The sequence below is a fragment of the Streptomyces sp. NPDC041940 genome (assembly GCF_055589465.1).
In genome coordinates, this window is the sequence record NZ_JBVJBP010000001.1 from 914,283 (window position 1) to 1,026,947 (window position 112,665).

At 70.3% G+C, this 112,665-nt stretch carries 104 protein-coding genes and 1 pseudogene; 66 read left to right on the forward strand and 39 right to left on the reverse strand.

Features of this window, described 5'->3' with window-relative positions; translation table 11 throughout:
- The first annotated feature begins 216 nt into the window (after window positions 1–216).
- The 6 genes from ACZ6I3_RS03975 to pgi all read left to right on the forward strand — a co-directional run bounded on the left by ACZ6I3_RS03975 (window position 217) and on the right by pgi (window position 6,213).
- Entirely contained in the window at window positions 217–1,428 is a 1,212-nt protein-coding gene (locus ACZ6I3_RS03975; RefSeq protein WP_469411422.1) for a phosphoglycerate kinase, read from the forward strand.
- 5 nt (window positions 1,429–1,433) lie between these two features.
- The gene (tpiA, locus tag ACZ6I3_RS03980; RefSeq protein WP_382595734.1) at window positions 1,434–2,210 is read left to right on the forward strand and encodes a triose-phosphate isomerase; all 777 of its coding nucleotides are present in this window, start codon (window positions 1,434–1,436) and stop codon (window positions 2,208–2,210) included.
- Between the two features lie 95 nt (window positions 2,211–2,305).
- Window positions 2,306–2,542 (forward strand): preprotein translocase subunit SecG, encoded by a 237-nt coding sequence (gene secG, locus ACZ6I3_RS03985; RefSeq protein WP_184912724.1) that lies wholly within the window; start codon window positions 2,306–2,308, stop codon window positions 2,540–2,542.
- A 207-nt stretch (window positions 2,543–2,749) separates the two neighbouring features.
- Window positions 2,750–3,085 carry an RNA polymerase-binding protein RbpA gene (locus ACZ6I3_RS03990; RefSeq protein ID WP_003976875.1) on the forward strand — a complete coding sequence of 112 codons (336 nt, stop codon included), beginning with the start codon at window positions 2,750–2,752 and terminating at the stop codon, window positions 3,083–3,085.
- 134 nt (window positions 3,086–3,219) lie between these two features.
- The gene (locus ACZ6I3_RS03995) at window positions 3,220–4,488 is read left to right on the forward strand and encodes an MFS transporter (RefSeq protein WP_469411423.1); all 1,269 of its coding nucleotides are present in this window, start codon (window positions 3,220–3,222) and stop codon (window positions 4,486–4,488) included.
- A 69-nt stretch (window positions 4,489–4,557) separates the two neighbouring features.
- Entirely contained in the window at window positions 4,558–6,213 is a 1,656-nt protein-coding gene (gene pgi, locus ACZ6I3_RS04000) for a glucose-6-phosphate isomerase (protein ID WP_469411425.1), read from the forward strand.
- Window positions 6,214–6,298: 85 nt separating this feature from the next.
- On the opposite strand, the gene ACZ6I3_RS04005 is transcribed toward pgi, so the two are convergent.
- From ACZ6I3_RS04005 to ACZ6I3_RS04015, 3 genes are all read right to left on the reverse strand, one after another.
- Window positions 6,299–8,668, reverse strand: coding sequence for an ABC transporter permease (locus ACZ6I3_RS04005; RefSeq protein ID WP_469411426.1), 2,370 nt, complete (start codon window positions 8,666–8,668; stop codon window positions 6,299–6,301).
- Window positions 8,669–8,755: 87 nt separating this feature from the next.
- The gene (locus ACZ6I3_RS04010) at window positions 8,756–9,511 is read right to left on the reverse strand and encodes an ABC transporter ATP-binding protein (RefSeq protein ID WP_399020328.1); all 756 of its coding nucleotides are present in this window, start codon (window positions 9,509–9,511) and stop codon (window positions 8,756–8,758) included.
- Entirely contained in the window at window positions 9,508–10,023 is a 516-nt protein-coding gene (locus ACZ6I3_RS04015) for a PadR family transcriptional regulator (RefSeq protein WP_469411428.1), read from the reverse strand. The genes ACZ6I3_RS04010 and ACZ6I3_RS04015 overlap by 4 nt, the downstream gene beginning before the upstream one ends.
- Window positions 10,024–10,144: 121 nt before the next feature.
- Between ACZ6I3_RS04015 and ACZ6I3_RS04020 the strand changes: the two genes are divergently transcribed.
- The 5 genes from ACZ6I3_RS04020 to ACZ6I3_RS04040 all read left to right on the forward strand — a co-directional run bounded on the left by ACZ6I3_RS04020 (window position 10,145) and on the right by ACZ6I3_RS04040 (window position 16,811).
- Window positions 10,145–11,416 carry an ABC transporter substrate-binding protein gene (locus ACZ6I3_RS04020; protein WP_469411429.1) on the forward strand — a complete coding sequence of 424 codons (1,272 nt, stop codon included), beginning with the start codon at window positions 10,145–10,147 and terminating at the stop codon, window positions 11,414–11,416.
- Between the two features lie 154 nt (window positions 11,417–11,570).
- A complete protein-coding gene (locus ACZ6I3_RS04025; protein ID WP_469411431.1) occupies window positions 11,571–13,229 on the forward strand; it encodes a glycoside hydrolase family 13 protein in 1,659 nt (552 codons plus the stop codon).
- Between the two features lie 52 nt (window positions 13,230–13,281).
- Complete coding sequence (locus ACZ6I3_RS04030) at window positions 13,282–14,607, forward strand: ABC transporter substrate-binding protein (RefSeq protein ID WP_469411433.1); 1,326 nt, start codon at window positions 13,282–13,284, stop codon at window positions 14,605–14,607.
- Between the two features lie 6 nt (window positions 14,608–14,613).
- On the forward strand, window positions 14,614–15,975 hold the full coding sequence (locus tag ACZ6I3_RS04035) for an ABC transporter permease subunit (RefSeq protein ID WP_469411435.1): 1,362 nt from the start codon (window positions 14,614–14,616) through the stop codon (window positions 15,973–15,975).
- Window positions 15,972–16,811, forward strand: a complete 840-nt coding sequence (locus tag ACZ6I3_RS04040; RefSeq protein ID WP_469411436.1) for a carbohydrate ABC transporter permease — start codon at window positions 15,972–15,974, stop codon at window positions 16,809–16,811. Before ACZ6I3_RS04035 ends, ACZ6I3_RS04040 begins: the two co-directional genes overlap by 4 nt.
- Window positions 16,812–16,935: 124 nt before the next feature.
- Here the strand turns inward: ACZ6I3_RS04040 and pgl are convergent, their stop codons facing one another.
- From pgl to tkt, 5 genes are read right to left on the reverse strand one after another with little or no spacing between them, the layout of a single operon-like run.
- Window positions 16,936–17,721 (reverse strand): 6-phosphogluconolactonase, encoded by a 786-nt coding sequence (gene pgl, locus ACZ6I3_RS04045; protein ID WP_469411438.1) that lies wholly within the window; start codon window positions 17,719–17,721, stop codon window positions 16,936–16,938.
- A 13-nt stretch (window positions 17,722–17,734) separates the two neighbouring features.
- Window positions 17,735–18,862: a glucose-6-phosphate dehydrogenase assembly protein OpcA gene (gene opcA, locus ACZ6I3_RS04050; protein WP_469411440.1), complete on the reverse strand. Its 1,128-nt coding sequence runs from the start codon at window positions 18,860–18,862 to the stop codon at window positions 17,735–17,737.
- The gene (gene zwf / locus ACZ6I3_RS04055; RefSeq protein WP_469411442.1) at window positions 18,859–20,382 is read right to left on the reverse strand and encodes a glucose-6-phosphate dehydrogenase; all 1,524 of its coding nucleotides are present in this window, start codon (window positions 20,380–20,382) and stop codon (window positions 18,859–18,861) included. The genes opcA and zwf overlap by 4 nt, the downstream gene beginning before the upstream one ends.
- 4 nt (window positions 20,383–20,386) lie before the next feature.
- The gene (gene tal, locus ACZ6I3_RS04060) at window positions 20,387–21,505 is read right to left on the reverse strand and encodes a transaldolase (RefSeq protein WP_469411444.1); all 1,119 of its coding nucleotides are present in this window, start codon (window positions 21,503–21,505) and stop codon (window positions 20,387–20,389) included.
- A gap of 34 nt (window positions 21,506–21,539) precedes the next feature.
- A complete protein-coding gene (gene tkt, locus ACZ6I3_RS04065; protein WP_469411446.1) occupies window positions 21,540–23,627 on the reverse strand; it encodes a transketolase in 2,088 nt (695 codons plus the stop codon).
- Between the two features lie 384 nt (window positions 23,628–24,011).
- Here tkt and ACZ6I3_RS04070 point away from each other — a divergent pair, with 384 nt between their 5' ends.
- The 3 genes from ACZ6I3_RS04070 to ACZ6I3_RS04080 all read left to right on the forward strand — a co-directional run bounded on the left by ACZ6I3_RS04070 (window position 24,012) and on the right by ACZ6I3_RS04080 (window position 26,590).
- Complete coding sequence (locus tag ACZ6I3_RS04070; protein ID WP_469411448.1) at window positions 24,012–24,929, forward strand: heme o synthase; 918 nt, start codon at window positions 24,012–24,014, stop codon at window positions 24,927–24,929.
- 58 nt (window positions 24,930–24,987) lie between these two features.
- Window positions 24,988–25,320, forward strand: coding sequence for a hypothetical protein (locus ACZ6I3_RS04075; protein ID WP_469411449.1), 333 nt, complete (start codon window positions 24,988–24,990; stop codon window positions 25,318–25,320).
- A 163-nt stretch (window positions 25,321–25,483) separates the two neighbouring features.
- Entirely contained in the window at window positions 25,484–26,590 is a 1,107-nt protein-coding gene (locus tag ACZ6I3_RS04080; protein ID WP_469411450.1) for an amidohydrolase family protein, read from the forward strand.
- Here the strand turns inward: ACZ6I3_RS04080 and ACZ6I3_RS04085 are convergent.
- From ACZ6I3_RS04085 to ACZ6I3_RS04100, 4 genes are read right to left on the reverse strand one after another with little or no spacing between them, the layout of a single operon-like run.
- Window positions 26,587–27,636: a COX15/CtaA family protein gene (locus ACZ6I3_RS04085; RefSeq protein ID WP_469411452.1), complete on the reverse strand. Its 1,050-nt coding sequence runs from the start codon at window positions 27,634–27,636 to the stop codon at window positions 26,587–26,589. The genes ACZ6I3_RS04080 and ACZ6I3_RS04085 overlap by 4 nt on opposite strands.
- Before the next feature lie 3 nt (window positions 27,637–27,639).
- Window positions 27,640–28,410 (reverse strand): ABC transporter permease, encoded by a 771-nt coding sequence (locus tag ACZ6I3_RS04090; protein WP_469411453.1) that lies wholly within the window; start codon window positions 28,408–28,410, stop codon window positions 27,640–27,642.
- Window positions 28,407–29,330 carry an ABC transporter ATP-binding protein gene (locus ACZ6I3_RS04095; protein ID WP_469411455.1) on the reverse strand — a complete coding sequence of 308 codons (924 nt, stop codon included), beginning with the start codon at window positions 29,328–29,330 and terminating at the stop codon, window positions 28,407–28,409. Before ACZ6I3_RS04095 ends, ACZ6I3_RS04090 begins: the two co-directional genes overlap by 4 nt.
- Before the next feature lie 31 nt (window positions 29,331–29,361).
- A complete protein-coding gene (locus ACZ6I3_RS04100; RefSeq protein WP_469411457.1) occupies window positions 29,362–30,174 on the reverse strand; it encodes an AAC(3) family N-acetyltransferase in 813 nt (270 codons plus the stop codon).
- 161 nt (window positions 30,175–30,335) lie between these two features.
- Here ACZ6I3_RS04100 and ACZ6I3_RS04105 point away from each other — a divergent pair, with 161 nt between their 5' ends.
- Genes ACZ6I3_RS04105 through ACZ6I3_RS04140 form a run of 8 tightly spaced genes read left to right on the forward strand, consistent with a single transcriptional unit; the run spans window position 30,336 to window position 36,952 of the window.
- Entirely contained in the window at window positions 30,336–31,097 is a 762-nt protein-coding gene (locus ACZ6I3_RS04105) for a helix-turn-helix transcriptional regulator (RefSeq protein WP_469411458.1), read from the forward strand.
- The gene (gene sufB / locus ACZ6I3_RS04110) at window positions 31,094–32,515 is read left to right on the forward strand and encodes a Fe-S cluster assembly protein SufB (RefSeq protein WP_189731056.1); all 1,422 of its coding nucleotides are present in this window, start codon (window positions 31,094–31,096) and stop codon (window positions 32,513–32,515) included. Before ACZ6I3_RS04105 ends, sufB begins: the two co-directional genes overlap by 4 nt.
- A gap of 55 nt (window positions 32,516–32,570) precedes the next feature.
- Window positions 32,571–33,791 carry a Fe-S cluster assembly protein SufD gene (gene sufD, locus ACZ6I3_RS04115; RefSeq protein ID WP_469411460.1) on the forward strand — a complete coding sequence of 407 codons (1,221 nt, stop codon included), beginning with the start codon at window positions 32,571–32,573 and terminating at the stop codon, window positions 33,789–33,791.
- Complete coding sequence (locus ACZ6I3_RS04120) at window positions 33,788–34,111, forward strand: non-heme iron oxygenase ferredoxin subunit (protein WP_189731059.1); 324 nt, start codon at window positions 33,788–33,790, stop codon at window positions 34,109–34,111. Before sufD ends, ACZ6I3_RS04120 begins: the two co-directional genes overlap by 4 nt.
- Before the next feature lie 7 nt (window positions 34,112–34,118).
- On the forward strand, window positions 34,119–34,883 hold the full coding sequence (sufC, locus tag ACZ6I3_RS04125; RefSeq protein ID WP_469411463.1) for a Fe-S cluster assembly ATPase SufC: 765 nt from the start codon (window positions 34,119–34,121) through the stop codon (window positions 34,881–34,883).
- A complete protein-coding gene (locus ACZ6I3_RS04130) occupies window positions 34,880–36,136 on the forward strand; it encodes a cysteine desulfurase (protein ID WP_391113127.1) in 1,257 nt (418 codons plus the stop codon). Before sufC ends, ACZ6I3_RS04130 begins: the two co-directional genes overlap by 4 nt.
- A gap of 16 nt (window positions 36,137–36,152) precedes the next feature.
- On the forward strand, window positions 36,153–36,623 hold the full coding sequence (gene sufU / locus ACZ6I3_RS04135) for a Fe-S cluster assembly sulfur transfer protein SufU (protein ID WP_469411464.1): 471 nt from the start codon (window positions 36,153–36,155) through the stop codon (window positions 36,621–36,623).
- The gene (locus ACZ6I3_RS04140; RefSeq protein ID WP_184596910.1) at window positions 36,620–36,952 is read left to right on the forward strand and encodes a metal-sulfur cluster assembly factor; all 333 of its coding nucleotides are present in this window, start codon (window positions 36,620–36,622) and stop codon (window positions 36,950–36,952) included. Before sufU ends, ACZ6I3_RS04140 begins: the two co-directional genes overlap by 4 nt.
- 69 nt (window positions 36,953–37,021) lie before the next feature.
- On the opposite strand, the gene ACZ6I3_RS04145 is transcribed toward ACZ6I3_RS04140, so the two are convergent.
- Window positions 37,022–37,855 carry an AbfB domain-containing protein gene (locus tag ACZ6I3_RS04145; protein ID WP_469411467.1) on the reverse strand — a complete coding sequence of 278 codons (834 nt, stop codon included), beginning with the start codon at window positions 37,853–37,855 and terminating at the stop codon, window positions 37,022–37,024.
- Window positions 37,856–38,022: 167 nt separating this feature from the next.
- On the opposite strand from ACZ6I3_RS04145, the gene ACZ6I3_RS04150 reads away from it, so the two are divergent.
- The 5 genes from ACZ6I3_RS04150 (at window position 38,023) to ACZ6I3_RS04170 (ending at window position 41,350) form a co-directional block, all read left to right on the forward strand.
- The gene (locus ACZ6I3_RS04150; RefSeq protein ID WP_469411468.1) at window positions 38,023–38,343 is read left to right on the forward strand and encodes a DMT family transporter; all 321 of its coding nucleotides are present in this window, start codon (window positions 38,023–38,025) and stop codon (window positions 38,341–38,343) included.
- Window positions 38,343–38,909, forward strand: a complete 567-nt coding sequence (locus ACZ6I3_RS04155) for a TetR/AcrR family transcriptional regulator (protein ID WP_469411470.1) — start codon at window positions 38,343–38,345, stop codon at window positions 38,907–38,909. Before ACZ6I3_RS04150 ends, ACZ6I3_RS04155 begins: the two co-directional genes overlap by 1 nt.
- A 118-nt stretch (window positions 38,910–39,027) precedes the next feature.
- Window positions 39,028–40,017 (forward strand): 2,3,4,5-tetrahydropyridine-2,6-dicarboxylate N-succinyltransferase, encoded by a 990-nt coding sequence (gene dapD / locus ACZ6I3_RS04160; RefSeq protein WP_469411472.1) that lies wholly within the window; start codon window positions 39,028–39,030, stop codon window positions 40,015–40,017.
- A gap of 155 nt (window positions 40,018–40,172) precedes the next feature.
- A complete protein-coding gene (locus ACZ6I3_RS04165) occupies window positions 40,173–41,030 on the forward strand; it encodes an SDR family oxidoreductase (RefSeq protein WP_469411474.1) in 858 nt (285 codons plus the stop codon).
- Between the two features lie 89 nt (window positions 41,031–41,119).
- Complete coding sequence (locus tag ACZ6I3_RS04170; RefSeq protein ID WP_469411476.1) at window positions 41,120–41,350, forward strand: hypothetical protein; 231 nt, start codon at window positions 41,120–41,122, stop codon at window positions 41,348–41,350.
- A 113-nt stretch (window positions 41,351–41,463) separates the two neighbouring features.
- On the opposite strand, the gene dapA is transcribed toward ACZ6I3_RS04170, so the two are convergent.
- Window positions 41,464–42,354: a 4-hydroxy-tetrahydrodipicolinate synthase gene (dapA, locus tag ACZ6I3_RS04175; protein WP_469411478.1), complete on the reverse strand. Its 891-nt coding sequence runs from the start codon at window positions 42,352–42,354 to the stop codon at window positions 41,464–41,466.
- A gap of 134 nt (window positions 42,355–42,488) precedes the next feature.
- Here dapA and ACZ6I3_RS04180 point away from each other — a divergent pair, with 134 nt between their 5' ends.
- Together ACZ6I3_RS04180 and ACZ6I3_RS04185 are read left to right on the forward strand one after the other, a co-directional pair.
- Window positions 42,489–42,908 (forward strand): phage holin family protein, encoded by a 420-nt coding sequence (locus ACZ6I3_RS04180; protein WP_469411479.1) that lies wholly within the window; start codon window positions 42,489–42,491, stop codon window positions 42,906–42,908.
- Complete coding sequence (locus tag ACZ6I3_RS04185; RefSeq protein WP_469411481.1) at window positions 42,905–43,273, forward strand: DUF3618 domain-containing protein; 369 nt, start codon at window positions 42,905–42,907, stop codon at window positions 43,271–43,273. Before ACZ6I3_RS04180 ends, ACZ6I3_RS04185 begins: the two co-directional genes overlap by 4 nt.
- Window positions 43,274–43,565: 292 nt before the next feature.
- On the opposite strand, the gene ACZ6I3_RS04190 is transcribed toward ACZ6I3_RS04185, so the two are convergent.
- A complete protein-coding gene (locus ACZ6I3_RS04190) occupies window positions 43,566–45,395 on the reverse strand; it encodes an endonuclease/exonuclease/phosphatase family protein (RefSeq protein ID WP_469411483.1) in 1,830 nt (609 codons plus the stop codon).
- Between the two features lie 305 nt (window positions 45,396–45,700).
- Here ACZ6I3_RS04190 and ACZ6I3_RS04195 point away from each other — a divergent pair, with 305 nt between their 5' ends.
- From ACZ6I3_RS04195 to ACZ6I3_RS04245, 11 genes are all read left to right on the forward strand, one after another.
- On the forward strand, window positions 45,701–47,128 hold the full coding sequence (locus ACZ6I3_RS04195) for a hypothetical protein (protein ID WP_469411485.1): 1,428 nt from the start codon (window positions 45,701–45,703) through the stop codon (window positions 47,126–47,128).
- 154 nt (window positions 47,129–47,282) lie between these two features.
- A complete protein-coding gene (locus ACZ6I3_RS04200; protein ID WP_469411487.1) occupies window positions 47,283–48,731 on the forward strand; it encodes an alkaline phosphatase PhoX in 1,449 nt (482 codons plus the stop codon).
- A gap of 350 nt (window positions 48,732–49,081) precedes the next feature.
- A complete protein-coding gene (locus tag ACZ6I3_RS04205; protein WP_469411489.1) occupies window positions 49,082–50,665 on the forward strand; it encodes a TROVE domain-containing protein in 1,584 nt (527 codons plus the stop codon).
- A gap of 264 nt (window positions 50,666–50,929) precedes the next feature.
- Window positions 50,930–51,352 (forward strand): HNH endonuclease, encoded by a 423-nt coding sequence (locus ACZ6I3_RS04210; RefSeq protein ID WP_469411491.1) that lies wholly within the window; start codon window positions 50,930–50,932, stop codon window positions 51,350–51,352.
- A gap of 16 nt (window positions 51,353–51,368) precedes the next feature.
- Window positions 51,369–52,385, forward strand: a complete 1,017-nt coding sequence (locus ACZ6I3_RS04215) for a 1-aminocyclopropane-1-carboxylate deaminase (RefSeq protein WP_469411493.1) — start codon at window positions 51,369–51,371, stop codon at window positions 52,383–52,385.
- 71 nt (window positions 52,386–52,456) lie between these two features.
- A complete protein-coding gene (locus ACZ6I3_RS04220) occupies window positions 52,457–52,861 on the forward strand; it encodes a VOC family protein (protein WP_469411495.1) in 405 nt (134 codons plus the stop codon).
- A 57-nt stretch (window positions 52,862–52,918) separates the two neighbouring features.
- Window positions 52,919–53,956 carry a LacI family DNA-binding transcriptional regulator gene (locus ACZ6I3_RS04225; protein WP_469411497.1) on the forward strand — a complete coding sequence of 346 codons (1,038 nt, stop codon included), beginning with the start codon at window positions 52,919–52,921 and terminating at the stop codon, window positions 53,954–53,956.
- A gap of 307 nt (window positions 53,957–54,263) precedes the next feature.
- A complete protein-coding gene (locus ACZ6I3_RS04230) occupies window positions 54,264–55,556 on the forward strand; it encodes an ABC transporter substrate-binding protein (RefSeq protein WP_469411498.1) in 1,293 nt (430 codons plus the stop codon).
- Between the two features lies 1 nt (window position 55,557).
- On the forward strand, window positions 55,558–56,577 hold the full coding sequence (locus ACZ6I3_RS04235) for a carbohydrate ABC transporter permease (protein ID WP_469411500.1): 1,020 nt from the start codon (window positions 55,558–55,560) through the stop codon (window positions 56,575–56,577).
- Complete coding sequence (locus ACZ6I3_RS04240) at window positions 56,567–57,439, forward strand: carbohydrate ABC transporter permease (protein ID WP_469411502.1); 873 nt, start codon at window positions 56,567–56,569, stop codon at window positions 57,437–57,439. The genes ACZ6I3_RS04235 and ACZ6I3_RS04240 overlap by 11 nt, the downstream gene beginning before the upstream one ends.
- A 65-nt stretch (window positions 57,440–57,504) precedes the next feature.
- Entirely contained in the window at window positions 57,505–58,080 is a 576-nt protein-coding gene (locus tag ACZ6I3_RS04245; protein ID WP_469411504.1) for a TetR/AcrR family transcriptional regulator, read from the forward strand.
- Window positions 58,081–58,196: 116 nt separating this feature from the next.
- Here the strand turns inward: ACZ6I3_RS04245 and ACZ6I3_RS04250 are convergent, their stop codons facing one another.
- The 8 genes from ACZ6I3_RS04250 to ACZ6I3_RS04285 form a co-directional block, all read right to left on the reverse strand.
- Window positions 58,197–59,390 (reverse strand): TerD family protein, encoded by a 1,194-nt coding sequence (locus ACZ6I3_RS04250; RefSeq protein ID WP_469411689.1) that lies wholly within the window; start codon window positions 59,388–59,390, stop codon window positions 58,197–58,199.
- A gap of 64 nt (window positions 59,391–59,454) precedes the next feature.
- The gene (locus ACZ6I3_RS04255; RefSeq protein ID WP_469411506.1) at window positions 59,455–59,676 is read right to left on the reverse strand and encodes a hypothetical protein; all 222 of its coding nucleotides are present in this window, start codon (window positions 59,674–59,676) and stop codon (window positions 59,455–59,457) included.
- Window positions 59,677–59,912: 236 nt separating this feature from the next.
- Complete coding sequence (locus tag ACZ6I3_RS04260; RefSeq protein ID WP_469411507.1) at window positions 59,913–60,902, reverse strand: zinc-dependent alcohol dehydrogenase family protein; 990 nt, start codon at window positions 60,900–60,902, stop codon at window positions 59,913–59,915.
- Window positions 60,899–61,723: a carbohydrate ABC transporter permease gene (locus ACZ6I3_RS04265; protein ID WP_469411509.1), complete on the reverse strand. Its 825-nt coding sequence runs from the start codon at window positions 61,721–61,723 to the stop codon at window positions 60,899–60,901. Before ACZ6I3_RS04265 ends, ACZ6I3_RS04260 begins: the two co-directional genes overlap by 4 nt.
- Entirely contained in the window at window positions 61,720–62,661 is a 942-nt protein-coding gene (locus ACZ6I3_RS04270; protein ID WP_469411510.1) for a carbohydrate ABC transporter permease, read from the reverse strand. Before ACZ6I3_RS04270 ends, ACZ6I3_RS04265 begins: the two co-directional genes overlap by 4 nt.
- Entirely contained in the window at window positions 62,658–64,031 is a 1,374-nt protein-coding gene (locus ACZ6I3_RS04275; RefSeq protein ID WP_469411512.1) for an ABC transporter substrate-binding protein, read from the reverse strand. The genes ACZ6I3_RS04270 and ACZ6I3_RS04275 overlap by 4 nt, the downstream gene beginning before the upstream one ends.
- A gap of 92 nt (window positions 64,032–64,123) precedes the next feature.
- Window positions 64,124–64,891 (reverse strand): DeoR/GlpR family DNA-binding transcription regulator, encoded by a 768-nt coding sequence (locus ACZ6I3_RS04280; protein WP_469411514.1) that lies wholly within the window; start codon window positions 64,889–64,891, stop codon window positions 64,124–64,126.
- A 323-nt stretch (window positions 64,892–65,214) separates the two neighbouring features.
- Window positions 65,215–66,024 carry an NAD-dependent epimerase/dehydratase family protein gene (locus tag ACZ6I3_RS04285; protein WP_469411516.1) on the reverse strand — a complete coding sequence of 270 codons (810 nt, stop codon included), beginning with the start codon at window positions 66,022–66,024 and terminating at the stop codon, window positions 65,215–65,217.
- Window positions 66,025–66,247: 223 nt separating this feature from the next.
- On the opposite strand from ACZ6I3_RS04285, the gene ACZ6I3_RS04290 reads away from it, so the two are divergent.
- A complete protein-coding gene (locus tag ACZ6I3_RS04290; RefSeq protein ID WP_469411517.1) occupies window positions 66,248–67,189 on the forward strand; it encodes a 5-dehydro-4-deoxyglucarate dehydratase in 942 nt (313 codons plus the stop codon).
- The gene (locus ACZ6I3_RS04295; RefSeq protein WP_469411518.1) at window positions 67,186–68,352 is read left to right on the forward strand and encodes a hypothetical protein; all 1,167 of its coding nucleotides are present in this window, start codon (window positions 67,186–67,188) and stop codon (window positions 68,350–68,352) included. Before ACZ6I3_RS04290 ends, ACZ6I3_RS04295 begins: the two co-directional genes overlap by 4 nt.
- 132 nt (window positions 68,353–68,484) lie before the next feature.
- Here ACZ6I3_RS04295 and ACZ6I3_RS04300 read toward each other — a convergent pair whose 3' ends face one another.
- Window positions 68,485–69,723 (reverse strand): MFS transporter, encoded by a 1,239-nt coding sequence (locus tag ACZ6I3_RS04300; RefSeq protein WP_469411520.1) that lies wholly within the window; start codon window positions 69,721–69,723, stop codon window positions 68,485–68,487.
- Window positions 69,724–69,797: 74 nt separating this feature from the next.
- Window positions 69,798–70,253: an SRPBCC family protein gene (locus tag ACZ6I3_RS04305; protein ID WP_469411522.1), complete on the reverse strand. Its 456-nt coding sequence runs from the start codon at window positions 70,251–70,253 to the stop codon at window positions 69,798–69,800.
- Window positions 70,254–70,397: 144 nt separating this feature from the next.
- On the opposite strand from ACZ6I3_RS04305, the gene ACZ6I3_RS04310 reads away from it, so the two are divergent.
- The 17 genes from ACZ6I3_RS04310 to ACZ6I3_RS04390 all read left to right on the forward strand — a co-directional run bounded on the left by ACZ6I3_RS04310 (window position 70,398) and on the right by ACZ6I3_RS04390 (window position 90,669).
- A complete protein-coding gene (locus ACZ6I3_RS04310) occupies window positions 70,398–71,000 on the forward strand; it encodes a TIGR03086 family metal-binding protein (protein WP_469411523.1) in 603 nt (200 codons plus the stop codon).
- 150 nt (window positions 71,001–71,150) lie between these two features.
- Window positions 71,151–71,810, forward strand: coding sequence for a GntR family transcriptional regulator (locus tag ACZ6I3_RS04315; RefSeq protein ID WP_469411525.1), 660 nt, complete (start codon window positions 71,151–71,153; stop codon window positions 71,808–71,810).
- A complete protein-coding gene (locus ACZ6I3_RS04320) occupies window positions 71,807–72,718 on the forward strand; it encodes a dihydrodipicolinate synthase family protein (protein WP_469411526.1) in 912 nt (303 codons plus the stop codon). The genes ACZ6I3_RS04315 and ACZ6I3_RS04320 overlap by 4 nt, the downstream gene beginning before the upstream one ends.
- Complete coding sequence (araD, locus tag ACZ6I3_RS04325) at window positions 72,715–74,445, forward strand: L-arabinonate dehydratase (protein ID WP_469411528.1); 1,731 nt, start codon at window positions 72,715–72,717, stop codon at window positions 74,443–74,445. The genes ACZ6I3_RS04320 and araD overlap by 4 nt, the downstream gene beginning before the upstream one ends.
- Window positions 74,446–74,597: 152 nt before the next feature.
- A complete protein-coding gene (locus ACZ6I3_RS04330; protein WP_382828231.1) occupies window positions 74,598–75,533 on the forward strand; it encodes a carbohydrate ABC transporter permease in 936 nt (311 codons plus the stop codon).
- On the forward strand, window positions 75,530–76,426 hold the full coding sequence (locus ACZ6I3_RS04335; RefSeq protein WP_469411530.1) for a carbohydrate ABC transporter permease: 897 nt from the start codon (window positions 75,530–75,532) through the stop codon (window positions 76,424–76,426). Before ACZ6I3_RS04330 ends, ACZ6I3_RS04335 begins: the two co-directional genes overlap by 4 nt.
- On the forward strand, window positions 76,423–77,709 hold the full coding sequence (locus ACZ6I3_RS04340; RefSeq protein ID WP_469411532.1) for a pectate lyase family protein: 1,287 nt from the start codon (window positions 76,423–76,425) through the stop codon (window positions 77,707–77,709). The genes ACZ6I3_RS04335 and ACZ6I3_RS04340 overlap by 4 nt, the downstream gene beginning before the upstream one ends.
- A 20-nt stretch (window positions 77,710–77,729) precedes the next feature.
- Window positions 77,730–78,917 carry a Gfo/Idh/MocA family protein gene (locus ACZ6I3_RS04345; protein ID WP_469411534.1) on the forward strand — a complete coding sequence of 396 codons (1,188 nt, stop codon included), beginning with the start codon at window positions 77,730–77,732 and terminating at the stop codon, window positions 78,915–78,917.
- Window positions 78,914–79,759, forward strand: coding sequence for a DUF6807 domain-containing protein (locus ACZ6I3_RS04350; protein WP_469411536.1), 846 nt, complete (start codon window positions 78,914–78,916; stop codon window positions 79,757–79,759). Before ACZ6I3_RS04345 ends, ACZ6I3_RS04350 begins: the two co-directional genes overlap by 4 nt.
- 56 nt (window positions 79,760–79,815) lie before the next feature.
- On the forward strand, window positions 79,816–81,324 hold the full coding sequence (locus ACZ6I3_RS04355; protein ID WP_469411690.1) for a glycoside hydrolase family 43 protein: 1,509 nt from the start codon (window positions 79,816–79,818) through the stop codon (window positions 81,322–81,324).
- A 34-nt stretch (window positions 81,325–81,358) separates the two neighbouring features.
- Window positions 81,359–83,350 (forward strand): pectinesterase family protein, encoded by a 1,992-nt coding sequence (locus ACZ6I3_RS04360; protein ID WP_469411537.1) that lies wholly within the window; start codon window positions 81,359–81,361, stop codon window positions 83,348–83,350.
- A gap of 63 nt (window positions 83,351–83,413) precedes the next feature.
- A complete protein-coding gene (locus ACZ6I3_RS04365) occupies window positions 83,414–84,763 on the forward strand; it encodes an ABC transporter substrate-binding protein (RefSeq protein WP_469411539.1) in 1,350 nt (449 codons plus the stop codon).
- A 107-nt stretch (window positions 84,764–84,870) separates the two neighbouring features.
- Window positions 84,871–85,671, forward strand: a complete 801-nt coding sequence (locus ACZ6I3_RS04370) for a rhamnogalacturonan acetylesterase (RefSeq protein WP_469411691.1) — start codon at window positions 84,871–84,873, stop codon at window positions 85,669–85,671.
- Between the two features lie 36 nt (window positions 85,672–85,707).
- Window positions 85,708–87,018 carry a pectate lyase family protein gene (locus ACZ6I3_RS04375; RefSeq protein WP_469411541.1) on the forward strand — a complete coding sequence of 437 codons (1,311 nt, stop codon included), beginning with the start codon at window positions 85,708–85,710 and terminating at the stop codon, window positions 87,016–87,018.
- A gap of 130 nt (window positions 87,019–87,148) precedes the next feature.
- Complete coding sequence (locus ACZ6I3_RS04380) at window positions 87,149–88,267, forward strand: pectinesterase family protein (RefSeq protein ID WP_469411543.1); 1,119 nt, start codon at window positions 87,149–87,151, stop codon at window positions 88,265–88,267.
- Window positions 88,260–89,525 (forward strand): pectate lyase family protein, encoded by a 1,266-nt coding sequence (locus ACZ6I3_RS04385; RefSeq protein WP_469411544.1) that lies wholly within the window; start codon window positions 88,260–88,262, stop codon window positions 89,523–89,525. Before ACZ6I3_RS04380 ends, ACZ6I3_RS04385 begins: the two co-directional genes overlap by 8 nt.
- A complete protein-coding gene (locus tag ACZ6I3_RS04390) occupies window positions 89,512–90,669 on the forward strand; it encodes a dienelactone hydrolase family protein (RefSeq protein ID WP_469411546.1) in 1,158 nt (385 codons plus the stop codon). The genes ACZ6I3_RS04385 and ACZ6I3_RS04390 overlap by 14 nt, the downstream gene beginning before the upstream one ends.
- A 3-nt stretch (window positions 90,670–90,672) precedes the next feature.
- Here ACZ6I3_RS04390 and ACZ6I3_RS04395 read toward each other — a convergent pair whose 3' ends face one another.
- Window positions 90,673–92,880, reverse strand: coding sequence for a glycoside hydrolase family 43 protein (locus ACZ6I3_RS04395; protein ID WP_469411548.1), 2,208 nt, complete (start codon window positions 92,878–92,880; stop codon window positions 90,673–90,675).
- 248 nt (window positions 92,881–93,128) lie between these two features.
- Here ACZ6I3_RS04395 and ACZ6I3_RS04400 point away from each other — a divergent pair, with 248 nt between their 5' ends.
- On the forward strand, window positions 93,129–94,283 hold the full coding sequence (locus tag ACZ6I3_RS04400; protein ID WP_469411550.1) for a right-handed parallel beta-helix repeat-containing protein: 1,155 nt from the start codon (window positions 93,129–93,131) through the stop codon (window positions 94,281–94,283).
- A 183-nt stretch (window positions 94,284–94,466) separates the two neighbouring features.
- Here the strand turns inward: ACZ6I3_RS04400 and ACZ6I3_RS04405 are convergent, their stop codons facing one another.
- The 4 genes from ACZ6I3_RS04405 to ACZ6I3_RS04420 all read right to left on the reverse strand — a co-directional run bounded on the left by ACZ6I3_RS04405 (window position 94,467) and on the right by ACZ6I3_RS04420 (window position 98,648).
- A complete protein-coding gene (locus ACZ6I3_RS04405) occupies window positions 94,467–95,300 on the reverse strand; it encodes a pectate lyase (RefSeq protein ID WP_469411551.1) in 834 nt (277 codons plus the stop codon).
- A 99-nt stretch (window positions 95,301–95,399) separates the two neighbouring features.
- The gene (locus ACZ6I3_RS04410; RefSeq protein WP_469411553.1) at window positions 95,400–97,031 is read right to left on the reverse strand and encodes an alpha/beta hydrolase; all 1,632 of its coding nucleotides are present in this window, start codon (window positions 97,029–97,031) and stop codon (window positions 95,400–95,402) included.
- Between the two features lie 136 nt (window positions 97,032–97,167).
- Entirely contained in the window at window positions 97,168–98,046 is an 879-nt protein-coding gene (locus tag ACZ6I3_RS04415) for a hypothetical protein (RefSeq protein ID WP_469411555.1), read from the reverse strand.
- Entirely contained in the window at window positions 98,043–98,648 is a 606-nt protein-coding gene (locus ACZ6I3_RS04420; RefSeq protein ID WP_469411556.1) for a SigE family RNA polymerase sigma factor, read from the reverse strand. The genes ACZ6I3_RS04415 and ACZ6I3_RS04420 overlap by 4 nt, the downstream gene beginning before the upstream one ends.
- Window positions 98,649–98,920: 272 nt before the next feature.
- On the opposite strand from ACZ6I3_RS04420, the gene ACZ6I3_RS04425 reads away from it, so the two are divergent.
- Entirely contained in the window at window positions 98,921–100,378 is a 1,458-nt protein-coding gene (locus ACZ6I3_RS04425) for an NCS2 family permease (RefSeq protein WP_469411558.1), read from the forward strand.
- Window positions 100,379–100,474: 96 nt separating this feature from the next.
- Here the strand turns inward: ACZ6I3_RS04425 and ACZ6I3_RS04430 are convergent, their stop codons facing one another.
- The 4 genes and pseudogenes from ACZ6I3_RS04430 to ACZ6I3_RS04445 form a co-directional block, all read right to left on the reverse strand.
- Window positions 100,475–101,932: a peptidoglycan D,D-transpeptidase FtsI family protein gene (locus ACZ6I3_RS04430; protein WP_469411693.1), complete on the reverse strand. Its 1,458-nt coding sequence runs from the start codon at window positions 101,930–101,932 to the stop codon at window positions 100,475–100,477.
- A 55-nt stretch (window positions 101,933–101,987) separates the two neighbouring features.
- Window positions 101,988–102,131: pseudogene (locus ACZ6I3_RS04435) on the reverse strand (response regulator transcription factor); the annotation flags it as partial.
- Window positions 102,132–102,331: 200 nt separating this feature from the next.
- Window positions 102,332–102,802, reverse strand: a complete 471-nt coding sequence (locus tag ACZ6I3_RS04440) for a GNAT family N-acetyltransferase (protein ID WP_469411559.1) — start codon at window positions 102,800–102,802, stop codon at window positions 102,332–102,334.
- A 3-nt stretch (window positions 102,803–102,805) separates the two neighbouring features.
- Window positions 102,806–103,579: an IclR family transcriptional regulator gene (locus ACZ6I3_RS04445; protein WP_189730338.1), complete on the reverse strand. Its 774-nt coding sequence runs from the start codon at window positions 103,577–103,579 to the stop codon at window positions 102,806–102,808.
- 150 nt (window positions 103,580–103,729) lie between these two features.
- On the opposite strand from ACZ6I3_RS04445, the gene ACZ6I3_RS04450 reads away from it, so the two are divergent.
- From ACZ6I3_RS04450 to ACZ6I3_RS04470, 5 genes are all read left to right on the forward strand, one after another.
- Complete coding sequence (locus ACZ6I3_RS04450) at window positions 103,730–105,259, forward strand: aldehyde dehydrogenase (NADP(+)) (RefSeq protein ID WP_469411561.1); 1,530 nt, start codon at window positions 103,730–103,732, stop codon at window positions 105,257–105,259.
- A 98-nt stretch (window positions 105,260–105,357) separates the two neighbouring features.
- Window positions 105,358–105,966 carry a DUF1349 domain-containing protein gene (locus ACZ6I3_RS04455; RefSeq protein WP_311124971.1) on the forward strand — a complete coding sequence of 203 codons (609 nt, stop codon included), beginning with the start codon at window positions 105,358–105,360 and terminating at the stop codon, window positions 105,964–105,966.
- Between the two features lie 46 nt (window positions 105,967–106,012).
- On the forward strand, window positions 106,013–106,507 hold the full coding sequence (locus tag ACZ6I3_RS04460) for a GNAT family N-acetyltransferase (RefSeq protein ID WP_469411564.1): 495 nt from the start codon (window positions 106,013–106,015) through the stop codon (window positions 106,505–106,507).
- Window positions 106,508–106,581: 74 nt separating this feature from the next.
- Complete coding sequence (locus tag ACZ6I3_RS04465; RefSeq protein WP_469411566.1) at window positions 106,582–107,304, forward strand: DsbA family oxidoreductase; 723 nt, start codon at window positions 106,582–106,584, stop codon at window positions 107,302–107,304.
- 97 nt (window positions 107,305–107,401) lie between these two features.
- Window positions 107,402–108,454, forward strand: coding sequence for an aminotransferase class V-fold PLP-dependent enzyme (locus ACZ6I3_RS04470; RefSeq protein ID WP_469411568.1), 1,053 nt, complete (start codon window positions 107,402–107,404; stop codon window positions 108,452–108,454).
- Window positions 108,455–108,528: 74 nt separating this feature from the next.
- Here the strand turns inward: ACZ6I3_RS04470 and thpD are convergent, their stop codons facing one another.
- The 5 genes from thpD to ACZ6I3_RS04495 all read right to left on the reverse strand — a co-directional run bounded on the left by thpD (window position 108,529) and on the right by ACZ6I3_RS04495 (window position 112,608).
- On the reverse strand, window positions 108,529–109,437 hold the full coding sequence (gene thpD / locus ACZ6I3_RS04475; RefSeq protein ID WP_469411570.1) for an ectoine hydroxylase: 909 nt from the start codon (window positions 109,435–109,437) through the stop codon (window positions 108,529–108,531).
- Between the two features lie 6 nt (window positions 109,438–109,443).
- Window positions 109,444–109,842 (reverse strand): ectoine synthase, encoded by a 399-nt coding sequence (locus ACZ6I3_RS04480; RefSeq protein ID WP_184599670.1) that lies wholly within the window; start codon window positions 109,840–109,842, stop codon window positions 109,444–109,446.
- Between the two features lie 43 nt (window positions 109,843–109,885).
- Window positions 109,886–111,157, reverse strand: coding sequence for a diaminobutyrate--2-oxoglutarate transaminase (gene ectB / locus ACZ6I3_RS04485; protein ID WP_184599671.1), 1,272 nt, complete (start codon window positions 111,155–111,157; stop codon window positions 109,886–109,888).
- A 64-nt stretch (window positions 111,158–111,221) separates the two neighbouring features.
- A complete protein-coding gene (ectA, locus tag ACZ6I3_RS04490; protein ID WP_189730324.1) occupies window positions 111,222–111,728 on the reverse strand; it encodes a diaminobutyrate acetyltransferase in 507 nt (168 codons plus the stop codon).
- Window positions 111,729–112,068: 340 nt separating this feature from the next.
- The gene (locus tag ACZ6I3_RS04495; RefSeq protein WP_469411573.1) at window positions 112,069–112,608 is read right to left on the reverse strand and encodes a DinB family protein; all 540 of its coding nucleotides are present in this window, start codon (window positions 112,606–112,608) and stop codon (window positions 112,069–112,071) included.
- Between the last annotated feature and the right edge of the window lie 57 nt (window positions 112,609–112,665).

A 112,665-nucleotide genomic window follows, 5' to 3' on the forward strand; every position in this document is an offset into this window, starting at 1 on the left:
GGGGCAAAAAAAGAGGGTGGGGACCTGCAACCTCCTTGTACGCCCTGGTGTTGTTCGTGGAAAACGCTTTCGAAGAAAAAAAGAAGCCACAACCGGGGGGGGGGGGGGGGGGGGGGGCGGGGGCCCCCCCCCCCCGAGCCCTGACGCACGTACAGATCAGAGCTGTTCGATCACGAGCGCTTACGAGCGATCACGAGCTCTTTCAGGAGTCCACTCATGAAGACGATCGACGAACTCCTCGCCGAAGGGGTCGTGGGCAAGCGGGTCTTCGTCCGCGCCGACCTGAACGTGCCGCTGGACGGCACGTCGATCACCGACGACGGCCGTATCCGCGCCGTGCTGCCCACGGTCAAGGCCCTCGCCGAGGCGGGCGCCCGCGTGGTCGTCGCCTCCCACCTGGGCCGCCCCAAGGGCGCCCCGGACCCGGCATTCTCCCTCGCCCCCGCCGCCGCGCGCCTCGGTGAACTCCTCGGCGCCGACGTGGCCTTCGCGACCGACACGGTCGGCGAGTCCGCCCGGGCCACGGTCGCCGCCCTCACCGACGGCCAGGTCGCCGTCGTCGAGAACCTGCGCTTCAACGCCGGCGAGACGAGCAAGGACGACGCCGAGCGCGGCGCCTTCGCCGACCGGCTCGCGGACCTCGCCGACGTCTACGTCGGCGACGGCTTCGGAGCCGTACACCGCAAGCACGCCTCCGTGTACGACCTCCCGGCCCGGCTGCCGCACTACGCCGGCTACCTCATCGCGACCGAGGTCGGCGTCCTCAGGAAGCTCACCGACGAGGTCCAGCGGCCCTACGTCGTCGCGCTCGGCGGGGCCAAGGTCTCCGACAAGCTCGCCGTGATCGACCAGCTGCTCGGCAAGGCCGACCGCATCCTCATCGGCGGCGGGATGGCCTACACCTTCCTCAAGGCCAAGGGCTACGAGGTCGGCATCTCCCTCCTTCAGGAGGACCAGATCCCCGCTGTCCAGGAGTACATGGAGCGGGCCGAGAAGACCGGCGTCGAGCTGGTCCTGCCGGTGGACATTCTCGTCGCGACCGAGTTCCCGGACCTGAAGACCAAGGCCCCGGCCAACCCCACGACCGTCGCCGCGGACGCCATCCCGGCCGACCGGATGGGCCTCGACAACGGGCCCGAGACCTGCAAGCTGTACGCGTCCAAGCTCGCCGACGCCGCCACCGTCTTCTGGAACGGGCCCATGGGCGTCTTCGAGCACCCCGACTACGCCGAGGGCACCAAGGCGGTCGCCCAGGCACTCGTCGAATCCAAGGGCTTCACCGTGGTCGGCGGTGGCGACTCCGCCGCCGCCGTGCGCACCCTGGGCTTCGACGAGACGGCATTCGGCCACATCTCGACCGGTGGCGGCGCCTCCCTCGAATACCTCGAGGGCAAGACGCTCCCCGGCCTCGCCGCACTGGAGGACTGACCCACATGACCGCGCGCACGCCGCTGATGGCGGGCAACTGGAAGATGAACCTCAACCACCTCGAGGCCATCGCCCACGTCCAGAAGCTCGCCTTCGCCCTGGCCGACAAGGACTACGAGGCCGTCGAGGTCGCCGTCCTGCCGCCCTTCACCGACCTGCGCTCCGTGCAGACCCTGGTCGACGGCGACAAGCTCAAGATCAAGTACGGCGCCCAGGACATCTCGGCGCACGACGGCGGCGCCTTCACCGGCGAGATCTCCGGCCCGATGCTGGCCAAGCTGAAGTGCTCGTACGTCGCGATCGGCCACAGCGAGCGCCGCCAGTACCACGCCGAGACCGACGAGCTGGTGAACGCCAAGGTCAAGGCCGCCTACAAGCACGGTCTGACGCCCATCCTGTGCGTCGGCGAGGAACTGGAGATCCGCGAGGCGGGCAACCACGTCTCCCACACCCTCGCCCAGGTCGAGGGCGGTCTGAAGGACCTCCCCGCCGAGCAGGCCGAGACCGTCGTGATCGCCTACGAGCCCGTCTGGGCCATCGGCACCGGCAAGGTCTGCGGGGCCGGGGACGCCCAGGAGGTCTGCTCGGCGATCCGCGGCAAGATCGCCGAGCTGTACTCGCAGGACCTGGCCGACAAGGTCCGCATCCAGTACGGCGGCTCGGTCAAGGCGGGCAACGTCGCCGAGATCATGGCCCAGGCCGACATCGACGGCGCCCTGGTCGGCGGCGCCTCGCTGGACGCCGACGAGTTCGTCAAGATCGTGCGCTTCCGCGACCAGTGAGTATGCGGTAGCGGCGATCCGTCGTACCCTTGCGGGGTCCAGCACTGTGCTGGGCCCCGCGTCGTCCATCCGAATCCGAGGAAGTTGGTCCAGCCGTGGTTTTGGGGTTCTCGATCGCCCTGATCGTCTTCAGCCTGCTGCTGATGCTGCTGGTGCTGATGCACAAGGGGAAGGGCGGCGGCCTCTCCGACATGTTCGGTGGCGGCATGCAGTCCTCCGTCGGCGGCTCCTCGGTCGCCGAGCGCAACCTCGACCGGATCACCGTTGTGGTCGGTCTGGGCTGGTTCGCGTGCATTGTCGTGCTCGGCATCCTGATGAAGGTGAACAACTGACCGAGGCGCAAGCCGCACGGAACTCCTTCGCAAGCCCCATGTCCGGTACGCGCCGCTGAGCGCGGCCTATCATGGGGCTTGCGTCTTCGTGTGAGGGTTGTAACTCCAATCACTGGACGCGCGTTGGGCCTTACGTAGACTGAGGCGCTCGCGGCGAAGCGGAACGCCGACTCGCTTCGCGGCACCATCACGCAGGGAGTTACGACCGTGGCAAGTGGCAACGCGATCCGGGGAAGCCGGGTCGGGGCGGGGCCGATGGGCGAGGCCGAGCGCGGCGAGTCCGCGCCGCGGCTGCGCATCTCCTTCTGGTGCTCCAACGGACACGAGACCCAGCCGAGCTTCGCCAGCGACGCGCAGGTGCCCGAAACCTGGGACTGTCCCCGCTGCGGATTCCCGGCCGGCCAGGACCGGGACAACCCGCCGGACCCGCCGCGCACCGAGCCCTACAAGACGCACCTGGCGTATGTACGGGAGCGGCGCAGCGACGCGGACGGCGAGGCGATCCTCGCCGAGGCGCTCGCCAAACTGCGGGGCGAGATCTAGGAGTCGAGACCGGCCGGACACCACTGGGTGCCCGGCCGGAGCTGGCTTCCGAGCCCCGCCGCGGTCCGCTCGCGGACCGATTGTCAGTGGTGCCCTCTACGGTTTGTGCATCGGGCGAACCGTGAGGGGGAACAGTGGCGACGGTCGAGGTGGGGAGCGTGCGCGCGCCCGCGTGGCGCGGGGGTTTCGGACGGCTGTGGAGCGCTGCCGTCCTGTCCAGCTTCGGTGACGCGCTGCGTACGGCCGCGCTGCCCCTGCTGGCCGTCACACTGACCGACGAGCCGCTGCTCATCGCCTCCGTCACGGCCTGCGGCTATCTGCCCTGGATCGTCTTCGGACTGCTCGGCGGGGCCGTCGCCGACCGAGTGGACCAGCGGCGCGCCATGTGGATGGTGGATGCGTTACGCGGCCTGCTGGTCGCCGCCTTCGCCGTGGCCGTCGCGCTCGGCCACGCCTCGATCGGCCTGCTCATCGTGCTGGCCGTGGCGCTCACCACCCTCCAGACCCTCTTCGACAACGCCGCGACCGCGCTGCTGCCCGCCCTGGTCGACCGGGACGCGTTGGGCAGTGCCAACGCCCGGCTGATGACCGGCCAGCGCGTCGCGGGCGGCCTGCTGGGCGGGCCGGTCGTGCCGCTGCTGCTGGCGGCGGGGGCCGCCGTGCCCTTCGCGGCCGACGCGGTGACCTTCCTGGTGGCCGCCGCACTGATCGCCACACTGCCGGCCGACGGGACCGACCGTGAGCCGAGGCCGGAAGGCAGCACCCTGCGCCGCGAGATCGCGCAGGGGCTGCGCACCCTGTGGCGCGACCGCGCCCTGCGCAGCCTGTGCGCCGCCACGGCCCTGTGCAACATCGGCATGGGCACCCTGCTCGCCCTGCTGGTCGTCCTCGTCACCGACTGGCTGGAGGCGGGCCCCGCGGGCTACGCGGCGGCGGGCACCGCCGTCACCCTGGGCAGCCTGGCCGGGGGAGTGGTGAACAGCCGGCTGGTGGCGCGGCTCGGCCGGCTGCGGTCGGTGCTGATCGCGGGGTCGGTGCAGACCGCGGCCCTCGTCGTCATGGGCACCGTGCGCAGCCTGACCGTGCTGGTGGGGATGCTGGCCGTCTTCGGGCTCATGGGCATGGTGTGGAACGTCAACACGACGACGCTGATGCAGGAGCGCAGCCCCGCCGGACTGCTGGGCCGGGTCAGCTCGGCCTTCCGCACCCTGGCCTTCGCCGGAGTACCCCTCGGAGCCCTGCTGGGCGGAGCCGTCGCCACCGCCTGGGGCCCGAACACCCCGCCCCTGCTCACCGCCGCCTTCTTCCTGCTGGCCGTCATCGCACTGATACCCACGCTCCACGCGAACGTATCTGTTGTTGAACCGGACGACGGTGCCACGACCACCGACGCCACGCGCTGATCAATTAGGTTGGGACCGGCAGCGGGGCAAGGTGCGCAGGCAGGACAGGAAAGAAGGCTGAAGTCCGAGATGAACGCAGACGGCCGTACCAGGCTCAACCAGACGCCCGAGTGGACGGCACTGGCCAAGCACCGCGAGGAGCTGGGCGAGGTCAGGCTGCGCGAGCTGTTCGCCGCCGAGCCCGGCCGCGGCACCGCGTACGCCCTCCGGGTCGGTGACCTGTACGTCGACTACTCCAAGCACCTCGTCACCGACGACACCCTGCGCCTGCTGCGGGAACTGGCCGCCGCCACCGATGTCTTCGGGCTCCGGGACGCCATGTTCCGCGGAGAGAAGATCAACACCACCGAGGACCGGTCCGTGCTGCACACCGCGCTGCGGGCGCCCCGGGACGCGGTGATCGAGGCCGACGGCGAGAACGTGGTGCCGGGCGTGCACGCCGTGCTCGACAGGATGGCGGGCTTCGCCGACCGCGTCCGCTCCGGGGAGTGGACCGGCCACACCGGCAAGCGCATCCGCAACGTCGTCAACATCGGCATCGGCGGCTCCGACCTCGGCCCCGCGATGGCGTACGAGGTGCTGCGCGCCTACACGGACCGCTCGATGACGTTCCGCTTCGTGTCGAACGTGGACGGCGCCGACCTGCACGAGGCGGTCAGGGACCTGGACCCGGCGGAGACGCTGTTCGTCGTCGCGTCCAAGACCTTCACCACCATCGAGACGGTCACCAACGCCACCTCCGCCCGAAGCTGGCTGCTGGCCGCGCTCGATGGGGGAGAGGCCGCCGTCGCCCGGCACTTCGTCGCCCTGTCGACGAACGCCGAGAAGGTCGCCGGGTTCGGCATCGACACGGCCAACATGTTCGAGTTCTGGGACTGGGTCGGCGGCCGCTACTCGTACGTCTCCGCGATCGGCCTGTCGCTGATGATCGCCATCGGACCGGACCGCTTCCGGGAGATGCTCGACGGGTTCCGGATCGTCGACGAGCACTTCAGGACCGCGCCCGCCGAGTCCAATGTGCCGCTGCTGCTCGGCCTGCTGGGCATCTGGTACGGCAACTTCCACGACGCCCAGTCGCACGCGGTGCTGCCGTACAGCCACTACCTCTCCAAGTTCACCGCCTACCTCCAGCAGCTCGACATGGAGTCCAACGGCAAGTACGTGGACCGGGACGGGCGTGAGGTGGAGTGGCAGACGGGGCCGGTGGTGTGGGGCACGCCGGGCACCAACGGGCAGCACGCCTACTACCAGCTCATCCACCAGGGCACGAAGCTGATCCCGGCGGACTTCATCGGCTTCGCCCGGCCGGTCGCCGAGCTGAGCGACGAACTCAAGGCGCAGCACGACCTGCTGATGGCCAACTTCTTCGCCCAGACGCAGGCGCTCGCCTTCGGCAAGACGCCGCAGGAGGTACGGGCCGAGGGGGTGGCGGAGGAACTGGTGCCGCACAAGACGTTCCAGGGCAACCACCCGACGACCACGATCCTGGCGCCCGAGCTGACGCCGTCCGTCCTCGGCCAGCTGGTCGCCCTCTACGAGCACAAGGTGTTCGTGCAGGGCGCGGTGTGGAACATCGACTCCTTCGACCAGTGGGGCGTGGAGCTGGGCAAGGTCCTCGCCAAGCGTGTCGAGCCCGCGCTGACCGAGGGCGCCGAGGTCGAGGGCCTGGACGCCTCCACGAAGGCGCTGGTCGCGGCCTACCGGGAGGTGCGCGGCCGGGAGTGATTGCGGGCTGACGGCCCGGTCCCTGTTGAAGCCCCAGGACGTGGCCCGGGCCGGCGGCTGACCGGCGAAGCCGCCGAAGCCGAGGTCAGGCGACCGCGCTCAGGGTGTCCGCGAGCCGGCGGCGTGCGGCGCGGGCCGCGGGCAGGGCGGCCAGAGCGGCCGCGCAGAGCACCGCGGCCGCTCCCAGCGGCACCATGAGGAGGGCCGACGGGCCCTGGGCGATCCCGGCGCCGATCCCGCTCGATCTGCCCTGGGCGTCGATGAGCCAGTGGGCGAGCGGCAGGCCCAGGGCGGTGGCGGCGAGCACGGCCGCCAGGGCCGTACAGCCGGTGGCCGTGACCGTGATCGCCGTGATCTGGCGGGGGGACAGGCCGATGGCCTTCAGTGCCAGGAGGTCCCGTTCGCCCTCGCGGACGGCGCCGCCGATCGCGGTCAGCAGTTCGATGAGACCGATGAGGGCGAGCACGGCGATCAGCCCGGCGACGACGGCGCGCAGCGGGGAGAGCCCGTCGGCGGGGTTGGCCACCGGGTGCACGTCCAGATGCCCGCGCCCGGCTGTGGCGAGCCGGTCGGCGACCTCCCCCGGGTCGGAGCCGGGGTCCAGCCGCAGCTCGTAGAGGGTCGGGCGGAGCCCGGGGTCGTTCGCGCGGAGGGTGTCGAGGGACGTGGAGATGACCCGGCCGGCGTTCTCCGGCTCGATGCTGCGGCCCACGATGTGCAGGATCTGCGGCTGGTCGCCGACGGTCATCCGCACCCAGTCGCCGACGCGCACGTCCAGCAGGTCGAGCAGCCCCTGCCCGGCCACCGCCTCGTCGGCACCGCGGGCGGCGCGGCCCTCGGCGAGGGTGTACGGGTAGGGGTCCTGGTGGGTGCCGAGGCCGCGCAGGGCGATGGTCGCCGTCTGGCCCGGGACCAGGGCGGCCGTCTCGACACCGGGGTAGGCGGCGGCGACCTGCGGGTCGTGTTCCAGGAGGGCGCGGGTCCGCCGTTCGCTCAGGCCGGTGTCGGCGCGGACGCTGAGCGAGGTGGGCAGGCCGATCTGCTCCGGCTCGCTGTGGAAGCGGTCGATGGTGGTCCACGCGCTCATCGCCACGACGATCAGCAGCAGCGGCAGCGTGAGACGGGCGACCGTGGCCAGGGAGCGGGGGCGGCGGGCGAACGCCTTGTGCCAGCCCAGCACCAGCGCGGGCAGAATCCGCAGGCCGAGTGCCCGGCGGGCCATGCCGGACAGCTGTCCGGTGCGTGGAGCCGCGGGTGGGAGTCCGAGGACGCGGCGCAGGCCGCCGGCGCGGCGGCTCCGGCCCGTCGCCCCGGTCAACCGCCCGCCCAGCGCCGCTGCGGGCCTGGGCACCGGCACCGGCGGCACCCGTCCCGCCCGCCACGCGGCAAGACCGGTGGTCGCGCCGATGAACAGCACCGCGCCCACCGGGACCACGACCAGCGCCACGGTGTGCCCGGGAAGGCCCTGCCACACGCCGACCGCGTCCCCGAGCCGCCCGGGGATCCGGCTGCCCAGGGCCTCGGCGAGCGCGGCGGCGGCCACGGCGCCCAGCAGGGCGTAGGCGAGGTGCTGGAGCAGGAAGACGCGGACCACCTGCCCCGGGGTGAAGCCGATCGCCTTCAGCACGGAGAGGTCCCGCAGATGGCCGCGGATACGGGTGCTGATCGCCCCGTGCACGGCGAGCCCGGCGGCGACCAGCGCGCCCAGCCCGAACAGGCCCAGCACCTGGCCGAGGAGCCGGTTGTCGCCCTGGGCCTCGGCGCGTGCCTGCTGCCAGGTGGAGACCTCGCCGATCGACCCGGCTCCCAGCATGGTCACGGCACGCTGCACGACGTAGGAGGTGTCGCCGGGGTCCGTCAGACGCAGCCCGATCGCCTGGCCGCCGGGGTCCGGCACGGCCGACGGCAGGGCCCACACCAGGCCCGGCTGCTCACCGGGCCGGTAGCGCGGCTCGGCGCTGTCGGCGAGCCCGACGACGGTGAGCTCGCGGGCGGTGCCGGGCACGGTGAGGGTGTCGCCGGGCTCGGCCAGCAGGGCGCGGGCGAGGCGGCTCTCCAGGACCACACCGTTCGGTGTCGCGGGGTCGAGCCAGTGCCCGGAGACGACCGGCGGGCTGCCGACGGAGGGTCGTTCCGGGGTGCCGCGCAGCTCGACGGCCGCGCGGCTGCCCCGTGAGGAGACGGTGGCGGCGGCGGTGGGATAGGGCCCGGCGACGGAGTCGACGCCGTCGAGACCGGCCAGTTTCCCGGTGTCGGCGGCGGTGTCGGTGTGCAGCCACACATGCGCGCCGTGCGACTGCGTGAACACGCGCTGCCAGGGGTTGGTCGCGTACCCGAACAGGGCCGTGGCCAGCAGCAGCGAGGCGACGATGCCCGCGGTGGCGAGGACGAGGAACAGTGCCTCGCCGCGGTGCGTGCGCAGATCGGAGTGCGCCCAGCGCAGGGTGGCTCGCACGGGCCTCAGCCTCTCGGCCCGGGCGCCGGGCGGTCGGGCACCCGGCCCCTCGGCCCACTCGTGGCGCAGCCGTCGTACACCCGCATGTCAGTCCTTGAGTTCCAGCACACCGGAGATGCCGGACCGGCGCGGGGGCGTGCCGCCGTCGAGTTCCGCGTCGTCGGCGATCCGGCCGTCGAAGAAGCTGATCACCCGGTCCGCGGCGCTCGCCAGCCGCGCGTCATGGGTGACCAGCAGGATCGTCTGGCCGCGCTGGTGGAAGCGGGACAGCAGCCGCATCACCTCGCGGGTGCCCTTGCTGTCGAGGCTGCCGGCCGGTTCGTCCGCCAGCAGCAGCGGGGGATGGTTGACCAGGGCCCGGGCCAGGGCGACCCGCTGCTGCTCACCGCCGGACAGCTCGCCCGGCATGCTCCGCTCCTTGCCCGTCAGGCCCAGCTCTGCCAGCAGCTGCTCGCGCTCGGTGCGCGCCCGCTTCGGCGAGCTGCCGGCGAGCAGGGCGGGCAGCTCCACGTTGTCGGCGACGGACAGGTTGGACACGAGGTTGAAGAACTGGAAGACGATCCCGATCCGCTTCCTGCGTTCCACCGCCCAGCGGGCCTCGCCGTAGGTGTCGGTGGACTCGCCGTCGAGCCAGAGCCGGCCCGCGTCCGGCCGCTGGAGCCCGCCGAGCAGATGCAGCAGTGTCGACTTCCCGGCGCCGGACGGGCCGGTGATCGCCACGAACTCGCCCTGCCGTACGCACAGGTCCACCCCGCGCACGGCATGGGCGGGCGCGCCCTCGCCGTGGTGGGTCTTCACCAGCCCCTCGGCGCGCAGCACAGGAGCGGGACGGTCGTCGCTCACTCCAGCTCCTCCAGCTCTTCCTGGCACCGCTCCAGCCAGTCGAGATCGGCCTGCAGGTGCAGCATCGCGCCCTCTATCAGCAGATGCGCGATGCGGTTGTCGCGGTCTTCGGCGGCGGCCAGCTTCGACAGCTGCCGCATGGTGTTCAGATACTGGCGCCGCTGGTGGTTGATCAGGGAGACCTGGTCGGCGAGCCCGGTCTGCGGAGCGAGCGCCAGCTTCATGAAGAAGTCGTCCCGTACCCGCGGCTCGTCCTCGGGCTCCTCGAACCAGGCGCGCAGCGCCTCCCGCCCGGCGTCGGTGAGGTGGTAGACCTTTTTGTTGGGCCGACTGGACTGCGCCACGTCCTCGCCCTCGATCAGTCCCGACTTCTCGAGGCGGCCGAGGGTCACATAGATCTGGCCGACATTCGGCTGAGGGTACGCGGAGCCCAGCAGTTGCTCAAGGTCCTGCTTGAGCTCGTAGCCGTGGGCGGGACCGCGGGCGAGGAGTGCCAGGAGGTGCAGGCGCACGCGTGCAGTCCTCCTGTCCGGTCAATGTGCTCCAGACCCTAGTATCGCCCATACCTAACAGGTATACATGGCCTCTGATTCCGGGCAAGGGAGCCCGACGCCGGTGTACAGGGAGGAACCTATGCGGTGGATCCATGCCGCGGGTAGGGGCCTTCTCGTTCTCGTCGTGGTCATGACCGGCTACGTCGCCGCCGGGGCACAGGCGGGCGAGCCGGCCGACGGCGGTCGCGGACCGCTCACCCTGGCCACCGCCGGAGACCTCACCGGCTATCTCGGCCCCCTGCTGGAGGGCTGGAACCGCACCCACCCCGGCGAGAAGGTGACCCTCGTCGAGCTGCCCGACTCGGCCGACGAGACCCAGGCGCAGATGGCCACCGACCTGCGCGACGGCGACCGCAGCCGGTTCGACGTGCTCAACATCGACGTCAACTGGACCTCGGAGTTCGCCGCCGCGGGCTGGATCAGGCCCCTGCCCCGTGACCGCTTCCCGCTGAAGACCTTCCTCCCGCCTGTCGTCGGCACGGCGACCTACGACGGACAGCTGTACGCCGTCCCGTACGTCACCAACGCCGGCCTGCTCCTCTACCGCAAGGACGTCCTCGCCGAGGAGGGCGTCGCGCCGCCGCGCACCTGGGCGGAGCTGGAGCGGTACGCGAAGACCATCGCCCCGAAGCACGGCCTCGACGGCTACGCCGGGCAGTTCCTTCCCTACGAGGGCCTCACCGTCAACGCGGCCGAGGCCGTCTACTCCGCGGGCGGTTCGATCCTCGGCGACGAGGGCGAGCGCGTCACCGTCGACTCGGCGGCGGCCCGCGAGGGCATCGGGTTCCTGGCGCGCGGAGTGCGCGAGGGCTGGATCCCGAAAGAGGCGCTGGCCTACAAGGAGGAGGAGTCCAAGCAGGCCTTCCAGGACGGCCGGCTGCTCTTCCTTCGGAACTGGCCGTACGCGTACGTCGGCGCCTCCGCCCCGGGCTCCCCGGTCGCCGGGAAGATCGGCGCCGTGCCGCTGCCCGGACGGGACGGGCCGGGGACCAGCGTCCTCGGTGGCTCCAACCTGGCCGTCAGCTCACACGCCCGCCATCCCGACTCGGCCGCCCGTCTGATCGCCTACCTCACCAGCGAGCGTGTCCAGCGGCAGGTCCTCACCCGTGGCGCGCTGCCGCCCGTACGGGCCGATCTCTACAAGGACCCGCAGCTCATCCGCAGGTTTCCGTATCTGCCGACCCTGCGCGAGAGCGTGCTCGCCGCCGCCCCGCGTCCCAAGAGCCCGCGCTACGACCAGGTCAGCCTGGTCGTCCAGGCGGTCGTGCACGACGCGATGGCCGGGCACGAGACGCCGACGGCGGCGGTGCGCCGTCTGGCACGGGAACTCGCCGTCATCTCGCGCGGCTAGGGCTTCCAGCGATCCGCTTCTAGTTACTTGTTAGGTAACGCGGACGTCTCATCTGGCTGAGATATGCCCGATTCGCACCCAATTTTACTACCTCAACTTCCCGGTAGCTTCTGCCTTTTCATTGACACCCTCTCGACACGCCTACTTAACATGCATGCATAACCGCTGCCCTCCTCAGAGACAGGTCGATGGGTTGAACAGGCACCACTGGTGGCGTGACGCAGTGATCTACCAGGTCTACGTCCGCAGCTTCCTCGACAGCACCGGCGACGGCATCGGTGATCTCGCCGGCGTCCGGGCCGGACTGCCGTATCTGAAGAAGCTCGGCGTCGACGGGATCTGGCTGAGCCCCTTCTATCCCTCGCCGCAGCACGACCACGGCTACGACGTGGCCGACTACTGCGACGTCGACCCGCTCTTCGGCGACCTCGCCGAGTTCGACCTGCTGGCCGGGGCCGCGCGGCGGCTCGGCGTCAAGGTGCTGCTCGACATCGTCCCGAACCACTGCTCCAGCGAGCACCCCTGGTTCCGCGAGGCCCTCGCCGCTGCTCCCGGCAGCGAGGCCCGCGCCCGCTTCCACTTCGCCGACGGCCGCGGCCCGGACGGCGACGAGCCGCCCAACAACTGGCACGCGATGTTCGGCGGCCCGGCGTGGAGCCGGGTGACCGAGGCGGACGGGCGGCCCGGCCAGTGGTACCTGCACATGTTCACGCCCGAGCAGCCCGACTGGAACTGGCGCGACCCGGAGGTCGCCGCCGAGTTCGACCGGGTGCTGCGCTTCTGGCTGGACCGGGGCGTCGACGGCTTCCGCATCGACGTCGCCGCCGGCCTCTACAAGCACCTCGAGCTGCCCGACTCCGACGACCCGGAGGCCGACGCCCGCACCCGCGACTCGGTCAACCCGCTCGCCTGGAACCAGCCCGAGGTGCACGAGGTGTGGCGCCGCTGGCGCTCCATATGCGAGGACTACACCGAGCGCGACGGCTGCGAACGCCTCCTCGTCGGCGAGGTCTCCGTCCCGACCGCCCGCGAGCACGCCCGGTACGTCCGCCCGGACGAGCTCCATCAGGCCTTCTTCTTCGACCTGCTCAGCGCCCCCTGGGACCCCGACGCCTTCCAGAAGGTCATCTCCGAGGCCATGCAGGACATCGCCGGGACCGGCTCGACCGTCACCTGGGTCCTCAACAACCACGACCAGGTCCGCACCGTCACCCGCTACGGCGAACCCGCCACGGAAGGCAGCGGCCTCGGTGCCGCCCGGGCCCGCGCCGCCGCGCTGCTGATGCTGGCACTGCCCGGCGCCGCCTACATCTACCAGGGCGAGGAGCTCGGCCTGCCCGAGGTCGTGGACCTGCCCGACGACGTGCTCACCGACCCGATCTTCCACCGCACCGGCAGCCGGGCCCGGATCCGTGACGGCTGCCGGGTGCCGCTGCCCTGGTCCGGGCAGGCCTCGCCCTTCGGCTTCACCTCCGGCGTGGAGAGCGCCAAGCCGTGGCTGCCGCAGCCGGAGTACTTCGCCGAGTACGCCACCGACCGCGCCCTCGCCGACACCCGCTCCTTCTGGCACCTGTACCGCGACGGCCTCCAACTGCGCGGCACCCTGCCCCAGCTGGGCGAGGGCACACTGCGCTGGCTGGACGCCCCGCCCGGCGTCCTGGCCTTCGCCCGCGGCGACGACCTGGTGTGCGCCGTCAACTTCGGTACGGCACCCACCCCCGCGCCGGTCCCCGGCACCCCTCTGCTCGCCAGCGGCCCGTGCCCCGCCGGGGTACTGCCCGGCTCCACGGCCGCCTGGTGGATCCGTTCCTGAACTCTCCGTTTTTGAACTCCCCGCGAGTCAATTCCCCGAAGGGACATCAACGATGATGCGACGACGTACCACCCTGCTCGCCGGCTGCACCGCCCTCGCCCTCGCGCTCGGCGCGACCGCCTGCGGCGGCGGCCCCGTCACGGCAGGCGGCGGCGACAAGGCGCTCAGCGGCCAGACGGTCACCGTGGCCGGCGTCTGGTCCGGCACCGAGCAGAAGAACTTCCAGAAGGTGCTGGACGCCTTCACCGAGAAGACCGGCGCCAAGACGCAGTTCACGTCCACCGGCGACAACGTCTCCACCGTCGTCGGCAGCAAGATCGAGGGCGGCAACGCTCCCGACGTCGTGATGGTCCCGCAGGTCGGCGTGCTCAAGCAGTTCGCCGCCAAGGGCTGGCTGAAGCCGCTGTCGAAGAAGACCGAGCAGTCCGTGGACTCGGGATACGCCCCCGTGTGGAAGGAGTACGGCAGCGTCGACGGCACCCTCTACGGCCTCTACTTCAAGGCCGCCCACAAGTCGACCGTCTGGTACAGCCCCGACGCCCTCGCCCAGGCCGGCGTGAAGCCGCCGAAGTCGTACGACGAGATGCTCAAGGCCGGGCAGACCGTGTCGGACTCCGGGCTCGCCGCGTTCTCCGTCGCCGGGCAGGACGGCTGGACCCTCACCGACTGGTTCGAGAACGTCTACCTGTCCCAGGCCGGACCCGAGAAGTACGACGCCCTCGCCGCGCACAAGCTGAAGTGGACCGACGCGTCGGTCGTCGACGCGCTCACCACGCTCGGCAAGCTCTTCGAGGACAAGCAGCTCATCGCCGGCGGTCAGAAGGGCGCGCTGAACACCGACTTCCCCGGCTCCGTGGAGAAGGTCTTCGGGCCGGAGCCCGAGGCCGGCATGGTCTACGAGGGCGACTTCGTGGCCGGCGTCGCCAAGGACCAGTTCGGCAAGACCGTCGGGAAGGACGCGAACTTCTTCCCGTTCCCCGCGGTCGGCGGCGGTGAGGCGCCGGTCGTCAGCGGCGGTGACGCGGCCGCCGTCCTGAAGGACGGCAAGAACCAGAAGGCCGCGCAGGCCCTCACGGAGTACCTGGCCACACCGGAGGCCTCCGCGGTGTGGGCCGAGGCGGGCGGCTTCCTCTCCCCGAACAAGGAACTCGACCTCGCGAAGTACGGCGACGACGTCACCCGTGCCACCGCCAAGTCCCTCGTCGAGGCCGGGGACTCGGTCCGCTTCGACATGTCGGACCAGGCCCCGGCGGCCTTCGGCGGGACGAAGGGCACCGGCGAGTGGAAGCTCCTCCAGGACTTCCTGCGCGACCCGTCCGACCCGAAGGGCACCGCGGCGAAGCTGGAGGCCGCGGCGGCCAAGGTTTACCAGGACTGATAGGTCATGACAGCGACCCTCGTGAAAGAGACGAGTCCCCCGCCGCCCGGCACGATCGCCGACCGTACGCGGCGACTGCGCCGGCGCGGCAAGGTCATCGCCCTGCTGTTCGTGCTGCCCGCGTTGCTGCTGCTCGGCGCGCTCGTCGTCTACCCCGTGCTGTTCAGCATCGGCCGCAGTTTCTTCGACGCCTCTGGGACGACCTTCGTCGGCGGCGACAACTACGCCGAGATGTTCAGCGACCCGGCGACCCTCAACGCCGTCCGCAACACGGCCATCTGGGTCGTGGTCGCACCGGCCCTGCTGACCGGCCTCGGGCTGATCCTGGCTGTGCTGGTGGAGAAGGTCCGCTGGGCCACGGCCTTCAAGCTGCTCCTCTTCATGCCGATGGCGGTCTCCTTCCTCGCGGCCGGCATCATCTTCCGGCTCGCCTACGACGAGGACCCCGACAAGGGCGTCCTCAACGCGGCGGTGGTCTCCGTCCACGACGCGTTCGAGGGCTCCTCGTCCTATCCGACGGCCCGGGCGCGTGACGGGCAGGGGCTGACGAAGGAGAAGGACGGGTCGTACCGCACGGGTGCGAACGTGGCGCCCGGGGACGCGGTGACGCTCGGTCTCGTCGGGGTACTGCCCGACGACCTGCCGGGCGGCACGAAGCCCGCGTACGCGGCGGCGGGGCAGAAGGCCGCCTCCGACGAAGTGCGCGGGGTGGTCTACCTGGACTTCACGCCCGGCGGGGGAGGAGAGCAGGGCAAGGTCGACCGGCGGGAGAGCGGACTGCCCGAGATGAAGGTCGAGGCGGTGCGCGACGGCAAGCCGGTCGCCACGGCGACCACCGCGTCCGACGGCTCCTTCCGCTTCGAGGGACTCGAACAGGGCTCCTACGCTGTGCAGTTGCCGGCGTCCAACTTCGCCCCGCCCTACGAGGGCGTCTCCTGGCTCGGACCGGCGCTGGTCACACCGGCGATCATCGGCGCGTACCTGTGGATCTGGACCGGCTTCTCCATGGTGCTCATCGGCGCCGGCCTGGCGACGCTCCCGCGGGACACGCTGGAGGCGGCGCGGATGGACGGCGCCAACGAGTGGCAGATCTTCCGGCGGATCACGGTGCCGTTGCTGGCGCCCGTCCTGACGGTCGTCTTCATCACCCTGGTGATCAACGTGATGAAGGTGTTCGACCTCGTCTACATCATCGCGCCCGGGCCGGTGCAGGAGGACGCGACCGTGCTCGCGACGCAGATGTGGCTGGTGTCGTTCGGCGGCGGCAACAACCAGGGCCTCGGCAGCGCGCTGGGTGTGCTGCTCCTGCTGCTGGTGGTTCCGGCCATGGTGTTCAACGTCCGCCGCTTCCGAAGGAGTAACCGATGAACGCGGTTCGGCGCGGGTTGGGCAACGGGGTCGTCCAGGCCTTCCTCGTGATCGTGGGCCTGGTGTGGATGACGCCGCTGGCCGGGCTGTTCCTGTCCTCGATGCGGTCCGCCGAGGACACAGCGAAGGGCGGCTGGTGGACGGTGTTCACCAGCCCCGGGCAGCTGTCCTTCGACAACTACTCGGAGCTGCTGGGGAACGCCGGGATCACCCAGGCGTTCTGGAACACGGTGCTGATCTCGGTGCCGACGACGGCGCTGGTCGTCGTCATCGCGGCGCTCGCGGGGTATGCCTTCGCGTGGCTGGACTTCCCCGGGCGGGAGACGGTCTTCCTGGTCGTGGTCGCGTTGCTGGTGGTGCCCGTGCAGATCGGGCTGCTGCCGGTCGCGAAACTCTTCGGGCAGCTGGGGCTGTTCGGGACGATCCCGGGTGTGGTGCTCTTCCACGTCGCCTACGGGCTGCCGTTCGCGGTGTTCCTGCTGCGGAACTACTTCGCCGAGATACCGAAGGAGATGCTGGAGGCCGCGCGCATGGACGGGGGGAGTGAGTGGCGTATCTTCACGCGGCTCGTGCTGCCCGTGGGGCGGCCGGCGATCGCCTCCCTGGCCATCTTCCAGTTCCTGTGGGTGTGGAACGACATGCTGGTGGCGCTGCTGTTCGCGGACAGTGCGTCGCAGCCGTTGACCGTGGAACTCCAGTCGCAGATCCGGCAGTTCGGCAGCAACATCGATGTGCTGGCGCCGGGGGCGTTCGTGTCGCTGGTCGTGCCTGTCGTCGTGTTCTTCGCGTTCCAGAAGCACTTTGTGCAGGGTGTGATGGCGGGGTCGGTCAAGTAGCCGCAGTACCAAGGGGCTCCGCCCCTTGGATCCCCGGACCTGTGCCCACCCCAGCCTCCTGGCTGACCGCTTCGGGTGGTGGGTGGGCGAAGGACCGGGGGTCCAGGGGGAGTCCCCTGGTATGTCAGGCCGACGCCGGCGGATACAAGGAACGGGGCAGCCCCGAAGCAGCAGCAGCGTCCAGCAGCCACAGCGTCCGGCTACGCCCGTACGCCCCCGCCGCCGGAGCCTGGATCTCCCCGGCTCCCGACAACGCGATCGCCGCCGCCTGGGCCTTGTCCTCCCCGGCCGCGAGAAGCCACACCTCACGGGCGGAGCGAATCGCCGGCAACGTCAGCGTCACCCGCGTCGGCGGCGGCTTGGGCGCCCCGTGGACGCCCACGACCGTCCGCTCCGTCTCGCGTACCGCCGGCAACTCCGGGAACAGCGAGGCGACATGCGTGTCAGGGCCGACGCCGAGCATCAGCACGTCGAACGTCGGCACGGGGCCGTGGTTCTCCGGCCCTGCCGCCCGCGCCAGTTCCTCCGCGTACGAGGCCGCCGCCGCGTCGACGTCGGCGCCGTGGGGGCCGTCCGACGCGGGCATCGCGTGCACCCGCTTCGGATCGAGCGGCACCGAGTCGAGGAGTGCCTCCCTCGCCTGCGTGATGTTGCGCTCCGGGTCGCCCTCGGGCAGGAACCGCTCGTCGCCCCACCAGAGGTCGAGCCGGCTCCAGTCGACGGCGTCCCGGGCGGGTGCCGCGGCCAGGGCGGCCAGCAGGCCGTTGCCGTTGCGGCCGCCCGTGAGGACCACGGACGCCGAGCCCCGGGAGGCCTGCGCGTCCACGATCTTCGTGATCAGCCGGGCCGCCGCGGCCTGCGCCATCAGCTCTTTGTCGCGGTGCACGACCAGCTGCGGTGCCGTACTCACTTCGTCGTAGCCCTCACTTCGTCGTCGCCTTCCGTACCGGTTCCAGCGCGGGAGGTTCCTGCCTCACCGGTTCCTGCGCCGTCGCTTCCGCAGCGGGTGCTTTCGCAGCCCTTTCGACGGGAGCGGGGATCGCGAGCGCTGCTCGCTCGCCACTTTTGGGCTCTCCTTTGGTCACCGGCTCCTCCGCCGGAGGCCGCGGCGCCGGAGCCGACCAGGAGGACTTCAGCCGGTCCACCCCGTACCGCAGGGCCGACGCGTACGTGTCGTCCGGGTCAAGCCGCCGCAGCTCCTCCGCTATCAGCTCGGCCGTGTCCCGGCGCTTGAGCGCCACTCCGCGGTCCGGCTGGCCGTCGATGGAGAGCGTGGCGAGGGAGCCGTCCGCGCGGTCCAGCTTGATCGGGCCGCAGTTGGTGTCCAGGCGGACCGCCGTCAGACCGGGGCCGCCGGACAGCGACCGCTTCACGGGGACGTCCAGCCGGTCCGCGAGCCACATCGCCAGCAGCTCGCAGCTCGGGTTGAACTCCTCGCCCTCCACCTCGACGGCCCTGACCTCGCAGGTCACCTGGTCGAGGGCCGCCGCCAGCATGGAGCGCCAGGGCGTGATGCGGGTCCAGGACAGGTCGGTGTCGCCGGGGGTGTAGGTCCCCGACCGGGTCGCCAGGTCCCGTACCGGCTGCTCGGAGGCGTAGGTGTCGGTGACACGGCGCTGGCCGAGGGCACCCAGCGGGTCCTTCGCCGGGTCGAGCGGCGCGTTCACCGGCCACCACACCACCACCGGGGCGTCCGGCAGCAGCAGCGGCAGCACCACCGACTGGGCGTGCTCGGCCACCTCGCCGTACAGGCGGAGCACCACCGTCTCGCCCGAGCCGGCGTCCGCGCCGAGGCGGACCTCCGCGTCCAGGCGGGACTGCGTACGGTCGCGGGGCGAGCGGGAGACGCGCTTGATGACCACGAGCGTGCGCGAGGGATGCTCGTGCGATGCGTCGTTGGCCGCCTTCAGCGCGTCGTACGCGTTCTCCTCGTCCGTCACGATGACCAGCGTGAGCACCATGCCGACCGCCGGGGTGCCGATCGCCCGGCGGCCCTGCACCAGCGCCTTGTTGATCTTGCTGGCGGTGGTGTCCGTCAGGTCTGTCTTCATGGCCGGCGCCAGCTCCGTCCGTGTCGCTCGAGCATTTCGTCCGCCTCGACGGGCCCCCAGGTACCGGCCGGGTACTGGGCGGGCTTGCCGTTCTTGTCCCAGTACTCCTCGATCGGGTCGAGGATCTTCCAGGACAGCTCGACCTCCTCGGTGCGCGGGAAGAGGTTCGAGTCACCGAGGAGAACGTCCAGGATGAGACGCTCGTACGCCTCCGGGCTGGACTCCGTGAAGGACTCGCCGTACGCGAAGTCCATGGACACGTCCCGGATCTCCATCGACGTGCCGGGGACCTTCGAGCCGAAGCGGACCGTCACGCCCTCGTCCGGCTGGACACGGATGACGATCGCGTTGGAGCCCAGCTCCTCGGTGGCCGTCGAGTCGAAGGGGGAGTGCGGGGCCCGCTGGAAGACGACCGCGATCTCCGTCACCCGGCGGCCGAGCCGCTTTCCGGTGCGCAGATAGAAGGGGACACCCGCCCAGCGGCGGTTGTCGATCTCCAGCTTGATCGCGGCGTAGGTGTCGGTCTTCGACGAGGCGTTGATGCCGTCCTCGTCCAGATAGCCGGTCACCTTCTCGCCGCCCTGCCAGCCGGCCGAGTACTGGCCGCGCACGGTGTCCCGGCCCATGTCCTTCGGCAACCGCACGGCGCCGAGCACCTTGGTCTTCTCGGCGGCCAGCGCGTCCGCGTCGAACGAGGCCGGCTCCTCCATGGCGGTGAGCGCCAGCAGCTGGAGCAGGTGGTTCTGGATGACGTCACGGGCGGCGCCGATGCCGTCGTAGTACCCGGCCCGGCCGCCGATGCCGATGTCCTCGGCCATGGTGATCTGCACATGGTCCACCAGGGACCGGTTCCAGATCGGCTCGAACATGGTGTTGGCGAAGCGCAGGGCCAGGATGTTCTGGACGGTCTCCTTGCCGAGGTAGTGGTCGATCCGGAAGACCTGCTCCGGGGCGAACACCTCGTGGACGACCTTGTTGAGCTCCTCGGCCGACTTCAGGTCGTGGCCGAAGGGCTTCTCGATGACCGCGCGCCGCCAGGAGCCGCCCTGCTGGTCGGCCAGCTGGTGCTTCTTCAGCTGCTGGATGACCACCGGGAAGGACTTCGGCGGCACGGAGAGGTAGAAGGCGAAGTTGCCGCCCGTGCCCTGTGCCTTGTCCAGCTCCTCGATCGTGGAGCGCAGCCGCTCGAACGCGTCGTCGTCGTCGAACGTGCCCTGCACGAAGCGCATGCCCTGGATGAGCTGCTGCCAGACCTCCTCGCGGAAGGGCGTGCGGGCGTGCTCCTTGACCGCGTCGTGGACCTCCTGTGCGAAGTCCTCGTGCGCCCACTCACGGCGCGCGAAACCCACCAGCGAGAAGCCCGGCGGCAGCAGACCCCGGTTGGCGAGGTCGTACACGGCGGGCATGAGCTTCTTGCGTGACAGGTCGCCCGTGACGCCGAAGATGACCAGGCCCGACGGCCCCGCGATACGCGGGAGCCGTCGGTCCGCGGGGTCACGCAGCGGATTGCTGCTCGACACCTGTTCAGCCCTCCGAGGGGGCGAGGCGCTTGAGCTCGGCCTCGGTCGACTTCAGCAGGTCGGTCCAGGACGCCTCGAACTTCTCGACGCCCTCCTCCTCCAGCAGCTGGACCACGTCGTCGTACTTGATCCCGAGCTGCTCGACCGCGTCGAGGTCGGCGCGGGCCTGCTCGTACGTGCCGGCGAGGGTGTTGCCGGTGATCTCGCCGTGCTCCTCGGTGGCGTACAGGGTCGCCTCCGGCATGGTGTTCACCGTGTTCGGCGCGACCAGCTCATCGACGTACAGGGTGGACTTGTACGCCTTGTCCTTCACGCCGGTGGAGGCCCACAGCGGACGCTGCTTGTTGGCGCCCGCACGCTCCAGCGCGCTCCAGCGCTCGCTCGAGAAGACCTCCTCGTACGCCTGGTAGGCGAGCCGGGCGTTGGCGATGGCGGCCTTGCCGCGCACCGCCTTGGCCTCGGGGGTGCCCAGGGCGTCGATCCGCTTGTCGATCTCGGTGTCGACGCGCGAGACGAAGAAGGACGCCACCGAGTGGATCTTGGACAGGTCCAGGCCCTTGGCCTTGGCCTTCTCCAGACCGGTCAGGTAGGCGTCCATCACCTCGCGGTAGCGCTCCAGCGAGAAGATCAGCGTGACGTTGACGCTGATGCCGTTGCCGATCGTCTCGGTGATGCCCGGCAGACCCGCCTTGGTGGCCGGGATCTTGATCAGCGTGTTGGGGCGGTCCACCAGCCAGGCCAGCTGACGGGCCTCGGCGACCGTCGCCTTGGTGTTGTGCGCGAGGCGCGGGTCGACCTCGATCGAGACCCGGCCGTCCTGACCGCCGGTGGCGTCGAAGACCGGGCGCAGGATGTCGGCGGCGTCGCGGACGTCCGCCGTGGTGATCATGCGGATGGCCTCTTCGACGGTGACCTTGCGGGCGGCGAGGTCCGACAGCTGCTGGTCGTAGCCGTCGCCCTCGGAGATCGCCTTCTGGAAGATCGTCGGGTTGGTGGTGACGCCCACGACGTGCTGCTGGTCGATCAGCTCGGCGAGGTTGCCGGACGTGATGCGCTTGCGCGACAGGTCGTCCAGCCAGATCGCGACGCCTTCCTCGGAGAGGCGCTTGAGTGCGTCTGTCATGGAAATTCCATCTCCTACGTGTCGTATATGAGCGTCAGCGCTGGGCTGCGGCGATCGATTCCCGGGCGGCGGCGGCCACGTTCTCGGCAGTGAAGCCGAACTCGCGGAAAAGGACCTTGCCGTCGGCCGAAGCACCGAAGTGCTCCAGGGAAACGATGCGGCCGGCGTCCCCGACGTACTTGTGCCAGGTCAGTCCGATACCGGCCTCGACCGCGACGCGGGCCTTCACGGCAGGCGGAAGGACGCTGTCCCGGTACCCCTGGTCCTGCTGCTCGAACCACTCCACCGACGGCATGGACACCACGCGCGTGGGCACGCCGGCGCCCTGGAGCTGCTCGCGCGCCTCGACGGCGACGTGCACCTCCGAGCCGGTGGCGATGAGGACGACCTCGGGCTCGCCGCCGTCGGCCTCGAACAGGACGTAACCGCCCTTGGCGGCGTCCTCGTTGGGCTCGTACGTCGGCACGCCCTGACGCGTCAGCGCCAGACCGTGCGGCTGGCCCTTGCCGAACTCCTTCGTCCAGCGCTTGAGGATCTCGCGCCAGGCGATCGCGGTCTCGTTGGCGTCCGCCGGGCGCACCAGGTTCAGACCCGGGATCGCACGCAGCGACGCCAGGTGCTCGATCGGCTGGTGCGTCGGGCCGTCCTCGCCCAGGCCGATGGAGTCGTGCGTCCACACGTACGTCACCGGCAGGTGCATCAGCGCCGACAGCCGCACCGCGTTGCGCATGTAGTCGGAGAAGACCAGGAACGTGCCGCCGTAGATCCGGGTGTTGCCGTGCAGCGCGATGCCGTTCATCTCGGCGGCCATCGCGTGCTCACGGATACCGAAGTGGATCGTGCGGCCGTACGGGTCCGCCTCGGACAGCGGGTTGTCCGCCGGGAGGAACGACGACGTCTTGTCGATCGTGGTGTTGTTCGAGCCGGCCAGGTCGGCCGAGCCGCCCCACAGCTCGGGGACGACCCCGCCGAGCGCCTGGAGGACCTTGCCGGAGGCGGCACGCGTGGCCACGCCCTTGCCGACCTCGAAGACCGGGATCTTCTCCTCCCAGCCGGTCGGCAGCTCGCCCTTGGCGATCCGGTCGTACTCGGCGGCGCGCTCGGGGTTGTTGTCCCGCCACTGCTGGTACGCCTTCTCCCACACGGCCCGGGCCGCCTGGCCCCGCTCCAGCGCCCTGCGGGTGTGCGTGATGACCTCGTCGGAGACCTCGAAGCTCTGCTCCGGGTCGAAGCCCAGCACGCGCTTGGTCGCGGCCACCTCGTCGTCACCCAGCGCCGAGCCGTGCGCGGCCTCGGTGTTCTGCGCGTTCGGGGCGGGCCAGGCGATGATCGAGCGCATCGCGATGAACGACGGCCGGTCGGTGACCGCCTTGGCCGCCTCGATCGCGTCGTAGAGGGCGTGCGGGTCCAGGTCGCCGTCCGGCTTCGGCGCCACGCGCTGCACGTGCCAGCCGTACGCCTCGTACCGCTTCACCGTGTCCTCGGACACGGCCGTCTCGGTGTCGCCCTCGATCGAGATGTGGTTGTCGTCCCACAGCAGGACCAGGTTGCCGAGCTTCTGGTGTCCCGCGAGGGACGAGGCCTCGGAGGAGATGCCCTCCTGCAGACAGCCGTCGCCGGCGATGCAGTAAATGAAGTGGTCGAAGGGGGACTCGCCCTCGGCGGCCTCCGGGTCGAACAGACCGCGCTCGTAGCGGGCGGCCATGGCCATGCCCACCGCGTTCGCGACGCCCTGTCCGAGCGGGCCGGTCGTGGTCTCCACACCGGTCGTGTGCCCGTACTCGGGGTGACCCGGGGTCTTCGAACCCCACGTGCGGAAGGACTTCAGATCGTCCAGCTCCAGGCCGAAACCGGCCAGGTACAGCTGGGTGTAGAGGGTCAGGGACGAGTGGCCGGCGGACAGCACGAAGCGGTCCCGCCCGACCCAGTCGGCGTCCGCCGGGTCGTGCCGCATCACCTTCTGGAAGAGGGTGTAGGCGGCAGGCGCCAGGCTCATCGCCGTACCCGGATGGCCGTTACCGACCTTCTGTACGGCATCGGCGGCCAGGACACGCGCGGTGTCGACGGACCGCTGGTCCAACGCGGTCCACTCGAGGTCTGTTGTGGTCGGCTTGGTGCTCACCCTGGGTCAGGGCTCCTCTCCACATGTTCGGATGCCGGTGTATCGGGGCGCCCACCGGCCGCAGTCGAGCCTACCCCCGTGGGACACGCGTTCTTCCTGGTCGTTCCAGAGTGCCGGGACTCCTCCCGATCCGCCTCCTGACTGGGCCGAACCGCATTAGGCATGTGAATACGCAGCCGCTCATCCGGGTGCTCAATCGAGCTTCCACGCGCCCGTCGGAAGCCTCCCCCCAACACGACCCGACCCCCGCGAATGTCCGACTCTGGGCAACGTCTAAAGTGGCGTGGTACGCGCGAGCCTTTACCGGTACTTCACACGGGTGCGGCTCGCTGGGATGTCTCTGTAGGGGTGTGCGTGACGGCCGTTGAATCCCGTCCAGCGGGGATGACCGGGACGGACCAGAGCCCGGCCCACCGGCCGCTCGGGGCCCGTGTCATGGCGTTCGTGGCTCTCACCAAGCCGCGGATCATCGAGCTGTTGCTGATCACCACGGTTCCGGTGATGTTCCTGGCGCAGCAGGGTGTGCCCGACCTGACGCTGGTGCTGCTGACCTGTGTCGGCGGCTACCTGTCCGCCGGTGGCGCGAACGCGCTCAACATGTACATCGACCGCGACATCGACGCGCTGATGGACCGCACCTCGCAGCGCCCGCTGGTCACCGGCATGGTCAGCCCGCGCGAGTGCCTGGCCTTCGGCATCACCCTGGCCGTCGTCTCGACGCTGCTGTTCGGCCTCACGGTCAACTGGCTCTCGGCCTGGCTCTCCCTCGGCGCACTCCTGTTCTACGTCGTCGTCTACACGATGATCCTCAAGCGCCGTACCTCACAGAACATCGTGTGGGGCGGCATCGCCGGCTGTCTGCCCGTGCTGATCGGCTGGTCCTCGGTCACGAACTCCATGTCGTGGGCGCCGATCATCCTGTTCCTCGTCATGTTCTTCTGGACGCCGCCGCACTACTGGCCGCTGTCGATGAAGGTGAAGGAGGACTACGCGCGCGTGGGCGTGCCGATGCTGCCGGTGGTCGCCTCCAACAAGGTGGTCGCCAAGCAGATCGTGATCTACAGCTGGGTCATGGTCGCCGTCTCGCTCCTGCTGACCCCGCTCGGCTACACGGGCTGGTTCTACACGGCGGTCGCCCTGCTGGCCGGCGGCTTCTGGCTGTGGGAGGCACACGGCCTGCAGAACCGCGCCAGGGCCGAGGTGACGGGCGCCAAGCTCAAGGAGATGCGGCTCTTCCACTGGTCGATCACCTACGTGTCGATCCTGTTCGTGGCGGTCGCGGTCGACCCGTTCCTGCGCTGACGTACGTCACAGGGCCCTGCTCTCGCCAGTCGATCTACTCGTGAGTAGCATCCTGACCATGGCAGACACGCAGCAGGTTGACCCGAAGACCGAGCGCAAGGTCGCCCGGCTCGCCAAGCAGATCACCTCCTTCTCCAAGGACCACGGCGGCGCCGAGGGCCAGATCGCCTACCTCGGCGAACGCGGCGCCCGCATCGTCCTCGTCGGCGAGGACGGCAACTGGGGCGACCTGGTCGCCCCGTCGTACGAGATCGCCGACCAGGCGGTGGAGAAGTCGGGCATCACCCGCCACGAGTCCTTCGACGGCGAATTCGCGGCCAAGGTCAAGACGGGCCCCTACGAGTGGTCCCGCATGGCGGGCATCCAGGTCGGCGGCCCGTCCAACGGCTGAGCGGCCGGCCTTTTTGTCTTCAGGGGCGCGGGGAACTGCGCGACAAGCCACACTCCGCCGGCAGTCGCCGATTCACCCGCACCCCCGTCCGGGACCGCGACCTCGAACCCGGTTCACCCGTTAGGACCCTTGAAAGCAACAGGGTCCACACCGGGAGGCCCGGATGATCGAAACGCCCTCACTGGTGGACCAGTACTGCCACGGAGTACTCCGCACGGAACTGGGCCTCGGCACCTTCGAGGCCCACCTCTCCCGCACCGAGGGCCCACCCGCCCCCGGCACCACCCTCTTCGACACCCAGACCGGCTTCGCCGTACGGCGCTGGTGCCCGCCCCTGCTCGGCCTGGAACCCCACTGCACCCCCGCCCACTACCTGGCCCGCCGCCGTGAACTGGGCGTCCTGGAGTCCGGCCGCCGGCTCCTGCGCGGCAGCGGCATCACGACGTACCTCGTCGACACCGGCCTGCCCGGCGACCTCACCGAGCCCCGCGAGCTGGCCTCAGCGGGTGCCGCCGAGGCCCACGAGATCGTGCGCCTGGAACTGCTCGCCGAGCAGGTCGCCGACACCTCCGGGACCGTCGAGTCCTTCCTCGCCAACCTCGCCGAGTCCGTGCACGCCGCCGCCGCGCACGCCGTCGCCTTCACCTCGGTCGCGGGCGTACGGCACGGCCTCGCGCTCGCGCCCGAGCCGCCCGGGCCGGGAGAGGTGCGGGGGGCGGCCGGCCGCTGGCTCGCGGGGCGCGGGGTCGGCGGGGAGCTGAGTGACCCCGTGCTGCTGCGGCATCTGCTGTGGAGCGCCGTCGCCTCGGGTCTGCCGCTCCAGCTGCACGCGGGGCTCGGGGCGCCGGGCCTGCGCATCGACCGTACGGATCCGGTGCTGCTGACGGACTTCGTGCGGGCCACGGCCGGGCTCGGCACGGACCTCGTCCTGCTGCACGGCTACCCGTACCACCGGCACGCCGCCCATCTGGCCGGCGTCTTCCCGCACGTCCACGCCGACTGCGGCGCCGCCCTGGTCCGCACCGGCGCCCGGGCCGCGACCGTCCTCGCGGAGATCCTGGAGCTGGCCCCGTTCGGCAAGATCCTCTTCTCCAGCGGCGCCCAGGGGCTGCCCGAGCTGCACGTGGTGGCTGCCCGGCTGTTCCGCGAGGCGCTCGGCCGGGTGCTCGGCACCTGGGTCGCCGAGGGCGCGTGGTCCCTGTCCGACGCGCAGCGGGTGGCGGGGATGCTGGCGTCGGGGAACGCGCGCAGGGTGTACGGGCTCGACTAGGCCTTCGTCAGGGAGGCCTCGGCGGCGGGGCCGGGCAGGTCCACGGCCACCTCCGGGCGCTCGCGCAGCGACAGCACCACCCGCAGCACCCAGATCCACATCACGGCCGAGCCGAACATGTGCAGGCCGACCAGGACCTCGGGCAGGTCCGTGAAGTACTGGACGTATCCGATGACGCCCTGCGCGAGCAGGATCAGGAACAGTTCTCGGGTGCGCTTCAGCGGGTCCTTCGGCGCGTCGACCGCCTTGAGGACGAACCACAGGGCGAACGTCAGCGTCACCACGATCCACGCCAGCACGGCGTGCAGCTTGCTCACCGTCTCCCAGTCGACCGGCATCCGCTCGACCTCGCTGGAGTCGCCCGCGTGCGGGCCCGCGCCGGTGACCACGGTGCCGACGAGGATGAGCAGGACGGCGGCCGCGGTCAGGAACCACACCAGCTGCCGTACGGCCTTGCCGACCAGCGGGCGCGGTGCGGTGTCGCCCTCACGGGTGCGCTGCCACATCACCGTGGCCACCGCGATGAGCGCGGACGTCGCCACGAAGTGGGCCGCGACGGTGTACGGGTTGAGACCGACCAGCACCACGATGCCGCCGAGCACCGCGTTGCTCATCACGATCCAGAACTGCGCCCAGCCCAGCCGGACCAGGCCGCGCCGGTACGGCTTCTGCGAGCGCGCGGCGATGATCGCCCAGCCGACGGCCGCGCACAGCACGTACGTCAGCATGCGGTTGCCGAACTCGATGACGCCGTGGACGCCCATCTCGCTGGTGGCGGTGAGCGAGGTCTCGGTGCACTTGGGCCAGGTCGGGCAGCCGAGGCCCGAGCCGGTCAGCCGTACGGCACCGCCGGTGACCACGATGAGCACCGACATCACGACGGCGGACATGGCGGCCCGCTGGACGGTCCGGGGTTCCGGGGTCCAGCGTGCGGCGATGAAGGCGAGCGGGTTGCGCAGGGCGGCCTTGGCGTCGGCGCGGGTCACTTTTGGCACGCGACCCATCGTAGGGCGCCGCTTGTGCACGCTTTCACGAGGGTCCCTCATGGCCTACTCCCAGCGGAAGAACCGTCCGGCGGCGGCCAGCCCGGCCACGGCCCAGACCGCCAGGATCCCCAGGTCGGCCCAGGGCGTGCCGGCCCCGTGCTGGAGCACGTCCCGCAGCCCGTCGGACAGCGCCGAGATGGGCAGCAGGCCGAGTACGTCCTGCGCGCCCTCGGGGAACTTGTCCAGCGGAACGACGACCCCGCCGCCGACGAGCAGCAGCAGGAACACCAGGTTGGCGGCGGCCAGGGTCGCCTCGGCCTTCAGGGTCCCGGCCATCAGCAGGCCGAGGCCCGAGAAGGCCGCCGTGCCGAGGACCAGGAGCAGCAGGACGGCGAACGGGTTGCCCTGCGGCGACCAGCCGAGCGCGAAGGCGATCACCGTCAGCAGGACCACCTGGAGCACCTCGGTGACCAGCACGGACAGCGTCTTCGCCGTCATCAGGCCCCAGCGCGGCAGGGGCGAGGAGGCAAGCCGCTTCAGAACGCCGTAGCGGCGCTCGAAGCCGGTGGCGATCGCCTGGCCGGTGAACGCCGTCGACATCACCGCGAGCGCGAGGATGCCGGGCGTCAGGAAGTCGACAGCCTTCCCCTCGCCCGTGTCGACGATGTCGACGGTGCTGAAGAGGACGAGCAGCAGGGTCGGGATCACGACCGTCAGCAGCAGCTGCTCGCCGTTGCGCAGCAGCATCTTCGTCTCGAGCGCGGCCTGGGCCGCGATCATGCGGGGCAGGGGCGCGGCCCCCGGCTTCGGCGCATAGGTGCCGGTGGCGGTCACGAACGCAGCTCCTTACCCGTGAGCTCCAAGAAGACGTCTTCCAGGGAGTGCCGCTCCACCGAGATCTTCTCCGGCATCACGCCGTGCTGGGCGCACCAGGAGGTGACCGTCGCGAGCAGCTGCGGGTCGATCTTGCCGATGACCCGGTAGGAACCCGGCGTCAGCTCGGCGGCCGAGGAGTCGGCGGGCAGGGCCTTGAGCAGCGAGCCCACGTCCAGGCCGGGACGGCCGGTGAAGCGGAGCGTGTTCTCGGCGCCGCCCTTGCACAGCTCCTCCGGGGAGCCCTGGGCGATGACCCGGCCCGCGTCGATGATCGCCACGTCGTCGGCGAGCTGCTCGGCCTCGTCCATGTAGTGGGTGGTGAGGATCACCGAGACGCCGTCGGCGCGCAGGTCCCGGACCAGGTCCCAGGTGGCGCGGCGGGCCTGCGGGTCGAGACCGGCGGTCGGCTCGTCCAGGAACACCAGCTCGGGGCGCCCGACCACGGCCATCGCCAGCGCGAGCCGCTGCTGCTGCCCGCCCGACAGCCGCCGGTAGGTCGTACGCCCGCAGGAGCCGAGCCCCAGGCGTTCGACGAGCGCGTCCACGTCCAGCGGGTGAGCGTGCAGCCTGGCGACGTGCCGGAGCATCTCGTCGGCCCTGGAGCCCGAGTACACGCCGCCGGACTGGAGCATCACGCCGATGCGGGGCCGCAGCCGCCCGGACTCCCTGACCGGGTCGAGGCCCAGGACGCGCACCGTGCCGGCGTCCGGCTTCCGGTACCCCTCGCAGGTCTCGACCGTCGTCGTCTTGCCCGCCCCGTTGGGGCCGAGCACGGCGGTCACGCCCTCCCGGGCCACCAGGTCGAGCCCGTCCACCGCGGTCTTCGGGCCGTACCGCTTCACCAGGGCCTGGACCTGGACCACGGGCTCACTTCGCATGGGTCCAGAGTCTAGGTAGGCGCGCGGGGGCTCAGACCGGGGGGTGCGGGAACTCCTCCTCACGCGGCCGGTGCACCGCCAGCCACCGTTCGGCGTAGGCCACCGCGTCCGCCACCGGGAACAGCCGGGCCTCGGCCGCCCCCACCTTCCCGCGTACGACGGGACGGTCCCGTTCGAAGTCGTAGCCCAGCTCGTCGAAGCGGTCCGAGCTGATCGACACCTCGGTCACGGTCTCCCAGCCGTCGGGACCGGGCCGGCCCACGGCGACGCGCGGGGACGGTATGCGGTACTCGGCGAGGTGGAAGCTGGTACAGGAGGCGTAGCCGGCACCGAGCAGCAGGACCCGGGCGCCCGTCGCCTCCAGCGTCGCGAGCGGGCTGCGCTCGCCGAGCCTGCAGTCGGGTGCGTGCCCCTCGGTCACCTCCGCCGCGCGCGGCCCGACCGCCGCGAACGAGGTCTGCGGATGGGCGCTGCGCAGGGCGCCGGGCCAGGTCCGTACCGTCTCCGGGACGACTCCGACCCCTCGTGCGGGCGTGATCCGGGGGTCGTACGCGGGCATCGTGGCTCGGATGGCCGCCCACCATTCCGGCGGTACGGGCGGCTTGCGCCACAGGACCGGGTCGGAGAGGTCCCCGGTCTGCGTGGGGACCACCAGAGTGCCCTCCGGGCCGAGCGCGTCGAGCAGCCCCCGCACCACCGCGACGGCGCCGCCGTTGACCCAGCCGAGGGCGCTGAGCGAGGAGTGCACGAGAAGGGTCTCGCCGGGCCGTACGCCCAGTTCGCCCAGCTGCGTCCGCAGTGTGTCCCGGGTGACAAGAGGGCCGGTCGGAGGGGGTGTGGACATGGTTCGGGAGTGTCCCCGAAGGGGCTTCGGCATGCCACCGGTTTGATCGATCAAAGATCGTTTCTGCAGGTCAGGTTAGCTTTACCTAAGTGACGCAAGGCACCGTCGAGCGGGCCGGGCGTGGCTTGCCCGGTCCTGACGAATTACGCAACAATGGCGTTGTGAAAAACGTCGGCGAGGCTCGGGAGGCTCCCATGGGTGCCCCACAGGAGGAGCTCGCGACCGGTGAGCGGTCCACCCGCAACCGCGTCGCGCGATCCATCCTGGACCACGGCCCGTCGACCGTCGCCGAGCTCGCCGAGCGGCTGCGCCTCACCCAGGCGGCCGTACGCCGGCACCTCGACGCCCTCGCGGGCGACGGTGTCGTGGAAGCGCGCGAGCAGCGGGTCTACGGTGCGCGCACCCGCGGCCGCCCCGCCAAGGCGTTCGCCCTGACGGACTGCGGCCGGGACGCCTTCGACCAGTCGTACGACAAGCTCGCGGCCGACGCGCTGCGCTGGATCGGCGACCGTGAGGGCGGCGGCGAGGCGATCGCCGCCTTCGCCCGCGCCAGGATCGCCGCACAGGCGGGCGCGTACCGCGAAGCGATCGCGGCGGTGCCGCCCGAGAAGCGGACCGAAGCGCTGGCCAAGGCCCTGAGCGCGGACGGGTACGCTGCTACGGCGCGCAGTGCGCCCCACCCGCAACAGGGTGAACAGCTCTGCCAGCACCACTGCCCGGTCGCCCACGTCGCCGAGCAGTTCCCGCAACTGTGCGAGGCGGAGACGGAATTCTTCGCCGAGCTGCTCGGTACACATGTACAGCGGCTCGCCACCATCGCGCACGGCGACGGCGTCTGCACGACGTTCATCCCCAAGATTTCCCACACGCAAGTTGACAGCGACAACGCATCCGCAAGCACGGCCGGGAGGAACCCCGCATGACTCTCCCCACGGAGACTGCCCACCCTGAGCTCGAGGGTCTGGGTAAGTACGAATACGGCTGGGCCGACTCCGACACGGCCGGCGCCTCTGCCAAGCGCGGCATCAACGAGGACGTCGTCCGCGACATCTCCGACAAGAAGAACGAGCCGGAGTGGATGACCAAGCTCCGTCTCAAGGGTCTGCGCCTCTTCGAGAAGAAGCCCATGCCGAACTGGGGCTCGGACCTGTCGGGGATCGACTTCGACAACATCAAGTACTTCGTGCGCTCCACGGAGAAGCAGGCGGAGTCCTGGGAGGACCTGCCCGAGGACATCAAGAACACGTACGACAAGCTCGGCATCCCCGAGGCGGAGAAGCAGCGCCTCGTCGCCGGTGTCGCCGCCCAGTACGAGTCCGAGGTCGTCTACCACCAGATCCGCGAGGACCTGGAGGAGCAGGGCGTCATCTTCCTCGACACCGACACGGCCCTGAAGGAGCACCCGGAGCTCTTCAAGGAGTACTTCGGGACCGTCATCCCCGTCGGCGACAACAAGTTCGCCTCGCTGAACTCCGCCGTGTGGTCGGGCGGCTCCTTCATCTACGTGCCGCCGGGCGTCCACGTGGAGATCCCGCTCCAGGCCTACTTCCGCATCAACACGGAGAACATGGGCCAGTTCGAGCGGACCCTGATCATCGTCGACGAGGGTGCCTACGTGCACTACGTCGAGGGCTGCACCGCCCCGATCTACAAGTCGGACTCGCTGCACTCCGCGGTCGTCGAGATCATCGTCAAGAAGAACGCCCGCTGCCGCTACACGACCATCCAGAACTGGTCGAACAACGTCTACAACCTGGTCACCAAGCGCGCCGTGGCCTACGAGGGCGCGACCATGGAGTGGGTCGACGGCAACATCGGCTCCAAGGTGACGATGAAGTACCCGGCCGTCTACCTGATGGGCGAGCACGCCAAGGGCGAGACCCTGTCCATCGCCTTCGCGGGCGAGGGCCAGCACCAGGACGCGGGCGCCAAGATGGTCCACATGGCGCCGAACACGTCGTCCAACATCGTCTCGAAGTCCGTCGCGCGCGGTGGTGGCCGCACCTCCTACCGCGGTCTCATCGAGATCGGCGAGGGCGCCCCGGGCTCGAAGTCGAACGTGCTCTGTGACGCGCTGCTCGTCGACACGATCTCCCGCTCGGACACCTACCCCTACGTGGACGTCCGCGAGGACGACGTGTCCATGGGCCACGAGGCGACCGTCTCCAAGGTCTCCGATGACCAGCTCTTCTACCTGATGAGCCGCGGTCTGTCGGAGGACGAGGCCATGGCGATGATCGTGCGCGGCTTCGTCGAGCCCATCGCCAAGGAGCTCCCCATGGAGTACGCGCTGGAGCTCAACCGGCTGATCGAGCTGCAGATGGAAGGCGCGGTCGGCTAACCCCGCCGCAGTCCATCAAGCCCTTACGTAACGGAAAGCGAGCACTACGACAGCCATGGCTGAGGCCCAGAACTCCCCCACCCTCGACTCCGCTCGGGCGGGGGGACCCCCACCGGTGGGGTCCACCACCACCGGCTCGATCGCGGTGGCGGCCGAGTCGACCGTCGCGACCCGCATGAGCGCGCCCCCCTCCTTCGACGTGGCGGACTTCCCCGTCCCGCACGGCCGGGAGGAGGAGTGGCGGTTCACTCCGCTGGAGCGCCTGCGCGGCCTGCACGACGGCACCGCCGTCGCGACCGGCAACGGCGTGAAGGTCGAAGTCCAGGCCCCCGAGGGCGTCACCGTCGAGGCCGTCGGCCGCGACGACGCGCGGCTCGGCAAGGCGGGCACCCCGGCGGACCGCGTCGCCGCCCAGGCCTACTCCGCCTTCGAGAAGGCCTCGGTCGTGACCGTCCCGAAGGAGACCGTCCTCACCGAGCCGATCCGCGTCGCGGTGCACGGTGAGGGCGGGACCGCCTTCGGCCACCAGGTGATCGAGCTGGGCGCCTTCGCCGAGGCCGTCGTGGTCATCGACCACACCGGTGACGCGGTGCTCGCCGCCAACGTCGACTACCTCCTGGGCGACGGCGCCAAGCTGACCGTCGTCTCCGTCCAGGACTGGGACGAGAAGGCCGTCCACGTCGCCCAGCACAACGCGCTCGTCGGCCGCGACGCCTCCTTCAAGTCGGTCGTCGTCACCTTCGGCGGCGACGTCGTCCGGCTGCACCCGCGCGTCGCCTACGCCGGCCCCGGCGGCGAGGCCGAGCTGTTCGGCCTGTACTTCACCGACCAGGGCCAGCACCAGGAGCACCGCCTCCTGGTCGACCACAACGTCCCGCACTGCAAGTCGAACGTCGTCTACAAGGGCGCGCTCCAGGGCGACGAGGCGCACGCGGTGTGGATCGGCGACGTGCTCATCGAGGCCAAGGCCGAGGGCACCGACACCTACGAGATGAACCGCAACCTGGTCCTCACGGACGGGGCGCGCGTGGACTCCGTACCCAACCTCGAGATCGAGACCGGCGAGATCGTCGGCGCCGGCCACGCCTCGGCGACCGGCCGCTTCGACGACGAGCAGCTCTTCTACCTCATGGCTCGCGGCATCCCGGAGCAGGAGGCCCGCCGCCTCGTGGTCCGCGGCTTCTTCGCCGAGTTGGTCCAGCAGATCGGCCTCCCGGACATCGAGGAGCGCCTGATCGCCAAGATCGACGAGGAGCTGGAGGCGTCGGTGGCATGAGCCTCGCATTTGTACGCGTCTGTGGGCTGAGCGAGCTGGAGGACGACACCCCGAAGCGGGTGGAACTCGACGGCACGCCCATGTCCATCGTGCAGACCGAGGGCGAGGTGTTCGCGGTGTACGACATCTGCTCGCACGCGAACGTCTCCCTGTCGGAGGGCGAGGTCGACGACTGTCACATCGAGTGCTGGCTGCACGGCTCGCGCTTCGACCTCCGTTCCGGCAAGCCCGACGCCCTTCCGGCGACGCGCCCCGTCCCCGTATACCCCGTAAAGATCGAAGGGGACGACGTGCTCGTCTCCCTCACCCAGGAGTCCTGAGGCACCCATGGCAACGCTTGAAATCCGAGACCTGCACGTCACCGTCGAGGCCGACAACGCCACGAAGGAGATCCTCAAGGGCGTCGACCTCACCGTGAAGCAGGGCGAGACGCACGCCATCATGGGCCCGAACGGCTCCGGCAAGTCGACCCTCGCCTACTCCCTCGCGGGTCACCCGAAGTACACGATCACCGGCGGCACCGTCACCCTCGACGGCGAGGACGTCCTGGAGATGTCCGTCGACGAGCGGGCCCGCGCCGGCCTGTTCCTCGCCATGCAGTACCCGGTCGAGGTCCCCGGCGTCTCCGTCTCCAACTTCCTGCGCACCTCCGCCACCGCCATCCGCGGCGAGGCCCCCAAGCTGCGCACCTGGGTGAAGGAGGTCAAGGAGGCCATGCAGCGCCTCAACATCGACCCCGCCTTCGCCGAGCGCAACGTCAACGAGGGCTTCTCCGGCGGTGAGAAGAAGCGCCACGAGATCCTCCAGCTGGAGCTGCTCAAGCCGAAGGTCGCGGTCCTCGACGAGACCGACTCCGGCCTGGACGTCGACGCCCTGCGCGTCGTCTCCGAGGGCGTGAACCGGGTCCGTGAGACGGGTGAGGTCGGCACCCTGCTGATCACCCACTACACCCGCATCCTCCGTTACATCAAGCCCGACCACGTGCACGTCTTCTCCGGCGGCCGCATCGTCGAGTCCGGCGGCGCCGAGCTCGCCGACAAGCTGGAGGACGAGGGCTACGAGGCATACACGAAGGGTGGCGCATCCGCGTGACACAGCTGCCGGGCCTCCTCGACACCGAGGCGCTCCGCAAGGACTTCCCGATCCTGGACCGGCAGGTCCACGACGGCCAGAAGCTCGTGTACCTGGACAACGCGGCGACCAGCCAGAAGCCGCGCCAGGTGCTGGACGCACTCAGTGAGTACTACGAGCGCTACAACGCCAACGTCCACCGTGGCGTGCATGTCCTCGCCGAGGAGGCCACGGCGCTGTACGAGGGCGCGCGCGACAAGGTCGCGGAGTTCATCAACGCGCCCTCGCGCAACGAGGTGATCTTCACCAAGAACGCCTCGGAGTCGCTCAACCTCGTGGCGAACATGCTGGGCTGGGCCGACGAGCCCTACCGCGTGGACTCCGAGACCGAGATCGTCATCACGGAGATGGAGCACCACTCCAACATCGTGCCGTGGCAGCTGCTCGCGCAGCGCACGGGCGCGAAGCTGAAGTGGTTCGGCCTCACCGACGACGGCCGCCTCGACCTGTCCAACATCGACCAGGTCATCACGGAGAAGACGAAGATCGTCTCCTTCGTGCTGGTCTCCAACATCCTGGGCACCCAGAACCCGGTCGAGGCGATAGTGCGCCGCGCCCAGGAGGTCGGTGCGCTGGTGTGCGTCGACGCCTCGCAGGCCGCTCCGCACATGCCGCTGGACGTACAGGCCCTGCAGGCCGACTTCGTGGCCTTCACCGGCCACAAGATGTGCGGCCCGACCGGCATCGGCGTCCTGTGGGGACGGCAGGAACTCCTTGAGGACCTGCCTCCGTTCCTCGGCGGCGGCGAGATGATCGAGACGGTGTCGATGCACTCCTCGACCTACGCCCCGGCGCCTCACAAGTTCGAGGCGGGCACGCCCCCGATCGCCCAGGCGGTCGGGCTCGGCGCGGCGATCGACTATCTCAACTCGATCGGCATGGACAAGATCTTCGCCCACGAGCACGCGCTCACCGAGTACGCGGTGAAGCGGCTCCTGGAGGTCCCCGACCTCCGGATCATCGGCCCCACCACGGCCGAGGAGCGGGGCGCGGCGATCTCCTTCACCCTCGGGGACATCCACCCGCACGACGTGGGCCAGGTCCTCGACGAGCAGGGCATCGCGGTCCGGGTCGGCCACCACTGCGCGCGGCCGGTCTGCCTGCGCTACGGAATTCCCGCGACCACGCGAGCGTCGTTCTATCTGTACTCCACGCCGGCCGAGATCGACGCACTGGTCGACGGCCTGGAGCACGTACGGAACTTCTTCGGCTGAGAGGCGTGCGGAAACCGTGAAGCTGGATTCGATGTACCAGGAAGTCATCCTGGACCACTACAAGAACCCGCACGGGCGGGGCTTGCGGGACGGCGACGCCGAGGTGCACCACGTCAACCCGACGTGCGGGGACGAGATCACCCTGCGCGTGAAGTACGACGGCACGACGATCGAGGACGTCTCGTACGAGGGCCAGGGCTGTTCCATCAGCCAGGCGAGCGCGTCCGTACTGAACGAACTCCTCGTCGGCAAGGACCTCTCCGACGCGCGGAAGATCCAGGAGACCTTCCTGGAGCTGATGCAGTCCAAGGGGAAGCTCGAGCCCGACGACGCCATGGAGGAGGTCCTGGAGGACGCGGTCGCGTTCGCCGGGGTCTCCAAGTACCCGGCCCGGGTCAAGTGCGCCCTGTTGAGCTGGATGGCCTGGAAGGACGCTACGGCCCAGGCCTTGGGCGAGCCCGACGCCGAAAGGAAGACGACGGCATGAGCGAGACCATCGAGATGAAGCCGGCCTCGGAGGACGAGGTCCGCGAGGCTCTGTACGACGTTGTCGACCCCGAGCTGGGTATCGACGTCGTCAACCTCGGGCTGATCTACGGCATTCACATCGACGACGCGAACATCGCGACGATCGACATGACCCTGACGTCGGCGGCCTGTCCGCTCACCGACGTCATCGAGGACCAGGCGAAGTCCGCCACGGACGGCATCGTGAACGAACTGCGCATCAACTGGGTCTGGATGCCCCCGTGGGGCCCCGACAAGATCACGGACGACGGCCGGGAGCAGCTTCGGGCGCTCGGGTTCAACGTCTGAGATACCCGTAGGACGAAGGGGCGGCACCTTTCCGGTGCCGCCCCTTCGCATGCTCGTCTCCGGCGCGGCTCAGTCCAGCCCGTCCACCAGCCGGAACGACGCGTCCGCGCGGAAGTCGCCGTAGTGCTGGTACGGGTCGAGGCGGAGCTGGAAGTTGCGGTGGCGCAGGAAGCGGCCCGGGTAGTTCACCGACTCCAGCATGACCGCGCCCGAGGGGTACACGGGGCGGGGGCAGAAGGTGGCGTCCTTGCGGAACAGGGCCGAGCCGTCGTCGCTGTCCTTGACGAGGACGAAGCTGCGGTGGCGGAGGTAGCGGCCGTCCGCGGTGGTGAAGGAGTAGCAGGAGGAGTCGTCGAGTCCGGAGACGCGCCGGAAGGTGGCGTCCTCACGCTGCTCGGGGCCGGAGCCGACCGAGTCCAGGCGCACATAGCCGTCGCGCACCCGCCAGTAGCGGTCGGGGTAGTTGACGGAGCGTATGGATGTCCCGTCGGACTTCGGGGGCTTCGGGGCCGGTGAAGTCCGGTGGGAATCGGAGGGCTTCGGCGCCTTCGGACGCGGCTTCGCGGAGGCGCTCGGGCTGGTGGGCGCGCTCGTCGTCGGGGTGGGGGACGGGCGTCCGCGATCCTTGCCGGGCGCGTGCGTGGCGTTCCCGGAGGGTGTCGCGAAGGAGATCAGGCCGCCAGGGGCCGAGTTGCTGAGTGTCGTCGGCTCCGCCGACTCGGGTGCGGGTTCGCCGGACTGACTGTCCATCACGGCGATCGCCGTCACACACGCGCTGACCGTGACCAGGGCGAGGGCGCCCGCCAGCCAGAGCCTTCGCGTTCCCGGTGCCCGGGTGGTGTCCGGGGCCCAGCCGCTCTCCCACGGACGGTCCTGTGGCGGCCGGGACTTGTCTTCTGTCATGCGCTTGTTCCTCCATCGGGCACCCTTGACGGCGGCGCAGTTGTGGTGGCCCGGTGCGTGATCGGTGACACCGTAGTGGACGTGTGGGATCACTGGGGGCGTTATGTGAGAGCGGTTTCCGTCCTGTGATGTGTACGGTCGTACAGATGGTGTGTACGCTCGTACGCATGGGATATCTGCTGCTGTCCGCGGCCATCGCCGCCGAAGTGGGTGCGACCACCGCCATGAAGTACAGCGACGGCTTCAGCAGGCTCGGGCCCTCGCTGCTCACGCTCCTCGGATACGTCGTCTCCTTCGCACTGCTCGCGCAGACGCTGAAGACCGTCTCCGTCGGCTCGGCCTACGCGATCTGGGCCGGCGTCGGCACCGCGGCCATCGCCACCATCGGGATCCTGTTCCTGGGGGAGGGCCTGACCGCGGCCAAGGCCGCCGGTATCGCGCTGATCATCGCCGGGGTCGTGGTGCTGAATCTGGGAGGTGCTCACTGATGCCCCGGCGCTACGACCCCGAGCGGCGGCAGCGGATCATCGACGCGGCGATCCGGGTCGTCGGGGCGAAGGGCATCGCGGGGCTGAGCCACCGCAGTGCCGCCGCCGAGGCCGATGTGCCGCTCGGCTCCACGACCTACCACTTCAAGACCCTCGACGAGCTGCTGGTCGCCGCCCTGCGGCAGGCCAACGAGGGGTTCGCCAAGGTGGCCGCCGCACGCGACGGCCTGCGGGATCCGCGGACCGACCTCGCGGCCGAACTCGCCGGGTGGATGAGCGAGTGGCTCGCGGGCGACCGCAGCGGCATCGAGCTGGAGTACGAGCTGTATCTGGCCGCGCTGCGGCGACCCGCCCTGCGCCCTGTCGCCTCCGAGTGCACCGGGGGATTCGCCGAGTTGCTGTCCGGGCGCACGGATCCGGTCACCGCGCGGGCGCTCGTGGCGCTCATCGACGGCATCTGTCTTCAGGTGCTGCTGACGGGAGTGCCGTACGACGAGGCGTACGCACGGGAGGTGCTGGGGCGGGTCGTGGCGGGGGCGGGACCTCGCGGGGCGCGGGAGGAGTGAGGCCGGTGGCGGGGCGGCCGCCGCGCGTCGCCGACCAGCACGGAGACGTACCGCCCGGCACGTGAGACGGCCCCGTACCGGTTCGCATCGACCGCCGCTCGCCGGTTAGGTTTCCCTCATGACCGACACGACTGCTCCTCGCACCACCGGCGCCGTGGCCGCCGGCCTCGCCACGATCGCCGCCGACGGCACCGTCCTCGACACCTGGTTCCCCGCACCCGAGCTGGCCACCGAGCCCGGCCCGTCCGGCACCGAGCGGCTGTCCGCCGAGCGTGCCGCGGAGCTGCTCGGCGGCGGCGCGACCGCCGCCGTCGGCCCCGACGCCCGCCGGGGCGTCGAGGTGGTCGCGGTCCGCACGGTCATCGCCTCGCTCGACGAGAAGCCGGTCGACGCGCACGACGTCTACCTGCGTCTGCACCTGCTCTCGCACCGTCTGGTGAAGCCGCACGGCCAGAGCCTCGACGGCATCTTCGGCCACCTCGCGAACGTCGCCTGGACCTCGCTTGGCCCGGTCGCCGTCGACGACCTGGAGAAGGTCCGCCTGAACGCGCGCGCCGAGGGCCTGCACCTCCAGGTGACGAGCGTCGACAAGTTCCCGCGCATGACGGACTACGTGGCCCCCAAGGGCGTCCGCATCGCCGACGCCGACCGGGTCCGCCTCGGTGCGCACCTCTCCGAGGGCACCACCGTCATGCACGAGGGCTTCGTCAACTTCAACGCCGGCACGCTCGGCACGTCGATGGTCGAGGGCCGTATCTCCGCGGGCGTCCTGATCGGCGACGGCTCGGACATCGGCGGCGGCGCCTCCACCATGGGCACGCTGTCCGGCGGCGGCAACGTCATCATCTCCGTCGGTGAGCGCTGCCTGATCGGCGCCGAGGCGGGCGTGGGCATCGCCCTCGGCGACGAGTGCGTCGTCGAGGCCGGCCTCTACGTCACCGCCGGCACCCGCGTCACCATGCCCGACGGCCAGATCGTCAAGGCCCGCGAGCTGTCCGGCGCCTCCAACATCCTGTTCCGCCGCAACTCGGTCACCGGCACGGTCGAGGCCCGGCCGAACAACGCGGTGTGGGGCGGGCTGAACGAGATTCTGCACAGCCACAACTGATCCGCGTCGGTCATCGCCGAGCGCCCTCCCGGGCCCGAGAACGGACGGGAGGGCGTTCGTGTGTTCACGGCCGTTCCGCCGCCTTGACCTCAAGCAAGGTCGAGGTCCTAGCCTGCCGGGCAAGTGATCGATATCTGGGGCAGGAGCGGGCGGCGATGATTCTTGTGACCGGTGCGACCGGGAACATCGGAAGGGCTCTGCTGGGGGAGTTGAGCTTGGCGGGTTCCGCGGCTGTGCGGGCTCTGACGAGGGATGCGGGACGGGTCTCGTTTCCCGAGGGGGTCGAAGTCGCCGAGGGCGATCTCGCGCGGGCGGATTCCCTGAAGGACGCGCTGGAGGGGGTGCGTTCGCTGTTCCTGTTGTCGGGGACGGGGGCCGAAGGAGAGGTTCTCGCGGCGGCCCGGCAGGCGGGTGTCGAGCATGTGGTGCTCGTGTCGTCGATCACCGTGCAGACCCATCCGCACCTGCCCGCGGCGGGCGACAACCTGGCCGTCGAGCGGTTGCTCAAGGACAGCGGCATGGCCTGGACGATCCTGCGGCCGACGCAGTTCGCCTCGAACACGTTGTGGTGGGCGGGGTCGATCCGTGCGGAGGGCGTGGTGCGGGCGCCGTATGCGGACCTCGGGCTTCCCGCCGTGCACCCCGCGGACATCGCCGCGGTCGCCCGGGCGGCTCTGACCGGGCCGGAGCATCGAGGGCGGACGTACGCACTGACCGGGCCGGCACGCGTCACCGTCCGGCAGCAGGTCGCGGCCGTGGCGGCGGCTCTGGGGCGGGCGGTGACCCTCGTCGAGATCAGCCCTGAGGAGGCGCACCGGCAGCTGGCGCCCTTCCTGGGGGACGAGATCGCGCACGCGGTGCTCGATCTCATGGGCGGGGACGTCAACGACGAGTTGCTGGCGGTGCGCGACACGGTCGCGCAGGTCACCGGGTCCTCGGCCAGGCCGTTTAGGCAGTGGGCGGCGGAGAACACTGACGCCTTCCGCTGGGCCGGGACACATACGGACGCATGAGCGGGCGTGACCTCGTGACGGGGCAGGCAGATGAACCGGTGGACGCAGTGTCCGATCTGACGCCGAACCGATGAAACGAGGACCGGGGCATGAGGAACGAGCGGGAGCGGGTCGTGGCGCGCTGTCTGGCCGGGGCGGTCGCGGCACTGGCGGTGTGCTGGCTTCCGGCGGGGGCCGCGCACGCCGACGAGACCAACACGAACTCGCACAACGGCCACCGGTTCGGTCTGGTCAACGTCAGCACCGGGCAGGTCGACGACCCGGCGGAGGACGTGCTGGAGCACACGCTGCTGTTCGGTGACGGGTACGCCTGGAACTGAGCCGGCAGCACGGCTGCGGGGCGGGGTGCCGGGGTTCGTATCGCACGTGGGTGCGGTGCGGACCCCGGCCCGTTGGCGGGGCAGGGCCCACCCCGGGGCCGGTCGGGTGGTGGTCAGGTGGTGGTCAGGGTCCTGTGGAGCGACAGGAGTTCGTCGGTCCTGGTGCGGTCGGCGGGGCGTAGGGGAGCGCGGACCGGGCCCGCCGGGAGGTTCAGTGCGGTGAGGAGCGCCTTCGTGGTGACGGTGCCCGGCAGACCTGCCGACATGATCGCCTCGATGAGGGGGATGGCCCGCTGCTGGAGGCGGGCCGCCTGTGCGGTGTCGCCCGCGTCGAACGCGTCCAGGACCGCTCGTAGGTGGCTCGGGATCACGTTCGCGACCGTGCTGACGTAGCCCGTGCCGCCTACGGCGTACAGCGCGAGATTGTGCTCGTCGCAGCCCGCGTAGTACGCCAGGTCCGTGCGGTCCAGCACCTTCTGGGCGCCCAGGAAGTCGTACGAGCAGTCCTTGACCGCGGTGATCCGGGGGTGTTCGGCGAGGCGGAGGATCGTGTCGGGTTCGACGCGGATGCCGGTGCGGATCGGGATGTCGTAGAGCATGAGCGGGAGTTCGGTGGCGTCCGCGATCTCGCGGAAGTGGGCCTCGATCGCGTCCTGCGGGGGCCTGCTGTAGTACGGCGGGATCACCAACAGGCCGGCCGCGCCCGCCTTCTCCGCCTCCCGGGCCAGGTCGGCGGTGTGCCTCGTGTCGGCGGTGCCGATGCCCGCGACGATCGACGCCCGGTCGGCCACGGCCTCGCGGACGGCGGCGATCAGGGCCGACTTCTCGGCGTCCGTGGTGGTAGGGGACTCGCCCGTCGTGCCGGAGAGTACGAGGCCGTCGCAGCCGTGTGCGACCAGATGGGTGGCGAGGTGCTGGGCGCCGTCGAGGTCCAGGGTTCCGGTCTCGGTGAACGGGGTGATCATGGCGCAGAGGGCGCGGCCGAACGGTGGCGTCGTCGTCATGTCAGTAGTGTCGGCGGCATGATTGTGTAGCTCCACTTAAATCTGCTACCAGGTGTTGATTAGATCTGCTTCGAGGTTGTGTGAGGGTGGTGAGGGTACTCGGGCGTTCCTACTTCGAGAGGAGGCGGAACACTGTGACCGGGACCATGGAACATCGGGTCGTGCGCGACGAGCACCACTCCGTGGGCGAGCTCGTCGGACAGGCCGCGGAGCAGCTCTCCCAGCTGGTGCGGCAGGAAGTGGCTCTCGCCAAGGAGGAGCTGGCCGAGAAGGGGCGGCGTGCGGGGCGTGGCGGTGGGCTGCTCGGTGCGGCGGGTGCCGTTGCCTACGCGGGGCTGCTCGCACTGGCCGGCACGGGGGTTGCCGCGCTCTCGCTGGTGCTGTCCGTGTGGGCCTCTGCGCTCATCGTGACGGGGGTGCTGTTCGTCATCGCGGCTGTGCTGGGTGTGGTCGGCCGGGGGCAGTTGCGGCGGGCCACGCCTCCTACGCCTGAGGAGGCTCTCGGCAGTGTGAAGGCGGACGTGGAGGAGATCAGGGAAAGGGCGCATCGATGACGGACGCGACGGGTGGGGCCAAGGGGCCCGATGAACTGCGGCGGCAGATCGAGCGGACCCGCAGTGAACTCGGCAATACCGTGGAGGAGTTGGCGGGCAAGGCGGATGTGAAGGGGCGCGCGCGGGCGCGGGCGGCTGATCTCCGGGACAAGGCCGGGGCGATGACGGTGCAGTTGCGCAGCAGTGCGGTGCAGGCTGGGCACACGGTGCAGGACAGGGCGACGCATACGGGGCCTCGGCCGGTGCGGAACGCTGTTCAGGCCGGGTTGCGGCATCCGCGGCCGGTGCTGGTGGTGGGGGCGGCCGCGGGGGCTGTGGTGGCTGTCGGGGTGCTCCGGCGGAGGCATCATCACGGGCATCGCTGAGTGCCGGGTGCCTGCGGCGCTTGTGCGGGTTTGGTGGGGGTGCGCGTTGCGCCTGGCGCCGGGTGGTGGGTCGGGGCCGCGTCGGGGGGTGTCCGTCCTCGGAACGTCGCGATGGGGTGTCACGCCGACTGGCTGTTCGTTGACGCGACAACCGCTGCGGGCGGACACCCCCCGACACGTCCCCTTCTCGCCGTACGCGGGTGCGGGCCGTCCCGGCTCGGCTGCCACCGGCCGTCGCTGAGTGAGGGTGAGGCGGGCCGGCTGAAGCGGTTGTTCAGCCGGCCCTTGTGGGTTACGGGCGGAAGCGCAGGACCTGGGGGTCGTGGTCGCTGATCTGGTCGTTGAACTCCGCGTTGGTGTGCACGCTGTCGTACTCGAAGTCGCAGTCGCGGCGGATCGACGGGCTGATCAGGATCTGGTCGAGGACCTGGCTGTTGCCCTGGTAGACGTACGAGTAACGCTCGTCGCGGGGGAGCGACTTGATCGCCGACCAGAGTTCGCCGCGGCCCTCCAGGAGCTTCGTGGTCTTCGAGAACTCGAAGTCGTTGATGTCGCCCAGCGTGACGACGTCCGCGTTCTTCTGGGTGTCGAGGATGTCCTTGACGAAGGCGTTCACCAGGGTGGCCTGCTGGTGGCGCTGGGTCTCGGAGCTGCGGGACGGCGGCTGGTACTGGGAGGTCAGGCCCTGGTCGCCGCCCTTGGAGTTGAAGTGGTTGGCGATCACGAAGACCGTACGGCCGCGGAAGGCGAACTCGCCGGCCAGCGGCTTGCGGCTGTTCTTCCAGGCCTCGTCGGCGGGGGCGATGCGGCCGGGGCTCAGCGTGAGGTGGGCCTTGCCGCGGATCTTCGTCACGTCGGTCGCCGTCGTGGCGTCGCCGCCCGCGCGGTCGGTGAAGGAGACCCGCTTCGGGTTGAACAGGAACGCCTGGCGGATGTTGCCGCCCGGCTCGCCGCCGTCGGTGTTGTTCGACGGGTCGATGGAGCGCCAGTCGTACTTCGGGCCGCCGGCCGCGACGATCGCGTCGATCAGCTTGGTCAGGGTCTGGTCGGCGGCGACCGTGCCGTCGTTCGTCGCGCCGTTGTTGTCCTGGATCTCCTCCAGGGACACGATGTCCGGCGACTTCAGGTTGTTCACGATCGCGGAGGCGTGCTCGGCGAAGGTGGCGTCGGACGGGTCGAGGTTCTCGACGTTGTACGTCGCGACCGCCAGTTCGCCGCCGCGCTGCTTACGGGTGGTCTCGCGCTTCAGGTCACCCGTCTTGAGCGTGCCGAGTTCGCTCGCGACCAGGGTGTAGCCGCCGAACTGGTTGTAGTCGAGCGGGCCCGCCGTCGTGCCGGACAGGGTGTCGCCCACGTTCGCCTTCGGGAAGTCGGCCGTCGCCCCGAGGGACTGGATCTGGAGGCGGCCGGTGTTCTGGGCGTCGTAGGAGCCGTAGACCGTGCCGCCGTGGCGGTTGCGGTTCTCGTGCGGCTTCACCGTCACCCAGAGTTCGGTGTACGGGTCGGTGGCGCCCACGACACGGGTGTCGGAGACGCGGACGGTCATGCCCTCCAGCGCCTCGTAGTGGTCCAGGGCGTACTTCGAGGGCTTGAGGGCGAGGGCGTTGATCGAGCCGTTGGTGGTCGTGTCGCCGGGAGGTGCGTAGGTGGCGGGGACCGAACGGGAGGTGATCGCGGTGGCGGCGGGGAGCGTGTTGCCGCTGGAGAGGACCGTGAACGTCGGCTTGGTGATCTCCGTCAGCGACTGGTTGCCGGAGGTGGCGCCGCCGGGGACGTACTCCGCGACCGTGCCGCTGACCGTGACGGAGTCACCGACGGCGACTCCCTTCGGCGCCGAGCTGGTGAAGACGAAGACGCCTTCGCTGGTCGCCGGGTCGGCGTCCGGGTTCGGGTCCTGGATCCAGAAGCCGCGGGAGGAACCGTACGTCCGGATGCCGGTGACGATTCCGGCCACGTCCGTGACCTGCTTCCCGGCGTACGGGGAGGTCCGGGTGTTGCCCTGGACGTCGTGGACGCGGACCGAGTCCGCGTGCGCGGGGGTGGTGAGGACGATCGTGGATGCCGCGGAGCACGCGGCGGCGACGGTGAGCGCGGCGAGACGCGCGGACGACTTGCTCGGCAACGGGGTTCCCTCCGGGGACATGACAGGTGCCGGGACGAGGGTGGTGCGTGGACTGACTGCCGCTACCTGTGGGGCGGGCGGTGTGACGCGCGTAGCGGGCGGTGGACGAGCGGGCGGGGTGGGGCCGGCCCGGTGAACAACTGTCCGCCGACTTCTACGCGCGTCAATCTCCAGCCTGGTCACGTCACTTGTCAAGGTTTCGGCCATGTACGTCGGCTGACAGGGAGATGAAGCAGGCGGCATGGGTGGAAATCCGTCTAGGCTGAGCGGCTGAGTCGTAAAAGGCGCCCTAGGAGAAACAGCCGATGTCAGACAGCTCCCCCCTGCCGCCGGTGCGGCTGACTTCCGAAGCGGAGCTGGCACGTGCCGCACTGTCCACGCCGCTGCTGTCCCGGGCCGCCCGGCTCGCCCGCTGGGCCGGGCCGGACACCCGCGTCGACGCCGGGGGAGGGCTCGTCGACGAGCAGCTGCCCGCGGCGGCCGAGACGCTCGGGCTGAGCGGGGACGATGCCGCCGCCGACGCCAGTGAGGCGTGGCGCGTGGCCGTCGACACCGGGCTCGTCGAGGTGGTCGACGAGGAGGACGGCACCGTCCGGGCGGGCGAGGACCTGGCCCTGCTCACCGGTGGCTCGCCGCAGGACGTGCTCGCCCTGTGGCTCGCGGCCCTGGAGACGGTGCTCGCCGACGCGAGCGTGCCCGACCTGGAGGGGCTCGCGGATCTCGTCGACGAGGACGGCGAGCTCGACCTCTCCGGGCTCGACTGGGACCCCGAGTCCGAGGCCGAGTTCCTCGACGGCGTGCTCGGCAACCTCTATCTGCTGACCGTCGGCGAGGACACGCCCGGCGAGGCGCCGGTGCCGCTGCCCGCGCTGGCCGCGTCGGTGATCGTGCCCGGCGACATGGACGAGCCCACCAACGACGTCCTGGAGCAGGTGTCCGACGCGATGATGCGGCTGGACGACCAGTTCCGGATGCTGGAGCCCGTGGGGTTCGTGGAGTACCAGCCGGTGGACGAGGCGCTCATGGCCGACGCCGACGAGGAGCCCGCGGCGCCCGTCGACGACACCGACGTCTCCCGGTACGGCATGGTCCGGCTCACCCCGCTCGGGCTGTACGGGATGCGTGCCCGGCTACTGGAGGCCGGGTTCGAGGCACCGGCCGTCGGGGACCTCGCGGACAAGGGCGCCGACGCGCTGCTCGACGGCACGGCCGAGTTCCCGCCGGGGGCGGCGCAGGCCGAGACCCAGCAGTGGCTGGAGCGGCGGGAATCCCTGGCCGCGGCACGGGAGCTGCTGACGGCGGCGCGGGGTTCGGACGCCGGGGCGCCGTTGCGGCGGTTGCGGTGTCAGCAGGCCCTGTCGCTGGTGGGGGCCTCGGCCGAGCCGGCGCTGCGGGAAGTCCTCGACGATGCCGAGCTGGGCGGGCTCGCGCGGGTGTGGCTGACCGAGCACGGGGCGGTGGACGTGCCCGCGCCGTCCGAGGCGATGGTGTATTGGCTGACCATCGACACGGTGGCCGCGCAGCTTGCGGCTGAGGGCAATTCCGAGGAGCTGCGGGCCCTGGTGCAGGGGCTCGCTCAGCAGCACAGTGGGTTCTTCGCGGCTGTGTGGCGGGTGGATCATCCTGCCGTCGCTGATGTGCTGGAGGCGATGGGGCGGCTCCACCCGGACAAGAAGGTGGCGAAGGAAGCGCGGAAGGCCGCGTTCAAGGCGCGCTCGCAACAGGGTGGTTGACCTTGCCTTAGCGGGTGCGGCGCCGTCTTGGCTTATCGCGCAGTTCCCCGCGCCCCTGGGGTGTTGTTCAACCGGCGTTCATGAGTGAGCGGGACGGTTTCGCCGAACGAGGTCCGCCACCCTCCACGGCATACTCACCGTCACAGGAGACACCATGTCGCTCACCCGCAGGGACTTCGCCAGAACCTCCGCGATCACCGGTGCCGGTGTCGCGCTGGCGGGCAGTGTCGGCGCCCTCGCCACCGCACCGAACGCCCTCGCGTCCTACGACACCGACAGTGGGGAGGAGGCGGCGGAAGGCGGCCGCCGGCCCGGAGTCGGCTACGGGCCGCTCGTCGCGGACCCCAAGGGCATCCTCGCGCTGCCCGCCGGCTTCAGGTACCGGATCCTCACCTACAGCGGGAAGACGAAGCTGGAGTCCGGCGAGTTCACGCCGTCCAACCACGACGGCACCGCCACCTTCGACGGTCCCCGCGGCACCACCCTGCTCGTCAACAACCACGAGCTGAAGGGCCCGCGCGCCAACTGGGAGCACCCGGTGCCGCTCACCGAGGGCCTCGTCTACGACCCGGCCGCCGCCGGTGGCTGCACGGTCGTCGAGGTGCGCCCCGACGGACGCGTCGCCGAGTGGGTGGGCATCGCCGGCACCTCCACCAACTGCGCCGGCGGCAGCACCCCCTGGGGCACCTGGCTCACCTGCGAGGAGAACTCCGACAAGGCCGGCGTCAACGGCATGACCAAGGACCACGGCTATGTGTTCGAGGTCGATCCGTGCGACCGGCGCGCCAACCGCGGCCCCAAGCCCCTGAAGTTCTTCGGCCGCTACGACCACGAGGCCGTCGTCATCGACCCCAGGCGCGGCCACGCCTACCTCACCGAGGACGCCGCCGGCCCCAACGGCCTCTTCTTCCGCTGGACCCCGCCGCGCGGCTTCGAGTACGGCCCCGGGAAGTTCCGCAAGCTCGCCGACGACGCCGGTGTCCTCCAGGCGCCCAAGTGCTTCGACTCCGGCGGCAAGTTCGTCGACGACCTGTCCCGGGCCACGAAGATCGGCACCGTGTACGGCGTCGACTGGGTGGACGTACCCGACCGCGACGCCCGCACCGTCCCCGTGCGCAAGCAGTTCCAGGACGACCAGGTCACCCGCGCCCGCAAGCTGGAGGGCATGTGGTGGGGCGACGGCGGTGCCTACATCGTCTCCTCGTACGCCCGCGACGAGAGCCCCGTCCAGCACGACGGGCAGGTCTGGTTCTACGACCCCAAGCGCCGGATGCTGACGTTGAAGGTCCTGCTCGGAGTGAACCCCGACCCCTCCAAGGACGGCGCCTTCGACGGCCCCGACAACATCACCGTCTCCCCGTACGGCGGCCTCGTCATCGCCGAGGACGGGGAAGGGGTGCAGCACCTGTTCGGCGCCACCGACAGCGGACGGACGTACCCCATCGCCCGCAACGACCTGAACATCGGCACCGAGGAGGAGCCGGAGTTCAGCGAGTTCACCGGCGTCACCTTCTCTCCCGACGGCCGGACGCTGTACGCCAACATTCAGACGCCGGGAATCATGCTGGCCATCACCGGCCCCTGGAAGCGCCAGAAGCGGTAATTAATTCGGTCGCAGTGCCCGCGCTGCGCCTCCTACAGTGAGATCACAACGTCACGCACCTCCCGGTGCGATGGCAGCGGCTACTTCTCTTCCAAAGAATCCGACGCCGCCGCCGACTTGATCTCGGGAGGCGCAGCATGTGGTGGGTGCCCGGTGCGAAGGCAACGGTTACTTCATGGGATCGGAGGGTTGCGGGTTCGAGTCCCGTCAGTGACTTCGGGTCGCTGTAGCTCAATGGGTAGAGCATCTGAATAGTCCGTCGCCGACTTCTGTCCTCGGGCACCCACCTCTTTTCTCGCATGCAGCGTCTCCCCCGGAAACAAGCAAGAACGAATTCGGGGGAATTCATCATGGCGCGATTCAATTCCAAGGCAGCCCGCGCGCGTCCCGTCTCGCGCGTCACCTCCACGGGGCGTGTGCTGCGCACCTACGAGGGCGGCCGCGGCCGCGAGCGGGATGCCCGCTCCGAGCTTTTCTTGCTCGCCGTCTCGAACTTCGTCTCGCAGCACACCTTCTACGAGTCCGGCCCCGACCGCGACGACCGCTTCGCGAAGCTCGTGCGCGAACTCGCCGTGAGCGACCCGGCGTGGACGGCCGGCCTGCTCGGCTGGCTGCGTGGCGAGGGCAATCTGCGTACGGCCTCGGTCGTCGGCGCCGCCGAGTACGTCAAGGCCCGCCTGGACGCGGGCGCGACCGACGGCCCGTCCAACCGGCAGGTCGTCGCCTCGGTGCTCCAGCGGCCCGACGAGCCGGGCGAACTGCTCGCGTACTGGACCGCGATGTACGGGCGGAACGTGCCGAAGCCGGTCAAGCGCGGCATCGCCGACGCCGTGCGCCGCCTCTATCACGGCAAGGCACTGCTGAAGTACGACACCGCTTCCAAGGGCTACCGCTTCGGCGACATCCTCAACCTCGTGCACGCGGCCCCGGACCCGGACAAGCCGTGGCAGGGCGAACTGTTCCGGTACGCCCTCGACCGGCGGCACAACCCCGACACCGCGGTGCCGCCGGAGGCGGACCGCGTCCTCGCCGCGCACCGCGAGCTGATGGCGCTGCCGGTCGAGGAGCGGCGGGCGGTCGTGACCGCCGAGGGCGGTGCCGAGCGGCTGGCCGCGGCCGGAATGACGTGGGAGACGCTGGCGGGCTGGATCCAGGGGCCGATGGACAAGGCGGCCTGGGAAGCCGTGATTCCATCCATGGGTGCCATGGCCCTCGCGCGCAACCTGAGGAACTTCGACGAGGCCGGGGTGTCCGACGAGGTCGCCGAGCGGGTCGCCGCGCGGATCAGCGACCCGGCGGAGGTCGCGCGCTCGCGGCAGTTCCCCTTCCGGTACCTCGCCGCGTACCAGCACGCGCCGTCACTGCGCTGGTCGTACGCGCTGGAGCGGGCCCTCGGTCACTCCCTGGCCAACGTGCCCGCGCTGCCCGGCCGGACGCTGGTGCTCGTGGACCGCTCGGGCTCGATGTTCTGGTCCCGGCTGTCCGACCGCTCGGAGCTGACCCGCGCCGACGCGGCGGCGATCTTCGGTACGGCGCTCGCGCTGCGGGCGGAGCGCGCGGACCTGGTCGAGTTCGGCTCGACGAGCGACCGTGTGCGGTTCCGCAAGGGCGAGTCGGTCCTGAAGATCCTCGGCCGCTTCGGCGACCTGGGCGGCACCGACACGACGGAGGCGGTGCGCCGGCACTACCGGAAGCACGACCGGGTGCTGATCGTCACCGACGAGCAGTACACGCCCCACCGTCAGGGCGACCCGACCGAGCAGGTCCCGGCCGATGTGCCGGTCTACACCTGGAACCTCGCGGGGTACCGGGCGGGCCACGGCCCGTCGGGTACCGCGAACCGGCACACCTTCGGCGGCCTGTCGGACGCGGGTTTCCGGATGGTGTCCTTGCTGGAGCGTGGCAGTGAAGAGCTCTGGCCATGGCTTGAGTAAAGGGCACAAGTTCGCCAACCTGTCGGAATGGCAACCAGGTTGTGTGAAATTGATGAGTGTTCCAGGCCGCACAAGGGGCGCGGGTACTGCAATCTGCACTACCAACGTTGGCTCGCCTACGGTGACCCGAACGGTGGTGGTATCCCCTCGGAGAGGGCTGCGCCCCCGCCCCGGCCATGCGAAATGGAGGGCTGTTCGAGGCCGCTGAAGGCGCGAGGATTGTGCAACACGCACTACAGGCGCTTACAGAGATACGGATCGCCGTTGGCCACGAAGTTCGAATGGACCCGGCGTGGCACGCTCTGCAGTTACGAGGGGTGTGAGCGCGAGCGATACGGCGGCGGTCGCGGGTACTGTGACCTGCACTACAAGCGTCTACGTCGTGGCAAGAACGGTCTTGACGGCCGTAAGGTTCGGGGAAGCCTTCAGAACGGCTATCGCATCTTCTGGGTGGATGGGAAGCGTGTTCCAGAACATCGGTTGATCATGGAGCAGATCTTGGGTAGGCCGCTGAGGCCGCGTGTGGAGAGCGTGCACCACAAGAACGGTATCCGTGACGACAATCAGCCGGAAAATCTGGAGCTGTGGACCACAATGCAGCCCAGCGGGCAACGGGCAAGTGACTTGCTGGCCTTCGCGCGGGAAGTCATCGAGCGTTACGGTGACTTGCCCGACGAGGCGCTATAGACAGGTGGTCCGATCCATGCCCCTTTCCTCGTACGAGCGTTACCCCCTGCTCTTCGGCCCCTCGCCCGTCCACCGTCTGGAGCGGCTGACCGAGCACCTCGGCGGCGCCTCCCTGTGGGCCAAGCGCGAGGACTGCAACTCCGGTGTCGCGTACGGCGGGAACAAGACCCGCAAGCTGGAGTACCTGGTCGCCGACGCGCTCGCCCAGGGCTGTGACACGCTCGTCTCGATCGGCGGGGTGCAGTCCAACCACACCCGCCAGGTCGCGGCCGTCGCCGCCCGGGCCGGACTCAAGTGCGTGCTCGTACAGGAGAGCTGGGTGGACTGGCCCGACGCCGTGTACGACAAGGTCGGCAACATCCTGATCAGCCGGCTCGCCGGGGCCGATGTGCGGCTGGTGAGGGCCGGGTTCGGGATCGGGTTCAAGGAGAGCTGGGAGCAGGCGCTCCGGGAGGTCGAGGAGGGCGGCGGGAAGCCGTACGCCATCCCGGCCGGTGCCTCCGATCATCCGCTCGGCGGCCTCGGCTTCGCCGCCTGGGCGCATGAAGTGGTGCTGCAGGAGCGGGAGCTGGGCGTCTTCTTCGACACCGTGGTCGTGTGCTCGGTGACCGGGTCGACGCAGGCCGGCATGGTCGCCGGGTTCGCCGCGCTGGAGGAGGCGGGCGGGCGGCCCCGGCGCGTGCTCGGCATCGACGCCTCGGCCGAGCCGGCCGCCACCCGTACGCAGATCGCCCGGATCGCCCACAACACCGGCAAGCTCATCGGCCTGGAGCGCGAGCTGACCGAGTCCGACGTCGAACTCGACGAGCGGTACCACGCGGGCGTCTACGGCGTCCCCGACGAGACCACCCTGGAGGCGATGCGGCTCGCCGCCCGGACGGAGGGCATGGTCACCGACCCCGTGTACGAGGGGAAGTCCATGGCCGGAATGATCGACCTGGTCTCCAACGGGGAGATCGGCCGCGACTCCACGGTCCTCTACGCCCACCTCGGCGGGCAGCCGGCGTTGAACGCGTACAGCGCGCTGTTCTGAGGGGCGCCTCGGGAATCAACCCGCCGGGGCCCGGGTTGTCTGCGGATACCCGAGATCACGGAGGAGCCCCCATGTCCGAGGAACCAGCCGTCCGAGAACTGCGCCTCGTCGTGACCGCCGACGACTACGACGCCGCGCTGCACTTCTACCGGGACGTGCTCGGTCTGGCCGAGAAGGGGGCCTTCGCCTCGGAGGGCGGGCGGGTCACGATTCTCGATGCCGGGCGGGCCACGCTGGAGCTGACCGATCCGAACCACGCGGCCTTCATCGACGACGTGGAGGTGGGGCGGCGGGTGGCGGGGCATGTCCGGGTCGCCTTCCAGGTGGACGACTCCGTCGCCGTCACGGCGAAGCTGGCCGCCGCCGGAGCCGAGGTCGTCGCCGAGCCGACGCGCACCCCCTGGAACTCTTTGAACTCCCGGCTGGAAGCCCCCGGCGCCCTCCAGCTGACCCTGTTCACCGAGCTCGACGACTGAGCGGCCCGCCCCGCTTCCCCTGCCGGGCCGGATCCGGCGCCGGATACAGTGCTCTGCGTGCGGACGGACAATCAGCGGGGGGAGCCGGGCACGGACCGGCCCGATGGTGCCCGGCGCCGGGCCACGATCCACGATGTCGCGCGGCTGGCCGGGGTGTCACGCCAGACGGTCTCCCGGGCGGTCAACGACAAGGGTGAGATCGACCCGGGCACCAAGGAACGGGTGCTGGAGGCGGCGCGGCTGCTGGACTACCGGCCCAGCCGGTTCGCGCGCGGGCTCGTCCAGAAGGGGGCGGTGACGGCGGGCCTGGTCATCCCTGACCTGCGGAACCCGTTCTTCCCCGAGGTGGCCGCCGGAGTGCTGGAGGCGGCCGAGCAGCGCGGCTGGCAGGTCGTCGTATGGGACTCCCGTATCGACGAGGCCAGGGAGCGGCAGGCGCTCGACGTGCTCTCGCACCAGGCGGACGCGGTCGTGGGCTACTTCAAGGATTCGGACGAGGTGCTCACCCGGCACCTCGGGGGCGTGCCCCTGGTACTGCTGGAGCGCGGTCCGCAGCAGACCCGGTTCGCGGCCGTCGGCATCGACGCCTCCGCCGGTGTCGAGCAGGGCATCGCCCACCTGGTCGCGGCCGGGCACCGCCGGATCGGCATGCTGGACGGCGAGCACGGGCCGGGTGCCCGTAGGCAGGCCTTCCTCGAACAGGTGCGGCGGCACGGTCTGCCCGTCGACGAGAGCTGGATCGTGCTGTGCCCCGAGCACAGCGTGGCGGGGGGCGAGGCCGGCATGGAGCGGCTGCTGGACGCGCGGCCGGAGATCACCGCGGTCTTCGGGTTCAACGACCTGATCGCGGTCGGGGCGATGCGCACCGCCCGCCGCCGTGGCCGCGGAGTGCCGGACGATCTGGCCGTGCTGGGCTTCGACGGCCTCTCCCTGGGCGAGCTGGTGGACCCCGCCCTGACCACCCTGCACATCGACAAGCGGCAGCTGGGACGGCTGGCCGTGGAGCAGGTGGCCAGGCTGTGCGCCGGCGAGGAGCCGTTGCGGGGCGCGGACGCGTGGGTGACGCCCGAACTGGTCGTGCGCGAGTCCGCCTGACGCCCGGGGCTGCCGGGCCCTGTCGGCAGATCACCCCGCCGTTCTCTTGACACCGGTTTTCGGGCGCCCCGATACTCAACGGCAACGCTCACGTGAACGTTCACGAACCCCCAGAAGTCCCCATCGCGACACCGTCGGCCCGACCACCACGCGCCCGCCGACATCGTTGTCTTCGCTTCCTCATCCCGGAAGCGCCCGAAGCATCCGAAGCGTCCCCCCCATCCCCGTGAGAACGGGCCCGCGGCAGCGCCTTCCCCCGGCCGCGGTACGCCCGGAAAGCGAGTGCGCGCCCATGGAACACCGCACGATGTCCCGCAGACGATTTCTGGGGGCCTCCCTCGGCGGCGCGGGAGCGGGCCTGCTCGGACTGACCGGATGCGGGGCCGAGGCGGGATCGGCCTCCACCGGCACGGACCACCTCAGCCTCTGGTACTGGAAGGGCTCGCTCAGCGACCAGCTGCTCGCCACCGCCCGGCGCGGTGTCCCCGGCGTGCCGGGGCTGAAGGTGAAGGGCTCCCAGATCCCGGACGGCGACATCGACTCCAAGGTGCGCACCAGCCTCGCCGCCCGCGCCTACGTTCCGGACCTGACGGTCGTCAACAACGACAACCTCGCCACGTTCTTCCCCGACGAGAACGAGTTCCTCGACCTGCGCACGCTCGGCGCGGAATCCGTCCGGGACCAGTACCTGGACTGGAAGTGGAAGGCCTGCTTCACCCCGACGGGCCGGATGATCGGCTTCCCGCTGGACGCCGGCCCCACCGCGCTCTACTACCGCCGGGACCTCTTCGAGAAGGCCGGACTGCCCCACGAGCCGGCGGATGTCGCCGAAGGGGTGCCCACCTGGGAGAAGTTCATCGCCGCCGGACGGACCCTGCGGGCGAAGGGACCCGGCAAGCCCTACCTCGTGAGCAACATCGGCAACGTCTTCCAGCAGGTCCTGCTCCAGAGCCCCCGGCAGTTCGTGGACGCCGACAACCGCTTCATCGGCGATCAGGAGCACATCCGCCGCGCCTGGGATCTCTCCGTGGAGATCCTCCGGCAGAAGCTCAGCGCCCGGATCACCGACGGCACGCCCGACTTCAACGCGGCCATGAGCGGGGGCCGCGTCGCCACCATGACCACGGCCGTGTGGGCCATCTACGGCCTGAAGGACACCGCCCCCAAGACCTCCGGATCCTGGCGGCTGACCACCCTGCCCGACGGCCCCTGCAACTACGGCGGCTCCTACGTCACCCTGACCCGCTACTGCCGGGAACCGGAAGCGGCCTTCGCCTTCCTGAAGTGGCTGCTCAGCCCCGCGAACCAGCTCAAGAGCTACCAGGAGATGGCCCTGTTCCCCACCACTCCGGCCTCCTACGCCGACCCCGCGATGCACAAGCCCGACTCCTTCTTCGGCGGTCAGCAGCCCATCGACGTCTTCGGCCCGGCCGCCCAGAAGGCCCCGGTCGTCTACTTCAGCCCCTACGAGGAGACCGCCAACACCCCGTTCTTCCAGGAGCTGACCAATGTGGAGATGCTCGGCAAGAACCCCGACCGGGCGTGGCGGGACGCCGTGAACACGGCCGAGACCACGCTGTCCCGGGTGGGGGTGAGCTGACATGGCCACGGTTCTCGACCCGGCCGGTGCGCCGGTGGCCGACGAGGGGCCACCTGCCCGTCGTGCCAAGTCCACCACCCCGGGCGGACGTAGGCGTCACGTCCCGCCCCTGCTCGCCATCTCCCCGTTCTACGTGCTGTTCGCCGTCTTCGGCGCCTTCCCGATCGTCTTCTCCGTCTATCTTTCCTTCCAGGACTGGGACGGCATCGGAGACATGCGCTTCGTCGGGTTCCAGCAGTACGGCTGGCTGCTTCAGGACCCGGTGTTCTGGCACTCGGTGCTCAACACCTTCGAGATCTGGTTCCTGTCGACGGTGCCGATGCTGTTCCTGGCCCTCGTGCTGGCGTTCCTGCTGCACTCGCAGGTCCGCTTCAGCGGCGTCTACCGGGTGGCGTACTTCATCCCCAACGTGACCTCGATGGTCGCCATGACCGTCGTCTTCGGCTCGGTCTTCGCCCAGGCGGGCCTCGCCAACGCGGTGCTGCGGGCGATCGGCGTGGACGGGATCGGCTGGCTGTCCTCGGAGTGGGGCATCAAGTCGTCCGTCTCCCTCATGATCATCTGGCGGTGGGTCGGCTACAACGCGCTGATCTTCCTGGCAGGCCTCCAGGCCATCCCCACCGAGCACTTCGAGGCCGCCCGCGTCGACGGCGCGAACAGCCGGCAGACCCTCTTCCGCGTCGTGCTGCCGCAACTGCGGCCCGTGGTGCTCTTCGCCGCCGTCACCTCCACCATCAACGGCCTGCAGATCTTCACCGAGTCCCAGGTGCTCTTCCAGTCGACCGACGTCGGAACCACGGGCGGTCCGGGCCAGGAAGGGATGACCATCGTGCTCTATCTGTGGCAGAAGGCCTTCAAGGAGCACCAGTTCGGCTACGGCGCCGCGATGGGCTGGGTCCTCTTCGCGATCATCGCGATCTTCACCGTCATCAACTGGCGGCTGGTCTCCGGCTCGGACGACGACCGCCGCCCCGGCATCGCCGGTCTGCTGCGCCGCAAGGGGGCCCGCAATGGCCGCTGACGACAGGACGACCTCAAGCGCGCACCTGGCCATCGGCTCCGGCAGCAGGCTCAGCCGTATCGGCGTCCGGGCGACGCTGCTGTTCGGTGTGCTGGTCTCGCTGTTCCCCTTCTACTGGCTGGTGGTGCTGGCCTCCGGCACCACGCAGGACATCTACCGCTACCCGCCCAAGCTGCTGCCGGGACCGCATCTGCTGGACAACATGGGGCGGGTGCTCGAGACCGTCGACTTCTTCGGCTCGCTGTTCAACACCGTCGTCGTCGCCGTGCTCGGGACCGTGCTGGTGCTGTTCTTCGACTCGCTGGCCGCTTTCGCCTTCGCCAAGTACGAGTTCCCCGCGAAGAAGTTCCTCTTCGGCATGCTGCTGGTGACGTACATGATCCCCGCGCAGCTCTCCCTGGTGCCGCAGTTCGTCACCATGGCCGAGTTCGGCTGGGCGGGCTCGCTGAAGGCGCTGATCATCCCCAGCGCGGCGAACGCGTTCGGCATCTTCTGGATGCGCCAGTACGCCCAGAACTCACTGCCGGACGAACTCCTGGACGCCGGGCGGATCGACGGCGCCGGCTTCTTCCGCCTCTACTGGACGGTCGCCCTGCCGCTGTTCCGCCCGGCCCTGGCCTTCCTCGGCATCTTCACGTTCATCGGCCTGTGGAACGACTACATCTGGCCCCTGGTCGTCATGATCGACCCGGACAGGGTCACCCTCCAGGTCGCCCTGGCGAACCTCAACGTCCTCTACAACACCGACTACTCCCTGGTGATGGCGGGCGCGTTGATGAGCGTCATCCCGTTGATTCTTGTGTTCCTGATCGGGGCGCGGCACTTCCTGCGGGACCTGGCGGCGGGTGCCATGAAGTCGTGAGGCGGGTGGGCCGGATCTCGCCTCGATAGGATGCGGGGAATGTCCCCGTTCTGCAGGGAGTGACTGTGGCGCAGGTCCGGCCCATGCGCGCGGACGCCCGGCGCAACTACGAGCGGTTGCTGAAGGCGGCCGGGGAGGCGTTCGCCGAGCACGGTGAGAGCGCGTCGCTCGACGACATCGCGAAGCGGGCCGGGGTGGGTTCCGGCACGCTGTACCGGCACTTCCCGACCCGGCACGCGCTGCTGGAGGCGGTGTATCTCGACCGGATCGAGGCGATCGCGGCGCGGGCGGACGAGCTGGCGGCCGGGCTGGCGCCGGGCGAGGCGCTGGTGGAGTGGCTGTACGAGCTCGGTGCCGGGCTGATCGAGGTGCGTGGACTCAAGGCCCTGCTGGGTCCTGCCGTCACGGACACGGGGTCCCCGGTGGGGACGGCCTGCGGGGACTCGGTGAAGGGTGCGGCGGGGCGGCTGGTGCGTGCGGCGCGGGAGGTGGGTGCGCTGCGGGGGGATGTCGAGCCGATCGATGTTCTGCGGCTGGTTCATGGGGTCGCTGCGGCGGCGGAGCTGGCGGATGCGGAGTGTGGGTATGTGCGGCGGTATTTGATGCTGTTGGTGGAGGGGTTGCGGCCGAGGGGCGACTGAGGGCGTTGGCCGTCGGCCCGTGCGCCGTGGGGGTGCGGGAGTTTTGCGGGTGCGGGGGGTGTGTGGCTCGTCGCGCAGTTCCCCGCGCCCCTGAGGGGGCGCGGGGAAGAGGGCGTTTACAGGGCCTGGGCTGCCGGCTTGACCATGCCTCTGACCGTGCGGGACTTCACGAAGTCGCCCATCGCGGTCATGTCCCACTCGCCGGAGAACTGGCGGATCAGCTTGGCCATCATGACGCCGGTCTGCGGTTCGGCGCTGGTGAGGTCGAAGCGGACCAGTTCCTCGCCCGTCGTGCCGTCCAGGAGGCGGCAGTAGGCCTTGGCGACCTCCGTGAACTTCTGGCCGGAGAAGGAGTTGACCGTGAAGACCAGGCCGGTGACCTCCTGCGGCAGCCGGCCGAGGTCGACCATGATCACCTCGTCGTCGCCGCCGCCCTCGCCCGTGAGGTTGTCGCCGGAGTGCTTGATCGCGCCGCCCACGATCTGGAGCTTGCCGAAGTAGCAGCTGTCGATGTGGTTGCGCTGCGGCCCGTAGGCGATGACCGAGGCGTCGAGGTCGATGTCCTTGCCGCGGTACGCCGGCTCCCAGCCGAGGCCCATCTTGACCGAGGAGAGCAGGGGGCGGCCGCCCTTGACGAGGGAGACGGTCTGGTTCTTCTGGAGGCTGACGCGGCCCTTGTCGAGGTTGATCTTCCCGGTGCCGGGCGCCGGCGGGGGAGGCGTGGCGGGGGCCGGGGGTGCCGCGGGCGCGGTGACGGGCGGGGCCACCGGCGGCTGCATGGGGGCCGGGGGCGGGGTCACCGGCTGGGCGGCGGCCGGTTCCTCCACCGTCACACCGAAGTCCGTGGCGATGCCCGCGAGGCCGTTGGAGTAGCCCTGGCCTACCGCGCGGGCCTTCCACTGGCCGTTGCGCAGGTAGATCTCCACGATCACCAGGGCCGTCTCGCTGCCGAGCTGCGGCGGTGTGAACGAGGCCAGGACGGAGCTGTCGTCCGCGTTGCGGATCGTGGCGGTCGGCTCCACGCCCTGGAAGGTCTGGCCCGCGGCATCCGGGCTGGCGGTGACGATGATCTTCTCGATGCCGGGGGGTACGGCCGCCGTGTCGACCGTGATCGCGTCGGGCGCGGTGCCGCCACCGGAGCGGTACGTCACGCCCGGGCCCGACGGCTGGTTGTAGAAGATGAAGTCGTCGTCGGAGCGCACCTTGCCGTCGGCGGTGAGCAGCAGGCCCGATACGTCGAGCCGCACCGGGGCGGCGACGTCCACCGTCACGCGGGCGGCGGACAGGGGGATGTTCGAGCCGGGGGTCATAGCTGTCATGCCGGGTGAACGAGCGAGGCGGTTTTGCCGTTCCCTTACCTTGCCGCCAATCGGGTCAGCGGCGATTGCGGGGATGGTCGCGCGCGGTGCGTTCGTTGCCCCGTTTGTAGTTGCCGGTCCAGCGGGCCATGACGAGCTGGGGGTCGGAGCTCTCGACCTCGGCCAGGAACTGCGCGGCCCGGGGGCCGTTCAGGGTGGTGGCGGGGCGGCCGTGGTGGGTGATGCGGACGGTTCCGCCGGTGTGCTGCTCGTAGCTGAATCCGTGGGGTCTTGGCATGCCGCGAGGGTACGGGGCGGGGGTCGGACGCCCCAGCGAATTTCACGGGCGGCCATTGATAGCCGTTCCGCTATCAATCCGTCGAGGATCGGCATCAGACGGATGTTCCCTTCGGCGGTGCGGCTGCACAAGACTGGCGCGGAAGGATCTTGCACGACCGGCGGTGACTCGGGGGACGCGTGGGGTGCGGCCGGAGAGGGTCGCATCCCACGCGCCGTTTGACCGGTCAGGCCTTCCTACGGCACTACCACGATCTTCCGGCCCACGCCGGCCGCGAACTGCTCCAGCGCCTGCGGGTACCGCTCCAGCGGGATGCGGTCGCTGATGAAGATCTCCGGGTCCAGCACCCCGTTCCCGAACAGCTCCGCCGCCCGCTCGAAGCTGTGCAGCACCGCCATCGAGCCCGTGATGGTGATCTCCTGGTTGTAGATGCGGTACGGGTCGATCGTCACGCGGGTCGCGTAGTCGGCCACGCCGAACTGCAGGAACGTGCCCGCCTTCGCCACCCGGTCCAGGCCGTCCTGGATCGCCGCCGCGTTGCCCGTGGCGTCGACGACCAGGTCCCAGCCCTGCGGACGGTCGAGTTCGTCGGGGTTCGCGGCCGACGCCGAGACACCGAGGCGGCGGGCCGTCTCCAGACGGGCCGGGTTCACGTCGACGACGTCCACGCTCGCCGCGCCCGTGCGCTTGGCCAGTTCCAGCATCATCAGGCCCATCGTCCCGGAGCCGTAGATCAGGACGTGCGCGCCGAGGCGGGACCGGAGCACGTCGTAGCCGCGGACCGCGCAGGACAGCGGCTCCACGAGGGCCGCGTCCTCCGTGCGGACGTGTTCCGGGAGCTTCACGCAGTTCGCCACCGGGGCCACCGCGAACTGCGCGGCGCCGCCCGCCGTCGTCACGCCGATCGCCGCCCAGCGTTCGCAGAGGTTGTTGTGGCCCGTACGGCAGTAGCGGCACTCGTAGCAGTAGAGCGAGGGGTCGACCGCGACCCGGTCGCCCACCGACACCTCGGTGACCCGGTTGCCGACCCCGACGACCTCACCGGCGAACTCGTGCCCGGGCACGATCGGCAGCTTCGGGGCGAACTCCCCCTGGAGGATGTGGAGATCGGTGCCGCAGAGGCCGCAGGCGGCCACCTCCACGACGACCTCGCGCGGCCCTGGCGTCGGGTCCGGGACCTCGGCGACGACGGCCTTGCCCACGGACTCGATGACGGCGGCCTTCATTTCACGGCTCCCAACGACAGGCCCTGGACCAGCTTGTCCTGGGCGGCGAACCCCGCGGCGAGCACCGGCAGGGAGATGACGAGCGACGCGGCGCACACCTTCGCCAGGAACAGGCCCTGGCTGGTGATGAAGCCGGTCAGGAAGACGGGGGCGGTCTCGGCGACCACGCCGGTCAGCACCCGTGCGAAGAGCAGCTCGTTCCAGCTGAAGATGAAGCAGATCAACGCCGTCGCGGCGATACCGGGGAGGGAGATCGGGGCGACCACGCGCGCGAGGACGGTAGGCAGTCTGGCGCCGTCGACTTTCGCCGCCTCGATCACCGCTACCGGGATCTCGGCGAGGAAGGACTGCATCATCCACACCGCGATCGGCAGGTTCATGGACGTGTAGAGGATGACCAGCAGCCAGATGTTGTCGAGCATCCCGGCGTTCTTCGCGAACAGGTAGATCGGCAGCAGGCCCGCGACCACCGGCAGCATCTTCGTGGAGAGGAAGAAGAACAGGACGTCCGTCCACTTGCGGACGCGGTTGATCGACAGCGCGTACGCCGCCGGGAAGGCCAGCAGCAGGACCAGCAGGGTCGAGGCCAGTGACGCGACCGCCGAGTTGATCAGCGCCGGCCAGGGGCTCGCGCCGCCGCCGGCGCCGAAGAACTCGCGGTAGCCGTCCAGGGTGAGGGAGGCCGCGAAGGAGGGCGGGTTGGTCGCCGCGTCGGCCTCCGAGTGCAGGGACGTCAGGGCCATCCAGGCGATGGGCAGGAAGAACACGATCCCGGCCAGCCAGGCCATGAGGCCCATGCTGTTGCGGCGTACGACGTTCATGCGCGGGACACCTCCTCGCGGAACAGGGACGACACCACGCGCAGGGCGAAGGTCGCGATGATGATCGAACCGATGACGACCAGGACGCCCGCGGCCGAGGCGAGGCCGTTCTCGTGGGCCTGGTAGAAGCTCTGGTAGACGGTGTAGGGGAGGTTGGCGGTGCCGAGGCCCCCGGACGTGATCGTGAAGACCGCGTCGAAGTTCTGGACGATGTAGATCGAGCCCAGCAGGGCGCCCAGTTCGAGGTAGCGGCGCAGGTGGGGGAGTGTCAGGTGGACGAAGATCTGCCAGTCGCTCGCGCCGTCGACCCGGGCCGCCTCGACCTGCTCGTGGTCGCGGCTCTGCAGGCCGGCGAGCAGGATCAGCATCATGAACGGCGTCCACTGCCAGACGAGGGAGGCCTCGACCGCGAGCAGCGGGGTGCGGGAGATCCAGTCGGGCTGTGGGCCGCCCACATAGTGCAACAACCCATTGAGCAGGCCGTATTCAGGGTTGTAGAGCACATGCTTCCAGAGCAGGGCCGCTGCCACCGGGACCACCAGGAACGGTGCGATCAGCAGGGTGCGGACGATGCCACGGCCGCGGAACCTCCGGTCCAGCAGCAGGGCGAGGACGAGTCCCAGCACCAGGCTGGCCAGGACCACCGCCACCGTCAGCAGCACGGTCGTCCACACCGAGTGGCGCAGGTCCGCGTCGGTGAGGACCTCCTGGTAGTTGTCGAGGCCCGTGAAGTGCCGGGCGTCGGGATAGAGGGCGTTCCAGTCGAAGAAGGAGATCACCAGCGTGGCCACGAAGGGCAGCTGGGTGACGACGACCATGAAGATCAGGGCGGGGAGCAGCGGGGCCCGGGTGGCCCAGGCGCGCAGCCGGGCGGAGGGCCGGCGGACCGGGGTGCGGAGCTCGGGGGAGGCCACGGGGGCCGTTGTCGTGGCGGTCATCGTCCCTCGTACTCCTCGGAGATCTTCTCGGCGAGCTGCTGGGACTTCCTCAGGGCCGACTCGACGGACTGGCGTCCGGCGATGGCCGCGCTGATCTCCTGGGAGACCTTGGTGCCGAGGTCGGTGAACTCGGGGATGCCGACGAACTGGATGCCGGGCGCGGGCCGCGGCTGCACGCCGGGATCGTCGGGCCGGGCTCCCTCGATGGCCTCCTTGGTCATCTCCTGGAAGGCGGCGGCCTCCTTGCGGTAGTCGGCGTTGGCGTACGTCGACGCTCGCTTGCCGGCCGGGACGTTCGACCAGCCGGACGTGTCGCCGACCAGTTCCTCGTAGCCCTTGCCGGACGCCCAGGAGACGAACTTCCAGGCGTTGTCGGGGTTGCGGGAGGACTTCTGGATGCCCCAGGCCCAGGTGTAGAGCCAGCCGGACGACTTCGTCTTCTCGACGGGGGCGGGGGCGTAGCCGATCTTGCCCTTGACGGGGGAGTTCGCCGCCTCCAGGGATCCGGCCGCGGAGGTGGCGTCGTACCACATGGAGACCTTGCCCTGGGTGATGTTGTTCAGGCACTCGGCGAAGCCGGACTGGGCGGCGCCGGACTCGCCGTGCTCGCGCACCAGGTCGACATAGAACTTCGTCGCCTTCTCGAAGGCGGGTGAGTCGAGCCGCGCCTTCCAGCCCTTGTCGAACCAGGTGCCGCCGAAGGTGTTGACGACCGTCGTCAGGGGCGCCATCACCTCGCCCCAGCCGGGCAGGCCGCGCAGGCAGATGCCCTTCATGCCCGCTTCGGCGCCGTCTGCCTTCGCCGCGAGGTCCGCCACCTGCTGCCAGGTGGGGTGCGCGGGCATCGTCAGGCCTTGCTTCTCGAACACGTCCTTGCGGTACATCAGGAACGACGACTCGCCGTAGAAGGGCTGGCCGTAGAGCTTGCCGTCCTCCGCGGTGAGGGACTGGCGCATCGGCTTCAGGACGTCCCGCTCGTCGTAGGCCGGGTCCTCGGCGACGTAGCCGTTCATCTCGTGCAGCCAGCCGTTGCGGGCGTAGATCGGTATCTCGTAGTTGGACAGGGTGGCGACGTCGTACTGGCCGGCCTGGTTGGCGAAGTCCTGGCTGATCTTGTCGCGGACGTCGTTCTCCGGCAGGACCGTGAAGTTGACCTTGATGCCCGTCTCCTTGGTGAAGTGGGCGCGGGTCAGCTTCTGCAACTCGACCATCTGGGGGTTGTTGACCATGAGGACGTTGATGGCGTCGCCGCCGGATCCGGCCCCGCCCGCGCCGACCCAGCAGCCGGAGAGCAGCGGGGCGAGCAGCGTCCCTGCGGCGGCCGCGGCGAGCGTGGCTCGCGGTGGCCGTCGTCGGCTCTGGGTTCGCATGGATCGCTCCTGGATGTATGGGGATATAAAGGGCAGTTCAGGGCATGGCTGCGCCCGATGGGGGATGTCGGTGCGGGACGTCGGTGTGGGGGTCAGACCCGGATGACCTGGGGTCCGAGCAGTGAGTAGCGGTGGGCTTCGGCCGTCGGCAGCAGTGTGCTCGTCACGATCGTCTCCAGCGCGCCGACCTCGGCGAACCGGCAGAAGCTGACCGCCCCGAACTTGGTGTGCACGCCGGCGAAGACCGTGCGGCGGGCGGCCCGGATCGCCTGGGTCTTGACCTCGCTGACGGCCGGGTCGGGGGTGGTGAGGCCGTGTTCGCGGGAGATGCCGTTGGCGCCGATGAACGCCAGGTCGACGACGAAGCCGGCCAGCATCTTCGTCGTCCAGTGGTCGACGGTGGCGAGGGTGCCGGAGCGGACCCGGCCGCCGAGCAGCAGGACGGAGACGGTGTCGGTCTCGGCGAGTGCGCCCGCGACCGGCAGGGACGCGGTGACCACGGTCAGCGGCCGGTCCCTGGGGAGTGCCTCGGCGATGAGCTGCGGGGTGAAGCCCTCGTCGACGAAGACGGTCTCGGCGTCCCCGAGCAGCTCGGCCGCGGCGGCCGCGATCCGGCGCTTCTCGGGGACGTGACTGGTGGCGCGGAAGGCGAGCGTCGTCTCGAAGCCGGCGCTCTCCACGGGGTAGGCGCCGCCATGGGTGCGGCGGAGCAGGCCGTGGTCCTCCAGGACGCGCAGATCCCGGCGTACGGTCTCCTTGGCCACGCCCAGCTCGCCGGCGAGCGCGGTGACGTCGACCGAGCCGTCGCGGCGTGCGACGAGCACGATCTCGCGCTGACGTTCTTCCGCGGTTCTGTTCATGGCCGTCACCCGCCTCCTGCTGTGCTGCCCGTTCGGGCCCTCGGTCGGGCCTTGGGGAAGTTCTACAGGGGGTCGGGTGTGGTGACCAGGTCTGATGCGGGCTCGATGCTGCCCGTGTGTGCCCGTTCGGGCGAGGCGGGCCTATGAGCCCAGGCGGTGCGGTGGTGTGGCGGCCGCGGGTTCGTCGTGGCTGGTCGCGCAGTTCCCCGCGCCCCTGGGCGTGGCGCTTGCGCGCCTACGGCCAGGGGCGCAGCGGGTGCCCGGATATGCCGACGGGCGGGCCCGTTCTCTGCCCGCCCGTCGCCCGAGGTGATGTCTTCAGGTCAGTACGGCCAGATCGGCGGGTCTGTCACGAACTGGCCGCCCAGGTAGGCGTGCGCCTCGTTGCCGTCCCGCAGCTCGCCCTGCTCGGCGATCAGTTTCCCGGCGAACGGCTCGGAGTCGTCCTGGGGGTCGTAGCCGAGCGCCCGTGCCGTGGTGAGGTCCCACCAGAGCCGGGTGTTGGCGGAGGAGCCGTAGACGATGGTGTGGCCGACGTTCTCGGCGGTCAGGCTCGCGTGGAGGAGGCGGGCGCCGTCGGCCGGGCTCATCCACACCGACAGCATGCGCACGCTGGTGGGCTCGGCGAAGCAGGAGCCGATGCGCACCGAGACCGTCTCGATCCCGTGCTTGTCCCAGTAGAACTGCGCGAGATCCTCGCCGAAGGACTTGGACAGGCCGTAGAAGGTGTCCGGGCGGTGCGGGGTGTCGACGGGGATCAGCGGGTCGTCGCCCTGGGGGCGCGGGGTGTAGCCGACGGCGTGGTTGGAGGAGGCGAAGACGATCCGGCCGACGCCCTCCTCGCGGGCGGCCTCGTACAGGTGGTAGGTGCCCTCGATGTTCGCCTTGAGGATCTTCTCGAAGGGGGCTTCCAGGGAGATGCCCGCGAGGTGGATGATCGCGTCGACGCCCCGGACCGCCTCGCGCACGGCCTCCTTGTCGCCGAGGTCGGCGACGATCGCGTTCGGCGCGTCCTCGATCGGGCGCAGGTCGAGCAGGCGCAGCTCGTAGCCGTAGGCCGGGAGCAGGTCCCGCATCAGGGTGCCGAGGCCGCCGGCGGCGCCGGTGAGCAGAACGGTGCGGGGAGCGGGCATCCTCGGGTCTCCTTGAATGGGCCGCCGTGTACATGGGTGCACGGCATTCATATGCGTGGACACGCTATGGAGCCGGGGTGGAGCCCGTCAAGTATGTCGTGGGAGCAGCGAATCCGCTGGTGCGTCGCGGGTTCGCGCGCTTGACCGGCACCGAGGGGGCGCCTTAGCGTGGAGGTGTTCAGAAATATAGACGCCAATCATGAATATGGAACCGGGAGAGCTCGTGACGTCAGCCCCGCTCGCCGCTCGGCTCACCATCCCCAGCGGACCGCTGTTCTTCCCGGTCACCGCGTACCGCCCCGACGGCTCCGTGGACCTCGACGCCTACCGCACGCATGTACGTCGCGGGGTCGAGGCCGGAGCCGCCGCCGTGTTCGCCTGCTGCGGCACCGGCGAGTTCCACGCGCTCACCCCCGAGGAGTTCGAGCGGTGCGTCCGGGCGGCCGTCGAGGCGACCGAGGGGCGCGTGCCGGTCGTCGCGGGCGCCGGGTACGGCACCGCGCTCGCCGTGCGCTACGCCCGCCTCGCCGAGGCCGCCGGGGCGGACGGGCTGCTCGCCATGCCGCCCTACCTCGTCGTCGCCGGGCAGGAGGGGCTGTTGCGGCACTACCGGGAAGTGGCCGCCGCGACCGCCCTGCCCGTCGTCGTCTACCAGCGCGACAACGCTGTCTTCACGCCGGAGACCGTCGTCGAACTGGCCCGCACGGACGGGATCATCGGCCTCAAGGACGGGCTCGGCGACCTCGACCTCATGCAGCGCGTCATCAGCGCGGTGCGCGTGGAGGTCCCGGGCGACTTCCTGTACTTCAACGGTCTGCCGACCGCCGAGCAGACCCAGCTCGCCTACCGCGCCCTCGGCGTCACGCTCTACTCCTCCGCCGTGTTCTGCTTCGCGCCCGAGCTGGCCCTCGCCTTCCACCGGGCCCTCGGGAACGGCGACGAGCGGACCGTGCAGAAGCTGCTGGACGGCTTCTTCCGCCCGTTCGTCGAACTGCGCGACCAGGGCCGCGGCTACGCCGTCGCCCTGGTCAAGGCCGGTGTACGGCTGCGCGGCCTCGACGTGGGCGAGGTACGGCCCCCGCTGCACGAGCCGACCGAGGATCATGTCAAGCAGCTCGCCGAACTGATCGAACGCGGCTACGCGCTGCTGGAGGAGGCCCGATGAAGGCGTCGGCATTCGTCTACCCCTGGGACGTCAACGGGGATCCGGAGGCGCCCGCGCGGATCGCCGCGCTCGGCGTGGAGCAGGTGACGCTCGCCGCCGCCTACCACTCCACGCGCGCCCTCACGCCCCGCCATCCGCGCCACCGCATCGTCACCGCCGAGCACGCCTCCGTGCTCTACCCGGCGGACGACCGCTGGGAGGGGCGGGAGCTGCGCCCCTACGCGGCCGGTGCCTGGGCCCTCGGGGACGCCTTCGGTGAGGCCGCGGTCGCTCTCGCGGACGCCGGCCTGGAGGTGCACACCTGGGTCGTCCTCGCCCACAACTCCCGCCTCGGCGCCGAGCACCCGGACACCTCGGTCGTCAACGCCTACGGTGACCGCTACCCCTGGGCGCCGTGCATCGCCCAGCACGCCACGCGCGCGTACCTGACCGACCTGGCGGCGGAGGCGGCCGTACGGCCCGGGGCGCGGGGCACCGAGCTGGAATCCCTCGGCTGGTACGGCCTGGAGCATCTGCACGCCCACGACAAGACCGGCGGCATCGGCCTCGGGGACGCCGGGCAGTACCTGATGGCGCTGTGCTTCTGCCCGTCCTGCCGGGAGGGCTACGGCCGGCACGGCCTCGACGCCGACGAGCTGGCCGCCGCCGTGCGGACCGCGCTGGAGCCGGTCTGGCAGGGGGTGACGCCCTCCGACGGGGGCTGGCCGGGCATCGAGAAGCTCCTCGGCGAGACGCTCGCGAACACCACGCGCGCGTACCGCGACGAGACCGCCCGCACGCTGCAGGAACAGGCGGTCTCGGCGGTCCGGGCCGCCGCCCCCGACGGCTTCCAGGTGCTGCTGCACGCGGACCCGGTATCCTACCACGTCGGCGCCAACCCCGGCGTCGACCCGGCGCACATCCTCTCCGTCGCGGACGGCGTGGTCGTGCCCTGCGCGGGCGGCCCCGGCACTCTGACGCCGTTCGCGCGCCAGGGCAAGGAGGGCGCCGTCATCGCCGCGAACTTCCCCGTCGTCTCGGGCATGGGCGGCAGCCCCGACACCCTCGCCGGCGACGCGGCAGAGGCCCACCGGCTCGGCGCCACGGAACTGCGGCTCTATCACGCCGGGTTGGCGTCGGACGCCGACCTGGAGGCGGTTCGCTCCGTCCTCGCGGGCCGCTGACGCGTCGGGGCCGCCGCGGTGGCTCGGTGCCATCGAACAGCGGTTTTGTCAGGCGGGGTTGGCGGTCGCCAGGGGAGCTGTGCCCAAGGCCGCCCGCCTCCGGTGGCTGGGCGCCCTCGAGCTGTGGTTCTGTCACGCCAAGTCGGCGTCCGACGGTGGCCTCGGCACGGTCCGTTCCGCCCGTGCGGGGTGTGGGAGCAGCGGGGCGGCCGTCGTCAGCAGGGCCGCGCCCAGGGCCACCAGGACGAGCCGGTGGTCGGTCAGCTCGACCAGGGCCGCCCCGGCGGCCAGGCCGATCACGTTCGGGGTGTACACCAGCGTGTTGGCCGTGGCGGTGGCACGGCCCAGCAGCGGGCCGGGGGTCTCGCGTTGCACCGAGGTCAGGGTGGCGATCAGTACCGCGGGCAGGCCCGCGCCGATCGCCGCGCTGCACAGCAGCACCAGTGGGCCGGACGGCACCGCGCGCAGGGCCACCGCGACGGACAGCAGGGCGATGCCGTACACCGCGAAGCGCCGCTCGCCCAGTCGGCGCAGGGCCGTGCCGGAGAGCAGGCCGATCGCCACCGACCCGGCGCCCTGGACGGCGTACAGCAGACCGGCGTACGCGGGGGAGTGCCCGAGGCCGTCGACGACGGCGTAGATCATCGCCCCGTTCACCCCGGCGCACAGCATGGTCCCGCCGCCCGCCAGGACCAGGGGGCGCAGCACGGGGTGGGACCAGAGGTGGCGGGCGCCCTCGACGGTCCGCTTCCGCCGGCTTCCGGTCGGTGGCGCGGGCTTCTGCTCCCGGACCCGCAGCAGCGCGTACAGCCCCGTGGCCAGCACGAACGTCACCGCGTCCAGAAGGGCGATGCTCGCACCGCCGTAGGCCGCGTACAGGCCCGCGCCCGCCAGCGGGGCCAGGAGTTTCATGCCCTCGGTGGCCGTCATGCGCAGCCCGTTGAAGTCGCCGAGCAGGGACGGGTCGACGGCGTCGGCCACGAGCGCCGCCTCGGCCGCGTCATGGACGACGCCCGCCGCGCCGTACACGAACAGCACCGCGTACAGCAGCCACAGGTCGCCCGGGGCGTCGACGCTCACGAGGGTGAGCAGCAGGGCGCTCAGGAGCAGGTTCACGCCGATCAGCAGCGGCTTGCGGCGGCCCCGGTCGGCGAGGGTGCCCAGCAGCGGTCCGGCCAGGGTCGGCAGCCACATGGCGAGCACGCACAGCGCGGCCAGGCCGTCCGAGCCGGTGAGGTCCTTGACCCAGACGCCGGACACCAGCCACAGGGCCGAGGTGCCGAAGCCGGAGACCACCACGGAGGAGAGGTAGATCCCCGCGTCGCGGTCGCGCAGGACGCGCAGGAGAGGCCAGGTCGTCTTCGTCGTCATGCCTGGTCATCGTGCGGCTAAGGACCGTGCGGAGGGATCGGGAGGGTGCCTTAATTCCAGCGTGGGGGCAGCGATCAGTCCCATTGTGAGGCGAGCATTTCCCCGAGCTTGCCGAGGCCCTGGATCCAGCCTTCCTCGTGGAGGGCCCGCCGCCGCTCCGTGGCGAAGTCGCCCTGGTCGAGGGTGAGGTGGGACTGTCTGACGTCGGTGTCGTACAGCGACAGCGTCACCACCGTCTCCCGGTCCTCGGGGTCGGGATCCTCCCAGCGGAAGGTGTACGACAGGCCTACCGGGGGATCGACGTCGATGTATTCGCCCACCAGGTGGAACAGCTCGCCTTCCGGGGGCCGCATCGCGATCCGGTAGGCGCCACCGGGGCGCAGGTCGATCTCCACACTCGGGGTGCTGAACCCGTCGGGGCCCCACCAGCGGGCCACTTCCGTGGGGTCGGTCAGCTCTCGGAACACGCGCACGGGCTCATCGGCCAGCTCGCACTCCAGATGCAGTCTCAGCTCGACGTCCTGTGTCATCACGCACCACCTGCCACCGAAGGTGCCTGGAATAACCCCTATATACATTTTAGGCTGGACGGCCATGGGCCACGATTCCGTGGCGATGAGTTCCGTCGCCGGAGTCGGTCCACCTCCCAGGAACGGAACCAGGAGGAGCAGCCGATGACCGACACGACCCAGACCCCGACCCTCGACCTCGGACCGCAGGCCGCTGTCGTGGCGCGCCTGGCCGAGGGCGTCACCGACGAGCAGCTGGCGGCCCCGACGCCCTGCCCGAAGTACGCGGTGCGCGATGTGCTGGCCCATCTGGCCGGGCTCGCCGTCGCCTTCCGCGACGCCGGCCGCAAGGACCTGGGCGTCACGACCGACACCGACCCGGGCTCCGCCCTGCCCGAGCTCGGCCGGGGCTGGCGCGAGGAGCTGCCCGAGGTGCTCGGCGAACTGGCCGAGGCCTGGCGCGCCCCGGCCGCGTGGACCGGCATGACCCGCGCCGGAGGCGTGGACCTGCCCGGCGAGATCGCGGGCCTCGTCGCCACCGACGAGCTGGTGATCCACGGCTGGGACCTGGCCCGCGCGACCGGCCAGTCCTACGCCCCCGACCCGGCCGCCCTCCAGGTCTGCCACGGCTTCCTCGCGGCCGCCGCCGACGAGCCGGACCGCCCCGAGATCTTCGGCCCCGTCGTACGTGTCGAGGCGGACGCGGCGCTGCTGGACCGGGCGGTGGGGCTGAGCGGGCGGGAGCCGGGGTGGACGCCCCGACCGTAGAAAGCGATTTCCCCTTCCTTTGTCGAAAGCATTGACGAACCACACGCGCCCTCCTACCGTCATCGCGTCGTACTTCGTACGTCATATATGAGACGCGATACGCGAGATCCCATACGCGATCCGTCGAGACGCGAGATCCGAGAGGCGCGCATGACCTCTGTGCCCACGCCGATCCCCTCCCGCACGCAGTTCGTGCTGGAGGGGATCAAACACCGCATCCTCACCGGGCAGTTGACGCCGGGGCAGGCGCTGGTCGAGACCGAGCTCGCCGCACAGTTCGGGGTGTCGAAGACCCCGGTGCGCGAGGCCCTGAAGACCCTCGCCGGGACCGGGCTGGTCGTGATGAGCCAGTACAAGGGCGTCACCGTGCGTCTGGTGGACGCGGACATGGCGCGCGAGGTCTACGACGTACGGCTTCTGCTGGAACCCGAGGCGCTGAAGCGCGCCGTACAGCGCGGAGCCTCCCTGGACGCCGCCCGCGAGGCGCTGACCAGGGCCGACGCGGCCATCGACACCGCCGAACGCTCCCTCGCCAACCGGGAGTTCCACCGCTCCCTGTACCTGCCGTGCGGCAACCCGCTGCTCGGCCGGATGCTCGACGAGGTCCGCGACCAGGCCGCCCTGGTCTCCGCCGTCGCCTGGGCCGCCTCGCCCTCCTGGGAGCGGGAGGCCGGCGAGCACCGCGAGATCCTCCGGCTCGCCCTCGACGGCGACGCCGACGGCGCGGCCCGTGCCCTCCACTCCCACATCGCGTCCTTCGTACGGCGCGCTTTCCCCGAGGCAGGACTGGAACAGGAAGGTCAGCAATGAGCAGCGTGGCGTTCGAGACCCAGCGGGCGGCCCTGGCCGACGTGGTGGCGATCCCGGTGACCCCGTTCGCCGAGGACGGCTCCGTCGCCGAGGACACCTACCGGGCCCTGCTGCGCCGTCTGCTCGACGGCGGCATCACGACCCTCACCCCGAACGGCAACACCGGCGAGTTCTACGCCCTGACCCCCGAAGAGCGCCGCCTGGTCACCGAGCTGACCATGGACGAGGCAGGGGACCGGGCCGTCGTCCTGGTCGGGGTCGGACACGACGTGCCGACCGCCATCGCCTCCGCCCGGCACGCCCGTGAACTCGGCGCCCAGATGGTGATGGTCCACCAGCCCGTCCACCCCTACGTCTCCCAGGGCGGCTGGGTCGACTACCACCGTGCCGTCGCCGAGGCCGTGCCCGAGCTGGGCGTCGTTCCGTACGTCCGCAACCCGCAGCTCACCGGTGCCCGGCTCGCCGAACTCGCCGACGCCTGCCCGAACGTCATCGGGGTGAAGTACGCCGTCCCGGACGCAGCCAGGTTCGCCGCCTTCGCCCGTGACGCCGGTCTTGAGCGGTTCGTCTGGGTGGCGGGCCTCGCCGAGCCCTACGCCCCCTCCTACTTCTCCGCGGGCGCCACCGGCTTCACCTCGGGGCTCGTCAACGTCGCCCCCGCCGTCTCCCTGAACATGATCGAGGCGCTGCGCTCCGGCGACTACCCGGCCGCCATGAAGGTCTGGGAGCAGATCCGCCGCTTCGAGGAACTGCGCGCCGACAGCGGCTCCGCCAACAACGTCACCGTCGTCAAGGAGGCCCTCGCCTCCCTCGGACTGTGCCGCCGCGAGGTCCGGCCGCCGAGCAAGCCGCTGCCGGAGAGCGAGCGCGCCGAGGTCGCCGCCATCGCCGCGGGGTGGTCGATATGACCGGCAGGCTGCGTCCCGAGGACCTCAGGAGCCACCAGTGGTACGGCGCCGAGGGCCAGCTGCGCACCTGGTCGCACAACGCCCGGATGCGCCAGCTCGGTTACGAGGCGGAGGAGTACCGGGGCCGCCCGGTGATCGCCGTCCTGAACACCTGGTCCGACATCAATCCCTGCCATGTCCATCTGCGCGAGCGCGCCGAGGCGGTCAAGCGGGGGGTGTGGCAGGCCGGCGGCTTCCCGCTGGAGTTCCCGGTCGCCACGCTGTCGGAGACGTACCAGAAGCCGACCCCGATGCTCTATCGCAACCTGCTCGCGATGGAGACGGAGGAGTTGCTGCGGTCGTACCCGATCGACGCGGCGGTGCTGCTCGGCGGCTGCGACAAGTCGACGCCCGCGCTGCTCATGGGCGCGGCCTCGGCCGACGTACCGGCGATCTTCGTGCCGGCGGGGCCGATGCTGCCGGGCCACTGGCGCGGTGAGACCCTTGGGTCCGGCACCGACATGTGGAAGTACTGGGACGAGCACCGCGCGGGCAACCTGACCGACTGCGAACTGAGGGATCTGCAGGGCGGGTTGGCGCGATCACCCGGGCACTGCATGACCATGGGGACCGCGTCGACGATGACCGCGGCGGCGGAAGCCCTCGGTATGACGCTGCCGGGCGCCTCCTCGATCCCGGCCGTCGACTCCGGGCACGAGCGGATGGCCGCCGCCTCCGGGCGCCGTGCCGTGGAGCTCGCCTGGACCGCGCTCAAGCCGTCCCGGATCCTCACCCGCGAGGCCTTCGAGGACGCCGTCACCACGGTGCTCGGGCTCGGCGGCTCAACCAACGCCGTCATCCACCTGATCGCGATGGCGGGGCGCTGCCAGATCGAGCTCACCCTCGACGACTTCGACCGCGTCGCCCGCACCGTGCCGGTGCTCGCCAACGTCCGGCCCGGCGGACAGACGTATCTCATGGAGGACTTCTACTTCGCCGGTGGTCTGCCCGCCTTCCTCTCGCGGATCACCGACCTGCTGCACCTGGACCGGCCCACCGTCAACGGAACCCTGGGAGAGCAGATCGGGGACGCCGTCGTTCACGACGACGACGTCATCCGCACTCGGGACAACCCGGTCGCGGGGGAGGGCGGCGTCGCCGTGCTGCGCGGCAACCTCTGCCCGGACGGTGCCGTCATCAAGCACATCTCCGCCGAACGGCACCTGCTCAAGCACACCGGTCCCGCCGTCGTCTTCGACGACTACAAGACCATGCAGCGCACCATCAACGACCCGTCGCTCGCCATCACCCCCGAGCACGTGCTCGTGCTGCGGGGCGCCGGCCCCAAGGGCGGCCCGGGCATGCCCGAGTACGGGATGCTGCCGCTGCCCGACTACCTGCTCAAGCAGGGCGTCCGGGACATGGTCCGGATCTCCGACGCCCGGATGAGCGGCACGAGTTACGGCGCATGCGTGCTGCACGTGGCACCGGAGTCGTACATCGGCGGGCCGCTCGCCCTCGTCCGCACCGGCGACTCCATCACCCTCGACGTAGAGGCGCGCACCCTCCACCTCCACGTGGACGACGAGGAGCTGGAGCGGCGCAGGGCGGACTGGACGCCGCCGCCCACCCGGTACGAGCGCGGCTACGGCGCGCTCTACAACGAGCAGATCACGCAGGCCGACACCGGCTGCGACTTCGAGTTCCTGGCTCGCTCAGGCAAGGTGCAGGACCCGTACGCGGGCTGAACGCACGGCACGACCAGGCATCACGGCACCACCCGCGCCCCCTCGGCGCGCCCACGCACCTCAGCACGACCCGGCACCACCCTGCTTGGAAAGAAAGCGCTTCATGCGAACCCGTGCACGAAGTGCGAACGTACTGAGAACGGAGAACAGTCATGGCCCAAGCCGCAGCCGTGGCGAAACCGCCCGCGCCACCCCGGCGGCGCCGGGCCTCCGCCACGCCGCGCAGGCTCCCGTACCTGCTGATCGCCCCGGCCGCCCTGCTCATGCTGGGCTTCATCGCCTACCCGGTCATCAGCGTCTTCTACTACAGCCTGCAGAACTACAACCCCACCAAGCCGTGGCGGAACGGCTACGCGGGCTTCGACAACTTCGTCCACGCCTTCACCAAGGACCCCATCTTCTGGGACACCCTGGTCTTCAGCGCCAAGTGGGTGGTCGTCGAGGTCGGACTCCAGCTGCTGTTCGGTCTCGCGCTGGCCCTCATCGTCAACCAGACCTTCGTGGGCCGGGGCCTGGGACGTGCCCTGGTCTTCTCCCCGTGGGCCGTCTCCGGCGTCCTGACCTCCGCGATCTGGGTGCTGCTCTACAACTCCCAGACGGGCATCACCCGTTACCTCGCGGACATGGGCATCGGCTCCTACGGCACGAGCTGGCTCTCGGACACCTCCACGGTGTTCCCGGCGGCGGTCGTGGCCGACCTGTGGCGCGGCGTTCCCTTCTTCGCGATCCTCATCCTCGCCGACCTCCAGTCCGTCTCGAAGGACCTGTACGAGGCCGCCGAGGTCGACGGGGCCAGCCGCATCAAGCAGTTCTGGCACATCACGCTGCCGCATCTGAAGGACGCCATCATCCTGTCCACGCTGCTGCGCGCGGTGTGGGAGTTCAACAACGTCGACCTGCTCTACACGCTGACCGGCGGCGGCCCGGCGGGGGAGACCACGACCCTCCCGCTGTACATCGCCAACACCTCGGTCGACGCCCACAACTTCGGCTACGCGTCCGCCCTGACCACGGTCGCGTTCGTGATCCTGCTCTTCTGCTCGATGGTCTATCTGCGGCTGAGCAAGTTCGGAGGCGACAACAAGTGAGCGTCAAGGAAGCCACCAAGGCGGCGCCCGCTCCCGTGCGCGCCACCCCCGAACCGCCGCGATCCACGAAGCGGAACCGCGCCTGGGACGAGGCCCCCCGCTGGCAGGTCTACCTGCCCCTGGGGATCTACCTGGTCTTCACCCTCATCCCCTTCTACTGGATCCTGCTCTTCTCGCTGCGCCCGGCCGGCTCGACCTCGCTCGTGCCCTGGCCGATGACCTTCGACCATTTCGAGAAGGTGTGGACGGACCGCAGCTTCGGCACCTACTTCACCAACAGCGTGCTCGTCGGCGTCGCCACCCTGCTGATGACGACGCTCGTCGCGCTGGCCGGCGGCTACGCCCTCGCCCGGTTCGACTTCAAGATCAAGCGGGCGTTCATGCTGGCGCTGCTGTGCTCCCAGTTCGTGCCGGGCGCCCTGCTGCTGGTGCCGCTCTTCGAGATCTTCGCCGAACTGCAGATGATCAACTCGCTGGGCAGTGTCATCCTCGCCGAGACGGTCTTCCAGCTGCCGCTGTCGATGATCCTGATCAGCAACTTCATCAAGAACGTGCCGTACACCCTGGAGGAGGCGGCCTGGGTGGACGGCTGCAACCGCATGACGGCCTTCCGGATCGTGGTGCTGCCGCTGCTGCGGCCCGGCCTGATCGCCGTCGGCTCGTTCGCCTTCGTCCACTCCTGGAACCACTTCCTGTTCGCCCTGATGTTCCTGAACAACCAGGACAAGCAGACGATCCCCGTCGGCCTCAACTCCCTGATGAGCGCGGACAGTGTCGACCTGGGTGCCCTCGCGGCGGGCGGCATCATCGCGGCCGTCCCGGTCGTGATCGTGTTCGCCTTCATCCAGAAGTGGCTGATCACCGGGTTCAGCGCGGGGGCGGTGAAGGGATGAGACTCAGACAACTCGCCGTCGCCTGCTCCTTGTTGGGAGTGCTCTGCGTCCCCGCGCACGCCGAGGACCGGGACATCGGCCGCGACACCCTGCCCGCGAACGACGGCTGGGCCGCCGAGGGCGAAGGCACCACCGGAGGCGCGGCCGCCGACGCCGAGCACGTCTTCACCGTCACCGACCGGGCCGGACTGGTCCGCGCCCTCGACGGCGGCAGCGACACCCCGAAGATCATCAGGATCGCCGGGACCATCGACGCCAACACCGACGACGACGGCGACCGTCTGGACTGCTCCGACTACGCCACCGGCGGCTACGACCTGAAGAAGTACCTCGCCGCCTACGATCCCCGCACCTGGGGCGCCGCCAAGCCCAGCGGCCCGCAGGAGGAGGCCCGCCAGGCCTCCGCCGCGAAGCAGGCCGAGCGGATCGTGCTGCCCGTCGGCTCCCACACCACGATCGTCGGCCTCGGCGACTCGGCCGTCCTGAAGGGCGCCAGCCTCCAGGTCAGGGACGCGGACAACGTGATCATCCGCAACCTCGATGTGCGAGACGCCTACGACTGCTTCCCCGTCTGGCAGCCCAACACCGGTGGCCTCGGCGACTGGAAGGCGGCCTACGACACGATCTGGCTGACCGGCGCCACCCATGTGTGGGTCGACCACATCACCGCGTCCGACCGGGGTCACCCGGACGCGAAGGAACCCACCTACTTCGCCCGCAACTACCTGCGCCACGACGGACTGCTGGACATCACCAACGGCTCCGACCTCGTGACCGTCTCCTGGAGCCGGTTCGCCGACCACGACAAGGCGATGCTCATCGGCAACGGCGACACCGCCACCGGCGACCGGGGCAGGCTCCGGGTCACCCTGCACCACAACGCGTTCGAGTCGGTCGTACAGCGCGCCCCGCGCGTCCGCTTCGGGCAGGTGCACGTCTACAACAACCGGTACGAGGTCACCGGCGACGACTACCGCTACTCGATCGGCGTCTCCACCGAGTCGAGGATCTTCGCCGAGAACAACGCCTTCCACGCCCCCGGCCATGTGGAGGTCGCCGACCTGGTCAAGAGCTGGAACGGCAGCGCCCTGCACCAGAGCGGCACCCTCTTCGACGGATACCCGGTCGACCTGCTCGCGATCCACAACGCCTACAACTCGGGCAGTGAGCGCGATCTGACCGCCGATGTCGGCTGGACCCCCACCCTGCACGGGCGGATCGACAGCGCGGCGGCGGCCGACCGGGCCGTGGCCCGCGGCGCGGGAGCGGGGAGGATCCGGTGACCGGTCGCATGATCGACACCATGAGCGAACCCCTGAGCGCCCCCTTGGCCACGCCCCTGCCCGTCGTCCTCGCCGGTGCCCGGGGCCACGGCCGCTGGCACGTCGAGAACATCCGCCGGCTCCAGAAGCAGGGCCTGGTGCGGCTGGCCGGTGTCTGCGAGCTGACGCCGCTGACCGAGGGGGAACTCGGCGACCTGGGCACGCCCGAGCAGTCCGCCGACTTCGGCGCCCTGCTGGACTCCACCGGCGCGCGGATCGCCGTGATCTGCACACCGATCCCGACCCACACCGACCTCGCGCTCACGGCGGCCGAGCGGGGCGTGCACCTCCTGCTGGAGAAGCCTCCCGCCCCCTCCTACGCGGAGTTCCGCCGCATGGCCGACGGGGTCGCGGCGGCCGGGGTCGTCTGCCAGATCGGCTTCCAGTCGCTGGGCTCGCACGCCCTGCCCGCCATCCGCGAGATGGTCGACCAGGGCGCGATCGGCCGGCTGGTCGGGCTCGGCGGGGCCGGTGCCTGGGTGCGCGACGAGGACTACTTCCGGCGGGCGCCCTGGGCGGGCAAGCGGCGGCTGAACGGCGTCGACGTGATCGACGGGGCGCTGACCAACCCCCTCGCCCACGCCGTCGCCACCGCCCTCGCTCTGGGCGGCAGCACCCGCGCCGAGCACGTCGGCGGCATCGAGACCGAGCTGCTGCGCGCCAACGCCATCGAGTCCGACGACACCTCCTGCGTCCGGATCACCACCACGCAGGGCCACCCGGTGACCGTCGCCGCGACGCTCTGCGCCGAGGAGCCGGACGAGCCGTACGTCCTGGTGCACGGCAGCAGCGGCCGGATCACCTTCTGGTACAAGCAGGACCGGGTGCTGCTCCAGCGCGCCGGGCACGGCCCGGAGGAGTCCGAGCACGGCCGTACCGACCTGCTGGAGAACCTCGTCGCGCACCTCACCACCGGCGCGGCCCTGCTGGTCCCGCCGGAGGAGACCGGCGCCTTCATGAAGGTCGTGGAGGCCATCCGCACCTCTCCCGACCCGGCGCCGCTGCCGGACACCGCCTGGCACCGGATCCCCGACGAGAACCGTCGTGTCGTACCCGGCATCGACGGACTCGTCGCGGCGGCGGCCGACACCCTCTCCCTCTACTCCGAGCTGGGCGCCCCCTGGGCGCTGGCCGCGGAGCACCTGTCGAACGAGGTGAGCACCCGATGACCAGCAACGACACCGCGGTCCTGCGCGTCGCGGGCCGGCCGGTCGGCCGGTACGTCACCCGGCCCGAGCTGCCGGTGCGGCTCTCCCCGCGTCCCTATCTGCATCCCGTCACCACCCTGTCCGGTACGGCGGTCACCGAGCTGAGCCCCGCCGACCACGCACACCACCTCGGCGTCGGTGTAGCCGTTCCCGACGTCGAGGGGTTCAACTTCTGGGGCGGGCGCACCTACGTCCGCGACCAGGGCCCGACCGAGCTGGACAACCACGGCTCCCAGCGGCACGTCGCCTTCCAGCTGCGCGACCCCGACGGCTTCGTGGAGGAGCTGCGCTGGGCGTCGGCGGCCGGTGAGCTGCTGCGCGAGCGCCGCACGGTCGCGGCCACCGAACTCACCGACCAGGCCTGGGCCCTGGACCTCACCTTCTCCCTCACCAACGTCACCAAGGACCCGCTGTCGATCGGCAGCCCGGCGACGAACGGGCGCCCGGGCGCGGCCTACGGCGGATTCTTCTGGCGCGCCCGCAAGGAGGCCACGCCCCCGGACGTCTTCACTTCCGGCACCGAGGGCGAGACCGAGACGCACGGCAGACGCGCCGACTGGCTCGCCCTGACCGGCTCCGGCTGGACGCTGGTCTTCGCCGGGGCCACCGAACAGACCCGCCGCGACCCGTGGTTCGTGCGCACCGGGGAGTACCCCGGGGTGGGTTCCTCGCTGGCCCATGACGAGCGGCTGCCGATCCCGCCGGGCGAGACCGTCGTCCGCCGCGTCGTCACCGTCGTCGCCGACGGCCGGCTCGGCCGGGACGCCGCGACCGCCCTCGTCCGTAAGGCGGTGAGCCCGTGACCACCCAGCCCGTGACCACCCAGCCCGTGACCACCCAGCCCGTGACCACCGAGCCCGTGACCACCGGGACCTATCGCAACCCGGTCCTCGACGCCGACTGGTCCGACCCGGACGTCGTCCGCGTGGGGGATGACTTCTACCTCACCGCCTCCAGCTTCGGCCGCGTCCCCGGCCTCCCGTTACTCCACTCCCGCGACCTGGTGAACTGGACCCTGGTCGGCCACGCGCTGGACCGTCTCGAGCCGGCGGAGGAGTTCGAGCGGCCCCGGCACGACTGCGGCGTCTGGGCCCCCTCCCTCCGCTACCACGACGAACGCTTCTGGATCTTCTGGGGCGACCCCGACCAGGGCATCTTCCAGGTCAACGCCCCCGAGATCAGAGGCCCCTGGACCCGGCCGCACCTGCTGAAGGCCGGCAAGGGCCTGATCGACCCCTGCCCCCTGTGGGACGAGGAGACCGGCGAGGCCTATCTGGTGCACGCCTGGGCCAAGTCCCGCTCCGGCATCAAGAACCGCCTCACCGGGTACCGGATGCACCCCGACGGCACCGAACTCCTCGACGAGGGCAAGGTGATCGTCGACGCCGACCGCATACCCGGCTGGTTCACCCTCGAAGGCCCCAAGCTCTACCAGCACGACGGCTGGTACTGGATCCTCGCCCCCGCCGGGGGCGTTGAGACCGGCTGGCAGGGCGCCTTCCGCTCGCGCGGCTTCTTCGGGCCGTACGAGAAGAAGATCGTCCTGGAGCAGAAGGACACCGACGTCAACGGCCCCCACCAGGGCGGCTGGGTGCGCAGCGCGACCGGCGAGGACTGGTTCCTGCACTTCCAGCAGCGCGGCGCATATGGCCGAGTCGTGCACCTCCAGCCGATGCACTGGGGTTCCGACGGCTGGCCGGTGCTCGGGGACGACGGCGCCCCCGTCGCCGTACACGCCATGCCCGACCTGCCGCCGCAACCGCCCGCCGCGCCCGCCACCGACGACGACTTCCCCGGCGGACGGTACGGCCGTCAGTGGCAGTGGACGGCCAACCCGGGCGACGGCTGGGCCACCCAGCACTCCGCGGACGGGCTCAGGCTGACCTGCGTCCGCTCGGCCGACGCCCACGACCTGCGCAAGCTGCCCAGCGTGCTCACCCAGCGGCTGCCCGGCGCGCCCAGCGCCGTCGAGGTGGAGCTGCGGCTCGGCAGCGACGAGCCCGGGGCCCGGGCCGGACTCGCGGTCCTCGGGGACGCGTTCGGCTGGATCGGCCTCCAGCGGGGCACCGACGGGACCACGCATCTCGTGCACCGGTTCGCGGAGGGCGTCGCGGACGCCGAACGCGACGCCGCCCACCCGCGGCTCGCGCCCGAGGGCCGGGCCCGGCTGCGCATCGAGATCGGCGCGGACGCCCGCTGCCGCTTCTCGGCCGACACCGGCGACGGCTTCCGGCCCTCGGGCCCGGTCTTCGCCGCCACCCCGTGGCGCTGGGTCGGCGCCCTGCTCGGCCTGTTCGCCCTCGCGCCCACCGGTCAGGGACACGCCGGCGCGGCGACCTTCACCCGGTTCCGGATCAGCCCCTCGTAACGCACCTGCCGTCGTACGCCTGTTGGGAGCCGCAATGACGCACTTCCGTAGCAAGCGCTTGTCGAGAGCGGGGCACGGCAAGGCCGTGGCCGCCGTGCTCGGCCTCGTCGCCGTGCTGAGCCTCGGGGCGATGGGTGACGCCCAGGCAGCGCCGCCCTCGCGGGGCCTGCCCGTCGCGGACCGCTGGACCGACCGCCCGCACGGCTTCGCCTCCCTCGCCGGCGGCACCAGCGGTGGCGCGGGCGGCAAGGTCGTCACCGTCACCGACCAGGCCGCGCTGGCGAAGTACGCGGCGGCCGAGGAGCCCTACGTCATCCGGGTCAAGGGCGCCCTGGAGATGGACCCGTTCGGCACGGAGATACCCGTCGCCTCGGACAAGACCATCATCGGCGTCAGCGACACCGCCGAGATCGTGCACGGCGGCTTCACCCTCGACCCCGGCACGCACAACGTCATCATCCGCAACCTCACCATCCGCGACACGGCCATCGAGGGCAACTGGGACTGCAAGGACACCGACTACGACGGCATCCGCCTCGACACCGCCCACCATGTGTGGATCGACCACATACGGTTCTCGCGGATCTGCGACGGCCAGCTCGACATCCGCAAGGACAGCGAGTACGTCACCGTCTCCTACAACCGGTTCACGGACAACAACAAGACCTTCGGCATCGGCTGGACCCCCAACGTCAGGACGCAGATCACCGTCGACCACAACTGGTTCAGGGGCACCAAGCAGCGCAACCCGTCCGCCGACAACTGCGCCTACGCGCACCTCTACAACAACTACCTGTCCTCGCAGCTCTCCGACGGCGACCCCGTGTGGACCTACGGGAACTGGTCGCGCGGCCGGACGAAGATGGTCATCGAGAACAGCTTCTACGACGGTGTCCAGCACCCCTACCAGGCCGACGCCACCGCCGAGCTGGTGCAGCGCGGCTCGATCCTGCGGAACACGACGGGCCGGCACGACGCCTGGGGCACGGCGTTCGACCCCCGCGCGTTCTACGCCTACCGGCTCGACCCGGCCGCCGCCGTGCCCGCGCTGGTGAAGCGGCTCTCGGGGCCGCAGAAGCGGATCGGCGGCCCGGTCGTGCTGAACGTACCGGCCGATCACCCGACCGTGCAGTCCGCCGTGGACGCCGTGCCCGACGGCAACGACACCCCGGTGACGATCGCCGTCGCACCCGGCACCTACCGCGAGAAGGTGTACATCCCCGCGAGCAAGCCGCACGTCGAGCTGCGCGGGACCGGGCGCGACCGCTCCGACACCGTCATCGTCTTCGACACGCCGGCCGAGTACGGGGGTTCGACGGGGAGCGCCACCGTCCGGATCGCCGCGAACGACGTCACCGCGCGCAACATCACCTTCAGCAACGACTTCGACGAGGCCGCGCACGAGCTGAAGGGCGAGCAGGCGCTGGCGATGAAGACGACGGGTGACCGGATCGTCTTCGAGGACACGGCGTTCCTGGGCAACCAGGACACGCTGATGACCGACAGCCCCAAGCTGACCACCGTCAGCCGTGTCTACGTCCGCGACTCCTACATCGAGGGCGACGTCGACTTCGTCTACGGCCGGGCCACGACGGTGATCGAGCGGTCGGTGATCCGGGCGCTGAGCCGCGGCTCGGACACGAACAACGGCTACATCACCGCCGCCTCGACGTGGACGGGAAACCCGTACGGATTCCTGATCAGCCGGTCGAAGATCGTGAGTGACGCGCCCGCCGGGACCTTCCACCTGGGACGGCCCTGGCACCCGGGCGGCGAGCCGGACGCGGTCGCCCAGGTCCTGATCCGGGACACCGAGCTGCCCGCCGCGGTCAAGTCGTCGCCGTGGACCGACATGAGCGGGTTCTCGTGGAAGGACGCGCGGTTCACCGAGTACCAGAACCACGGGCCCGGGGCGGGCGTGACCGCGGACCGGCCGCAGCTGAGCGACGCCGCAGCGCGGACCCACACCGTCGCGCACTACCTCAAGGGCACGGACGGCTGGGCTCCGTACGCCCGCCACCACTGACCCCCCCGGCACCTCGCAGCACGTTCTCACAGCCAGTTGGATCCAGAAGAAGAGAGCCGACCAATGAAGATCAGCATTCGCAGAAGCAGGCGCGCCGCCACGGCCGTCGCCCTGGGGGCCGCGCTCGCCCTGACCGTCACCGCCTGCGGCGACGACGGCAGCGGGGCGAGCGGGGACAAGGGTTCCGAGGGCAGTGGCAAGGGCGAGATCGTCTTCTGGGACAACAACGGCGGTGTCCGCACCGAGATCTGGAAGAAGGTCATCGCCGACTTCGAGAAGGCCAACCCGGACATCAAGGTCGAGTACGTCGGGATCGCCGCCACCGAGTACCAGTCCAAGGTCGACACCGCCCTCCAGGGCGGCGGCCTGCCGGACGTCGGCGGTGTGGGCGCGGCGATGCTCGCCGGGTTCGCCGCGCAGGGCGCGCTGGAGCCGCTGGACGAGCGGCTCGGCGAGTCCTCGCTGAACGGCAAGCTCAACAAGGACATGGTCGAGTCGCTGAAGGCGGCCGGCGGTGGCGACGACAAGCTGTACTCGATTCCGACCTCCGCGAACAACGGTGTGCTGTATTACCGCACCGACCTGTTCGAGAAGGCGGGCCTGGAGGAGCCCACGACGTGGGAGCGGTTCTACGAGGCCGCGGACAAGCTCACGAACACGGGCAAGAACGAGTTCGGCTACACCATCCGCGGTGGCTCCGGATCCATCGCCCAGGCGCTGGACGCCATGTACGGGCAGTCCGGGATCACGTCGTTCTGGAACGCCGGCGGCGACAAGACCACGGTCAACGACCCGAAGAACGTGAAGGCGCTGGAGAAGTACGCGGCGCTGTACAAGAAGGTCACCCCCGCGGCCGACCTCAACAACGACTTCACGAAGATGGTCGCGCAGTGGGACTCCGGCACGATCGGGATGCTGAACCACAACCTCGGGTCGTACCAGGACCATGTGAAGGCGCTGGGGGGCGAGAAGTTCCGCGGCATTCCGCAGCCGGTGGGTGCCGGGGGCAAGCGGGTGCAGGTGTCCAACCCCGTGGACGGTCTTGGGCTGTTCAAGAGCGGCAAGAACAAGGAAGCCGCCTGGAAGTTCATCGAGTTCGCGACGTCCAAGGCGCAGAACTCGCGGTTCAACGAGGCGGCGGGGCAGGTGCCGTCGAACACGGACGCGGCGTCGGACGCGTGGATCTCTAAGGCCGAGCCCACGAAGCTGGCCGCTGACGCGTTGTCGGACGGGTCGACGACGATTGTGCAGCTGCCGTACTACCTGCCCGACTGGAACACGATTTCCAAGGCTGACAATGAGCCGAACTTCCAGAAGGTGCTGCTGGGGAAGATGAGTGCGAAGGAATTCCTGGACACGATGGCTGAGCAGTTGAACGCGGCTCAGGAGGAGTGGGACCAGCAGAACGGTTAGTTTTCTGGGTTTCGCCGTGGGGCGGCCTGTGGTGTGCAGGCTGCGGGCCGTCCCTGGCTTGTCGCGCAGTTCCCCGCGCCCCCAAGACGAAAAGGGAGTTGGTATTGGTGTCTCTTAGTCGAAGACAGGTTGCCGTTGCCGCTGTTGCCTCGGTGTCTCTCGGATTATCCGCCGCTGGTACGGCACAAGCCGGCCATGGTCGACGCAGTCGCACCCTCTATATCGCCGGTGATTCCACCGCCGCCCAGAAATACGCTGCCGCCGCGCCCGAGACCGGGTGGGGAATGGCGTTGCCCTTCTTTCTTCGGCGCTCTCTCGCTGTCTCCAATCACGCCGTGAACGGGCGGAGTTCCAAGAGCTTCGTGGATGAAGGGAGGCTCGACGCGATTCTCGATGTGATCGCGCCGGGGGATTTCCTTCTCATCCAGTTCGCTCACAACGACGAGAAGGCGGAGGACCCCACCCGCTACACCGAGCCCTGGACGACGTATCAGGAGCATCTGCGGCTGTACGTCGACGGTGCCCGGGCCCGTGGGGCGCGGCCGGTGCTGGCCACCGCCGTCGAGCGGCGGAGGTTCGACGCGGCAGGGAAGGCCCTGCCGACGCACGGTGAGTATCCGGCGGCCATGCGGGCGCTCGCCGCCGAGGAGCGGGTCGCGTTGCTGGACACGCAGGCGCTGTCGCTCGCCCTGTGGCAGGAGCTCGGGGTCGAGCAGACGAAGACGTACTTCAACTGGACCGCGACCGAGCAGGACAACACGCACTTCAATCCGCCGGGCGCGATCGCCGTGGCCCGGCTGGTGGCACGGGAGTTGCTGCGGGCCCGGGTGCTCGGTCCGCGCGATGTGTGCCGGCTGGAGGCGGAGATTCCGGAGTCCTGGATCAGCTGGCCCGAGTCCGCCGCGTAACACCCCTCGACACAGAAGAAGGAAGAGAGCCGCACCGTGAAGATTCAGAAGTGTCATGATCATGCCATTGGTAAGGTCGCCCTCCTGGTCGGGTGCACCGCGCTCGTGCTGTCCCTGAGCGGTACCACCGCGCAGGCCGGCTCCCGGGACGCGGCCCGCCAGACCCTCGGAACGAACGACGGGTGGGGCGCGTACGGCACCGGCACCAGCGGCGGTGCCGCCGCCGATGCCGCGCACGTCTACACCGTCACCACCTGGGAGCAGTTCAGGGCCGCCCTGAAGGACGGCGGTTCCGCGCCCAGGATCATCAAGGTGAAGGGCATGATCGACGCCGTCTCCCAGGGCTGCGAGGCGTTCGAGGCCGAGGGATACGACTTCCAGAAGTACCTCACGGACTACGACCCCGCCGTCTGGGGGCACGACAAGCCGGTCAGCGGTGCCCAGGAGGACCTGCGAGCCGCGTCCGCCGCCCAGCAGGACACGACCATCAAGGCGAGCGTCCCCGCCAACACCACGATCATCGGCGTGGGCAAGAACTCCGGGATCCTCGGCGGCAGCCTCCAGATCAAGGGCGTCGACAACGTCATCGTCCGCAACCTCACCATCGAGGCCCCGGTCGACTGCTTCCCGCAGTGGGACCCGACCGACGACAACAAGACCGGCGCCTGGAACTCCGAGTACGACGGGGTCGTCGTCTACGGCTCCACCCATGTGTGGATCGACCACAACACCCTGACCGACGGCCGCTACCCCGACAGTTCCCTGCCGTCCTACTTCGGCAAGACCTACCAGCAGCACGACGGTCTCGCCGACGTCGTGCGCGGCTCCAACCATGTGACGGTGTCCTGGAACTCGTTCAAGGACCACGACAAGACCATGCTGATCGGCAACAGCGACAGCGCCACCGCCGACGACACGGGCAAGCTCAAGGTCACGCTGCACCACAACCGTTTCGAGGGCATCGTCGAGCGGGCGCCGCGGGTGCGGTTCGGGCAGGTCGACTCGTACAACAACCACTTCGTGGTCACCAAGGGCCAGAAGTGGGGCTATGTCTACGGCATCGGCAAGGAGTCCCGGCTCGTCGCCGAGCACAACGCGTTCACGCTCGCGCAGGGGATCAGCACGGGGAAGATCCTCAAGAAGTGGAACGAGGCGCCGCTCACCGCGAACGGCAACTACGTCAACGGCAAGGCCGTCGACCTGATCGCCGTGCACAACGCGGAGATCCCCGGGGAGACGCTCCAGTCGGGTGCCGGCTGGACGCCGACCCTGCGGGCCGGTGTCGACCCGGCTAAGTCGGTCCCGGGCATCGTCGACGCCGGCGCCGGCGCCGGCCGCGTGCGCTGACCTGACCCGCCCCTCCTGAACGGGCCGGGGCGGCCCGCATCGCATCCCTTGCCCCGGGGTGCGCCCGCCCCGGCCCTTCCCCATCCCGCACTCCCGTCCCGCATTCGCCGTACCGCGAAGGAGCAGCCGCATGCTCTCGCAACCCCACCGTTCCCTCTCCCGCCGGGGGTTCCTCGTCGCGAGCGCCGCCTCGGGCGCCGCTCTCGGTCTCGCCGCCGGCCCCGCGCGGGCCGGTAACCGTCCGCGTCCGTTCGGCCGGTACGGCTCACCGGCCGACCGCCGTGACCCCAGGACCCTGTACGTCCACCCGGGCGGCGCCGGTGACTTCACCACCGTCCGGGACGCCGTGGCCGCCGCGACCGGGACCGGACACACCCTGGTCATCGCGCCTGGTGTCTACCGTCAGACGGTCGCCGTCGACCCCGCCCGTACGGAGATGACCTGGATCGGGGCGAGCGAGGAACCCCGTGACGTCGTGCTCGTGTACGACAACGCGGCCGGTACCCCCAAGCCCGGCGGTGGCACGTACGGCACCACCGGCTCCGCCACCACCACGGTGCAGGCCGACGGTTTCACCGCCCGCTGGATCACCTTCGCCAACGACTGGCTGCGCGCCGACCACCCCGAGATCACCGGCACCCAGGCCGTCGCCCTCAAGGTCCAGGGCGACCGGTCCGCCTTCCACCACTGCCGGTTCCTCGGCCATCAGGACACCCTGTACGCCGACTCCATGGCACTGGGCACCTTCGCCCGCCAGTACTTCGCCCACTGCTACGCCGAGGGCGATGTCGACTTCGTCTTCGGACGGGCCACCGCCGTCTTCGAGCACTGCCACTTCCGGACCCTGAACCGCACCGACCTGCCGGCCGCCCCGTACGGCTTCGTCTTCGCCCCCTCCACGGCCGGAGCCAACCCCCTCGGCTACCTGGTGACCAGGAGCCGCGTCAGCAGCGAGGCTCCCGACGCCTACTTCAAGCTGGCCCGGCCCTGGGTGCCCAGTTCCGACACCACCGCCCGTCCGATGCTCACCGTCCGGGACACCCGGCTCGGCCCGGGCATCGACGCGGTCGCGCCCTACACGAACATGGCGAGCGGCCATCCCTGGCAGTCGATGCGGTTCGCCGAGTACCGCAACACCGGGCCGGGTGCCGTCGTGTCCGTCCCGGAGAACAGGCCCCAGCTCACCCGGGCGCAGGCCGCCTCGCACACCAGGCAGACCTATCTCGGCGACTGGCGGCCCTGTGCGTAGGGCCGCGGCGCTCCTGCTCGGTGTGTGCCTGCTCTGGCCGGCTCCCGCGGCCTCCGCCGCCGAGCGCGGACCCGTCGGCTGGGCCTCGACAGGCACCGGCACCGACGGCGGGGCGGGCGGCAGGACCTGGACGGTGGACACGCGGGCCGAGCTGAAGCAGGCCCTCGCGAACGACGGCGAGCCCACCGCCCCCAAGGTGATCCGGGTCGTCGGCGCCGTCTCCGGGCACGAGGCCGACGACGGATCCCTGCTCGGCGAGCAGGACTACGCGCCCGGATACGACCTCGGCAAGTACATGTCCTGCTTCGGCGCGGACGGCGCCGCCTGGTCCGACACCCGCTTCGAGTACTGCAGACAGCAGCGGCAGCTCCGCCAGACCGGCTCGAACAAGGAGAAGGCGCAGATCCAGCTCACCGTGCCGGGCAACACCACGCTGGTGGGCGTGGGGCGCGACGCCCGGCTGCTCGGGGTGTTCCTGACCGTCAACACCGGCAGCGACATCATCGTGCGCAACCTCCGTCTGGAGGCGCCCGTCGACCACTTCACCAGCTGGTCCCCGGACGACGGCACCCACGGCAGCTGGAACGCCCGCTTCGACGCGCTGACCGTGATCACCGGCAAGAACATCTGGATCGACCACTGCACCTTCACCGACGGCCGCTTCCCGGACCGCGAGGCACCCCTCGGCTTCCACGGCGAGCGCGTCCAGCGGCACGACGGGCTGCTGGACATCGAGGACGGCTCCGACTTCGTCACCGTCTCCGACAGCCGGTTCGAAGACCACGACAAGGCCCTCCTCATCGGATCGGGCGACGGGCGCGGCGACCGGGACCGGGGGCACCTCAAGGTGACCTTCGCCCGCAATCTCTTCACCGGCATCGTGCAGCGCGCCCCACGCGTCCGCTTCGGGCAGGTGCACGTCGTCAACAACGTCCACCGGGGGCGGGCGCCGCTCTACGCCCTGGGCGTCGGCGTGGAGTCCGCGATCTTCTCCGAGCGCAATGTCTTCCGGTATCCCCGGGGAGGCCCGTCCCTCGCCGTCGCGGACTACGGCGGTGAGCGGTTCCGTGACACCGGCTCCTGGTTCAACGGCCGGCCCGCCCGCCTCGACGACGTGGCGAGCGGGCTCGGTCTCGGCAGCGATGTCGGCTGGGACCCCGCCGATGTCTACGACTACCGCGCCCTCACGTCCCCGGCGGCGGTCGAACGGTACGTGCTGCGGCACGCCGGAGCCGGGAGGCCGTATGGACGCCCATGAGCTGCTCGGCCGGCGCGGCTTCGTGGTCGGGGCGGGTTCGGCGCTGCTGGCCGGGGGAGCGGTGACCGGGGCGGAGGCGGCGGTCGTGGACGGGCCGCTGCCCGACTTCCATCCGGCGCTGAAGGAACGGCTGACCTTCCCGCTCGCCTGGGGGACGTCCCCGGTCCGCGACTTCCGCGCCTGGCGGCGTACCGCCCGGGCCACGGTCGAGGAGCACCTCCTCGTCGAACGGCAGGACCGGGTGCCGTTCGCGCCCGAGTACACCGGACGGGCTCAAGGGCAGGACTGCACCCGTGAGTTGGTCACCGTCTCCCTCACCCGCTACGAGCGGGTGCGCGGCGCCCTGCTCACCCCGCACGGCGACGGGCCCTTCCCCGCCGTGCTGCTCCTGCACGACCACGGCTCCCGGTTCGACATCGGCAAGGAGAAGCTCGTCCGGCCCTGGTACGACGACACGCGTCTCGCCTCCGCCCGGACGTGGGCGGACAAGTACTTCAGCGGACGGTTCGTCGGCGACGAACTGGCCCGGCGCGGCTACGTGGTGCTGTGCCTGGATGCGCTCGGCTGGGGCGACCGCGGACCCCTCGCCTACGAGCAGCAGCAGGCGCTGGCGTCCAACTTCTACAACCTGGGCTCCTCGCTCGCCGGGCTCATGGCCCGGGAGGACGAGCGGGCCGCCGCCTTCCTCGCGGGCCTTGACCGGGTGGACGCCCGGCGGGTCGCGGCCGTCGGCTTCTCCATGGGCGCCTACCGCGCCTGGCAGACCGCCGCCCTCAGCGACCACATCGCCGCCGCGGCGAGCGTGTGCTGGATGACCGGCCTGAAGGAGATGATGGTGCCCGGCAACAACACGCTGCGCGGGCAGTCGGCGTACTGGATGCTCCACCCGGGACTCGCCCGGCATCTCGACATCCCCGACGTGGCCAGCATCGCCGCCCCGAGGCCGATGCTGTTCCTGAACGGCGGGCTCGACACGCTCTTCCCCGCCGAGGGCGTACGGGTCGCCTACGACAAGCTGCGCGCCGTCTGGCGCTCGCGCCACGCGGAGGAGCGGATACGGACGAAGACGTGGCCGGAGCTCGGCCACGTCTTCGACCACGCGATGCAGGACGAGGTCGTCAGCTGGCTCGACGACGTCCTGTGAGGCTCACCGCCGTACCGGCTCGATACCCTCCAGCGTCGGCACCACCGGCTTGATGCTGCCGTCGGCCGCGAACTCCATGCGGTCGACGGTGGTCTCCCGGTGCATGCCGTCGCCGCCCGGCAGGCCCGGGCCGTTCAGGGCGAAGCGGTGGTAGACCATGTACCAGTCGTCGGTACCGGGCGTGTTCACCACCGAGTGGTGACCCGTGCCGAGGATGCCGTACTCCGGCCGCTTCTCCAGGATCGTCCCGCGCTTGGTCCACGGGCCGAGCGGGGACGGGCCCGTCGCGTACGCCACGTGGTAGTTCTCGCTGCGGGTGTCGTCCTCCGACCACATGAAGTAGTACGTGCCCTTCCGCTTGATCACGAAGGAGCCCTCGCGGAAGTTGTCCGGGGTGATGTCCTTCACCTTCGAAGCGTCGAAGGACACCATGTCGTCGTTGAGCGGCACCACGTACCCGTGCCCGTTGCCCCAGTACAGGTAGGCCTGGCCGTCGTCGTCCGTGAAGACCGACGGGTCGATCATCTGGCCCTTGAACGCCCCGCCCTTGGCGACCAGCGGCTTGCCGAGGGCGTCCTTGAAGGGGCCGGCGGGGGAGTCGGCCACCGCCACGCCGATCTGCTGCTCGGCGCAGAAGTAGAAGTAGTACTTGCCGTTCCGCTCGGCGATCGCGGGTGCCCAGGCGTTCTTGTCGGCCCAGCTCACGTCAGGACCGAGGTCGACGATGACGCCGTGGTCCTTCCAGTTGACCAGGTCCTTCGACGAGTAGGCCTTGAACTTGGTGCCGCTCCAGCCCTCGAAGCCGTCCGTCGTCGGGTAGATCCAGTATCTGCCGTCGAGATAGTGCACGTCGGGGTCGGCGTTCAGGCCGGGGAGCAGCGGGCTGACGGTGCGGACCGCCTCGACCGTCCAGACGCGCTTGGTGCCGTCGGCGGCCGTCACGGTGTACTTCTGCGGCTTGCGGAAGTCCCGGCGCGTGCCGGACCTCGGGCTCAGCGTGGCACCCTCACCCACCCAGAGCTTCGGGGCGAGGTCGCGCAGGTCGGCCTTGGGCTCCATCGGCAGCACGACCTTCGACGCGCTGTCCGTGACGATCGAGTAGCCCTTCTGGCGCTTGGCCGTCGCGTCCACCACCGAGGTGGACGTGCTCGGGTACGCCGCCAGCAGCCGGTCGTACTCCTTCTGCGTCACCGGGAGCACCGTGCCGTGCCGGGGGCTCGCCGGGAGCTGGTAGTTCGTGGACGGGGTCCACTTGCCCGAGGCGAGGTCGGTGGTCTCGAACGGCAGATAGCCGCGGCCGCCGTACTCGTCGATGAACAGGTACCACTTCTTCTCGGTGTTCGACTTGAACACCGTCGGGCCCTCACCGCGGTCCATCGCGCCCTTGCCGATGCAGTCGGCCACGAAGTCGTACTTCGTCGAGGTCAGGGAGGTCGACTTCTCGCCGGTGATGAACTTCGAACAGGGGCTGGAGGAGGTGGGGTCCCGCTCGTCCTTGGTGTAGCGGTAGTACTCGTCCTCGTACTTCACGACCGTGGAGTCGATGACCGAGTAGCCCGGGTCGTTCCAGACCTTCGGCTCGCTGAAGGTGCGGAAGTCCTTCGTGGTCGCGTACATCATCTTGTTGTACGTGTCGCCCTTGTGGTCCGGGTCGTCCTCGGCGTACAGCTTCGACGCCCAGAAGACGACGTACGCACCGAGCTTGTCGTCCCAGTAGGCCTCCGGGGCCCAGGTGTTGCCCGCGGTGTCCGGGGAGACCTTCACCAGGCGCTGGTCGGTCCAGTTGACCAGGTCGGTGGACTCCCAGACCATGATCGACTTGCTGCCGTGCCGCTGGACGTCGTCCCAGCTCCCGCTGGAGTTCTGGTACATCCTGAGGTCGGTGGCGATCAGGAAGAACTTGTCGCCCTTCGGGGAACGGATCACGAACGGGTCGCGCAGCCCCTTCTCGCCGGTCGTCGACGTCAGGACCGGCTTGCCGGCGTTCAGCTCACGCCAGTGCAGCGCGTCGTTGCCCCGGCTCAGGGCGTAGCGGATCTGCTCGCCGTCGGCGGTGCCCTCGCCCGTGAAGTAGGCGAAGAGATAGCCGGCGTACTTGGATTGCTTCACGGGTGGTGCTCCGGGGTCTGCGGTGCTGGGCGGCGCCGTGAGGAGAGTCAGGAGGAGGCCGGTCAGGGCCAGGAACGGAAGCAGTAGCGTGCGGGGGCGCATGACACTTCCTGTCGGAGTGTGGGGGATTCTGTTGAGTAATGGCCTTCGGAGTTTCACCGGACGGGGGCAGCGCGTCAACGGGTGTGCATGAGGCCGGTGGTTTTCGAAAGTTTCGGCCCCCGGGCACACCTGTGCACGTGACGGCGGCAACCCTTTCCCGGCGCGGCGGCGACTGCTGGGCGGAAACGGATCGGGGCGGGCCCCTCCGAACCGTTTCCGCCCCTCATTCCCCAGGAAAGGAACGCTCCGTGCTGCTCAGCACCGGACGCCACCGCAGGACCCGTACGCTCACCATCGCCGCCGCCGTGGCCGTGGCCGCGGGGGCGGGCGGCGTCTACCTCGGGCTGTCGAGCGGTGGCGCGCAGGCCGCCTCGGCCGCGGTCACCGTCTCCACCGCCGCCCAGCTCGAAGCGGCCGTGAAGAACGCCACCGCCGGCACCGTCATCCAGGTCCGCGGCGGCACCTACTACCCGGCCGCCACCCTCAAGTCCACGGCGAACGGCACGAGTTCGGCACGCATCACCCTGCGCCCGTACGGCAGCGAGAAGGTGCGGATCGACGGCTCCAAGCTGCCCGCGGGCTCCTGGCTGGCCGGCCTCTACGGCGACTACTGGACCGTCCAGGACCTGGCCTTCGTCAACGCCCCGGCCCAGGGCTTCGTCGCCACCTCCTCGGCCGGCGGCGTGTTCAGGAACCTGGTCACCGCCGACAACGGCGACTCCGGCTTCACCCTGCGCGGCGACGGCACCACCGGCAACCTCGTGCAGAACCTGGACAGCCACGGCAACTACGACCCGGCAGGACACGGTCAGAACGCCGACGGCATCGCCGTGAAGTTCGGCTCCGGGACGGGCAACCGGATCACCGGCGCCCGGCTGTACAACAACTCCGACGACGGCCTCGACCTCTGGCAGTTCTCCTCGCCGGTCACCCTCGAGCACTCCTGGGCCTTCGGCAACGGGAAGAACCGCTGGAACGACCCGGCCTTCGAGGGCAACGGCAACGGCTTCAAACTCGGCGGCGGGGGAGCCTCCGTCGCCCACGTCGTCAACAACAACGCGGCCTGGGACAACACGCTGCACGGCTTCACCGAGAACTCCAACACCGGCGCCATCGCCCTGAACCGCAACACCGCCTACGCCAACGCCCAAAGCGGCTTCTACTTCGCCACCGGCAAGGCCCGCCTCGGCAAGAACCTCGCGGTCAAGGACAAGGGCGGCCCCGTGAAGCGGGGTTCCTCGACGGTCTCCGCCGGCAACAACTGGGACAGCGGCGTCGCCACCCCGCCCTTCAGGTCGACGGACGCGGCCGGCGCGTACGGGGCACGCAAAGCGGACGGATCCCTGCCCGCGACGACGTTCCTGACGACCGGTTCCACGACCATCGGCTCGACGATGGACTAGCCGGCTGTCACGTCCGCACATGCCGACGCCCCCGCCGGTGCGAACCGGCGGGGGCGTCCTGCCGACTGGCCGAGGGGGGCTCGGCCAGTACCGGCCGACCGTCCGGAGGGGGGCTCCGGAAGGTCGGCAACCGGTCGGCCCAAGGGGGGACCAGGGCCGGCCGGGGTCACCTGGGGGCGAGCCTCACTGGTAGCTGATGTCGGAGGCCTTGAACTTGCAGCTCTTGCCGTCCGGGCCCGGCGGCTTCAGCTCGGTCGGCTCCTTGCCCGTGTTGTTGCCCTTGAAGCGCACACACGTCTTGATCTTCTTCTTGCTGTCGCCGTGGATGCGGATCTTCGACAGCGTGGCCGTGTCGCCGTAGTTCTCGTTCACGCCGACGATCGAGTTCATCGGCGCCGTGACGTCGATGTCATTGAGCACGACCGTGCGCTTGTACTGCGTCCCGCAGTTGCCGCAGGAACGGACCAGCTTGCCGGCGTTCTGCACCTGGAAGCCCGAGACGTTCAGCGTGCCGGCGCCGTTGAACTGCAGCACCTTGTCGTCGGCGTTCTTCGCGCCGCCGCCGATCACCTTGTACACCGCCGAGGCGGACTTGCCCTTGAAGCTGGCCGCGTCCTCGCCGACGTCCAGCCACCACACGTTCTGCAGCGTGCAACTGCCCTTGCAGTGCACGCCGTCCGCGGCCGGGGTGCCGATGATGACGTTCTTCAGCGTGGCGCCGTCGGCCAGCTCGAAGAGAGGCTTCTGGCCCTCGGTCTGGCTGTCGTCGCCCAGCGCGCCGCTGCCGTAGAACCTCTTCATCCCGCCGTCGCGGACACCGGAGACCGGGATGGTCTTCGACACGGGCTCGCTGCCCTTTTCGGCGGGCCAGGAGGACGCGGCGCTGGCGGTGGAGAGCATCGACGTGGTGACGATGGCCGCTCCCGCGATGCCGAACGCCGACAGTCCGGCGATCACCGCCCGCCGCTTGGTGACCCGGCGGCGATGGCGGACGCGCTGTTCTGCTGGTGCAGTCATGTACCGATTCCTCGAATGGGGGGTGACTCTTTGCGCGTTGTGGTCGTCACCGGTGAGGAAAGGGTTGCCGCGTCTTCAGATCTTTTTCACGCGCGTCCGTCAGACCCGGTCGGCGTCGCCGGCCAGCCAGCCGCCGCCCGTGGCGATGCCGCCGTTCGGCTCGGGCGTGCCGAAGGGAGGCGTGTCCTGCCGGCAGGTCGTTCCGACGGGCGGCAGGGTGCCGTCGATGAGGTAGCGGCTCTCGTGGTCCTGGACGCACCTGCTGGGGTTGAGCAGCGCCGTGTGCCCGTACCCGTCGTTGGTGAGCAGCCGGGCGTCGGCCAGTTCGGCGGCCATGGCCTTCGCGGCCGTGTAGGGCGTGGAGGGGTCGTAGATCGTGCCGACGACCAGGATGGGGTGTGCCGTCGGCCTGTTCCACGGGCCGCGGTAGCGGTCGGCGGCGACCGCGGGCCAGGTGGCGCAGCCCTCGGAGGCCCACGTCCAGAAGCGTCCGGCGACCCCCGTGCGGGCGGCGCTGTCCTCCTCGAAGGAGTGGTAGGCCTCGGGGTCACGCGGATTGGGGCTGTCGCCGCAGAACACGGCGGCGCCCTGTTCCTCGCCCGTGTACGGACTCGGGTTCGGCACCGGCGGCGCGGGCGGCGGCGTGGGCGGCTGAGGGGTGCGGCCCCGCCACAGGTCCTGCAGCCGGCCGGCGAGTTCCGTCCACCCCGGGTGGACGATGTAGAGGCTGTTCACCACGTCGGAGACGGTGGCGGAGTAGGTGTACGAACCCACCGGCTCCTCCCTCAGCCGCCCCAGCAGCCGGTCGAACTTGCTCCGGGTCGCCTTCGGGCTGCCCGCGGAGAAGGCGCAGCGGTCGGTGCCCGTGGACCCGCACAGTTCCAGGAACTTGTCGATGGTGGACGCCGCGCTGCGGTCGGAGCCCAGGCGCAGGAATGTCGGGAGCCGGGCGTCGTCGGAACCGCGGTTCGTCCAGGCCTGCGGGTCCCAGTTGCTGTCCAGCACCAGAGCGCGGACCCTTTCCGGATACAGGTTGGCGTAGGTGGCGCCCAGGAACGTGCCGTAGGAGATGCCGAGGTAGGTGAGCTGCGAGTCCCCCACCGCCCGGCGGAGCCCGTCGAGGTCGCGGGCGGTTTCGGCGGTGGACACATGGCGCAGGAGCTCGGGGTTCCGCCGCTCGCAGCGCCGGCTCAGATCCTTGTACGCCTCGATCCAGGTCGCCCGCTCCCGCGCGCCCACCGGGAAGCCCACGGCGTGGCCGCCGGCCCATTCGGCGGCGGCCTCCGGGCTTCCGAAGCAGTTCACGGCGGTGCTGTTGCCGATGCCGCGCGGGTCCCAGCTGACGATGTCGAACCGCTCACGCACCTCGCGCGGGAACTTCTCGTAGTTCTGCGGCATCTGGACCGTTCCCGGGCCGCCGGGTCCGCCCGGGTTGAAGAACAGGCTGCCGACGCGCCGGCCGGGGCCGGTCGCCTGCCGCCTGACGACGGCCAGGTCGATGGTGCGGCCGCCCGGGTCGTCGTAGTCCAGGGGCACCTTCGCGGTCGCGCAGTCGTACGGGCTGCCCTGGACGCAGGGTCTCCAGTCCAGCCTCGGGGCCGGCCCCGAGGGCGCGGGCCCGCCCCCGGCCACGGCGAGGTGCTGCCCGGTCAGCACGGTCGAGCAGGTCACCAGCGCGGCGACGACCACGGCGCCACGCCGTCGGCTCACCCTCGGTCCGGATATGTGCATGGTCGCTTCCTCCACGGCCGTGAGCCCGGCGCCCGTACGCGCTGGAGGCCGGCCCGCGTCCTTGTCCACGGCACCCCGGCCCGGTGCCCCGCGCGAGCCGGCCGAGGCCGAATGGCCGAACGGCCGAACGGGCGACCTACGAGTCGCCCCCGGCGTCGTCCGCGGCGTCCGTGTCGCCCTCGTCGTCCACGGCCGCGAAACCGCCGCCCACCGAGAGTCGGTCCGACCCGGCGGCGGCCGTCACCGTGTAGCGGTCCTTGCCCGCGTCACGCCCCCCGCGGTCATGGTCGAACTGGCCCGCGAACACCCACTCGCCCGCCGGGACCTTGCGGCCCTCCTTGAGGGTCCAGGTGTAGACGAGGGAGCCGTCCCGCTCGCCCACCGTGAGAGTGAAGTCGTTCTCGGGCAGTGACCGCCAGGCGCCCGCGTCGGAGACCCCGCCGCTCTGGGCGACACGCAACCGCACGGTCAGCGCGGTCAGTTCCTCGCGGGTCTTGATCGTGATGTTGCTCTGTGCCCAGAAGTCGTTGCTGTGCGGGTCGACCGAGCCGTCCGACCACAGCGGCCCGTCCTCGGTGGCGGCGGGCGGCCGCGCGGTCACGGAGGCGCTCGGCTTCCCGGAGGGCGGCGGGGCGGACTCGCGGCGCTCCGGCGAGGAGGTCGGCGTGGGGTCCACCGGTGGCACGGGGGCCCGGCTCGTCGCCTCCGGCGACGGCGTGGGCGTGGGCGTCGGCGACGTCGCCACCTCCTGCTGCGGCGGGGCGGCCTCGTCCTTCACCGCGGAGGCGACCGCGTAACCGCCCACCGCCAGCACGCCCGCCACCGCAGCCGTCGCACCGGCGACCCGCATCCAGCCGAACACCGGCGGACGCGTCGCCCGGTGGGCGGACACGGCCGGACCGGCCATGCCGCGCTCGACCCGGGCCAGGATGCTCTCCCGGTCGGGCTCGTGCCCCCCGGCCGCCTCGTGCAGCCGGGCGCGCAGCTCCTCGTGCACGTCCCGCCGCATGGTCATCGGTCCCTCCCTCCGCCCTCACCGGTGCGCGCCCGCAAGCCCTCCACGGCGGGTGAGCAACGGGGCGCCCCCACCGCCGCGTGCATGCGCTGCGGCACTCCCTTGGTGCCCAGCAACCGCTGCAGTTCGGCCATTCCCTTCGAGGTCTGGCTCTTCACCGTACCCACCGAGACGCCGAGGGCGAGCGCGGTGTCCTTCTCCGACAGGTCGAAGGCGTGCCGCAGCACCACACAGACCCGCTTGCGGAACGGCAGCCTGCGCAAAGCTTCTTGGACGTCGACGACGCCCGCGACGTCCGGGTTCTCGATGTTCTCCTCGCGCTGCGACCAGAACAGGGCGACGCGCCGCCGCTCGCGCACGGCGCTGCGGATGCGGGTGCGGGCCAGATTGGCGACCACACCGCGGGCGTACGCCGCCGGATGGTCGGCGGCGCGCACCCGGTCCCAGCGGTGCCACAGCGCCAGTAACGCGTCCGCCGCCAGATCGTCGGCGGTGTCCGACTCGCCCGTCAACAGGTAGGCCAGGCGGGACAGTTCGGCGTAATGGCGCTCGAAGAAGGCGTGGAACTCCACGGAGGCGGCGTCGTCGACGACTGTGCCCACGGGCGACCTCTCCTCGCAGCGGCTTCGGGCACTCCCGGGGCGGGGGCGCCTGTGCGTGTCATGTAGATGACATGTGATCATCCGGGGGAGGCCCGGACGAGATCGGGAAGCGTAGCAGCGTTCGTCAGGATGGTTCGTACGGAGCTTCGAACAACGTATGGCGGGCCGGACTTCGATTCCGTAACACGAAGAAAACCTGAACGTGGTTCAACGCGAGGAAAATCCAGCCAGCACCCGCACACCGATCACCCAGGCATCAAGGAGCACTCGTCATGTCCGAATCGCAGAAGGTGGCCGACCGGTCCGACGCCGCACCACCAGCGGTGAACAGCGTCGACCGGTTCTTCAAGATCTCCGAGCGGGGGTCCACCTTCGGCCGTGAGATCCGCGGCGGCTTCGCCACGTTCTTCACGATGGCCTACATCCTTGTCCTGAATCCCATCATCCTGGGCAGCGCGAAGGACAAGTTCGGGCACCAGCTGGACGCCGTCCAACTCACCACCGCCACCGCCCTGGTGGCCGCGGTCATGACGATCATCATGGGCGTGGGCGGCAATCTGCCCCTCGCGCTCGCCGCCGGACTCGGCCTGAACGCCGTGGTGGCCTTCCAGATCGCCCCGCTGATGAGCTGGGACGACGCCATGGGCCTGATCGTTCTCGAAGGCCTGCTGATCTGCGTGCTGGTGGTGACCGGTCTGCGCGAGGCCGTCATGCACGCCATACCCCAGCCGCTCAAGCAGGCGATCAGCGTCGGCATCGGCCTGTTCATCGCCTTCATCGGCTTCGTCGACGCCGGGTTCGTCACCCGCATCCCGGACGCCGCGAACACCACCGTGCCCGTTCAGCTGGGCGGCACCGGCACCCTCACCGGCTGGCCGATGCTCGTCTTCTGTCTCGGCCTGCTGCTGACGATCGGCCTGCTCGCCCGCAAGGTCAAGGGCGCCATCCTGATCAGCATCGTCGGCATGACGGCGGTGGCGATCGTGATCAACTCCCTCGCCGACATCAAGACCTGGGGCCTGACCACACCCTCCTGGCCCGGCAACCTCGTCGACACCCCCGACTTCGGACTCATCGGCGACTTCGACCTCTTCGGCGCGTTCAGCGCCCCCGGCGTCGGTGTCATCACGGTCGTCCTGCTGATCTTCACCCTGATCCTGTCCGACTTCTTCGACACCATGGGCACGGTCGTCGGCGTCAGCGCCGAGGCGGGCCTGCTGGACGAGGAGGGCAAGGTCCCGAACCTCGGCCGGGTGCTGCTGATCGACGGTGCCGCGGCGGTCGCGGGCGGCGCGGCCTCGGCCTCCTCGGCGACCTCCTACATCGAGTCGGCGGCCGGCGTCGGCGAGGGCTCGCGCACCGGCTTCTCCAACCTCGTCACCGGCGGCATGTTCGCCCTCGCGCTGTTCCTGACCCCGCTGCTCACCATCGTCCCGCTGCAGGCGGCCGCCCCGGCCCTGGTCGCCGTCGGCTTCCTGATGATGACCCAGGTCAAGCACATCGACTGGGACCGCTACGACATCGCCATCCCCGCGTTCCTCACCATCGCCGTGATGCCCTTCACCTACTCCATCACCAACGGCATCGGCGCCGGCTTCCTCGCCTACGTCGTCATCAAGACCGTGCTCGGCAAGGCCAAGGAGGTCCACTGGCTGTTGTGGGGCACCTCGGCGCTGTTCGTCGTGTACTTCGCGATCGACCCCATCGAGCAGCTGCTCGGAGCCAAGTAGGGCCTGGGGCAAGGCGAAGGGCCGCCCCCGGGGGGAAGGGGGCGGCCCATCTGTCTGTAGAGACGGCTTTCGTACGGCGAAGGTTCAGTCAGAGGTTCAGTCCTTCAGCGCCGCTTCCATCATCGCCTTGGCGACCGGCGCCGCCAGGCCGTTGCCGCTGACCTCCGAGCGGGCGGCGTTCGACTGCTCGACCATGACCGCCACGGCGACCTCCTTGCCCGACGAGTCGGACTTGCCGTACGAGGTGAACCAGGCGTACGGCACCTGGCTGTTGTTCTCGCCGTGCTGGGCGGTGCCCGTCTTGCCGCCGACCGTCGCGCCCGCGATCCGGGCGTTCGAGCCGGTGCCCTTGTTCACCACCGTCTGCATCGCCGACTGCAACTGCTCGGCCGTCGAGGAACTGACGATCTCCTTCGAGTCCGCCTCGTCGTCGTAGTCCTCCAGCACATCACCGCCGCTGTTGGTGATCTGCGAAACCATGTGCGGCGAGACCAGCTTGCCGCCGTTGGCGATGGCCGCCGACACCATGGCCATCTGCAACGGGGTCGCGGTGACATCGAACTGGCCGATGCCCGTCAGGGCCGTCTGCGACGGGTACATGTCCGACGGGTACACGCTCGTGTAGGCCCGGACCGGCACATCCAGCTCGTCGTCGTTGAAGCCGAACTTCTCGGCCATCGCCTTCACCTTGTCCTGGCCCAGCTGGACGGCCATCTTCGCGAAGACGTTGTTGCACGAGTACTGCAGCGCCGTGCGGATCGTGGCGTCCGTGCAGGGCGCGCTCGGGTTCTCGTTCGACAGTTCCTTGCTGGTGCCCGGCAGCGTGTACGGGTCCGGGCTGTCGGTCTTGTCGTCCACCGAGTCGTACAGCCCGTCCTCCAGCGCCGCCGCCGCCACGACCAGCTTGAACGTCGAGCCGGGCGGCAGCGGCTGCCGCAGCGCGCGGTTGGTCAGCGGCTTCTCCGGGTCCTTGGTGAGCTTCTTCCAGGCCACCCCCGCCGTGTTGGCGTCCGTCAGTGACGACGGGTCGTACGACGGGGTCGACACGACCGCCAGGAGTTTCCCGGTCTTCGGGTCGATGGCGACGGCGCCGCCCTTCTTGTCGCCGAGCGCGTCGATCGCCGCCTTCTGCACGCCCGGGTCGATCGTGGTGACCACGTTGCCCGGTTCGGCCCGCTGGTTGGTGACGGTGTCCATCACGGACTTCAGACGGTTGTCCGTGCCGTTCAGGAGGTCGGTGTAGATGCCCTCCAGCTGGGTCGGCGCGTACGCCTGCGAGGCGTAGCCCGTCACCGCCGCGTACCGCTCGCCGTCCGTGTACGTGCGCTTGTACTTGAGGTCGCCTGTCTTCGTCGAGGTCGAGCCGGTGACGGACCGGCCGCCCACGATGATGTTCCCGAGCGGCGCCGAGTACGTCTCGATGGCGTTCCGCCGGTTGTCCTTGTCGTCTGCGAGCGCCTGGCCGTCGTAGAACTGCACCCAGGTCGCCCTGACCAGCAGAGCGAACACAAGGAGCAGCGCGAAGACCGATGCGCGCCTGATCGTCTTGTTCATCCCGAACATGAGGACGAACCAGGAGGGGCGGATCGTTCCCACCCGTCCCGTTTTCTCATGGGGCGTTAAGAAAGCCCGCCTCGTACGCCGCGATGACCGCCTGCGTACGGTCCCGGGTGCCCGTCTTGGCCAGGACCGCCGCCACGTGCGACTTCACCGTGGCGGGGCCGACCTCCATCCGGCGGGCGATCTCCGCGTTTCTCGAAGGTCGTCACGACCACGATCCGGGGCGGCTCGTCCAGCAGCACGGACAGACCGTTGATCACGGCCATGCCGGATCGGTCGTCGAGCAGGGCGCTCCCCTCGGGGATGCCGATGTGACTTCTGGCGATCCAGGCGGCCTTGAGCCCGAGGCACGGCAGACAGGAGAGGACAGCGACGGCCGCGACGGGAGGTCGCTCAGCCCTCCAGGATCAGCACCGTCTCGTCGATCTCGGCATCCCGGGCCCGGGCGTACCCCCTGGCCGCCGCCACGGCACGGAACCCGCACTTCTCCAGGACGCGCAGCGACCCCACGTTGTCCGAAGCCGCCCGCGCGTAGAGGGGACGCTCGTCCACCTCCGCCACCAGCGCCCGCAGAGCGTCGGTCGCGATGCCCTTGCCCCAGTACGCGCGGTCGACCCAGTACGTCACCTCGCGCTCGCCCGGCTCCCCGTACACCGCCGCGCTGCCGACCACGTCACCGTCCGCCAGCACCGTGCGGACCACGGCGGACGAGGAGCGGATCCTGGCCCAGTGCGCGTCGAAGGCGTCCCGGTCGGCGGGGTCCTTGGGGGTGAAGGCGGCCATGTGCAGCGCCTCGGGGTCGTTCATCTGCCGGAAGAAGACCGGCAGATCGCTGTCGTGGATCTCGCGCAGCTCGACGTTCATGCCTCAGAGCCTACGGGTGGCCAGTGTCAGCCGGTCCCGTGCGTCGAACAGCGCGTCCTTCACCAGCTGTTCGTGCGCCGGCGTCAGCCGGGCCACCGGCACCGAGCAGCTGATCGCGTCCCGCGCCGGAGTGCGGTACGGGATCGCCACGCCGAAGCAGCGCAGCCCCAGCGTGTTCTCCTCGCGGTCCACGGCGAAGCCCTGCTCCCGCACCTGGTGCAGCTCCTCGATGAGCTTCTCCCGGTCGGTGATCGTGTGCTCGGTCAGCGCGGGCAGCGTCTCCGGGAGCATCTTGCGGACCTGCTCGTCCGAGTACGTGCTCAGCAGCGCCTTGCCGAGGGACGTGGAGTGCGCGGGCAGACGCCGGCCGACCCGGGTGAAGGGGCGCAGATAGTGCTGCGACTGACGGGTGGCGAGGTAGACGACGTTCGTGCCGTCCAGGCGGGCCAGGTGGATGGTCTCCGTGGTGTCGTCCGAGAGCCGGTCCAGCGTCGGGCGGGCCGACGCGACCACCTCGTCGCCGTCGATGTACGACGTGCCGACCAACAGGGCCCGGACGCCGATGCCGTACCGCGTGCCCGTCGCGTCCGTCTCCACCCAGCCCAGCTCGACCAGGGTGCGCAGCAGCATGTACAGGCTGGACTTGGGATACCCGACGGCCTCCTGGACCGCCGCGAGGGAGTGCATTCCGGGCCGGCCGGCGAAGTACTCCAGCAGTTCCACGGTCCGCACCGCGCTCTTGACCTGCGCACCGCCGCCTGTCTCGCCTGCCGACATCGCCTGTGACCCCTTCGTTCGACGAGATGCTGGAGTTATAGTCTCCGACAGCATTCATCATCAGAGACAGCGTTCAGTATATCGAACATCCCTGGTGATGACGTACATACTGCGGCATTGCATGCGGCAACGAATGTGGAGGGACCCGCGGTGGCAGCAGCACCAGTCTGGAGTGTCGACCCCCGAACCGGGAAGCAGCGCGAGCAGGTTGCGGTGGAGGCCACAGCCCAGGAGGTGGACGCCGCCGTCCGGGCCGCGGACGAGGCGCGGGGCGCACTCGCCGACCGCGCCGTCCGCTCGGCCTTCCTGCGCACCGCCGCCGACGAGCTGCAGGCGGCCAAGGACGGTCTCGTCGAGACCGCCGACGCCGAGTCCGCGCTCGGCCCGGTCCGGCTGACCGGCGAACTCGCCCGCACCTGCTTCCAGCTGCGGGCCTTCGCCGACATAGTCGACGAGGGCGCCTTCCTCGACGTCGTCATCAACCACCCCGACGACACCGCGACCCCGCCGATCCCGGACCTGCGCCGCTACAAGGTGCCGCTGGGCGTCGTCGCCGTCTACTCGGCGTCGAACTTCCCCTTCGCCTTCTCGGTCGCGGGCGGCGACACCGCGAGCGCCCTCGCCGCCGGCTGCCCGGTCGTCGTCAAGTCCCACCCGGACCACCCGGCGCTGTCCGAGTACGTCGCCGTGGTGCTGCGCCGGGCCGCCGCCCGGCACGGCATCCCCGAGGGCGTCGTCGGTCTTGTGCACGGCTTCGAGGCGGGCGTCGAGCTGATCAAGCACCCGCTGGTCGCGGCGGCCGGCTTCACCGGCTCGGTGCGCGGCGGCCGGGCCCTCTTCGACGCGGCGGCCGCCCGCCCCGTCCCGATCCCCTTCCACGGCGAGCTGGGCTCCCTGAACCCGGTCGTGGTCACCGAGGCCGCGGCCGCCGAGCGCGCCGAGGCGATCGGCGCGGGCCTCGCCGGTTCGATGACGCTGGGCGTCGGCCAGTTCTGTGTGAAGCCGGGCCTCGTCCTCGCCCCCGCCGGCGCCGCCGGTGACGCGCTGCTGAAGTCCCTGACCGACGCCGTCAGCGACACCGACGCCGGAGTCCTGCTCGACCACCGCATGCGCGACAACTTCGTCGCCGGTGTCGCCGAGCGCGCGCGGCTGGCCGACGTGGAGTCCCCGGTCACGCCCGGCTCGGGCGGCGACCACACCGTCAGCGCGGGCTTCCTCACCGTCCCGGCGAGCCGGCTGGCCGCGGAGGGCGAGCACGACCTGCTCCTGGAGGAGTGCTTCGGGCCGGTCACCGTGGTGGCCCGCTACGAGGACGACGCCGAGGTGAAGGCGGTGCTGTCGCGGCTGCCGGGGAATCTCACGGCGACGGTGCAGCTCTCCGAGGAGGAGGCCGCGGGGGAGGGCCGGGGTTCCGAGATCCTGGCGGAGCTGACGCCGCTGGCCGGGCGTGTGCTGGTCAATGGGTGGCCGACGGGTGTGGCGGTCGCGCCCGCGCAGCATCACGGGGGGCCTTACCCGGCTACGACCTCGACGTCCACGTCGGTGGGTGGTACGGCGATCGAGCGGTGGCTGCGGCCGGTGGCGTATCAGAACGCGCCGTCTGCTTTGCTGCCCGCGGAACTGCGGGACGAGAACCCGCTGGGGCTGCCTCGGCGGTTCAACGGGCGTCTGGAGCGGTAGCGCCGTAGGGGTGCGGTGAGTTGCGGGCTGCCGGTTCGTTGTGGTTGATCGCGCAGTTCCCCGCGCCCCTTGCGGTGTGACCTGGAAGAGTTGGTTGGATGGATCTGGAACTCTCCGAACTTCCTTTCGGGCTGCGTACGTATGGGCCTGATGGCCACTGGTCGTATGAGGACGGTGTGCTCTCCGGGTGGGCCGGGCCCCGGCAGGACCGGTTCGTGCCGCCCACCGGTGAGGGGCTGGACCCCGCCGCCGACGCGCCTCGGCTGCTCGGGGCGCCCGAAGGGGACTTCCAGCTGATCGCCCGGGTCACGGTGGGGTTCGGTGCGGCCTTCGACGCGGGCGTGCTCTACGTGCATGTCGGGGAGCGGGCCTGGGCGAAGCTCTGCCTGGAGTACTCCCCGGACGTCCCCACCGTCTGCACGGTCGTCACCCGGGGCCACTCGGACGACGCCAACTCCTTCACCGTGGAGGGCAGTTCCGTCTGGCTGCGGGTGAGCCGCACCGGCCGGGCCTTCGGCTTCCACGCCTCCCGGGACGGCGAACACTGGACCTTCGTCCGCCTCTTCACCCTGGGCGAGGAGAAGGAGACGGGCGCGGCCCTGGTCGGCTTCATGACCCAGTCCCCGATGGGCGAGGGCTGCGTGGTGACGTACGACCACATCGAGTTCCGCCCGAACTGGCCGAAGGACCTGCGGGACGGCAGCTGAGGCCCGCCGGGGAACCGGCGCTCCGGCCGGGCGCGTCCTCCGTTCCATGATCAGGGACCGAGTGACCCCAGACCGTGTGATCCGCACCGTGCTGCCCGCCGAGGTGGCGGACATCGTCGCGCTGCACGCGCGGGCCCGGGCGACGTACTACCCCGACGGGCTGCCGCAGGACGGCACCGACTGGACCGCCACCTGGCGCACCGCCGTCGCACGGCCGGACGGCCGCGTGCTGTGCGTCGTGGAGGCGGGCCGCATCATCGGCCTGGCCTCCTTCCGCACCCCCGGGGACGCCCCGGCGGACACGGTGAAGCTGTTCCAGTTCCACGTCGATCCCGAGCACTGGCGCCGTGGTGTCGGGGCCGCCCTGCACACCGCCTGCGTCGAGGAGTGGCAGGCCGACGGCAAGCGGGCGGCCGCCCTGGACGTGCACGTGGACAACCGGCGGGCGCAGGGGTTCTACCGGCGCCAGGGATGGGTGCCGGAGCCGGCCGGGCAGGGCGAGCACCATCTGCGGATGTGGTTCGCCCTGGCCGGGGAATGAACCCTCCTGCTTGAACGTTCATGCACTCGGCGGAGGGAGTCTCCGTACCCGTACGAGCTGGAGAGAGCCGAGACATGCGCGTCGAGATCTGGAGCGACATCGCCTGCCCCTGGTGCTACGTGGGCAAGGCCCGCTTCGAGAAGGCGCTGCGGGACTTCCCGCACCGCGACGAGGTCGAGGTCGTGCACCGCTCCTTCGAGCTGGACCCGGGCCGCGCCAAGGACGACATCCAGCCCGTGATCACCATGCTCACCAGGAAGTACGGGATGAGCGCCGCGCAGGCCGAGGCGGGCGAGGACAACCTGGGCGCGCAGGCCGCCGCCGAGGGTCTCGACTACCGCACCCGGGGCCGCGACCACGGCAGCACCTTCGACATGCACCGCCTGCTCCACCTCGCCAAGGAACACGGCCGCCAGGAGCAGCTGCTCGACGCGCTGTACCGGGCCAACTTCGCCGAGGAGCGCTCGGTCTTCGGCGAGGACGAGCGGCTCGTGGAGCTCGCCGTGGCCGCCGGGCTCGACGCGGACGCCGCCCGAGAGGTGCTCGCCGACCCGGAGGCGTACGCCTCCGAGGTCCGGGCCGACGAGCGGGAGGCCGCGCAGCTCGGCGCGAACGGTGTGCCGTTCTTCGTGCTCGACCGGAAGTACGGCGTCTCCGGCGCCCAGCCCGCCGAGGTCTTCGCCCAGGCCCTGACGCAGGCGTTCGGCGAGCCCGCGCCGCTGAAGATCGTCGAGGGCGGCCCCACCGACGGCGCGGACGCGTGTGGCCCGGACGGCTGTGCGGTGCCCCAGCACTGAAACCCGCAGGTCGGGGCGTACTCATAAGCGCTGCTTGGCGGCATCACGCAGATATCGGCAATGGACGGGGCGTTCCCCGGGGACGCAGAGTGGTCCCATGGAGACCTTCGAGAACCTCGTCCGTGCCGAGTTCACCCCGAAGCAGACCTACCTCAACACCGCGAGCAACGGGCTCCTGCCCGCCCGTACCGTCACCGCCCTGCACCAGGCGGTGCGGATGCGTGCCGAGGGCACGCCCCTGGGTCCCCTGTACGAGGACGTGGAGGCCGCCCGCGCGTCCTTCGCCCGGCTCGCCGGAGTGCCGGCGGAGCGTGTCGCGACCGGGGCCTCGGTCGCCGAGTACGGCGGGCTGATCGCCGCCTCGCTGCCCGCGGGCGCCGAAGTCCTCACGGCGGAGGGTGACTTCGCGTCCCTGGTGAACCCGTTCCATGTGCGCGGCGACCTCAAGGTGCGCGCCGTGCCCCTGGAGCGGCTCGCCGAGTCCGTCCGCCCCGGGACCGCGCTCGTCGCGGTCAGCACCGCCCAGTCCGCCGACGGACGGCTCGCCGATCTGCCGGCCGTGCGCGAGGCGGCCCGGGCGCACGGGGCCCGCACCTACGTCGACGCCTCGCAGTCGGCCGGCTGGCTGCCCATGGACGGTGACGCGGACGACTTCCTCGCCGCCGTCGGCTTCAAATGGCTCATGGGGCCGCACGGGGCCTCGTTCTTCGTCGCCCCGCGGGACTTCGGCGGGCTCACTCCGCTGCTCGCCGGCTGGGCCGCCGGCGAGGTCCCCTGGGACAGCTGCTACGGCCCCGTCGAGCAACTCGCCCGGTCCGCACGGCGGTTCGACATCAGCCCGGCCCTGTTCACCTACGCCGGGCTGCGCGCCTCACTGGCGCTGATCGAGGAACTCGGCGTCGACGCCGTGCACGCCCACGACCTCGCGCTGGCGGACCGCTTCCGTGCCGGGGTCGACGGGCTGGGCCACGCGCCGGTGTCCGCGCCGGGCTCGGCGATCGTGTCCGTGCCGGGGCTCGGCCACCGGCAGGGCGAGCTGAGCCGGGCGGGGATCGAGGTGTCCGACCGGGCCGGCAATCTGCGGGCCGCGTTCCACCTCTACAACACGCCGGCGGACGTCGACCGTCTCCTGGACGTCCTGTCCGGCTGAGGACATGACCGGGCCGGACCTCCCGTCCCACACGAGGAGGCCCGGCCCGGTGCTCAAAGGGGCGTCACCGCACGTCACCGCACCGGCGTGAACTCCCGGGCTCCGATGAACTCGGGTCGCCGGACCGGCGCCGCGAACGGCTCGACCGCCGTGTTCTCCACGCTGTTGAACACGATGAACACGTTGCTGCGCGGGAACGGCGTGATGTTGTCGCCGGAACCGTGCATGGCGTTGCAGTCGAACCAGGTCGCCGAACCGGCCTTGCCCGTGAACAACTTGATGCCGTGCTGCGAGGCGAACTGGCTCAGCGCCTCGTCCGAGGGCGTGCCCGCGTCCTGCATCTGCAGCGACTTCTTGTAGTTGTCCTTCGGCGTCTCTCCCGAGCACCCGAGGAACGTCTTGTGCGACCCCGGCATGATCATGAGCCCGCCGTTGGTGTCGTAGTTCTCGGTCAGCGCGATCGAGACCGACACCGTGCGCATCCGCGGCAGACCGTCCTCGGCGTGCCACGTCTCGAAGTCCGAGTGCCAGTAGAAGCCACTGGCCCCGAAACCCGGCTTGACGTTGATCCGCGACTGGTGGACGTAGACGTCCGAGCCGAGGATCTGCCGCGCCCTGCCGACGACCCGCTCGTCGCGCACCAGCCTGGCGAACACCTCGCTGAGCTTGTGCACCTCGAAGACCGTGCGGATCTCCTTGGACTGCGGCTCGACGATCGACCGCTGGTCGGCCCGCATGTCCGGGTCGTGCACCAGCCGGTTCAGCTCGTTCCGGTAGACCGCGACCTCGTCCTCGGTGATCAGCTCCTCGATGGCGAGGAAGCCGTCACGCTCGAACGACAGCAGGTCGGCCGGCGCCACCGGGCCCGGGGCGTCGGGCGCGCCCCAGACGACCGGGTCCTGGCGCGGCGTCAGCACCTCGGCGGCCCCACGACTCGGATAGAGGTCCGGCATACCGGTGGTGGTGTCGTAGGTGGCGGTCATGAAACGTCACACCTCCTCGGTGAGCAGCGGGTAAACGCCGTTCTCGTCGTGGTCCTCCCGTCCGGTGACAGGCGGGTTGAAGACGCAGAGGCAGCGGAAGTCCTGCTTGATCCGCAACGTGTGCTTCTCGTGCCCGTCCAGGAGGTACATGGTGCCGGGCGTGATCGTGTACGACTTTCCGGTCTCGTGGTCGGTCAGCTCGGCCTCGCCCTCCACGCAGACAACGGCCTCAATGTGGTTCGCGTACCACATCGACGTCTCCGTACCCGCGTACAGGACCGTCTCATGCAGGGAGAAGCCCACCTTCTCCTTGGCGAGGACGATGCGCTTGCTCTCCCACGTACCGGACGCCGACTTCACATGCCGGTCGGTACCTTCGATCTCCTTGAACGAACGGACAATCACGGTGCTGCGATGCCTCCTAGGTGAGTAATGCTCGGTTGGTGTGTCAGGCGGTCTCTCGGACGGCGCGGGCCAGCGTCCGCAGGCCCTCGTCCAGCTCTTCGGGGGTGATGGTGAGGGCGGGGAGCATCTTGACGACCTCGCTCTCGGGGCCGGACGTCTCGATCAGCAGCCCGAGCTCGAAGGCACGCTTGGCGACCTTGCCTGCGCGCTCCTTGTCGTGGAACTCCAGGCCCCACACCAGGCCGCGGCCCCGGTACTCCTTGACGTCGGCCAGGTTCTCCTCGGTGATGGAGATCAGCGCCTGCTCGACCTGCTCGCCGCGCTTGCGGGTCTGCTTCTCCATCGCGGAACCGTCGGCCCAGTACGTCTCCAGGGTCGCGGTGGCCGTGACGAACGCGGGGTTGTTGCCGCGGAACGTGCCGTTGTGCTCGCCGGGCTCCCAGACGTCGAGCTCCGGCTTGAACAGGCACAGCGACATGGGCATGCCGTAGCCGCTGATCGACTTGGAGACGGTGACGATGTCCGGCACGATGCCCGCCTCCTCGAAGGAGAAGAAGGCGCCGGTACGGCCGCAGCCCATCTGGATGTCGTCGACGATCAGCAGCATGTCCTGCCGCTCGCACAGCTCGGACAGGGCACGCAGCCACTCGGGCCGGGCCACGTTGATGCCGCCCTCGCCCTGCACGGTCTCGACGATCACGGCGGCCGGCTTGTTGAGGCCGGAGCCCTGGTCCTCCAGCAGTCGCTCGAACCACAGGAAGTCCTCGACCGTGCCGTCGAAGTAGTTGTCGAACGGCATGGGCGTGCCGTGCACCAGCGGGATACCGGCGCCGGCCCGCTTGAAGGCGTTGCCGGTCACGGCCAGCGAGCCCAGCGACATGCCGTGGAAGGCGTTGGTGAAGGACACGATCGACTCGCGCCCCTTCACCTTCCGCGCCAGCTTCAGCGCGGCCTCCACGGCGTTGGTGCCGGTCGGGCCCGGGAACATGACCTTGTAGGGCAGGTCACGCGGCCGCAGCAGCAGGTTCTGGAAGGCCTCCAGGAACGTGCGCTTGGCGGTGGTCGACATGTCGAGCCCGTGCGTGACGCCGTCACGCTCCAGGTAGTCGATCAGGGCGCGTTTCAGGACCGGGTTGTTGTGCCCGTAGTTCAGTGACCCCGCTCCGGCGAAGAAGTCGAGGTACTCATGGCCGTCCTCGTCGTACATACGGCTGCCCACGGCGCGGTCGAAGACGGTGGGCCAGCCGCGGCAGTAGCTGCGTACCTCGGACTCAACGGTCTCGAAGACACTCAGGTCGGGCTGGGTAATGGTCACGACGAATCGCTCCTCGGTACGTGGGGAAAGTCTGCGGGGTGGGGGTGGGGGTGGGACGGGAAAGTCAGTGGGGCAGCGGGCCGATGCGGTACAGGACCTCGGGGTCGTGCGGCCCGTCGGGGAACACGGCCGTGTCGAAGAGCACCTCGCGCTCCAGCCGGGCGCCGTGACGCTCGGCGAACGATGTGAACAGGCGCTCCGAGGCGGTGTTGCCCGGAGTGATGGTGGTCTCCACCGTCGTCACCCCGAGGTCGGCCACGGTCCGGGCGGCCAGACCGTCGAGCAGCGTGGCGGCCAGCCCGCGCCCGCGGTGCGCCTCGTCCACGGCCACCTGCCAGACCAGCAGGGTGCGCGGGCTGTCCGGTCGCACGTACCCGGTGATGAAGCCCATCGGTTCGCCGTGCTCGTCACGCGCCACGGCCGACGTCGCCGCGAAGTCGCGGCACCACAGCAGATAGCTGTAGGACGAGTTCAGGTCCAGAACCTTCGAGTCCTTCGCCATCCGCCACAGTGCGGCTCCGTCGGCCACGGTGGGTCGGTCGATTTGCGGGTCCGCTTGTACGGCAGTCATGTCTATTGAATTTACCCAGAGAAATTCAAAATCGCATCGCCGGACGGGGTCGCGCATGAGCCGTGACTGTGTTATCGCGCGGGCGCGAGTCTTTGGGTGTGCAGGCGGCGAGATGTCCGGTATTGCCCTGGAAATATCGGGCGAAGTGGTCACTGTGTGTAACGCGTCACAGCCATGTAATCCCCACGAGATCTGCCTGAATTTCCTCGCGGAGTGTCCCCAGAATCTCTGGGTTTAGGACCGAAGAAAGCGGGCAGAAGAATACGGGAAGCTGTTCGTTGATGAATTCTTAATATGTGTGCCAGCTTACATGCGGGATGTTGCGGATAGCACGTGTAATTCAGGCCCCGGTCACTCCGTCGATACGTTCTCGCAGGAGATCGGCGTGACCGTTGTGCCGTGCGTACTCCTCGATCATGTGAATCAGCACCCACCGCAGACTGACTTCCATCCCCGGGACCGGCCCCTCGGCGACCCGCCCGACGTGGTCCAGCGGCAGCCCCGAGCACAGCTCCCGCCCGCGCGCGACCTCCCGCCGCCAGATCCCCAGCGCCTCGTCGAGACCGCGCCCCGGATGCAGCGTGTAACCGGTCGGGTCCTCGAACAGTGGCGGGGCGTCGAGACCGGCGGTCACCCGCTGGAACCAGTTCCGCTCGACCTCGGCGAGGTGTTGCACCAGCCCGAGCAGCGTCAGCGAGGACGGCTCGGCCGACGCGATCCGCACCTGCGCGTCGTCAAGATCCGCGCACTTCAGCGCCAGCGTGGCCCGGTGAAAGTCCAGCCAGCTCTCGAGCATGGCCCGCTCGTCCCCGCTGAGGTACGGCACGGGACGGCCGTCGGGGAGGACCGGGGTGTGTTCGGCGGATGTGTCGGTGGTCATACGGTGAGCATGGCAGGGGCCACTGACATCGCTCCATCGCCACTGGCGCCGAACGGC

What these genes read in the sequence shown, in the direction of transcription:
- ACZ6I3_RS03975 (WP_469411422.1), top strand. Translation starts at nt 217, where the DNA reads ATGAAGACGATCGACGAACTCCTCGCCGAAGGGGTCGTGGGCAAGCGG.
- tpiA (WP_382595734.1), top strand. Translation starts at nt 1,434, where the DNA reads ATGACCGCGCGCACGCCGCTGATGGCGGGCAACTGGAAGATGAACCTC.
- pgi (WP_469411425.1), top strand. Translation starts at nt 4,558, where the DNA reads ATGAACGCAGACGGCCGTACCAGGCTCAACCAGACGCCCGAGTGGACG.
- ACZ6I3_RS04020 (WP_469411429.1), top strand. Translation starts at nt 10,145, where the DNA reads ATGCGGTGGATCCATGCCGCGGGTAGGGGCCTTCTCGTTCTCGTCGTG.
- ACZ6I3_RS04025 (WP_469411431.1), top strand. Translation starts at nt 11,571, where the DNA reads ATGCATAACCGCTGCCCTCCTCAGAGACAGGTCGATGGGTTGAACAGG.
- ACZ6I3_RS04030 (WP_469411433.1), top strand. Translation starts at nt 13,282, where the DNA reads ATGATGCGACGACGTACCACCCTGCTCGCCGGCTGCACCGCCCTCGCC.
- ACZ6I3_RS04035 (WP_469411435.1), top strand. Translation starts at nt 14,614, where the DNA reads ATGACAGCGACCCTCGTGAAAGAGACGAGTCCCCCGCCGCCCGGCACG.
- ACZ6I3_RS04040 (WP_469411436.1), top strand. Translation starts at nt 15,972, where the DNA reads ATGAACGCGGTTCGGCGCGGGTTGGGCAACGGGGTCGTCCAGGCCTTC.
- opcA (WP_469411440.1), bottom strand. Translation starts at nt 18,862, where the DNA reads ATGAAGACAGACCTGACGGACACCACCGCCAGCAAGATCAACAAGGCG.
- tal (WP_469411444.1), bottom strand. Translation starts at nt 21,505, where the DNA reads ATGACAGACGCACTCAAGCGCCTCTCCGAGGAAGGCGTCGCGATCTGG.
- ACZ6I3_RS04070 (WP_469411448.1), top strand. Translation starts at nt 24,012, where the DNA reads ATGACCGGGACGGACCAGAGCCCGGCCCACCGGCCGCTCGGGGCCCGT.
- ACZ6I3_RS04075 (WP_469411449.1), top strand. Translation starts at nt 24,988, where the DNA reads ATGGCAGACACGCAGCAGGTTGACCCGAAGACCGAGCGCAAGGTCGCC.
- ACZ6I3_RS04080 (WP_469411450.1), top strand. Translation starts at nt 25,484, where the DNA reads ATGATCGAAACGCCCTCACTGGTGGACCAGTACTGCCACGGAGTACTC.
- ACZ6I3_RS04085 (WP_469411452.1), bottom strand. Translation starts at nt 27,636, where the DNA reads ATGAGGGACCCTCGTGAAAGCGTGCACAAGCGGCGCCCTACGATGGGT.
- ACZ6I3_RS04095 (WP_469411455.1), bottom strand. Translation starts at nt 29,330, where the DNA reads ATGCGAAGTGAGCCCGTGGTCCAGGTCCAGGCCCTGGTGAAGCGGTAC.
- ACZ6I3_RS04100 (WP_469411457.1), bottom strand. Translation starts at nt 30,174, where the DNA reads ATGTCCACACCCCCTCCGACCGGCCCTCTTGTCACCCGGGACACACTG.
- sufB (WP_189731056.1), top strand. Translation starts at nt 31,094, where the DNA reads ATGACTCTCCCCACGGAGACTGCCCACCCTGAGCTCGAGGGTCTGGGT.
- sufD (WP_469411460.1), top strand. Translation starts at nt 32,571, where the DNA reads ATGGCTGAGGCCCAGAACTCCCCCACCCTCGACTCCGCTCGGGCGGGG.
- ACZ6I3_RS04120 (WP_189731059.1), top strand. Translation starts at nt 33,788, where the DNA reads ATGAGCCTCGCATTTGTACGCGTCTGTGGGCTGAGCGAGCTGGAGGAC.
- sufC (WP_469411463.1), top strand. Translation starts at nt 34,119, where the DNA reads ATGGCAACGCTTGAAATCCGAGACCTGCACGTCACCGTCGAGGCCGAC.
- ACZ6I3_RS04140 (WP_184596910.1), top strand. Translation starts at nt 36,620, where the DNA reads ATGAGCGAGACCATCGAGATGAAGCCGGCCTCGGAGGACGAGGTCCGC.
- ACZ6I3_RS04145 (WP_469411467.1), bottom strand. Translation starts at nt 37,855, where the DNA reads ATGACAGAAGACAAGTCCCGGCCGCCACAGGACCGTCCGTGGGAGAGC.
- ACZ6I3_RS04150 (WP_469411468.1), top strand. Translation starts at nt 38,023, where the DNA reads ATGGGATATCTGCTGCTGTCCGCGGCCATCGCCGCCGAAGTGGGTGCG.
- ACZ6I3_RS04155 (WP_469411470.1), top strand. Translation starts at nt 38,343, where the DNA reads ATGCCCCGGCGCTACGACCCCGAGCGGCGGCAGCGGATCATCGACGCG.
- dapD (WP_469411472.1), top strand. Translation starts at nt 39,028, where the DNA reads ATGACCGACACGACTGCTCCTCGCACCACCGGCGCCGTGGCCGCCGGC.
- ACZ6I3_RS04165 (WP_469411474.1), top strand. Translation starts at nt 40,173, where the DNA reads ATGATTCTTGTGACCGGTGCGACCGGGAACATCGGAAGGGCTCTGCTG.
- ACZ6I3_RS04170 (WP_469411476.1), top strand. Translation starts at nt 41,120, where the DNA reads ATGAGGAACGAGCGGGAGCGGGTCGTGGCGCGCTGTCTGGCCGGGGCG.
- dapA (WP_469411478.1), bottom strand. Translation starts at nt 42,354, where the DNA reads ATGACGACGACGCCACCGTTCGGCCGCGCCCTCTGCGCCATGATCACC.
- ACZ6I3_RS04185 (WP_469411481.1), top strand. Translation starts at nt 42,905, where the DNA reads ATGACGGACGCGACGGGTGGGGCCAAGGGGCCCGATGAACTGCGGCGG.
- ACZ6I3_RS04195 (WP_469411485.1), top strand. Translation starts at nt 45,701, where the DNA reads ATGTCAGACAGCTCCCCCCTGCCGCCGGTGCGGCTGACTTCCGAAGCG.
- ACZ6I3_RS04200 (WP_469411487.1), top strand. Translation starts at nt 47,283, where the DNA reads ATGTCGCTCACCCGCAGGGACTTCGCCAGAACCTCCGCGATCACCGGT.
- ACZ6I3_RS04205 (WP_469411489.1), top strand. Translation starts at nt 49,082, where the DNA reads ATGGCGCGATTCAATTCCAAGGCAGCCCGCGCGCGTCCCGTCTCGCGC.
- ACZ6I3_RS04215 (WP_469411493.1), top strand. Translation starts at nt 51,369, where the DNA reads ATGCCCCTTTCCTCGTACGAGCGTTACCCCCTGCTCTTCGGCCCCTCG.
- ACZ6I3_RS04220 (WP_469411495.1), top strand. Translation starts at nt 52,457, where the DNA reads ATGTCCGAGGAACCAGCCGTCCGAGAACTGCGCCTCGTCGTGACCGCC.
- ACZ6I3_RS04230 (WP_469411498.1), top strand. Translation starts at nt 54,264, where the DNA reads ATGTCCCGCAGACGATTTCTGGGGGCCTCCCTCGGCGGCGCGGGAGCG.
- ACZ6I3_RS04235 (WP_469411500.1), top strand. Translation starts at nt 55,558, where the DNA reads ATGGCCACGGTTCTCGACCCGGCCGGTGCGCCGGTGGCCGACGAGGGG.
- ACZ6I3_RS04240 (WP_469411502.1), top strand. Translation starts at nt 56,567, where the DNA reads ATGGCCGCTGACGACAGGACGACCTCAAGCGCGCACCTGGCCATCGGC.
- ACZ6I3_RS04250 (WP_469411689.1), bottom strand. Translation starts at nt 59,390, where the DNA reads ATGACCCCCGGCTCGAACATCCCCCTGTCCGCCGCCCGCGTGACGGTG.
- ACZ6I3_RS04255 (WP_469411506.1), bottom strand. Translation starts at nt 59,676, where the DNA reads ATGCCAAGACCCCACGGATTCAGCTACGAGCAGCACACCGGCGGAACC.
- ACZ6I3_RS04260 (WP_469411507.1), bottom strand. Translation starts at nt 60,902, where the DNA reads ATGAAGGCCGCCGTCATCGAGTCCGTGGGCAAGGCCGTCGTCGCCGAG.
- ACZ6I3_RS04265 (WP_469411509.1), bottom strand. Translation starts at nt 61,723, where the DNA reads ATGAACGTCGTACGCCGCAACAGCATGGGCCTCATGGCCTGGCTGGCC.
- ACZ6I3_RS04270 (WP_469411510.1), bottom strand. Translation starts at nt 62,661, where the DNA reads ATGACCGCCACGACAACGGCCCCCGTGGCCTCCCCCGAGCTCCGCACC.
- ACZ6I3_RS04275 (WP_469411512.1), bottom strand. Translation starts at nt 64,031, where the DNA reads ATGCGAACCCAGAGCCGACGACGGCCACCGCGAGCCACGCTCGCCGCG.
- ACZ6I3_RS04280 (WP_469411514.1), bottom strand. Translation starts at nt 64,891, where the DNA reads ATGAACAGAACCGCGGAAGAACGTCAGCGCGAGATCGTGCTCGTCGCA.
- ACZ6I3_RS04285 (WP_469411516.1), bottom strand. Translation starts at nt 66,024, where the DNA reads ATGCCCGCTCCCCGCACCGTTCTGCTCACCGGCGCCGCCGGCGGCCTC.
- ACZ6I3_RS04295 (WP_469411518.1), top strand. Translation starts at nt 67,186, where the DNA reads ATGAAGGCGTCGGCATTCGTCTACCCCTGGGACGTCAACGGGGATCCG.
- ACZ6I3_RS04300 (WP_469411520.1), bottom strand. Translation starts at nt 69,723, where the DNA reads ATGACGACGAAGACGACCTGGCCTCTCCTGCGCGTCCTGCGCGACCGC.
- ACZ6I3_RS04305 (WP_469411522.1), bottom strand. Translation starts at nt 70,253, where the DNA reads ATGACACAGGACGTCGAGCTGAGACTGCATCTGGAGTGCGAGCTGGCC.
- ACZ6I3_RS04310 (WP_469411523.1), top strand. Translation starts at nt 70,398, where the DNA reads ATGACCGACACGACCCAGACCCCGACCCTCGACCTCGGACCGCAGGCC.
- ACZ6I3_RS04315 (WP_469411525.1), top strand. Translation starts at nt 71,151, where the DNA reads ATGACCTCTGTGCCCACGCCGATCCCCTCCCGCACGCAGTTCGTGCTG.
- ACZ6I3_RS04320 (WP_469411526.1), top strand. Translation starts at nt 71,807, where the DNA reads ATGAGCAGCGTGGCGTTCGAGACCCAGCGGGCGGCCCTGGCCGACGTG.
- araD (WP_469411528.1), top strand. Translation starts at nt 72,715, where the DNA reads ATGACCGGCAGGCTGCGTCCCGAGGACCTCAGGAGCCACCAGTGGTAC.
- ACZ6I3_RS04330 (WP_382828231.1), top strand. Translation starts at nt 74,598, where the DNA reads ATGGCCCAAGCCGCAGCCGTGGCGAAACCGCCCGCGCCACCCCGGCGG.
- ACZ6I3_RS04340 (WP_469411532.1), top strand. Translation starts at nt 76,423, where the DNA reads ATGAGACTCAGACAACTCGCCGTCGCCTGCTCCTTGTTGGGAGTGCTC.
- ACZ6I3_RS04345 (WP_469411534.1), top strand. Translation starts at nt 77,730, where the DNA reads ATGAGCGAACCCCTGAGCGCCCCCTTGGCCACGCCCCTGCCCGTCGTC.
- ACZ6I3_RS04350 (WP_469411536.1), top strand. Translation starts at nt 78,914, where the DNA reads ATGACCAGCAACGACACCGCGGTCCTGCGCGTCGCGGGCCGGCCGGTC.
- ACZ6I3_RS04360 (WP_469411537.1), top strand. Translation starts at nt 81,359, where the DNA reads ATGACGCACTTCCGTAGCAAGCGCTTGTCGAGAGCGGGGCACGGCAAG.
- ACZ6I3_RS04365 (WP_469411539.1), top strand. Translation starts at nt 83,414, where the DNA reads ATGAAGATCAGCATTCGCAGAAGCAGGCGCGCCGCCACGGCCGTCGCC.
- ACZ6I3_RS04380 (WP_469411543.1), top strand. Translation starts at nt 87,149, where the DNA reads ATGCTCTCGCAACCCCACCGTTCCCTCTCCCGCCGGGGGTTCCTCGTC.
- ACZ6I3_RS04390 (WP_469411546.1), top strand. Translation starts at nt 89,512, where the DNA reads ATGGACGCCCATGAGCTGCTCGGCCGGCGCGGCTTCGTGGTCGGGGCG.
- ACZ6I3_RS04395 (WP_469411548.1), bottom strand. Translation starts at nt 92,880, where the DNA reads ATGCGCCCCCGCACGCTACTGCTTCCGTTCCTGGCCCTGACCGGCCTC.
- ACZ6I3_RS04405 (WP_469411551.1), bottom strand. Translation starts at nt 95,300, where the DNA reads ATGACTGCACCAGCAGAACAGCGCGTCCGCCATCGCCGCCGGGTCACC.
- ACZ6I3_RS04410 (WP_469411553.1), bottom strand. Translation starts at nt 97,031, where the DNA reads ATGCACATATCCGGACCGAGGGTGAGCCGACGGCGTGGCGCCGTGGTC.
- ACZ6I3_RS04415 (WP_469411555.1), bottom strand. Translation starts at nt 98,046, where the DNA reads ATGACCATGCGGCGGGACGTGCACGAGGAGCTGCGCGCCCGGCTGCAC.
- ACZ6I3_RS04425 (WP_469411558.1), top strand. Translation starts at nt 98,921, where the DNA reads ATGTCCGAATCGCAGAAGGTGGCCGACCGGTCCGACGCCGCACCACCA.
- ACZ6I3_RS04430 (WP_469411693.1), bottom strand. Translation starts at nt 101,932, where the DNA reads ATGAACAAGACGATCAGGCGCGCATCGGTCTTCGCGCTGCTCCTTGTG.
- ACZ6I3_RS04440 (WP_469411559.1), bottom strand. Translation starts at nt 102,802, where the DNA reads ATGAACGTCGAGCTGCGCGAGATCCACGACAGCGATCTGCCGGTCTTC.
- ACZ6I3_RS04445 (WP_189730338.1), bottom strand. Translation starts at nt 103,579, where the DNA reads ATGTCGGCAGGCGAGACAGGCGGCGGTGCGCAGGTCAAGAGCGCGGTG.
- ACZ6I3_RS04455 (WP_311124971.1), top strand. Translation starts at nt 105,358, where the DNA reads ATGGATCTGGAACTCTCCGAACTTCCTTTCGGGCTGCGTACGTATGGG.
- ACZ6I3_RS04460 (WP_469411564.1), top strand. Translation starts at nt 106,013, where the DNA reads ATGATCAGGGACCGAGTGACCCCAGACCGTGTGATCCGCACCGTGCTG.
- ACZ6I3_RS04465 (WP_469411566.1), top strand. Translation starts at nt 106,582, where the DNA reads ATGCGCGTCGAGATCTGGAGCGACATCGCCTGCCCCTGGTGCTACGTG.
- ACZ6I3_RS04470 (WP_469411568.1), top strand. Translation starts at nt 107,402, where the DNA reads ATGGAGACCTTCGAGAACCTCGTCCGTGCCGAGTTCACCCCGAAGCAG.
- thpD (WP_469411570.1), bottom strand. Translation starts at nt 109,437, where the DNA reads ATGACCGCCACCTACGACACCACCACCGGTATGCCGGACCTCTATCCG.
- ectA (WP_189730324.1), bottom strand. Translation starts at nt 111,728, where the DNA reads ATGACTGCCGTACAAGCGGACCCGCAAATCGACCGACCCACCGTGGCC.
- ACZ6I3_RS04495 (WP_469411573.1), bottom strand. Translation starts at nt 112,608, where the DNA reads ATGACCACCGACACATCCGCCGAACACACCCCGGTCCTCCCCGACGGC.